Genomic DNA, 115,343 nt, shown 5'->3' on the forward strand with positions numbered 1-115,343 from the left:
ATTTCCAGAATGTCTACAGAAAGATTTGCAGCATACTCTGTGAGCAGCTCCTTCAGCCGGACATCTACACCGTTCGTTAATACTTTTCGTCTATATTTGGGACACCATACTACATGGTATTTACAGGAATAGACGACATTATTGTTTGATTTATATGTTGTGTTCATGTTTGTATGATACAATATTTTATCAATTAACACAATTGTTATTTTGTCCATCTTCAATTACTTGCGTAAATTCGATGGACGCGTCTTATATCCCCATAGCTGAAGCAAGGGGTTTTACGACGCATTGGATAAAAATTGCTGCAAGGGCAATCCATTCAGCAAGATCTATCACATTCAAACCAGATAGTTACTCACATACACAATACCTCTTTCCAGACTCCCCGGACTTCCGCGGAATGCCCACGCTGCGGCATCACTCGCCAGAAGAACGGCACAGGAAAGCTGCACCAGAAGCATCCGGTATTTTTTCTTTTTCTGATCCATATCCCTGCTCAAAACCATACAGAGGGCCGCAATATTTGTTTTGTCCTTCCTAAAACAGCAAAAGAAAACCCTCTCATACCGCCTTTCTCTGCGTATATGAGAGGGTTCCTGTTCTTACGCCTGTCCCAGTACGTGGTCGGAAATTCTTCCGTAGACGGAGATCAGGTAGAGGCCGCAGATGCCGACAACCGCGTAGATGATGCGGCTCAGCCACGTCATGTTTCCGAAGATCAGGGCGACGAGGTCGAGACGGAAGAATCCGATCAAGCCCCAGTTGACGGCTCCGATGATTGCAACGGTGAGTGCGGTGTAATCCAGTCCTTTCATGTAAAGAAACCTCCTTTTTCCGGATTTTGTATCGTCTTTTTATCTCTTCCGGTTTCTTTATAAAGAATTTCCCAAAAGGAGGCAGATTATGCATTTTCTTTGATTTTTCGGGCAGAAAAATGGAGACCATTTCCAGGCCTCCATTCGTGCAATTTTGTTTTCTTTATTCAGACAGCAGCTTCTGCAGCAGCTCTCCTGCTGCTGCCGGGTTGGCTTTGCCTTTCATTTCTTTCATGACCTGACCGACCAGAAATCCGAGGACTTTTGTCTTTCCGGATTTGTACTGCTCTACCGGGCCAGGGTTGTTTTCCAGAACTTTTCTCGCGGTTTCTTCCAGAAGGCCGGTGTCGTTTACGGTTTTCAGTCCGTACTCCTCGACGTATGCTTCCGGATCGACATCCTCTGCAAAGATCTGCTCAAATACCTCTTTTGCCACCTGGTTGTTGACCGATCCGGCTTCTGCCAGTTCGATCAGGGATGCCAGATGCTTCGGTGAAAACTGCAGACCCTCCGGCTCCTGGCCGTTCTCCTTTAAGAGACGTAAGGTCTCGCCCATCAGCCAGTTTGCCACTTTTTTCGGTTTGCCGCAGAGCGCCGTCGTCTCCTCAAAGAGATCGGACAGCTTCTTGGAACCGGTCAGAATGCCCGCATCGTACTGCGGCAGTCCGTACTGCTCCACGTAGCGTGCCTGTTTTTCCGGCTGGAATTCCGGCATGGATTTCACAATGCGGTCGATCCACTCGTCGGAAATGTGCACCGGCGGCAGATCCGGGTCCGGGAAGTAGCGGTAATCCTTCGCATCCTCTTTCGAACGCATCGCGTAGGAATACTCTTTGTTGTCGTCCCAGCGGCGGGTCTCCTGGACAACGGCTTTTCCTTCCTCGATCAGCTCGATCTGTCTTGCACGCTCTCCCTCGATCGCTCTTCCGATTGCCTTAAAGGAGTTCAGGTTCTTCATTTCGGTACGTGTTCCGAATTTCTCACTTCCAACCTCACGGACCGAAAGGTTGACATCGGCACGCATCGAGCCCTCCTGCAGTTTGCAGTCGGATGCGCCGAGATACTGAATCATCATACGCAGTTTTTCCAGATAAGCGATAACCTCTTCCGCAGAGCGCATATCCGGCTCGGATACAATCTCGATCAGCGGAACGCCGCTTCGGTTGTAGTCGACGAGTGAGCAATCCTCCCACTCATCGTGGATCAGCTTTCCGGCATCCTCCTCCATGTGGATCTCATGAATGCCGATTTTCTTCTTTCCCGCTGCGGTGTCAATCTCGACATATCCATCGTGGCAGATCGGCAGATACAGCTGGGAAATCTGATAGTTCTGCGGGTTGTCCGGGTAGAAATAGTTCTTCCGGTCGAATTTGCAGAGCTGGTTGATTTTGCAGTTTGCAGCCAGTCCGACGCGCAGGGCGTAATCGACAACCTTCTTATTTAATACCGGAAGGGATCCCGGCATACCGGTGCAGACCGGGCAGGTGTGGGTGTTCGGCGCACCGCCGAATGCGGTAGAGCAGCCGCAAAAAATTTTTGTTCTCGTCGCAAGCTCCACATGTACTTCAAGTCCGATGACGGTTTCATACTGTTTTGACATTGTTTTGCTTCCTCCTTACCATTTTTCTGGCTGCCCGAATGCACCGCGTGCCTGCTCATAGGTGTATGCTGCACGGAACAGTTTTTTCTCTGAGAAACAGTCTCCGATAAGCTGCATGCCGATCGGAAGCCCCTTGTCATCCATGCCGCACGGAACGGTGATGCCCGGAAGGCCGGCGAGGTTGACGGATACGGTGTAAATATCGCCCAGATACATCTGCAGCGGATCGGAAAGCGATTCCCCGAGACGCGGTGCGGTCGATGGTGCTGCCGGGCTTAAAATCATATCGTATTTTTCAAATGCGCGGTCAAACTCTTTTTTAATCAGGGCTTTCGTGCGCAGTGCTTTCAGATAATACGCATCGTAGTAACCGGAGCTTAAGACGAAGCTTCCCAGCATAATCCGTCGTTTCACCTCCGGACCGAAGCCCTCAGAACGGCTCTTCTTATACATATCGTGGAGTCCTTCGTACTCTTTGGCACGGAAGCCGTATTTCACGCCGTCGAAGCGTTCCAGGTTGGAGCTTGCCTCAGCGGATGCAATAACGTAGTAAGCCGGAATGGCATAATCAATGAGGTCGAGATCGAAATACTCTACTTCTGCTCCGCGTGCCTTCAGGACATCGGCAGCTTTTAAAATGGATTCCTTCACCTGCGGATCCAGGCCTTCGCCGAAGCAGCTGTTCGGAATACCGATTTTCAGATCGGAGACATCTTCTTTTAAAGCGCTCATGAAATCGTAATCGTCGCGTTTCATCGATGTCGCATCTTTTGCATCATACGAAGCGACCGTCTGCAGCAGTGCTGCACAGTCTGTCACATCCTTTGCGACCGGTCCGATCTGGTCAAGGGAGGAACCATAAGCGATCAGTCCGTAACGGGAAACGGTGCCGTACGTCGGTTTCATGCCGGTTACGCCACAGAAGGAACTCGGCTGACGGATCGATCCGCCGGTATCGGAGCCAAGTGCCATCGGTACTTCTCCTGCTGCAACGGCTGCGCAGGAACCGCCGGAGGAACCGCCTGGAACGTGTTCGGTGTTCCATGGATTTTTCGTCACGCCGTACGCGGAAGTCTCTGTCGTACTTCCCATCGCAAACTCATCCATGTTTGTCTTTCCGATGATAACGGCTCCCGCCTCTTCGAGCCGTGTGATAACCTCTGCATCGTACGTCGGAACAAAGTTCTGCAGAATCTTTGACGCACACGTCGTCGCAAGACCTTTCGTACAGATGTTGTCCTTGACCGCAATCGGAACGCCGGCCAGCGGACCGGTGAGCTCTCCTGCGTCAATTTTCTTCTGCACTTCTGCCGCGCGTGCTCTTGCACCCTCTTCATCCACAAGAAGGAATGCGTGAATTGATTCTTCCGATGCTTTGACTGCCGCAAGAGACGCTTCTACAGCGTCCGCTACAGTGATCTTTCCTTCTTTGATTGCGGCAGAAAGCTGTACTGCTGTCATATCTTTGATTTCCATATCAATCTCCTCCTGCTATTCTACCGTTTTCGGAACCTTGTACTGGCCCTCTTTGACTTCCGGTGCATTGGCAAGCATTGCATCGCGGTCGTCGCCATTGGTTACTTCATCCTCGCGGAATACATTTCCCATCTCGAAAATGTGGGTCATCGGCTCGACCTTGCTGGTGTCGAGCTCGTTTAATTTATCTACATAATCCAGCATTTTCTGCATATCCTGCCGTGCGGATTCTTTTTCCTCATCCTTTAATTCCAGCTTTGCCAGGATGCCGACATATTCCATCGTTTCATCTGAAATCACATTTGCCATTTCACTCATTCTCCTTTTTTATTTTCCAGCAGGATCTGCTTACGGCTCCAGTCTTGTAAGATCACGCGGGAACAGCGTTGTCTCGCGGACGTTGTCCTCACCGATCAGCTTCATGGTCAGACGCTCCAGACCGATGCCAAGACCTCCGTGCGGCGGCATACCGTGTTTGAAAGCACTCAAGTACTGCTCCATGCCCTCTTCTGTCATGCCGCGGGCTGCGATCTTTTCAGAAAGCATCTTGTAATCGTGGATACGCTGGCCTCCGGTTGTAATCTCCAGACCGTGGAACAGCAGGTCGAAGCTCTTTGTGTATCTCTTATCCTCCGGGTCGTCCATCGCATAGAACGGTCTCTTTTTCGACGGATATTCGGTGACGAATACAAAGTCTGCGTCGTACTCCTCTTTGAAATACTGGCCGATCAGAAGCTCCTCCTCTGGCTCAAGGTCGAACGGGTTGCGGATCTTTCGGTTGTATTTCTCGGCTACCAGCTCTTTCGCTTTCGTGAACGGTACAGTTGGGATTTCTTCTGTCTTTGGAAGCATAACTTTCAGGATCTCCAGCTCTTTTGCGTAATCCTCTTTAAGAAGCTCCACCATGTACTGTAAAAATCCGGTTTCCATTGCCATGATGTCGGTGTAATCCTCGATGTAGCCCATCTCAAAGTCAAGGCTGGTATACTCGTTCAGATGACGTTTCGTGTTGTGTTTCTCTGCACGGAAAACCGGTCCGACTTCAAAGACACGGTCAAACACGCCGACGAGCATCTGTTTGTAGAACTGCGGGCTCTGTGCCAGGACAGCCGGGCGGTGGAAATATTCCAGCTTGAAGATGTTTGCGCCGCCCTCAGCGCCTTTCGCGCCGATCTTCGGTGTATGGATTTCGGTGAATCCCTGGGAATGAAGGAAATCACGGAACGCCCGTACCACGCCTTCCTGGATGCGGAATTTTGCACGCTCTCTGACGTTTCGAAGAGCGATCGGCCGCATGTTCAGCATTGCTTCAAGGGAGGTGTTCATTTTCCATTTGTTGACTGCGAGCGGCATTGGCTCGGTCGGCTCGGAAAGAACGGTGATGGTCTGCAGCCTGACTTCGACGCCGCCCGGTGCGCGGTCCTCTTTTTTGACCGTTCCGGTTACGGCAACTGCCGATTCCTCTTTCAGATCTTTCAGCGGGAAGTCAACGCTTCCTTCTTCGTACACACACTGAACGAGTCCCTCGCTCTTTCTTAAGATGACAAAGGCAACCTCGCCCATGTCACGGATGATGTGTACGGCTCCTTCGAGTTTTACTTCTGTGCCTTCCGGTGTCTCCAGCAGAGTTTTTACGGAGATGTCTTCTTTTTTCTTTACGCCTGTCATAAATTCCATGTCTTGTTCTCCTCTCTTTCTCGCCTGTCCCGGATTGCTTTTTCAAATAAAAAAGTCCCGGAACAGTTTTTTAACTACTGTTCCGGGACGGGATATTTTATGTTCCCGCGGTACCACCCGCATTGCGTTTTTCTCTCCGGTTTTCCGGGGGAAAACGCCCACTCATTTATACTTAACGCGTATCACGGATCTGCCTACTTGATTTCCTGTTCGGATCTCATGTTCAGCAGACCGGCTCCGGAATGTTCCCCATTGTATGTTTCCTCCATGCTGATGCTCTCAGTCGGTGACATCGGCTTCCTGTCAGATTCCGCATACGGAGTTTCCTTCACTGCCTTTTTCATACTGTGCATTATAGCACAGCAGTTTTGCATTTGTAAACACCTAATTTTTACGGATTTTATATAAATTCTAATGCATTTTTCATGAATTTTATCTATACAAAATTATTTTTTTCGCGTGTTTATAAAATTGCGCAGAAATTCCGTTTTATTGGTATTTCGCACACAATTTACAGTTTTTTGATTCTCTCCACTGCCTCTACTGTATTCTCATACGTACCGAATGCAGTCAGACGGAAGTAGCCTTCTCCGCTCGGGCCGAAGCCTGATCCTGGTGTTCCGACTACGTTTGCGTCTGCAAGCAGGTGATCAAAGAACTCCCAGGAAGTCATATTTCCCGGTGTTTTCAGCCAGATATACGGAGCGTTGACGCCGCCGGATACGGTGTAGCCTGCGCCTTTTAATCCGTCGTAGATGACTTTTGCGTTCTTCATGTAGTAAGCAACCTGCTCTTTTAACTGTGCTTTTCCTTCCGGAGAGTAAACAGCCTCGCCGGCTCTCTGGATGATGTACGGAGCTCCGTTGTATTTCGTTCCGTGACGGCGTGCCCACAGGCTGTGCAGAGTCACATCGCCGGATTTGATGTCTTTCGGGATAACGGTGAATCCAAGACGCATACCGGTAAAGCCTGCGTTCTTGGAGAAGCTGCGCATTTCGATGGCACATGTTCTTGCACCCTCGCACTCATAGATGGAATGCGGAATGTCTTTTTCTGAGATATATGCCTCGTATGCAGCATCATACAGGATGATGGCTCCTACTTTATTTGCATAATCAACCCATTTCTGCAGCTCGGCTTTGGAAACCATAGCGCCGGTCGGGTTGTTCGGGAAGCACAGATAAATCAGATCCGGGGTTTCTTTCGGGAGCTCCGGGGTGAAGTTGTTTTCTGCGGTACACGGCATGTAAATCACATTCGTGAAACGCTCGGTTGCTGCGTCGTAGTCACCGGCACGGCCTGCCATTACGTTGGAGTCTACATAAACCGGATAAACCGGGTCGCATACAGCGATCTTGTTGTCCAGGCTGAAGATCTCCTGAATGTTGCTGCAGTCGCATTTTGCGCCGTCCGATACAAAAATTTCATCAGATGAGATATCGCATCCTCTGTCCTGATAATCATTTTTTGCGATGGTATCGCGAAGGAAAGCATATCCAAGATCTGGTGCATATCCGTGGAAGGTCTCTGCGTGTCCCATCTCATCCACTGCTCCGTGCAGCTTTTCAATGATCGCCGGTGCGATCGGCTGGGTTACGTCGCCGATTCCAAGACGGATGATTTTCGCGTCCGGATTTGCCTCGGTGTAAGCTGCAACTTTTTTTGCAATTGTGGAAAACAGATAGCTTCCCGGCAATTTCAGATAATTGTCATTGATTTTGAACATTATTATGTCGCTCCTTTTCACTTTTTCTTACTCTGTCAAAAGCGTCAGCACCATCTGTGCCGTTTCAACCAGATTGGTGCCGCTGTCCATGCTGCATTTCTGCATGTAGCGATGGGCCTCCGACTCGGTCATGTGATTTCGTTCGATCAGAAGGCTTTTTGCACGATCGATGATGTGCTGTTCCTCGGCGCTGCGCACCTTTGGCTTTGCCCGCTCTTTCTTTCTGCGCCGTGCCGCACTCTGCAGCATCATCTCCAGTGTATTGACCAGCTCGTACACGGAAAGCGGCATCGTAACCGCCATGATTCCGGTTCCCTCCACCGCACTTAATGCGCGGCTCGATGCAATCAGAAGCATCTGGAAGCCGGACGGCATACACTCATTCAGATCCGTAAAAAACATATCCGGGAGCTTGTAGCCGCAGATGACGATACCGCCGTTTAAGTTGTTCATCTCTCCGAGCGCCGCTGCCGCTGTCGAACAGACAGCATCGATTTCATATCCTCTTTTTGCCAGAATATCCCGGATGCGCTTTCCATCTTCTATTTTGGGAAGTACTATCACTATGCTGCTCATGCATTTTCAGGCCCCTTCGTCGTCTAAATACGGTACAGATATTTCTCGGTCTCCCAGTCGGATACCTGGCGGAGATACTCATGCCACTCTTCTTCTTTGGCATTGATATATCCATCCACAAATTCCTGGCCGAGTACCTGACACAGAAAATCGTCTTTCTTTAACTCTGCGACCGCTTCTCCAAGGCTTCCCGGGAGAAGGGTGATCTGCATCGCGTTTCGTTCTTCTTCTGTCAGATCGGAAATATTGCGGTCCACCGGGGACGGCGGAACGATTTTCTGTTTGATACCGTCAAGTCCTGCTGCCATGCAGACAGCAAGTGCTAGGTACGGATTGGCTGCCGAATCCGGGCATCGAAGCTCAATGGCCATGATACCGTCTCCCGTCAGCGGAATGCGGATCAGCGGGCTTCTGTTCTTTGCAGACCATGCCACGTAGATCGGTGCACCGTATCCCGGTGTCAGACGTTTGTAGGAGTTTACAAGCGGATTGGTAATCGCTGCGATTCCGCTGATGTGTTTCATCAGTCCGCCCATAAAGTAATATGCCTCTTTGCTGAGCCCGTATTCATCGGATTTGTCGGCAAACACATCTTTTCCCTCCTGAAACAGGGAGAAGGAAAGATGAAGACCCGATCCGTGAACTCCGGTTTTTGGTTTTGGCATAAAGGTTGCGTGAAGGCCATGACGTTTTGCAATCGTACGGATAGCAAATTTGGCAGTCATCAGCTGATCTGCCGTCCGAAGTGCTGCAGCCGGACAGAAATCCAGTTCGTGCTGGCCTGCCGCTACCTCGTGGAAGGAAGACTCAACGTCGATTCCCATTTCTTCGAGAGTCAGCACCATATCGCGCCGCGCGTTTTCTCCCAGATCCAGCGGTCCAAGATCCAGATAACCGCCTTTGTCGTGCGTTACACTCGTTGCTCCGCCGTCCTCATCGGTGTGGAACAGGAAAAATTCACACTCCGGTGAGATTTCAAACTCATAGCCCATCGCTTTCGCTTCGGAAATTACCTTCTGAAGGATGGTTCGGGAACTCTTTGCATAAAGATTCCCCTCTCTATCATACACATCACAGATCAATCTTGCAACCTTTCCTTGCTGCGGACGCCACGGAAGTATTGCAAAGGTGTCGAGATCCGGGTGCAGAAACATGTCTGCTTCCTCGATGGTGACAAATCCTTCGAACGAAGAGCCATCGAAAACGCACTGATTATTCAGGGCTTTTTCCAGCTGTCCGGCGGTGATGGCCATATTTTTCATCATTCCAAACATATCGGTAAACTGCAGGCGGATAAATTCAACATCTTCTTCCTCCGCCATCTGAAGGATCGCTTCCTTCGTATACTTTGCCATATCGATTCTCTCCTTTATCAAAGACGATTCTAAACGAAAAGGGTGCTTTCACGCGGCAGGGCAGAAAGACACCTTGCGTAAAAACACCCTTGTTTTGGGCATATTATAGCAGTTTTTCGCGTGTTTTGTCAAGAAAAACTTAGAGATTCGTGTATCCCATCAGGGATTCATCGACTGCCTTTGCTGCCTCGCGTCCCTCGCGTATCGCCCATACGACCAGGGACTGGCCGCGGTGCATATCGCCTGCGGTGAAGACATTTTCTTTTGTTGTCTGGTATTTTCCGTCATCTGTCTTCACGTTGGTGCGCTGGTTGACTTCCACTTTAAATGCATCGGTCACATATTTCTGGGATCCTAAAAAGCCTGCTGCAATAAGAACGAGATCTGCCGGGAGAATCTCTTCTGTTCCCTCAACCGGAACCATCATCATGCGGCCGGATTTCTCATCTTTTTTCGGTGTCAGTTTTACGGTCTTGATCTGGCAGACTTCACCCTTTTTGTTTTTGATAAATTCCGTTACGGTTGTCTGGTAAATCCGCGGATCATGGCCGAATACGGCGATTGCCTCTTCCTGGCCGTAATCCGTCTTGCAGATCTTCGGCCACTCCGGCCACGGATTGTTCTCGGCACGCTGATCCGGTGCTTTCGGCATCATCTCAAGCTGTGTCACAGATTTGGCACCGAGACGGATGGAAGTTCCGACACAGTCATTACCGGTGTCGCCGCCTCCGATGACAACAACGTGTTTGCCCTTGGCATCGATGTAGGCATGATCCTCAAAATTGGAATCCAGAAGACTCTTCGTTACGGAAGTCAGGAAATCGACAGCAAAGTAGATGCCCTTTGCATCTCTTCCCTCTGCCTTGATATCTCTTGGATTTGCCGCACCGCAGCAGAGCAGGACACGGTCAAATTCTTTTAAGAGTTTGTCAGCTTTTACATCTTTTCCGATATCAGCATTCGTCACAAACTCGATGCCCTCGGCCTTCATCAGATCCACACGGCGGTCGATGACGCTCTTATCAAGTTTCATGTTCGGAATACCGTAGCGTAAAAGTCCGCCCACGCGGTCGCGGCGTTCAAAGACCGTAACAGAATGGCCGCGGCGGTTGAGCTGCATCGCTGCTGCAAGGCCGGAAGGACCGCTTCCTACAACGGCAACGCGTTTTCCGGTGCGCACTTTCGGCGGCTGCGGCGTAATCAGGCCGGTTGCCCATGCGTTTTCGATGATCGCGCGTTCATTTTCCTTCGTGCAGACCGGGTCTCCGTTTACGTTGCATGTACAGGCTGCTTCGCAGAGTGCCGGGCAGACACGGGAGGTAAATTCCGGAAAACAGTTTGTCTTGGTGAGGCGGCGGTATGCCTGCTCATAGTTTCCAAGATACACAAGGTCATTCCACTCCGGAACGAGGTTCTGCAGCGGACAGCCGGAGGCCATTCCCGCAATCATGGTTCCCGCCTGGCAGAACGGTACACCGCATGCCATACAGCGGGCAGCCTGCATCTGCTGCTCCTTTTTCGGGAGCTGCAGATGAAATTCCTTAAAGTTTTTGATACGCTCAAGCGGGGCAACGGTGTTTCCCGTCTTGCGCTGATATTCCATAAATCCAGTTGGCTTACCCATAATTCTTCTTCCTCCTACTTACGCATGCTTTCGTAAAATGCTTCAATCTGTGCCTGTTCGCTGCTAAGGCCCTTGTCTTCCATCTGGGCACTCAGCATCATCATGCGCTTATAGTCATTCGGAATGATCTTCTTGAATTTCGGCAGATATTCGTCAAAGTGTGTGAGAATTTCTTTACCTTTTTCAGAGCCGGTGTGTGCAACGTGTTTTTCAATCATGTTTTTCAGCTCTGCAATATCGTATTTGCTTTCTACCAGTTCAATCGAAATCATTTCCTTGTTCAAATTGCGGTACAGGTTGCTCTTTTCATCCAGGACATAAGCGATACCGCCGCTCATGCCGGCTGCAAAGTTCTTTCCGGTTGCGCCGAGGACAACGACACGGCCTCCGGTCATATACTCGCATCCGTGCTCGCCGACACCCTCGACAACGGCATAAGCGCCGGAGTTTCTGACACAGAAACGCTCGCCTGCGATACCGTTGATGTACGTCTCGCCACTCGTTGCACCGTAGAGGGCAACGTTTCCGACGATGATGTTTTCTTCCGGTTTATACTTTCTTGCTTTCGACGGATAGACTACAAGTTTTCCGCCGGAGAGGCCTTTTCCGAAGTAGTCATTGGAATCGCCCTCAAGCTCCAGGGTCAGACCTTTCGGAATAAAGGCTCCAAAGCTCTGTCCGCCGGCACCTTTACACTGTACGGTATACGTATCCGGCTCCAGGGAGGTGCCGAATTTTCTGGTGATCTCAGCACCAAGAATCGTTCCCACGGTACGGTCGGTGTTGGTGATCTCGACTTTTACCGTCTTCTTCTCTTTCTTGTCCATCGCCGGACCGAATTTCTTTAAGAGCACCTTCTCATCGAGTGTAGTGCCCAGTTTGAAATCGTAAACATCCTTCGGATCAAAGGTTACTTTTTCGCCTGCTTTTGCAAACGGGTTATTCAGGATCTGGCTTAAGTCTACGCGGTCTGCGTGTTCATTCGTCACCTTATCATTTCTCTTTAAGAGATCGGAACGTCCAACCATCTCATCGACCGTGCGGAAACCGAGTTTTGCCATGTATTCACGCATCTCTTCTGCAATGAAGCGCATGAAGTTGATGACATACTCCGGTTTGCCGCGGAAGCGTTTGCGGAGTTCCGGATTCTGCGTTGCAATACCCATCGGGCAGGTATCCAGATTGCAGACACGCATCATGACACATCCCATGGTTACAAGCGGCGCCGTCGCAAAACCAAATTCCTCGGCGCCAAGAAGTGCTGCGATCACAACGTCACGGCCGCTCATCAGCTTTCCGTCTGTCTCAATCATGACACGGTTGCGGAGGCCGTTTTTGATCAGCGTCTGATGGGTCTCGGCAAGGCCTAACTCCCATGGAAGTCCTGCATTGTGGATGGAACTTCTCGGTGCTGCTCCCGTTCCTCCATCATATCCGGAAATCAGGATAACCTGTGCTCCGGCTTTTGCAACACCGGCTGCGACAGTACCAACACCTGCTTCGGATACCAGTTTAACGGAGATTCTTGCATTCACATTCGAGTTTTTCAGGTCATAAATCAGCTGTGCAAGGTCCTCGATGGAATAGATGTCGTGATGCGGCGGCGGGGAAATCAGGGATACACCCGGTGTGGAGTGACGTGTTTTTGCAATCCACGGGTAAACCTTTCCGGCCGGTAAGTGGCCGCCCTCGCCCGGTTTTGCACCCTGCGCCATCTTGATCTGAATCTCTTTTGCGCTGACCAGGTATTTGCTGGTAACACCGAACCGGCCAGATGCTACCTGTTTGATTGCGGAACATCTCTCCGGGGATTCGAGACGGTCATCACTCTCACCGCCCTCACCAGTGTTGGATTTTCCATGCAGACGGTTCATGGCAATTGCCAGTGTCTCATGTGCCTCCTGGGAAATAGAACCGTAGGACATCGCACCTGTTTTGAATCGTTTTACGATAGAATCTACGCTCTCAACTTCTTCGAGCGGAACGCCCTGCTCCGGATAATCGAAGTCCATCAGACTTCGCAGATAACCGCTCTCCTCGCTGTCAACCATGGCAGTGTACTCTTTGAACATCCTGTAGTCACCGCGTCTTGTAGACTCCTGCAGGGTATGGATGGTACGGGGATTGTAGCGGTGCTCCTCACCCTGACTTCTTGCTTTATGACGTCCGAGACTGTCCAGCGTCAGATCCGTCGTCAGTTCCAGCGGATCAAATGCCTGAGAATGACGCTCATCAACGTCTTTTGCAATGTCTTCCAGTGTAATACCGCCGACACGGCTGACCGTACCAGTAAAGTATTTGTCGATGACATCTGCTGAGATACCGATGGCCTCGAAGATCTGGGAACCCTGATACGACTGGATCGTGGAGATACCCATCTTCGCTGCGATTTTTACGATACCAGAGATGACTGCGTGGTTGTAATCTTCAACGGCTGCGTAGTAATCTTTCTTGATCATGCCCTCTTCGATCAGCTCATGGATCGTGTCGAGTGCCAGATACGGGTTGATTGCGCAGGCACCGTAGCCGAGCAGTGTTGCGAAATGGTGCACCTCGCGCGGCTCGCCGGACTCCAGAATAATCGCAAGAGAAGTTCTCTTTTTCGTTTTTACCAGATGCTGATGAACCGCAGATACAGCCAAGAGGGATGGAATCGCCACATGGTTCTCATCGACGCCGCGGTCAGAGAGAATCAGGATGTTGGCTCCTGCCCGGTGTGCACGGTCAACCTCGACGAAAAGGCGGTCCATCGCACGGTCAAGCGGTGCGCTCTTGTAGTAGGTGATCGGAACGGTCACTGCCTTGAAGCCTTCGACTTTCATGTTCTTGATCTTCAGCATATCGGTATTGGTCAGGATCGGATTGTTGATCTTTAATACCTGGCAGTTCTTCGGCTCCTCCTCAAGCAGGTTTCCGTCACGTCCGACGTAAACGCTTGTGGAAGTTACGATCTCCTCACGGATGCAGTCGATCGGCGGGTTCGTTACCTGTGCGAAGAGCTGTTTGAAATAGTTGAACAGCGGCTGATGCTCATGGGAGAGAACGGCAAGCGGGGTATCGATACCCATCGAAGCGGTTGCCTCGACACCGTTTAATGCCATCTTTCCGATGGAGGAACGGTACTCCTCGTAGGTGTAGCCGAACGCTTTCTGCAGGCGCATCCGCTCTTCTTTCGTGTACTCTTCGACCGGCAGATTCGGGATTTTGATATCCTTTAACTGTACCAGATAACTGTCGAGCCATTCGCCGTACGGCTGTTTCTTTGCGTAATATTCTTTGACTTCCTCATCGTTTAAGACTTTTCCCTGTACGGTGTTGACGAGAAGCATCTTGCCCGGATGGAGACGCTCTTTTAAGACGATTTTTTCTTCCGGAACTTCCAGAACACCGACCTCAGAGGAAAGGATCAGGAATCCATCGTTGGTGATGTAGTAACGGGAAGGACGAAGACCGTTGCGGTCGAGCACTGCTCCCATCACATCTCCGTCGGAGAACAGGATCGATGCCGGTCCGTCCCACGGCTCCATCATCGTTGCATAATACTGATAGAAATCACGTTTCTCCTGGGAAATCGTATCGTTGTTTGCCCACGGCTCCGGGATCGTGATCATGACAGCCAGCGGAAGATCCATACCACTCATGGTCAGGAACTCGAGTGTGTTGTCGAGCATTGCAGAGTCAGAACCCTGGGTGTTGACAACCGGCAGAACCTTGTGCAGTTCATCCTGCAGCATCGGGGAGAACATCGTCTCCTCACGGGCCAGCATCTTGTCGGCGTTTCCGCGGATGGTGTTGATCTCGCCGTTGTGTACGATGAAACGGTTCGGATGTGCTCTCTCCCAGCTTGGGTTCGTGTTCGTGCTGAACCGGGAATGCACCATGGCGATTGCAGATTCATAATCGACATCCTGCAGATCGCGGAAGAAGGTGCGGAGCTGTCCTACGAGGAACATACCTTTGTATACGATGGTACGGCTGGAAAGGGATGGCACGTAGGTGTTGTCGTTGCTCTGTTCGAAAACACGGCGTACGACGTACAGACGACGGTCGAAAGCGATTCCCTTTTCCACATCCTCCGGTTTTTTGATGAATGCCTGCATGATGTAAGGCATACACTCTCTTGCCTTATGGCCGAGAACTTCCGGAACGGTCGGCACGGTTCTCCATCCAAGGAGTTCCAGTCCCTCTTTTTCCACGATGATCTCAAACATCTTTTTTGCCTGGTTCCGTTTCAGCTCATTTTGTGGGAAGAAGAATACGCCGACGCCGTATTCCCGTTCTCCGCCTAATGAAAAACCGAGGGTCGAACAGGCTTTGGAAAAGAATTTGTGCGATATCTGCAACAAGATTCCTACTCCGTCTCCTGTTTTACCCTCGGCGTCTTTGCCGGCTCTATGTTCAAGATTTTCTACGATTTTTAATGCGTTTTCTACGGTCGCATGGGATTTTTCACCTTTGATATTCACGACGGCTCCGATACCGCAGTTGTCGTGTTCAAAGGAAGAACGGTACAGCCCTTCTTCTCCCATGACACGCTCTTTACTCTGTGTCATACGGCTTCCTTTCCTTTACCTTTTCTTATTTTCGGTTCTCTTTTGTTTTCCGGAAAAGAATGGAGGGGAACATTTCATTCCCCGCCGTTCTTTTTGGATTGCCCTTACTATACTCTATTTTTTTCATCCTGTAAAGAGCAAATTTAATTTTTATATAATTTTTTACAATTTTTCTTTACTTTCTTAGGTTATTGCTGCATTTTACCTAATTTTCTACACTTTCGATCCATTATTTCGCTGCATGGTACTCGGCTGCTGCTGCAATCAGGCCGCGGAACAGCGGATGCGGACGGTTCGGACGGGATTTGAATTCCGGATGCGCCTGGGTTGCAATGTAGAACGGATGATCCGAAAGCTCGACCATCTCGACAATTCTTCCATCTGGTGATACACCGGAGAGAACCATGCCGTTTTCGGTCAGTGCTTTCCGGAAATCGTTGTTGACCTCATAGCGGTGACGATGCCGCTCAGAGATCTCTTTCTTGCCGTACAGCTCCTGTGCCTTCGATCCGTCTGCCAGGACGCATGGATATGCGCCGAGACGTAACGTACCGCCGATATCCTCGATTCCATCCTGATCCGGCATCAGTGCGATCACCGGGTGCATGGTGTTCGGGTTCATCTCGATGCTGTGTGCGTCGTGGTAACCGAGAACGTTTCTTGCATATTCAACAATCGTCAGCTGCATGCCGAGGCAGAGGCCGAGGAACGGAATCTTGTTCTCTCTTGCATATCGAATCGCTGTGATCATGCCTTCGATACCGCGGTTTCCGAATCCGCCCGGTACCAGAACACCGTCCACATCGCTCAGATACTCTGCCACGTTCTCCTCGGTTACCAGCTCGGAATCCACCCATTTCAGGTGTACGTTTGCATGGCTTGCAATTCCGCCGTGTTTTAATGCCTCAACAACGCTCAGGTATGCATCATGCAGCTGGATATACTTTCCGACGAGCGCAATCGTCACCTCTTTGTTCGGATGGCGGAGTGCTTCTACCATATGGGTCCAGTCGGACAGATCCGGTTCCGGGCATGGAAGGTGAAGGCTCTCGCAGACAACCTGCGCCAGGTTCTCTTTCTCCATGGCAAGCGGAGCTTCATACAGATACTCCACGTCCAGGTTCTGCAGAACATGGCTTGACGGAACGTTGCAGAACAGAGCAATTTTATCTTTGATCTCGGTGGTCAGCGGATGCTCGGACCGACATACAATGACATCCGGCTGAATACCGATTCCCTGCAGCTCTTTTACGCTCGCCTGCGTCGGTTTCGTCTTCATTTCGCCGGAAGCTTTCAAATATGGAATCAGGGTAACGTGGATCAGGATAGCGTTCTCATGTCCGACATCGTGCTGGAACTGGCGGATTGCCTCCAAAAACGGCTGGCTCTCGATATCGCCGACGGTTCCGCCGACCTCAATGATGGCAATACGCTCCTCGTCTACTTCTTTTCCGCGGTAGAAACGGCTCTTGATTTCGTTTGTAATGTGCGGAATGACCTGTACGGTGCCTCCGCCGAAATCACCGTGGCGTTCTTTCTGCAGAACAGACCAGTATACTTTTCCGGTCGTCACGTTGGAATTTTTATCCAGGCTCTCGTCGATGAAACGCTCGTAGTGGCCGAGATCGAGGTCTGTCTCTGTGCCGTCATCGGTAACGAAAACCTCGCCGTGCTGAATCGGGTTCATCGTACCCGGGTCAACGTTGATGTACGGGTCAAATTTCTGCATCGTCACTTTGTATCCTCGGGCTTTTAAAAGCCGTCCAAGGGACGCCGCCGTGATTCCCTTTCCAAGGCCGGAGACTACTCCGCCTGTCACAAAGACATATTTTACTGCCATATTGATTTCCTCCTGTTTTTCTCTTCTGATATTTTCTTTTCCGTCACAAGTTTCTCTAAAAGGAAATGTCGCCTGCCGGCGACATCTCTATGATGAAAGCCAGTTACTCCGCGCCTGCGTCGCTCCCGCAACTGCTGACAACATTCGTAATCCGGGCTATCGCCCTACTTACTCATGTCGTCTTGCCCGGCCAATATCTATGAATTCGCTCATGCAAGCATGGCTCATCCATAGCTGCTGTCCGGGGCTTTCATTCAAAATCAAAAACGATTATAACACATCTCGAATTTCCTGCAACTTTTTTTTACTATTTTTTATTATTTTCGACATTTTCCACGAAATCCTAAATTTCTGCACCATATTTTATACATATCACGATTTTCTTGACATCATCCGCAAAAATGAGTATGATAATCAATGTTTTTAAAACATGCAGGTCTACAACTGAAAAAAGGAGAATACCTATGCAGCCATCGTCAAACAATTGTTATGATACCGGTCTCCGGGAGGAATGTGGTGTTTTCGGCATTTACGATCTGGATGGTGCCGACGTCAGTCCTTCGATCTACTATGGCCTTTCCGCCCTGCAGCACAGAGGACAAGAGTCCTGCGGAATTGCCGTCTCTGACACCAGCGGTCCAAAGGGCCATGTGAAATCCTACAAAGGCCTTGGCCTTGTCAACGAAGTTTTCAAAGAATCCAAATTAGAAGAGCTGTCCGGCAATATCGGCATCGGCCATGTCCGGTACTCTACCACCGGTTCCACTACCGTAGAGAATGCACAGCCGCTCGTTCTGAATTATCTGAAAGGCTCCCTCGCCCTTGCGCACAACGGAAATCTGGTCAACGCTATGGAACTGCGCGAGCAGATGGAAAACACCGGCGCAATTTTTCACACTTCGATTGACTCTGAAATCATCGCCTACGGCATTGCGCGGGAACGCGTTCATTCCAAAACGGTAGAAGAAGCGATTCTGCGCACGGTAAAAGAAATCCGCGGCGCCTATGCCCTTGTCATCATGAGCCCGAGAAAACTCATCGGCGTGCGCGACCCATACGGCTTAAAACCGCTCTGCATCGGAAAGCGGGACAACGCCTGGGTTCTCGCCTCGGAAAGCTGCGCCCTCACTTCGATCGGCGCTGAATTCGTCCGCGATGTCGCTCCGGGAGAAATTGTAACGTTTGACAAAACCGGAAATCTGAAATCCGAATTTATGCCGGTTGACGTAAAAAAAGCGCATTGTATTTTTGAATATATTTATTTTGCCCGCCTCGACAGCAAAATAGACAACATCAGTGTCTATGAAGCCAGAATCCGCGGCGGCGCAACGCTTGCAAAGACCTATCCGGTTGACGCAGATCTTGTCTGCGGCGTTCCGGACTCCGGACTTGCCTCCGCAAAAGGCTATTCCGAAGAATCCGGCATTCCGTTCGGTCTTGCCTTCCACAAAAACAGCTATGTCGGCCGTACCTTTATCAAACCGACACAAAAGGAACGGGAATCCAGCGTAAAAATCAAGCTGAGTGTTCTGGAATCCGTCGTAAAAGGAAAACGAATTGTCCTCGTTGACGATTCCATTGTCCGCGGAACAACGATTTCGAATCTGATTACGATGCTGCGAAAAGCCGGTGCGACCGAGGTTCATGTCCGTATCAGTTCCCCGCCGTTCCTGTATCCATGCTATTTTGGAACCGATGTGCCTTCCAACAAGCAGTTGATCGCAAGCTCCCATTCCACCGAGGAAATCCGCCAGCAGATCGGAGCGGACTCCCTGGGCTACATGCCGATCGAAAAGCTCCAGAACATGGTCGGTGACCTGCCGATCTGTCGTGCATGCTTCGACAGTCATTATCCGATGGAAGTACCAAAGCAGGATATCAGCGCTCTTCTGGAAAGCTGATTTCGTTTTCTTTCCCCTTACCGTGCAGATCTTGCACCCGGTAGGGGGATTTCTTTTTTGAGCATGCATACTTTTCTGTATGGTTTGCATACAATACCTTCAAAAACAAAGGATCTCTTTATGGATCTTACGGACATCATCTATTCCAACGATTACATCAACATTCTGATTCAGAATTACGTGGCACAGTCCGAGCGGTACCAGATGCTCTTTCCGGAATCCAGTGCCCTTCTTACACTGAATTCGCAGTATTCCGTTCTCTTTCTCGAGCGCAGCCTGCTCCCGGAAAATCTCTTTGGTGAAATTCTTTTTACCGGACTCCCGAAACTTTTCACGCCGCTTTCCACCCTCTCTTTAGAAGTCTCCGGCATTGTACAGACGCAGAATCTCTACGGCGGCGGGTATACCGGCAAAAATGTAATCCTGGGTTTTCTGGACACCGGCATCGATTACCGCCACCCCGCCTTTCTGCGCAGCAACGGTCAGAGCCGGATTCTTTCCATCTGGGATCAGACCGACCGCACAGGCACACCGCCGCCGCAGTTTCCCTATGGCAGTCTCTACGAAAAGTCAGACCTTGACGATGCGCTTCGAAGCAGGGATCCTCTTTCTGTCGTTCCGGTCACGGATCCGGACGGACACGGAACATACGTCGCCGGAGTCGCTGGCGGTACTCCGAATGCGTCCGCCGGCTTTCTCGGTGCTGCACCGGAAGCCGATTTCGCTGTTGTTAAGTTAAAACCGGCGAAACAGAATCTGAAAGACTTTTATCTTGTCTCCACCAATGCTCCTGTCTTTGAAGAAGATGATCTTCTCTCTGCGATGCGTTTTCTAAACGAAGTCGCAGCCAGGGAGGGAAAACCACTGGTCATCTGTCTGGCACTTGGAACAAATCAGGGAAGTCATTCCGGAACCCTTCCCATCGCTCTGACGCTGGCGCGCTACGGAAATACGCCGGGCATTATTCCGGTCTGCGCCACCGGCAACGAGGGAAACGCCGCTCACCATTATTATGGCTCCGTATCCGAAAATGACTCCCCGAAAAATGTGGAGTTTCTCGTTTCCGAAGGCAGCCGCGGTTTTGTCCTGGAGTTCTGGGGACAGGTTCCGCAGCTTTTTTCCGTCGGATTCCGCTCTCCCGGCGGAGAAACGATTCCGCGGATTCCCGTCTCTTTGACTCAGGAACAGAGGATCACCTTTGTTCTGGAACGCACCGTCATCTACGTCAACTACGAAGTCGTTCAGACGACGACCGGCAGCCAGCTCATCCTGATCCGCATGCTGGATCCGACGCCCGGCATCTGGACACTTCAGGTTTACCGCGCCTTTCCTTCCCCGCCCGATTTCCACGTCTGGCTTCCGATTACCGGATTTTCCACTTCCGATGTGATCTTTCTGGAACCCGACCCGTACACGACACTGACGACACCCTCCGCCACCGTTCCCGTTCTGTCTCCCTCCACCTATCAGGCATCCAATAACAGTTTTTCACCGGAATCCGGACGCGGCTTTACCCGGCTTGGTGAAATCAAACCCGATTTTGCTTCCCCCGGGATTTCCGTCACCGGACCGGGACCGGCAGGCTCCTACGAAAACCGGAGCGGCGCAAGCGCGTCCGCTGCTATTACATCCGGTGCTGCCGCTCTCTTCCTGCAATGGGGCATTCAACGCACCCCATCCCGCTATTTTACGGCGCAGGAGCTGAAAAACTATCTGATCCGCGGCGCTGGCCGAACTGATACCATTACTTATCCAAGCCGCGAGTGGGGATACGGAAGATTGCAGTTATATCAGAGCTTTCTAAGCCTTATGACAAACTGATTTTCCCGCTCACAGGTTTGCTTCTATGGTATATCCGTTTGTTGATGCAAACTTTTAATGTGCAAGTGCCTTGTTTTTGATTGTTTTCCGTTGTATCATTACGTATTATCATTATATTTATAAAACTAAAAGGGGGATTCCTGACTATGAATTACGAACGCTTGAACGATCTTCGCCTTCTTGGACTTACGATTGCCTACTACCGAAGAGCAAAAGGAATGACGCAGGCCGAACTTGCCGAGGCGGTACATATCAGTCGTACCCATATGAGCAACATCGAAGCGCCAAATACAAAAACCTCTATTTCGTTGAATCTTCTGTTCGATATCGCTGAGGCACTTGACATTCCGGTGAAAGAGCTTTTTGATTTTCAGGGACGCAGTCTGTAGGGTCTTTGAATTTTTCTCTTTAAGAGTAACCCCGCCCGGCAGTTTTTCATATCATGAATTGTAAGCAAAATGATTCCTTTGGAGGAACAAACATGAGTGATTTAGCTGCTACAAACTGTGGATGCGGATGTGACAACGGCTGTGGCTGCGATAATGGATGCAGTGTTTCCAACAACAACCTGTTCGGAAACAATGGCTGCAGTATTATCTGGATTCTGCTTCTCCTCTCCTGCTGCGGCGGATGTGGATGCGGAAACAACAACAATGGCTGCAATTCCGACTGCTGGCTCGTTCTGATTCTTCTGTTCTGCTGCGGCGGATGGAACAACAACGGCTGTGGATGCGGCAACAGCAATAACTGTGGATGCGGCTGCTGACCTTTTTTCAGTCCTCCCAGATGTTCGGGCAGAAAAAGCCCCGGGTGCGGATCAACCGCCCCGGGGCTTTTTTTCACCAGAATTCTCTTTCAGCGAAACCGTTTCGGTTTCCGTGCCTCTCTTTCCCGCTTTTCCATCTCTTCTCTTTTTTCTTTTTTCCTCATACATTCCAGATCTATTTCATAAAAGGCATTCCCTTCGAGTACCTGTTTTCTTTTTGCTGTTTCTTTTCCATCCATTTTCCGGCGGTCTCCTTTTTCTTTCTTCCTCTTATCATATGTTTTTTCCCGCCTTCTGTCATTTTTTCCAGCCTGGAACATAAGATAAAGAGAAATAAAAAGACAAATGCAGGAATGCTGCCAGGAAGGATCTTAATTTGAATCAGGAACAGGAACAAAATGTGGAACAGATGACACCGCTGGACCAGATGATCGCACAGGATCAGCTTCAGATGCTGAAGGCTGCCATTCCCTACGCCTCCTTCGGCCTGCAGCCCTCCCTTGCGATTTTGAGCAAATGGCTCGAGCTCCAGCGGACCATTCAGCTTTTTTCCCGTCCGGCCGACCTTTCCATGATGTCTGTTGATGCCCCGCACGTCTCTCCGCTTGAGATGCTGCAGGATATTTCCCGTTTTGCCGCCGGTCCGCAGCGGGATCTTCTCTCCCAGATGTTTCAGACCATGCAGATGGTCCAGATGCTTCAGAATATAAATCCCGGAAATGAGGAGGATCTGCTATGAGTTCGGATGATAGGCAAAACGACTGGTCACATGACCCATCTCTTTCCGGAATTGACTTCGCCCGGCTTCAGGCACTGCAGCAGATGGCCTCTCAGAGCCGCGGAAAATCCCAGGCGGAAATGATGCCGTTTCTTTTCTCCCTGATGCAGGGAAATCAGGGCGGCGCACAGTTTTCCGCCTCCGAGGCGGACCTGATCATCTCTGCCATCAAAGCCGGAAAATCCAAACAGGAAGCGGCAAAAATTGACCAGATGGTACGCCTCTTCCGCTCCGCTGCTTCCGGGAAAAAACGCTGAAAAACTACAAACCAAAAAACGCTGCCGGTCTGGAATCCCAAACCGGTCAGCGTTTTTATTCTGTGCTTTTTCCTGCCTAGTTCTGCATGGAAAGCACGTTTTTATTTTTTACCAGGTAATCAATCAGAGAAACAACGGTCAGAATCAGTGCAACCCAGATCAGCACGGTATTCAGCACGGAAAGTGCCGGAATGTCGGCGATCAGAAGAATGATCATAATCATCTGGCTGATTGTTTTCGATTTTCCCCACCAGCTTGCTGCGATGACAATTCCATTGTCCGAAGCAACCAGGCGGAAACCGCTGATGATAAATTCTCTTGCGATGATAATAATAACCATCCACGCCGGAAGCTTGTCCAGCTCTACAAAGCAGATCAGTGCAGAGCATACCAGCAGCTTATCTGCCAGCGGATCCATAAACTTTCCGAAATCGGTAATCAGATTGTCACGTCTTGCAATGTAGCCGTCCAGAGTATCCGTGATGCTGGCAGCGGCAAAGATTACCAGTGCAATCCATTTGGACGCGCTTCCGCCCACGCCAGACAGCAGGAAGAACACGAAAAACGGAATCATAATTACCCGCAGAATCGTTAATTTGTTTGGTAAATTCATTGGCTTATCTCTCCTATCAGATCATATTCCAGAGCGCCGGTAATTTTCACTCTTACGAAATCGCCGGATACGAGTGTTTCCGGTGTATTGACAAATACATAGCCGTCTACACCCGGTGCGTCCGCCTGGCTTCTGCCCACATAAGCATCCTCATCCGCCACTTTGCCCTCGATCATAACAAGAAGCTCCTGGCCGATCCTGCGCTCGCCGAGTTCTGCAGAGATATCCTGCTGCAGCTCCATCAGTTCTGCCTGACGGTCCAGTTTTACCTCCTCGTCGATCTGATGCTCCATCGCAGCAGCCGGTGTTCCCTCCTCCGGAGAGTAGGTGAATACGCCGAGACGGTCGAACTCCATGTCGTTGATAAACTCGAGGAGTTCTTTGTGCTGCTCTTTTGTCTCTCCTGGGAATCCTGTGATCAGCGTGGTGCGCAGTGTGATATCCGGCATCTCGCTTCTCAGAAAATCAATTTTGTCGATCAGCTCCTGTTTGGAGGTTCTGCGACCCATGCGGCGCAGGATCTCATCGTTGGCATGCTGAATTGGCAGATCCAGGTAGTGACAGACTTTCGGCTCTTCCTTCATCGTCTGAACGAGTTCCGGATAGATGTCCTCCGGATAGCAGTACAGAATCCGGATCCAGTAGAGCTCCGGAATTTTGCAGAGCTCTTTTAACAGAAGGTGGAGAGACGGCTTTCCGTACAGATCGATACCATAAATGGTTGTCTCCTGCGCAACGAGAACGAGCTCTTTGACACCCTGTTCTGCCATCGTCTTCGCTTCTGCTATCAGTTCCTCCATCGGAACGGAGCGGTACGGTCCGCGCAGCTTCGGAATGATGCAGTAGGTACAGTGCTTGTCACAGCCCTCTGCAATTTTCAGATATTCGTAATGGCCGCCTGTCGTTACAACGCGCTGTGCGTCAATTTTCGGCAGTCCTTTCAGATCGGCATACTCCTGGAAGCGGTCGCCGCCGAGGACATCCTGAATGGCATCCAGGATTTTGTCATAGCTGTTCGTTCCAAGTACGGCGTCAACCTCCGGAATCTCCTCAATGATTTCATCGCGGTAGCGCTCTGCCATACAGCCCGTTACCAGAAGAACCTTACAGCTTCCCGCTGTACGGTACTTCGCCATTTCAAGAATATTTTGAATGCTTTCTTCTTTGGCGTCGTGGATAAAGCAGCATGTGTTTATCACGATAACCTCTGCATCTTCCTCGGAATCGGTGATCTCGAAGCCATGCTCTACCAGAAGACCCAGCATATGCTCGGAATCTACCAGGTTTTTATCGCATCCAAGGGAAATAAACAGAATTTTCATATTATTCAATTACTGGCTCCTCTTTTGTTTCCTCTTCCGCTTCAACTTCAGATTCCGGAAGGATTGTAACCTCTCCTTTGTACATCTCCTCTACGGCGATGGAAAGCGGTTTCATGCCTTTTTTCACTTTTACAAGCGGTTCAGCTCCGCCGATGATCTGTCTTGCACGTTTGCTTGTTGCAAGTACCAGAGAGTAACGGCTGCTGACAACCGGTGCCTCGTCCAGATCCTGGCCCTCGTTAATAGTTGCAATCAGTTCCTGATAAGATGGATGAATCATAATAAATGCTCCTTTCTATTTTTCCAGACTTTTTTTCATCTGTTCGATAAAGTCTTTCTGGTTGCTGCTCATGAAATGCTGGCTCTGAATGGTCTCATGCATCTGTTTTACGCAGGTTTCGAGGTCGTCGTTGATCAGGACATAATCGTACTGGTCCATGCCCTGTGCTTCCTCTTTTGCACGCTCCATTCTGCCTTTGATGACTTCTTCTGTTTCCGTTCCGCGTCCCCGGAGGCGTCGTTCCAGCTCCTCGGCGGTCGGCGGTGTGATGAACACAAGAAGGGTGTCCGGACGTTTTTCCTTGACCTGAAGTGCTCCCTGGATTTCAATCTCAAGCAGAACATCTTTTCCGGCATCCAGCTGCTCCTCTACGTATGCCTTCGGCGTTCCGTAGGAATGTTTTACGTAACGCGCATACTCGAGGAAGGCATCCTCTTCTACCATGCGGTCAAACTCTTCTTCTGTACGGAAAAAGTACGATACGCCGTCTTCCTCGCCCGGACGCGGGTCTCTTGTGGTGACGGAGATGGACAGCGCATAGTTGTCGTACTCCTCCATCAGGCGTTTCATCAGTGTTCCTTTTCCTGCTCCGGAAAAACCGGATACTACAGTAAGTATTCCTCTACTCATTTTCAGATTCCCCTCGCTCTTTTTCTGTTTCCCAGCCGCCGTTGAATCTGCGGCTGATCGTTTCCGGCTGCAAAGCCGAAAGGATGATAAATTCTTCTCCGGTGATGAGCACTGCTTTCGTGCGTCTTCCCTGCGTCGCATCGATGATGCGGTTGCTTTCCTTTGCACGCTGCACCATACGCTTGACGGGCGCCGCCTCGGGACTCACCACTGCTATTATTTTATCCGAATTTACGACATTGCCGAATCCGATGTTGATCAGTTTTGCCACAATCCGTCCTTTCCTGTACCTTCTGAAGTCTTTTTCAGAAAATACATCTACCCATACAGATTTATTATAATTCATTCAGAAAGCCTAGTCAAATCTTTTTTTCTGTATTATAATGAAAATACCAGAATTTCAAACAAAGGAGATATTTTCTATGGCTTTTGATGGAATTACCATTGCAAATATTGCACAGGAACTGAATCAGACCATCGTCGGCGGAAAGATCAACAAGATCGCACAGCCGGAAAACGACGAGCTGATGATTACAATAAAAAACAACCGTACCGTTTACCGTCTTCTCCTCTCGGCAAGTGCTTCGCTTCCGCTGATCTACCTGACGGACAACAATAAGCCCGGCCCGATGACCGCACCGAATTTCTGTATGCTGCTCCGCAAACACATCGGCAGCGCCCGCATTCTCTCCGTTACCCAGCCGGGACTCGAGCGTATTCTTATTTTTGAGCTCGAGCATTTGAACGAACTCGGCGATATCTGCCGCAAGAAGCTGATTGTGGAGATCATGGGAAAACACAGCAACCTGATCTTCTGTCAGGAGGACAATACGATCCTTGACAGTATCAAACATATTTCCGCCAACATGAGTTCTGTCCGTGAGGTTCTTCCGGGCCGCACCTGGTTCATTCCGCACACGCAGGATAAGAAAGATCCGCTCACGATCACAGAAGAAGAATTTTTCGATTTCGTCTGCACGAAACCAATGGCTGCCGCAAAGGCAATCTACACTTCCCTTACCGGCTTCAGCCCGCTGATGGCGGAGGAAGTCTGCTGCCGCGCCGGCATCGACGGCGGATTTGCGGTCAATGCACTCGAAGAAAATGCGAAGCTTCATCTGTTCCGCACCTTCTCTTATCTGATTGAGGATATCAAAAACGGCGCATTTACGCCGAACATCGTATACCAGGGCGATGAGCCGAAAGAATTTTCCGCACTGAAACTGACGCAGTATCAGGATTTGCAGGAGGAAACATACGATTCGATCTCCGGTGTACTGGAAACATACTATGCCATGAAAAACCGCATCACCCGTATCCGTCAGAAATCTTCCGATCTGCGCCGTGTCGTCAATACCGCACTCGAACGGAATGTCAAAAAATACGACCTGCAGCAGAAGCAGTTAAAAGACACCGACAAGCGGGAAAAATACCGGATTTACGGTGAGCTTTTAAATACGTACGGCTACAGCTGCCAGCCGGGCGATACTTCGCTGAAAGCCGTCAATTACTATAACGGCGAGGAAATCACGATTCCGCTCGACGGAACGCTCTCTGCCGGCGAAAATGCGAAAAAATACTTCGACCGCTACGGAAAGCTGAAGCGGACCCGTGAGGCACTCGAGGAACTTCTTGTCGAGACGAAAGAGGAAATCGACCATCTCGAATCCATCAGCACGGCGCTTGATATTGCGCTCGATGAGGCGGATCTGGTGCAGTTAAAAGAAGAGCTGATCGAGTACGGCTACATCCGCCGCAAGGGACCGACAGGGAAAAAGCAGAAAATCACCTCCCATCCGTTCCACTACCGCTCTTCCGAGGGCTTTGACATTTATGTCGGCAAGAACAACTTCCAGAACGAGGAACTTTCGTTTAAATTCGCCTCCGGCAACGACTGGTGGTTCCACGCGAAAGGCCAGCCGGGCAGCCATGTCATCGTAAAGACGAACGGTAAAGAGCTGCCGGATTCCGTCTACGAAGAGGCCGCTGCTCTCGCCGCCTATTACTCGAAAGGCAGACAGGCACCGAAGGTGGAAATCGACTACACCTTAAAGAAAAACCTGCGCAAACCAAACGGAAGCAAACCGGGCTTCGTTGTTTATTACACCAATTACTCCATGATGGCGGAGCCGAACATCCGCAATCTTCAGGAAGTACAGGACTAAATTCAGAATACAAAAGACTTTTCGCACATTCCTATCTGTTCCTCTTTGCGAAAAGTCTTTTTTTCGTAAAATTTAATACTTCCTTCATTTCTTTTTCGATGCTCTATGGTATACTTCTTAGTATGGAAAAAGATTCCAGACGTGATCTTTTTCAAACAAACCACAGTGAGGCTGTCTCTTCTTTATCAGGACGGCCGGAGAGGAATATAACTGTTATGAACAAAACAATTCCCGAAATCATTCACCGCCGTGTTCCAACGACGCGTTATGAGGCAGACCCTTCCGAAGGCCTTTCCGCCGAGCAGGTTGCCGAGTACCGCGAGAACGGCTGGACCAACCGCGCGGTGGAACCTCCGTCCAAGACAACGGCCGAGATCGTCAAGAGCAATGTCTGTACGTATTTCAACCTGATTTTTCTGATTATTGCCATCTTTCTGATCCTTGCCGGTTCGTTCCGGGATCTTACGTTTCTGCCGGTCATCATCGCGAACACGCTGATCGGTATTGTACAGGAGATCAAGGCGAAAAAGACGCTGGAAAAGCTGTCTGTTTTAAACGCGCCGAAGGCTACTGCGATCCGTGACGGGGCTGAGGTAACACTCGCCGCGGAGGATCTCGTACTCGATGATATTGTTGTATTTACCGCAGGAAAACAGATCTGCGCTGATGCCGTCGTGCTTGAAGGTGAGGTACAGGTCAACGAATCGCTGCTTACCGGTGAATCCGATGAGATTACCAAGCGCCCGGGCGACGAGCTGATGTCCGGAAGTTTTATCGTCTCCGGAAGCTGCAAGAGCCGTCTGACCCAGGTCGGTGAAGATTCCTACATTTCCCGTCTGACCCTCGAGGCAAAGGCCATGAAAGAGGGCGAACAGTCCGAGATGATCCGCTCCCTCAACAAGCTGGTAAAGGTTGTCGGCATTCTGATCATTCCGATCGGTCTTCTGCTCTTCGGCCAGCAGTTTTTCGTCTCCCACGAAACGTTCCGTGAGAGCATTACCTCGATGGTGGCCGCCGTGCTCGGCATGATCCCAGAAGGTCTTTACCTGCTTGCAAGCGTTGCCCTTGCCGTCAGCGTTATGCGGCTGGCTTCGCAGAAGGTTCTCGTGCATGATATGAAATGTATCGAGACGCTGGCTCGCGTCAACGTGCTCTGTGTCGATAAGACGGGAACCATCACCGAGACAAATATGAAAGTACATGATCTGATTCTGGTCGGCTCCAGTTCAGTCCCTGATACAGAATCCGGCAAAAATGCTCCCGCACTGCAGAAAGAAGAGCTTTCCCTTGCGGTCGGTGATTTCGCATCTGCCATGTCAAACGACAACATTACTATGGCGGCACTGAAAGAATATTTTGAAGACAGCAACGGCAAAACTGCCGTTTCGATGACTTCGTTCTCCTCGGAATTCAAGTATTCCAGTGTGACATTTTCGGATGTCTCCTACGTGCTCGGTGCCCCGGAGTTCGTTCTCCGCGATGATTTTGCACGCTATCAGAGTGAAATTGAAGCGTATACCTCAAAGGGATTCCGTCTCCTCGTCTTCGGCACATCCGAAACTGTACCGAATGGAAAAGCACTCTCCGGCCGTGTCACGCCGCTTGGCTACGTGCTTCTCTCCAATCCGATCCGAAAAGAAGCACCGGAAACGTTCCGCTACTTCGAAGATCAGGGTGTCCATGTCAAGGTCATCTCCGGTGATACTCCGGTAACGGTATCTGAGGTTGCCCGCCAGGCAGGGATTGCACACGCAGAGGATTATATTGATGCTTCCACTCTAAAGACACCGGAAGAGCTCGAAGAAGCAATCCTGAAATACACCGTGTTCGGCCGTGTCACACCAGACCAAAAACGCCAGTTTGTCCAGGCTTTAAAGAAAAACGGCAAGACCGTTGCGATGACCGGCGATGGTGTCAACGATGTGCTCGCATTAAAGGATGCCGACTGCTCCGTTGCGATGGCATCCGGAAGTGACGCTGCCGCACAGGCTGCACAGCTCGTTCTGCTGGACAACGACTTTTCGAAGATGCCTTCTGTCGTACTGGAAGGCCGCCGCGTTGTCAACAACCTGCAGCGCTCGGGAACGCTGTTCCTGGTAAAGAACATTTTCTCGTTCCTGCTGTCCATCTTCTCACTGATCTCGATGGTGACGTATCCGCTGGAGCCGTCCCAGATCTCGCTGATCAGTATGTTTACGATCGGTATTCCAGGCTTCCTGCTCTCGCTAATGCCGAACAAAAACCGGATCGCGGGCCACTTTATCACGAACATTCTGACACGGGCCCTGCCTGCGGCGCTGACCGACTTTTTGATGGTCGCAACACTCGTCGTCTTCGGCCAGGAATTTGCGGTCGGCTCGGAAGATATTTCGACCGCTGCCACCGTACTGCTCGCCATTGTCGGTTTTATGATTCTCTACCGGATCAGCAAGCCGCTCAACTGGATGCGCTGGACGATCCTGATCGGCTCGATTATTGCCTTCATTTTCTGCAGTACCTATCTGAACCAGCTGTTCGCCATTTCTGATATGTCCAGAAAATGTATCATGCTGCTGGTCGTATTCTCTGTCGCAACAGAGCCGGTTCTGCGATATTTGAGCATCCTCGTGGATTCCATTTCCTCTTTTTACCGAAAGCAGAAAATTTTCTTCCTGCGAAAACGGGAAGCGAGAAAAGCGAAATAAAACGTAAAACCAAACATCAAAAATGCCGTACAGCGTTGGAAATTTTTCCTCCGCCTGTACGACATTTTTTGATTTACCAATCACAGTTTCTTACTTTCTCATCTCCGGATCTTCCGTGTAATGCGTCCGCTCGCCGCCGATGTATTTCGGTCTTGTCCGCGCGCAGACAACGTGCGCATCTCCGATCGTTTTCTGCGATACCCGGACCGGAACGGCTACTGCCTTCAGCTGCATGCCGATCAGCACATCACCGATATCAATACCTGCATGCGCCTGCACACGCTCTACGGTGACAGCGTCCTCCAATCCATAGTATGCCGCCATCGCAAACGATCCGCCGCCATGCAGCCACGGTACCGCGCAGACCGGCTCGTAACCGTATTTTTCTGCCGCCGCACGCTCCAGAACAACCGCGCGGTTCAGATGCTCACAGCACTGCGCCGCCAGATACAGCCCGTGCTCCTTCGTACACGCATACAGCGCCTCAAACACCGCCTGCCCGATCTCCTGGCTGGAATCCGTTCCGAGCTTACTGTTGTGAATTTCACTCGAAGAACATCCCACTACCAGAATCTGTCCCGGTTTCATCTGCGCCGTCGTAATCAGCTCCTCTGCGACGGCACGCGCTTCCTGTCTGATTGTTTCAAGATCCATTTTGTATCCCTCCTTGCTAAACAGCAATATTTATGCAAAAGGAGACTGACTCTTTTTCCAAGAATCAGCCTCCTTTCTTCAGCTTACATAATTATTATTTCTGAACAATATTCACAATTCTTCCCGGTACGTAAATTTCTTTTACGATGTTTCCGGTCAGTTTGTCTGCAACTGCCTCTTTTGCAGCGGCGATTGCGGTCTCTTTATCTGCATCTTTGGCGATTTTGATCGTTCCGCGCATTTTGCCGTTGATCTGAACAGCGATCTCGGCTACTGCCTCTACGGTCTTCTCCTCGTCAAACTCCGGCCATGCGGTCTGATACAGACGACCTTCATATCCAAGGTCTGCCCACAGTTCCTCGGTCATATGCGGTGCAACCGGATTCAGCAGGATCAGAAGGGTTTCGAACTCTTTTCTCGTTACTTTTCCGGCTTTGTAGAACTCGTTGACCAGGGTCATCATGGCTGCGATCGCTGTGTTGTATTTCAGGGACTCATAGTCGCTGGATACTTTCTTGATGGTCTGGTGCATTTTGGACTCCAGCTCTTTGGAGTAGGAATCTCCGTCTACCAGGCTGTCCTGCAGTTTCCATACACGCTCGAGGAAACGACGGCATCCTTTTACGCCTTCCTGAGACCAGGATGCGCTTAAGTCGAAGGCACCGATGAACATCTCGTACGTACGCAGGGTATCTGCACCAAACTCAGCTACGATATCATCCGGGTTGACAACGTTTCCACGGGATTTACTCATCTTCTCGCCGTTCTCGCCGAGGATCATTCCGTGGGAAGTACGTTTCTGATACGGTTCCGGGCAGGTAACTACGCCCTGATCGTACAGGAATTTATGCCAGAAACGGGAATACAGAAGGTGAAGGGTGGTATGCTCCATTCCTCCGTTGTACCAGTCAACCGGCAGCCAGTATTTCATAGCTTCTTTGCTTGCCAGAGCCTCTTTGTTCTTCGGATCGGTATAGCGGATGTAATACCAGGAAGAACCAGCCCACTGCGGCATGGTATCGGTCTCACGTTTTGCAGGTCCTCCGCAGCACGGGCAGGTGGTGTTGACCCAGTCTGTCATGGCAGCCAGCGGAGACTCGCCGTTATCGGTCGGCATGTAGCTCTCTACATCCGGCAGCTCCAGCGGAAGGGATTCTTCCGGAACCGGAACATAACCGCATTTGTCGCAGTGTACGATCGGAATCGGCTCACCCCAGTAACGCTGACGGGAGAATACCCAGTCACGCAGCTTATAGTTTGTTTTTGCTTTTCCAACGTGGTTCTCTTCGAGCCACTCAAGAATTTTCTTTTTTGCTTCCGCAACGGAAAGTCCGTTCAGGAAACCGGAGTTGACAAGAGTTCCCTCTGCAACGTCGGTGTAAACTTCGTTCTGTACGTCGCCGCCTGCAACAACCTCGATGATCGGCATGTTGAATTTCTTTGCGAACTCCCAGTCACGCTCATCGTGTGCCGGTACTGCCATGATGGCGCCGGTGCCGTAGCTCATCAGTACATAATCGGAAATCCAGATCGGGATCTCTTTTCCATTAACCGGGTTGACTGCGGAAAGTCCGTCGATCATAACACCGGTCTTGTCTTTTGCAAGCTCGGAACGCTCGAAATCGGATTTTCTGGCTGCCATCTCACGGTATGCGCAGACCTCATCCCAGTTCTTGATCTCATCTTTGTACTGGTCGATGTACGGATGCTCCGGGGAGAGTACCATGTACGTAACACCGAACAGGGTATCCGGGCGTGTGGTGTAGATAGTCAGCTTCTCCGGTTTATCTTTCAGGGAGAAATCAACCTCTGCTCCGTGGGAACGTCCGATCCAGTTTTTCTGGGAAGTTTTGACACGCTCAATATAGTCAACGCCGTCCAGACCGTCGATCAGCTTGTCTGCATACTCGGTGATCTTCAGCATCCACTCGCTCTTTACTTTGCGGACAACCGGACTTCCGCAGCGCTCGCACACGCCGTTTACAACTTCCTCGTTTGCAAGGCCTACCTTACAGGAAGTACACCAGTTGATCGGCATCTCTTTTTTATATGCCAGTCCGGCTTTGAAAAGTTTCAGGAAAATCCACTGGGTCCAGTGATAGTATTCCGGATCCGTCGTGTTGATCTCTCTTTCCCAGTCGAAGGAATATCCAAGAGACTGAAGCTGGTCTTTGAAGTGATGTACGTTGTTTTTGGTAACGATCTTCGGATGAATGTGGTTTTTGATCGCATAGTTCTCCGTTGGAAGACCAAATGCATCCCAGCCCATCGGATACAGAACGTTGTAACCCTGCATTCTGCGCTTTCTGGCTACGATATCCAGTGCGGTGTACGGACGCGGATGGCCTACGTGAAGTCCCTGTCCTGACGGATACGGGAACTCAACGAGTGCATAGTATTTTGGTTTTGTATAATCATCTGTGGCGGCAAAGGCTTTCTCGTCCTGCCAGATCTTCTGCCACTTTTTCTCAATGTTCTGTGGCTCATATCTTTTACTCATGGGTAACCTCCTGCATGTTCAAGTTCAAAGTTCTTTTTTCTCACACTGCCGCATAGGACAGCATGCACATTTGAACATATAGCTGTATTCTATCACTCTTTCCCTGTTTTTACAATTTATTTTTTCCTATATCCTCCGTTTTTCTTCAAAAACCGCAGAAAAATCCGGTTTCCGGGCGAATTCTGCTCCCGAAACCGGATTTTCTCTGTTTTATCACACTATTTTATAAAGCTTTATTCTTCTGCTTTTTCAACCTTCGAAGCTCTTGCCTCAATCTCTTTTGCCTGGATATCGGACGGAGCCTGCTCATATCTCGCAAACTCATAGGAGAAATCACCGCTTCCGCCTGTCATGGAGCGGAGTGTTGTGCCGTATCCGTAGATCTCAAGTTCCGGAACATCAGCCTCGATAATCGTATGGCCCTTGTGATCCGGATTCATGCCGAGCACACGGCCGCGGCGTTTGTTGAGATCGCCCATGATATCGCCGGTGTATTTATCGTCTACAGTGATCTTCATCGAAACGATCGGCTCAAGGAGAACCGGGGATGCTTCCATAAAGCCTTTCTTGAACGCCTGGATCGCTGCGGTCTTGAATGCCATCTCGGAGGAGTCTACCGGATGATAAGAACCATCATACAGAACGGCTTTGACGCCGACTACCGGATAAGCAGCCAGAGGGCCTTTCTGTACGGCTTCCTGGATACCTTTTTCAACAGCCGGGAAGTAGTTCTTCGGAACGGCGCCGCCGACAACTTCCTGCTCGAAAACGTATGGTTTCTCGAGATCTCCGGAAGCGGAGAAGCGCATTTTTACATGACCGTACTGGCCGTGGCCGCCGGACTGTTTTTTGTATTTTGCTTCTACATCCGAATTTTTGCGGATCGTCTCGCGGAAGGCTACCTTCGGACGGGACAGCTCTACTTCTACTTTGTAGCGCTCCAGCAGCTTGCTGACGATAATATCGATGTGCTGGTCGCCCATGCCGTACAGCAATGTCTGATGGTTTGCAGAATCATTGACTGCCTTCATAGTCAGGTCTTCCTGCATCATCTTGGCAAATGCCTGGGAGATCTTATCTACATCGGCTTTGTTCTTCGGTTTATATCGTTTTGCGGTGTACGGAGTCGAAACATCCGGTTTTCCGTAGCGGACCTGATTGTTCTTTGTAGCAAGGGAATCGCCGGTTCTTGCATCGCCGAGTTTTGCGATGGCACCGATATCTCCTGCATGAAGCTCCGGTACTTCGATCGGCTTGGAGCCTTCGAGCACGTACAGCTTGCTCAGTTTTTCTTCGGATTCCTGATCTACATTATAGAGCACATCATCGCTTTTAATAACGCCGGAGCAAACCTTAATCATTGAATATTTTCCAAGGAACGGATCCACGATCGTCTTGAAAATGGTCGCGCTCTTCGGTTTCGCGAAGTCGTAATTTGCCTCGAAAATTTCGTTCGTATTGAGATTGATGCCGGCACACGGACGGGTGGACGGATCCGGGAAGTATCCGCAGATATCATCCAGAAGGTTCGATACGCCCTGCAGATTGACCGGGGAGCCCATGCATACCGGAACGATGGTGCCGTCTCCTACGTTCATGGCAAGCGCTGCGGAAATCTCTGCTACCGAGAACTCTTCTCCGCCAAAGTAGCGGTCCATAAACTCTTCACTTGTTTCTGCCACGGATTCCATCAGGGTTTCACGGTACTTCTCCAGATATTCTACGGAGTAATCCGGAATCGGGCATTCTTCTTTTTTATCTTTTTCGATATATCTGCGGCCTTTGTTCTTTACAATATTGATATATCCTACAAATTTACCGTTTTCACGCAGAGGCATATGAAGCGGTGCGATTCGTTTTCCGTACAGTTCGGTGAGCTGCTCAACGACTTCTCGGTAGCTGACATCGTCCTGATCCATTTCCGTTACGAAGATCATACGCGGAAGATTGTATTTCTCGCAGAGTTCCCATGCTTTCTGGGTTCCGACCTGCACGCCGGCCTTTCCGGATACCACGATTACAGCGGCATCTGCTGCGGAAGCGGCTTCCTGTGCTTCTCCTACGAAATCAAACATTCCAGGAGTATCCAGAACATTGATCTTATTTTTCCCCCATACGACCGGGACAAGCGTTGTGGAAATAGAGCATTTGCGCTTGATTTCTTCTTTGTCAAAATCGCTGACGGTATTTCCGTCTGTCACTTTTCCGAGACGGTTTGTCATACCGGAAAGATAAGCCATAGCTTCGGTCAGACTTGTCTTTCCGGAGCCGCTGTGCCCCAGCAGCACCACATTTCTGATTCGGTCAGTTCTAAAAACGTCCATATGTAATACCTCCCATGTAAGTAAATTTGCAGATTGCAAGGCCGCTCTTATTCGCCTTTCTGCTTTTTATCAAGATTCACGTCTTCCGTTCCTCTTATCATAGTCACTATTCTACTAAAGTTTTTGCTTTTTTGCAAGTATATTATTCATATTTCACAATATATTTCTGAATTTTTAAATTTTATATGTATTTTAGCTGGTTATTCTGCCCTTCTTCCGCTTTTCTGTCTGGCTTTTCTGTGGAATCTGTCAGATTTTGCAAAACAAGCAAAATTGCTGCCTTTCAAAAATGCTTTGTCGCTTTAAAGTAAGAAATCTTTGACATTTGATTTCAGATGCTTTACAATGTCTTTTATACGATTTACCTACGAAAATTGTCAGAAAGGACTACTTGAATTATGTGTGATACATCCGAAAAAATCTGTATCGGCTTTATCGGCCTTGGCCTCATCGGCGGCTCCATTGCAAAAACCCTCAGAAAGGTTCACCCGGAGTATAAACTGATGGCCTACTGCCGCACCAAAGCGACGATCGAAGAGGCAATTCAGGAAGGCGTGATTGATATCGCGCTGGAAGAACGGGACGACCGCTTTGCCGACTGTGACTATATCTTCTTATGTGCTCCTGTCAGCACCAACATCTCCTATCTTCCGTTCGTGAAAGGCATCGCAAAACCGGGCTGTATCATCACAGACGTCGGAAGTGTAAAAGGAGAAATCCATCAGGCTGTTGAGACCCTCGGCATGACGCACCAGTTTATCGGCGGCCATCCGATGGCAGGCTCCGAAAAGACGGGATATTCCAGCGCCACCGATTACCTGCTGGAAAATGCTTACTATATGATTACACCCGGACCAGATGTTGAGATCGCGACAGTTTCCGCTTTCGTTGATCTTGTCCAGTCCTTAAAGGCGATCCCGATGGTTTTAACATACGAAGAGCACGACTACATCACCGCAGGTGTCAGTCATCTGCCGCATATCGTTGCCGCTACCCTGGTCAATGCACTCGCATCCCTGGACACACCGGAAGAGCAGATGAAAACCGTTGCTGCAGGCGGCTTCAAGGACATCACCCGCATCGCTTCCTCCTCCCCGGAGGTATGGCAGCAGATCTGTCTCTCAAACCAGAAGCAGCTTTCGAATGTGCTGGATTCCTATATCCGCCTTCTCGTCCAGGCAAAATACCTGGTTGACAACAAAAAAGGTCACGAGCTCTACAATATGTTTGAGAGTTCCCGCGAATACCGGAATTCCATGGAAGATTCTTCCTATGGACCGACAAAGAAAGAATACGTCGTTTACTGCGACCTGCTCGATGAAGCCGGCGGAATCGCAGCCGTTACAACAATTCTTGCCATCAACCAGATCAGTATTAAAAATATCGGCATTACGCATAACCGCGAGTTCGAAGAGGGTGCTCTCCGCATTGAATTTTATGAAGAGCAGGCAGGCATTCTTGCCCGGAAGGTCTTAAAAGACCATGGCTATACCATTCATATCCGCAATTAAAAGCGCGTATATCTTGACAGGAGGAAGTTACGTTATGCAGTTCCAGAAAGCAGTACGTCCTCTGCGCGGAGAAATCTCCGTGCCGGGCGATAAATCCATTTCCCACCGCGCCGTCATGTTCGGTGCCATTTCAGAGGGAACCACAGAAGTCACAAACTTTTTACAGGGTGCCGACTGTCTCTCCACCATCTCCTGCTTCCGCAGTATGGGCATTGAGATCGAGAACACGCCGGAGCGCATCCTCGTTCATGGAAAAGGCCTGCACGGGCTTTCGGCTCCGTCCGCCGTTCTCGACTGCGGAAACAGTGGAACAACGACACGCCTGATCTCCGGCATTCTTGCCGGCCAGAACTTTTCCAGTACACTGACCGGTGACGCCTCCATTCAGAAACGGCCGATGGGACGCATCATCAATCCGCTGACCCAGATGGGCGCTTCCATCCGCAGTATTCCGGAAAACGGCTGTGCGCCGCTTGCGATCAACGGCCATCCGCTCCACGCCATCTCCTATCTTTCGCCGGTCGCATCCGCACAGGTCAAATCGTGTGTCCTGCTTGCCGGACTGTATGCTGACGGAAAAACAAGCGTTACCGAACCGGCTCTTTCCAGAAACCATACGGAGCTGATGCTGAAATTCTTCGGCGCCGACGTTGCCTCCGAAGGGCTGACCGCATCGGTTCTGCCGGACCCGGATCTCCATGGAAATCTCGTCCGTGTGCCGGGAGATATTTCCTCCGCCGCCTACTTCATCGCCGCCGCGCTGATAGTTCCAGGCTCTGAGGTGCTCCTGAAAAATGTCGGCATCAACCCGACCCGCGACGGTATGCTCCGCGTCTGCCGCGCCATGGGTGCTGACATCACACTTCTGAATGAGCAGAACTCCGGCGGAGAACCGGTTGCAGACCTTCTCGTGCGCTATACGCCGTCTCTTTCCGGCACCGTCATCGAGGGCGAACTGATCCCGACCCTGATCGATGAAATCCCGATCATCGCGGTTCTTGCCGCCACAGCGAACGGTACAACCGTGATCCGGAATGCGGAGGAGCTGAAAGTCAAAGAATCGAACCGTCTTGATATCATGGTAAACGAACTCACCGCGATGGGTGTTTCCCTGGAAGGCACGGACGACGGCATGATCATTGAGGGCGGAAAACCGTTCCACGGCGCCCAAATCGACAGCCGCCTCGACCACCGCATTGCGATGTCGTTTGCAATCGCTTCGCTTGCCGCAGAGACACCGACGGAAATCCTGCGCGCCGGCTGTGTGGATATCTCGTATCCGACATTCTACCAGGATCTGGCACGGCTGCAGGCATAAAAAACGTTTAAACAAAAAATGGATTGTGAAGATCATTTCCTCACAATCCATTTTTTTGCTTTTACCCTGTTCTTCCGGCCGTTCCAACCGTTTCTCCCTGCCGTACCCGCGTTTCGATTCCAAGCCGCGAATAATTCCAGATCCGTTTTTCCGGCACTGCGCTTCCCTTCTGTGCCAGAACGATCACTGTCGAACCACCGAAGGCAAAATAGCCTTTCTCTTCGCCGCGCTGTACACGTCTCGCCGCTCCGGCATTTTCATTGACAATCTTTCCGACCATCATCGCGCCGACCTCCATCTGCAGCAGTGTGCCGAAATTTGCGGACTGCAGCAGCGTGTAGGTTCTCGTATTTTCTTTATAGATCGGGCAAAAATCATTCGCCGCCGGATTGACCGTGTGGAGCACACCCTCAATCCGCCGTTCCGTCGAGCAGACGCCGTCATCCACAAAGAGATACCGGTGATAATCGTCCACGGAAAGCCGGAACAGAAATAACGTTCCGCCCTCATACCGTTTTGCCAGCTTCCGGTCGCGCAGAAGCTGTTCCAGCGTATATTCTGTGTTCTTGATCTCAAACTTCCCGTTCTCATGAATCGGATAAACCGTAAGCCGCGCATCACACGGGCTGATAAAATCCTGCGGCGCATTGGAAAACGGACGTGCATCCATTTTCAGCTTCCGCACAAAGAAATCATTGAACGAGATAAACTGCTTTGCGGTACATTCCTTCAGTGAAATATGATTTTTCTTTACAAACGGTGCAACCAGCGGCACCGATAAGCGGCTGTCCAGAAAGCAGCCTGCCGCACGAGATACAAATGACTGAACCAGCGGCTGCATCGCGGCTCTTCCGGCGGCATGGCTGTACATCATGTGCAGAAAACGGTCCTGCAGATCATTTTCCTCGCGGATCAGATCAAGCTTTGGATGATTTTTCCCCTGTTTTCGGTAAGGATAAGCGCAGAGTCTCAAATCGTTCTTCCTCCCTTCCAGATCAGAAGTCCGCGGAGCACAGCCACTCCAACGACCGCTACCAGCACAGCAAGCTCTTTATTCGTCGGCTTGCGGAAGCGGAAATCCGTGATAAATAGAACACCGACCGCCAGCACCAGCAGATGCAGCCAGATTAGAAAGTATCCGCGGCAGAGCGGCGCAAAGACGAACAGCAGCGGCAAAGCCACTGACATCGAGGTAATCGGCAGTCCCTGGTAATATTTCCGGTTCTCCGAAGTTTCATTCTGACGCTTCTCTTCCATTACGTTAAAATATCCCAGACGGATCACGCCCGCAAGACCGTAGAAAATAAGAATCGGAATGCTGTAAAAATGTGTCATGCCAAGCTCATAGCAGAGCACGATCGGAAAGACGCCGAAACAAACCACATCGCAGAGCGAATCGATCTGAATGCCGAACCGCTTTTCATCTTCGGTCCTGTTTTTCTTCGTCCGCGCAATTTTTCCATCGAACATATCGCACAGTCCGGAAAAAGCAAGACAAAAAATCGCCCAGTTAAAGTGCCCCCGCGTTGCAAGAAAAATGCCGCTGATGGACGATGCAAAGCTGATATATGTTAATATTACGGTATAATCATAGAACCCTATCATATGTAGTTCCCCCTCTTTTTTCTCTTTTCGTATTCCCGATCGTAAGCTGTGCGACGATGGTAAAGACTGCACTCACCAGCAGTTCCCCGTAGTAGCCGAGCCCTCTGGAAAGCACCATTGCCGGAAGAAGCAGCGTGCTTCCAAAGACCGGCGGGAAAATTTTCAGGAACAGTGTCTCGCTGATTCCCATTCCTCCCGGAAGCGGCAGCATGTCAACCGATACGGAAATGACCGCCTGCAGCAGCACAATGGTGATAAAGGAAACGCCTGATAAATGGAAGGCGCGGTATACAAACCATGTTGCTGCAAATAAAGCAAACCTCTGTGCAAAGGTAATCGCAAGGACATTGACCAGCACCATTTTGTGGGTGCCAAGATACGCTGCCGTATTCTGGTAGACTTCCATGGAAGCTTCCAGTTTTTTCAGGCGGCTTTCTTTTCGTTTCATCAAATGCAGTTTTTCCACGATTTTCAGTCCCAAAACCAGAATTGTCCGCGCAAGCGCCGGATGAAAAACCAGAATAAGCATGGCTGTGACACAGAAGACATTCAGACCGATTCCCAGATAGAAAACCGGAAGGATTTCCGTCAGATACCGGTGCAGGAAGCCCTGTCCGAACAGAACAAGCCCAAGTCCCACCACGACCAGCACCGCTTTGTAGGTGATCGTGACGATCATCAGAATCACCGTTGATACCGGAAGAGATATTTTCTCCTTTTTCATATAGTAGAGCTGCATCGGCTGGCCGCCGCTTGCGGACGGTGTGATACAGCTGAAAAAGAATCCGACGGAAGAAAACAGAAAACATGTCCGCTTCTTCACCGGAATCTGGAAGGAATGCATCATGTACCAGATGATGATCGATTCTCCCCAGATAAAAAACACGACACAGAACAGTCCCGGCAACAGCCACCGCACATCTGCCCGCCGCATTGCTTCCATCATTGCGCCAAGGTCTTCGCCGTGGAAAACACCGTATATCGTCAACGCAAAAATCACAACGAGAAAAACGGTATTCACGATCATTTTTTTCTTACTCTGCACGGCGTTTCCACCTCCTTCGTTCCAATATCATGCCATACCATGCACCAAGATGCGTGCGTCCCGCGATCTGCCACGTCACTTCTGCCAGAAGCGCTCCGCCAATCACATCTGCAATCACATGCTGCTTCGTTGTCAGCGTAGAGACAAACACGGCAAGTGCCGCCCAGAAAGAGAACCGCTGATACCAGCGCGGAATCTCCCGTCTGCTGCGGACTGCGATATAGCAGAACCAGCTGTTCAGGCAGTGAATCGATGGGAACAAATTGTCCGCCGCATCCATCTGGTAGAGCAAGGCAAGCATCTGATTCCAGAATCCCTGTTCCGGGATCGACGGCCTTACGTTCGTTGTCGGCAGCAGCAGATAAAATGCCATACAGACAAGCCGCGCCAGAACATCTGCTGCAAAGAACCGCCAGACAAATTCTTTCTCTCTGCTTGCGGCAATCAGATAATTTACAATCCAGACCAGATAACAGCCAAAATAAATCACGATCGTCCACGGGATCACCGGGATCTGCTGGTCCAGCACCGTTTCTATATTGTAATGTTTCCACGAACTGGTGAACGGCCGCGTTCCAAAATAAGCGATAAAATTCGCTGTCAGCGTCAGAATTAGCGGTAGGATACCATAGTATGGAAACTTTCTTCTCTCGTCTCTCTTCAAAATCCGTCCTCCCTTGTCTCAAACACGTATCAGTATACGCAAAAACATTCCCTGACACAACCCAGTTCCGCTCGTTTTTAGAAACCTTAATAAAATCTTCTGTTTTTCGGCAGGGAAAAAGAAAGATTTAGAAGATTCGCAGAGAAAAAAACGACCATATAGGGCTTCACGGGTGTTCCTATATGGTCGTTTTCTTTCAGCATCGTATTTTTGTCATAAACGAATTTTTTATTCAATCATCATGGCATCGCCGAAGGAGAAAAAGCGGTATTTTTCTCTTACAGCCTCTTCATAAGCTGCCATAATATGCTCTTTTCCAGCCAGTGCCGATACCAGCATCACCAGTGTGGACTCCGGCAGATGGAAATTGGTGATCAGTCCGTCGATCATCTTGAAGCGGTAACCCGGATAGATAAAGATCTCGGTCCAGCCGCTTCCGGCTTTTAAAATGCCGTCCTCGCCGGTTGCCGACTCCAGAGTACGGCAGCTCGTTGTTCCGACTGCGATCACACGGCCGCCTGCTGCTTTCGTATCGTTGATCAGTTTTGCCTGATCTTCTTCTACCACATAGAACTCAGAGTGCATGTGATGCTGGGTGACATCCTCCACTTTCACCGGACGGAAGGTGCCAAGGCCGACATGCAGGGTTACATGGGCGATCTTTACACCAGCATCCTGCACCTGCTGCAAAAGCTCTTTCGTAAAATGCAGTCCGGCGGTCGGAGCTGCTGCGGAGCCTTCGTGTTTTGCGTATACCGTCTGATAACGGTTCTTGTCCTGCAGTTTGTGTGTGATATACGGCGGCAGCGGCATTTCACCAAGCTGATCCAGAATTTCTTCAAAAATGCCTTCATAGTGGAACTGGATCAGGCGGTTTCCTTCATCCACGATATCGACTACTTCGCCTGTCAGAATTCCGTCTCCAAAGGAGATTACGGTTCCGACCTTGCATTTTTTGCCCGGTTTTACCAGCGTTTCCCAGATGTCATTTTCTTTTCTCTTTAAAAGAAGAATCTCAATTGCCGCATCCGTTCCGACCTTGGAACCATAAAGACGCGCCGGAATTACCTTCGTATCATTGATAACCAGACAGTCGCCTGGTTTCAGATACTGCAGAATATCACGGAAATGACCATGCTTATATTCACCTGTCGTTTTATCCAGATGCATCAGGCGGGAAGCGCTGCGGTCTTCCAATGGATCCTGTGCAATCAGTTCTTTTGGCAGATCATAATAAAAATCTGATGTTTTCATTTGTTTCCTCCATTCTATGGCAGCCGGCATGATTCGCCGGATTTGCTCTGTTCATTCAACTTTTTTTGCCCAGCGGATCCATTATAGCATTTTCCGTACTTTCTGACAAGGAATTCTCTCGAATCCCAATCATCTCCTGTTGTGGTCTACTCGATCACTGCCCGGCTTCCTACACCATCCCGGCTTCGATTTTTCGTCACAATGATTTTTTTCTCAATCCGCTCTTTTAACTTGGGCACATGAGAAATAATTCCGACCAGACAGTTTCCATCCGCCAGACCTTCCAGTGCTTTCACCGCCTGATTCAGGGACTCTTCATCGAGAGAACCAAAACCTTCGTCCACAAACATGGAATCTAACCGGATTCCTCCTGCATACGACTGAATTTCATCTGACAGGCCAAGTGCCAGCGAAAGCGATGCCTGAAACGATTCGCCGCCGGAGAGCGTGCGGACACTCCGCTCCGTTCCGTTATAATGGTCAATCACATTCAGTTCCAATCCGGCTTTTTCTTTCTTATTCGTGCCGTCTTCCTGCCGTTTCAGCTCATACTGTCCCTGGCTCATCGTCAGGAAACGCACATTGGCTTTTCGCAGAATCCGGTCAAAATACGCCATCTGCACATACGTTTCCAGTTCAATCTTTTGCTTTCCGCTCACATTTCCACATGCGGTATCCGCAAGCGCATTGACCCATTTGTACTCTTCTTCCACGGTCTGCATCTGACTTTGCTGATTCCGAATGGCATCATATGTGTTCTGATTCGTATTTGCCGCGTGATACTGCTCGTTATAACGCTGATCCAGAACCTGTTTCTGTTCGGAAAGTCCCCTTAAATCTTCTTGTAATTCTATTTCTGACGGGAGTGGCTGTTCCTGTGAATCCGCTGTTTCTAACGCCTGAATCGCCGTAAGCGCCGCCTGTACTTCCGTCAGTTTTTTCTGTATGGCATCCAGTTCCTCTTTTGCTGTTTTCTGTGCTTCTTCCAGCCGTTCTTTCTGTGCTTCCCAGGCTGCAATATGTTCCAGAAGTTCTGTTTCTTCTTTTCCCGCAAGCTGCGCCTCTTTTTCCCGGATCTTTTCCAGCAGTGCTTTTCTTTCAGCCTTTTGTTCCGTTTCCCGCAGCTCTTTTTTGCGAATTTCCTGTTCTCTTTGCTCCGTTTTCTGTGTTTCTTCCTGGATTTCCTGTCGGATCTTTTTCAGTTCCTCCTGTTCTGCAAGAATACATTGTTTCTGTTCTGTCAGTTCTTTTCGCTTTTGTTTCAGCCAGTGCTGTTCCCATACAGACCGAATCCACAGTTCTCTTTCCGCATCTGCAAGTTTTTCTGCGATTTCCGATCCCGTAAATTCATTTATCTGTTTTTTCACCGTTTCTGCACTTACCAGATCCTTCAGCTGCTCCTTCCCATCTCCAGGCCTGCCTTCGGATTTCGCTCCTGTTTTCTGCTGATCCTGTTCTGCCCAGATCGCTCTCTGCTCTTCCAGATTTTCCAGCAGTTTCTCTTCTTGTTCCTTCCATCTCTTCCGATCGCTTTGCAGTACTTCAAGACGGCTCCGCACCTTCTGCAGCCGCTCATGATCCTCTTTCCGCTCAGCTTCCGCTTTTTTCTGCCGTGCGATACATTCTGCACGGCGGCTCACCTTTGCCCGCGTGGCAGCAATCTCTCCCTCACACTGTTTCTGTCTGTTTTTCCGGAAGGAAATCACCTGGGCAATCTGATCAGCCAGGGAGTTTCTGTCCTCGCTCTCCCCCGGACCCTTTCTTTGCGCAGGATTCTTTTTCTCCATAAAAGCAGTCGTTTTTTGCGCCTCCGCAATTTCTTTTTCCAACTGTTCTTCCAGTGCTCTTTTGGTTCCTTCTGCCCGGCCAAGCTGTGTCTGTTCCGCTGCAATGGTCTTTTTTATGCTTTCCAGTCTTTTCTGCCGTTCTGTCTGTCTTTTTTCCAGTTCCGCATATTCCATCTGACGTACTTTCTGTGTTTCTTCTTCCTTCCGAAGCTGCTCTGCCTTCTCGACCGCTTCCTGTTGAAATAAAACATCCGGCATCTGTGAAAGTCGCTTCTGTTCGTGTTCTTTCTGACTCTCGGGCAGTTCTCTTAACAGCCATTCCGTTAGCTGTGCACGTTTTTCCTTTACCTGTCTGCGGCAGCTGCCCGCAGCCTCGCTTTGTCCCGCAGCTGCTTCCTCCTGCATCCGAAGTTCTTCTTTCTTGTGATCCAGCGTTTCTTTATCTGGCGTATGTTCTGCTCGTCTGGCAGGCTGCGGATGATGAATAGCGCCGCAGACCGGGCATGGTTCTCCCTCTGTCAGTTTTTCTGCCAGAATTCCCGCCTGTGCATCCAGAAATAAAGATTCCATCGCCTGATATGTTTCCCGTAAAGCATCTCTCTTTTTGATTTCACGCTGGTATGCACCTTGCTTTTCTTCCAGTTCTTTGCGTCCCTGCTCCCAGCTTTCCAGCAGATTTTCCAGCGTTTCCAGCTTCTGGTGGTATTTTTCCTGCAGCAGCGCGGCTCCGTCTCTTTCGGCCAGATGTTCTGCCGTTGTCGCGATATCCGCCTGTAAGTTCTCTTCTTCCTTTCGCAGTTGTGTCACCTGCGCGGCAATCTGCGTCCTTTCAGCCGTCGTTCTCTCCAGCCGTTTTTTCGTTTCTTCTAAAGTGTGGATTTTCTGTTCCAGATTTTTCTTTTCATCCAGCAGTTTTTCGCAGACCTGATCCTGCCCGGCCAGCCTTTCTGCCTCTTCGGCTGCCCTGGCCGCTGTCTCCTCTGTTTCTTTTATTTTTTTACAAAGAACGCTTTCCTCTTCTTTGTTTGCCGCTTCCTCTTTGACTGCGCCTGCAATTGTCTCGCAGTATGCTTCCATCTGCTGTATCTGCTCTGCGGCATACGCTTCTTTTTGTTCCGTCCGTGCAAGTTTCACCTCCGCATCAGAGAGACGTTCTTCCCGTGCTTTCTTCTGTTCCAGGACTTTTTTTGCACGCTCCTGCTCTGTCTGAAGCTGTTCTTTTGCTTCTGTTGCTGCCTGCAGTTCCTTTTGCAGCTGTGTCATTGCACTTTGCTCCTGCTGCACTTTTCGCAGCAGTTCCAGACACACTTTTTCTTCCCGAATCTGCTCTTCCAACTGCTTACAAATCTCTGCCTCTTTCTCTGCCTGCTCACTTCTCTTTTTCTTTTCTTCTTCCTTCGGAAGCAGAGTCTCCCATTCTTTTTCTTTCTGCTCTTTCTCTTTTTGTCTCGTCTGTCGCTCTTTTATTTTTCCCAAAAGCTGGTTTTTCTTTTCGATCTCTTCTTTTAGCGTACTCTGCTCGTCTTGCAGCGCCTTTAATTTCTCATCGTCCCATTCGATGCAGCGTGCAAGCAGTTCCATACCGCGCATAACCTGGCCGTCGAATTTATTTTTCTTCAGCCGGTCAACCTCTTTTTTCCATTCTGCCTCTTCCGGGCAGACAACATTGTCCAGATACTGGCTGATGCTGCGTTTCTTTTCATCGTATATTTTCCAGCGCTCCTTTGCTGCTTCCCGCAGGCGCTTCTGCAGCTCCTGATAAATCTCTGTGTGAAACATTTTCCGGAAAATTTCACTCCGATCCGCTGTTCCTGTCAGCAGAAGCTTCTGGAAATCTCCCTGCGCAATCATCGCAATCTGTCGGAACTGACGCTGATCCAGCCCGAGAAGTTCTGTCACTTTCTTTGTCACTTCCGAAGTTTTCGTAACCGGCTGCCGCTCATCCGGAAAAATCAGTTCTGCATTCGCTTTCTCCATCGTCATGCCCTGTCCGCGGTCCTTCGGGCGTAGATATTCCGGGTTTCTCTTTACCGTATAGTCCTTTCCCTGATACGTAAACGTAAGCTCTACGAAGGTACGCACCTCCGGTTTTGCATACTTACTGCGGAACATTTCGCCTTTCCGGATTTCACCGCTCGCTTCCCCGTAAAGCGCAAACGTGATGGCATCAAAAATCGTTGTTTTTCCAGCGCCGGTGTCCCCCGTAATCAGATACAGACCGCCGCCCAGCCGATCAAAATCAAGTTCCATCCGGTCCGCATACGGTCCGAATGCACTGATGACTAATTTCTTTGGTTTCATCCCTTCATCCCCCGTAACAATTCTTCCACCAGCGCTTCCTGCTGTGCGGTCATGCTCTGATTATTCTGTAATTCATAAAATTCCCGGAACAGTTCCAGTTCTGATTTTTCCTCCACTCGTTCCGCCGTGCCAATGTCTGCAGCAGACCGGGTTCTTTTGTTATCGTACTCCAGGCGCATCAGGTTCGGATAGATCGTTCGGAGTTTTGCCATTCCATCCGGCACATCTTCTTCATCCGTCAACGTCACCAGAAGGTAATCCTCGCAGTCGCTGTTCTCATAAAATCTTTTTGCCGTGACTTCCAGATACGTCCCCCGGATTTTCCTGAGATCGTGCAAGGGCTTTAATGGAATTGTTCTAAGCTCCACCGTTCCTTTTTCTTTTAATTCGATCACCGTAATCGTTTTTTCCTGTCCTGCTTCCGAAAAAGAATATTTCAGCGGCGAACCGCAATAGCGAACCGTGTCTCTTTCCACCTTCTGTGGGCTGTGGATGTGCCCCAGTGCAGCATAATCAAACTTTTCAAACAATTCTGCCGGAATCTGATCCAAGTCGCCAACCTGCAGTTCTTCTGCATCACATCGTTTTGCCCCGGTTACGAACTGGTGGGCCAGAATCACATTTCGATCCTGTTCATCAACCAGATCCTGTTCCAGTGCAATCCGAACTGCATCCGCTGTACACATTACTTCTTCCGCACGCTCCGGCAGGGCATGGCGCACCACCGCAGGCCGTAAAAACGGAAGCAGATGAATCCACACCGTGCCATACGCATCCTGCAGCGGAATTTTCTCTATCGTTCCATTGTATACCTTTGAAAAATAGATCCCGCTTTTTCCCATCAGGCTGGATCCAAATGCCAGACGCTCGGCGGAATCATGGTTTCCACTGATAATAAAAGTGGGAATCCGATTGGTGGAAAGCTCTGTCAGAAACGCGTCAAAAACCTGAACCGCTTCTGCACTTGGAATCGTACTGTCGTAAATATCTCCGGAAAGCAGTACACCATCTGGTCTCTCTCTTTTTGCAGTATGCAGAATCTGCGACAAAATGTACTTCTGATCCTCGATCATCGAAAATTCATTGACTCGCTTTCCGATGTGGAGATCGGATAAGTGGAATAATTTCATAAGCGCCTCCCTGTCATTTTCCATGGTATTGTAATCTGCAGGGCCCGCCACTGGCAGCCCCCTCCGAACGTAAAACAACAAAAGCCCCTGCTTTCGCAGGAGCTCTCTCTTTCGTAGCGAGAGGGGGATTCGAACCCTCGACACCGCGGGTATGAACCGCGTGCTCTAGCCAACTGAGCTATCTCGCCATACTATATTTTTAGAAGTATGGGGCCTACAGGGCTCGAACCTGTGACCCTCTGCTTGTAAGGCAGATGCTCTCCCAGCTGAGCTAAGACCCCATATCTGTTTTCTAGCAGTTCTTACGTCCTGCTGACAATATGTATATTAGCACGCTTTGTTCTGTTTGTCAACGATATTTTTTGAAATTTTTCAAATTTTTTCTTTTGTTTCTACAATACCAGCGATTTCATGTCCTTCCGGCATACGCTGTCTTTAACTATCCATTCTTCTAACAGATCTTTCAGGGCATTTGCACTGACCGGTGCATAAGCACTTGGCTTTACCACCGCAGTATTTCCTGCCGCAATGGCATCTACCAGCGGTTCTAACGTCAGCAGAACAGGGTAATTCCACGGGCTCATAATCAGCACATTGCCATAAGGAGAAGGGCTTTGATAACTTTTCGCAGCGAACTGCGCCAGCGGTGTTCTGACATGTTTTTGTCTGCAAAGCCGCCCTAAGTGCTGCTTCATCCAGCGGATTTCCCCCTGCACCAGTCCAATCTCACACATCACACTCTCCGTCTTGCTCTTTCCAAGATCCGTATGCAGCGCTTTGCAGAGGATCTGCTCCTGTTTTTGCAAGGCCATTTCCAATCTGCTCAAAGCCTCCATCCGCACATACAAACGCCCATTTAATGCGGTACGAACCGAAACAATACGATCCGCATTTACAATCGTTGTCTTTGATGCACGCTACATACATTTTCTTGTTATTTTCTCTTCCAGCTGATACAGTCTGCTTTTAATTTCATAAAACTTATTTGACGTATAAGCAAACACCTTGTTTTGCACTGCCTCGAAATATAAAATATCTTCTGTTCTTATGGAAACACATTATTTCTTTTCTGTGTATCCCCGGATAGATTCCCCTTTGCTTCTTACATACTCTTTTATTTCTGCAAATTCTTTCGTAAAATTTACATATTCGAGTATAACGCCCTCTTTTTCCGGGTCATCGATCTCTCTTTCTGTAATATTCATAACTGTCTCTTTTCTCATTTTTTATTCATTCTATAGTCGAAGGATATATTTACTTCCCATCTTTCTCCGGAAGAGCTGTCATGCACAAAAAAATAATTCCAAATACCACAACACATCCAACCATAAGCATCACCATCTGATTTACACTTACTACAGACCCCTGGAACTTCGGGTTACAATCCAGTGTATCACGAATCGCAGTAATCATTTCTTCTGGCAGCTGATTGTTCTCCATCTCTTCGAAGATTCCACGGAGCATATGATTTTTCAGCAGGGAAGTTCCGTAGGTACTTGGCAGATACGACAGTACTTTCTGCAGGCCGCTGCCGAAATTTGAAATCGGCATGTAAGCTCCGCATAAAAATCCATACCCGGCACTTACGATCGTTCCCACTGCGGATAACTGACCCTGGGTTGTCAGTGGAAAACTGACGATGCTTGACAACGTGCTTCCAAAGAGTACCAGTAAAATTTCATCGAGAAGAACCCAGATTACATCTACAGCGCTCATATACCAGCCCATTTTGTACATATAGCCAAGGCATAATACCAGCGCAAGCCCATTCACCAGCAGGGAATTGACTACAGTAGATAAAAAATACCCAAGATAAAGCTGTGCTTTGCTGATTGGCGATACATTAAAATCTTTCCTTGTTCCGTTTGCCCGGTCCTGTACCATCGTAAGATTCACGCAGAATGTCACAGTCACACAGCTGACTGCCAGAAGAGCCGCGGCAAGCTGTGCGGCCACCGTTCCATCGATCAGTTTGTCTAAGATTGTAATCATGTCCGGGATCGCGGACACAAAGGAATCTCTGTATACGTTTGCCAGAAATGTAGCATACAGCAAAATCAGAATTCCCGGAGTAATTAAAGCTGAAAAAAACATTCCTCTGTCTTTAAAAAACAATTTTCTGTTTCGACTTATAAGTGCAAATACTGCCTTCATCTGTGCTCACCTCCCAATGTTTTTCCGGTTACAGCAAGAAATACATCATCCATTCTGCCCTTTACCACTTCATAATCACGGAATATTTCCTGATGTTCCACGATCAGCCGGGTAGCCTCTGCGGTATTTTTTACTTTTAACTGATAGCCATCCCGGATCTTTTTATACTCTCTGCCCAGTGTTTTGATTTCTTCTTCTGTCACACCATAAACAGACATAGTGTCCTGCACATACTCATTTTTCAGCTCAAAAGGAGTTCCTTCTGCCACGATGCTTCCTTTATCCAGAATCACCACATAACCGGCATTTGCAGCTTCTTCCATGTAGTGCGTAGTCAGAAAAACTGTCAGCTTTTCTTCTACTCGAAGTTTTTCAATGATATCCCAGATCAAAAGCCGCGTCTGTGGGTCAAGTCCTGTCGTTGGTTCATCTATAAAATTAGGCATCCCTCTCCCAGCCCTCTAAAACACTGGCTTTAACGTCAGAGACACGAGTGTATCGTGTTCACTATTGTTCTCAAAGCGTTAGCTCTACTCCTTCTTGTTCCAGTGCAGCACTCAACTGTTTTGCATAAGTCACCTGTCCACACTTTTTCATTCCATATAAGATTCTTAAACATATATTTCTTTGTTTTAGTTTTCTTATGAGATATGTTCCGTCAAACGCCTTAGAGACTATGTCATCATGAACCTCTTCCAAATGTTCAACCGCTAAGAAACTATTACTCATCTCACTAAAACATAATAGTGTATTTAATGTATTCATAGAAATGCTGGATAAATATTTTTTCAAAATCTCCCCATTCTTTTGTATTTTGCGTAAATCGAACCCTATCTCTTTACCCTTGTTGTCAGATTTACTTTTCTCAGAATAGTATCTAACCAATGAAGCGTATTCTTTTAATTCATTTTCTGTAATTGACCCGAATACTTTCTCGCATCCAATATTTACCGAAAACTCTCTATTTTCCTTAATTAGATTTACAGCATCTGAAAATTCTTTACTTCCGAGATGATATTCTTGCTTAATCTCATCTTTGACTTCTTTGAATTTCTCTGTTCTCCATTCTTCATATACAGGAAGCCGCTTCGAAATATCCCATATATCTGCTCTCGACAAGCTCTTGGTAAATGTTCCTAGCGAATATTCAAAGATACAATTATCCAGAAAATATATCAAATCATCAAATTTTTTCATTACTTCCTTAAATTCTGTTTCTAACAATTCAATACTTACATGAGAAATTTTGTTTTTTATCATATGTGGTTCATCTTCTTTATTTAGTTCATATTTGAAGGCATCCCCCTCTTCATCGAAATAATAAAAGTAAATCATATCTTCTATATTCTCAAAATATGCAGGAATTCTTCTGTCAATATTCTTCTTATCACATGCTAATTTATATAGGCATTCAATACTATGCGTGTGTAATTCTTTTTTTCTTTCCTTTAAGACTTCCTCAGAATAACATATCCCTTTCTTTTCCTCTATTCGCCATAACATTTTTATGACAATCTTCAAAGATAGCTCAATACTGTGTCTGGCGTTATAAACGATAGGATATACTAACAGATCTTCAACTTCGGAACCTGTTTTCAATGATTCCGTCAGAAGTTCAACGGTACGCTTGAACCCATTTCTTATATCCTCATCGGTAGTTCCCCCATTGTCACCTACGCATGCAATAATTGTATCTTCTTCATGAAATTCAAACGGATTTTCCATCTTCTATCATCCTCTTTCTTCGAATTTAACTTATCGATAAGTATATCATAAATACAATTTATGCACACCTTTTGTTATCTACACTTTTATATTCCAACCACAACAACCGGGAAATTCTTCCCGGTCGTTGCAGATTATTTTCTAATTCAGATTATAAAGTTTTTAATACGTTCAGGTCTTTCTTGTTTAAGGCTTTTCTCAATCTTACATTTTCTTTTTCCATTTGCTCTTTTTCACGTTTCAGCTCCCGGATCTGTTCTTCTAATACATTGATTCGATTCTTCAGTACAATGTCACCTATGTATCTTTTGGGGTCTATCATTCCTGCCTGCTGCTCCAGAGCACGATCCATTTCTTTTCTGACCGTTTCATTCTTATAAAAGAATCCTCTGGACAATCCTGTCCTCTTTGTCAGTTTTGGGACCGTCACTTTTTCCCGTTCTGTCAGCATCTGCCTGATTTCTGTCACTGCCCTGTTTACTTTTTCTTCACTGGCTTTTTTATTGCAGGCTATCATCGAATCGTATTTGTTCATATTCTTCCTCCCATCCTTCCAGACATTCCAGTACCATCTTAGATAATCGGTTTCTTGTTTTTCGTGTATCATCTGCCAGTATTTTGTTGCTCATCTTTCTGTAATACTTTACATTTCTCAGGCTTCTATGCCCCAGTAGTCTTGCGATTGTCCAGTCATCCACATGCATCTCGGCAAGCTTCATGCCATAAATATGCCGATACATGTGAGAACCGAATCCAAAATATTCTCCCTTATCATCTCGGAGATTTTCCTGATATATTTTATCTGTAATTTTTTGCTGGACTGTAGCATATTTCATTGGTTTTGAAGGATCACTTAAACTTGTAAAAATGTATTTACCTTTTCCGTGCTCCTTTTCTCTGTATCGAATCGCTTCCTTTATTAAGGCAGCCAGTTCCTGACTAATCGGTTTTTCATAAAAATGTGTTTTCATTTGATGGATCTGTATTATGGTTTCACCGTCTTTTTCAATCAGGCAGTCTGTCCTGAGTGTCAGTGTATCTGACATTCTTGTTCCAAGCATTTGATGAATAAGCATAAGTCTCGCCGTCTGCACATCCACTTTCGTAAGGAAAGCATTAAATCGCTTTAATTCCTGATCGGAATAAATTTTGATTTCTCCCCTTATATCTGGTGGAATATCCCGATTCAAAATTAAATCCTTTACCTGCGGATATTGATAGACGTCAGCTACCATATTCAGCAATGCCCGCAGTCTCGTCAGCTCCGCCCGATATCTTTTTGTCCCGGTATCTTCTGTTTTCATGTATATCAAATACTCTTCCATGATTTTCCTGTCCAGCTTTGAGCAGGAATCTACTTCTTTATTGTTTTCCTTCAGATATCTTGAAAACCTTCGAATGGCAGTCATTTCTTTTTTTACAGTACCGATGCTTTCTGTTTTCAGTTGAAAATAAATTGCCTTTTTTACTTCCTCTCTGAGATCCTGTTGGGAGATTTCCTTAAAATTTATAATTCTGGTCGTGCGCGTCAGATCCTGTTTCACTTGTATATCAAGTTTTTCAAGTTGCCAGACATCCTTTGTCATCTCATCTACATCAGCATCTCTTAAATCAAGGAAATAATCTATTAATCGGTCAATATAGTGTAATGTCTTTGCCTGTGATACCGTTTCATTCCCACAATGGGATTTTGAAATTTCTGTCAGGGGCAATCCCTGCTGTAAAAGCCATATTTTCATCTGCTGCTTCCATTTTTCTTTGTCCCAGTCCAAAAAACTTTCCGGTCTGTCTCTTCTGGTTTGCAGCATTTTACATAAATGATGGTAAAATCTTCTCTCAGTATAAAATTTTTCCGCCCCAAGCTGTTGTCCTCTGTATTTCAGGAACTTCCTCATTTCTTTCTGCATCTGTACAGACGGCAGTAAATCAAGGTCATACGAAGGTTCTGTTCCCATTCGTATTTTTGAAATTTCACTTGCTTTCTCATAGGAGTCCAATTTTTTTATGTAAAATTTATTTTCCACGTTTGCACTTCTTGATTCCTGATGCCAGGCTGTTTTCTCCTTTCCTGAAAAACTCCTGATTCGCTGCTGAAATTTTCTTTGGCATAAAATCCACATACTGCTGTGTCATCTCTTCATAATCATGTCCCAGATAGTCCCGGATACTCTGAAGAGGGACTTCGTCATCATATAACAGAGTCGCTATCGTATGGCGGAAATCATGTGATTTAAAATCATACCCTTTGAAAATATCCTGCCTCTTATTAAACAGTTCTTTCATTTGCCACTTAAACGAACCATACTGATATGCCCCTCCCCGTTTGTTTTGAAAAACATAATCCTCACTTCCAATATGATATTTTTCCAAATATCTTTTCATAATCTTATAAAGAACATCTGGAATCGGTACTCTTTTGTATGTTCGCATTTTCATCTGATAAACCTGTATCCACGCATCTCTTCCCTGCCAGGAATAAGCATCCCCTTTCAGGGTGCATACTTCACTGATCCTTAGTCCAATCAGCATAGAATGTAAAAGGATCAATCTTGGAATTTCAGGGAAATTTTTTAATTCTCTCAGAATCCTCTCATATATTTCCATCTCTACGCTTCGGTTATTATGACAATGTATTTCTTTTTTCAAATAATACTCATAACGAAATGGTATCCTGTCTATGATTTCTTTCGTCTGCAGATATTCATATAGCTGATAGATTGCTATAACAATATCATTAAAATAAGAAGCTTCTTTTAACTCAATTATCTGGAAATATTTTTTTATTTCGGTTTCTGATGCAAGTTTCAGCTCCATCGCGGTTTCTTTTTCCATCCACATGACAAATGCCAGAATCCTGTAGAATTCGGCTTGTATGCCACTCATTGCCAAATGTGTAACACCCAGACAGTATTTCATGTATTCCTGCAAAATTTCCCGGTTCTCTCTTTTTTCTATGCCCATAAAGGAAAATTTTTTCACAGGATTGGATGGGTTGACTCTATATTGTTCCAGATGCAGTCTTTCCAAATACCAGACTGTTGAATCCCATAAAATATTCTTGGCATGGCAGAAAAGATATTTCTGACATTCTCGGAGTTCTCTTTCTGCAAGCTCTTTTGCATATGCCGTATCTGCATATTTTTCAAGTTTATCGGCCTGTACCTGTGTAATATATCTTAAATCCTCAATATGTTCCTGCATACAAAATTGATATACCACCTTCAAACCGTTTAACCGCATTGTGCATTCTCTCAGCATTATGTCACGCAGTACGACATCTTCGATAATTTCTAAAAGCTGACGCTTGCATAGCTCTGAGCCGTTTACACGAAAATCCCAAACTAATTTATCAATGGCAACTTTGCAGTCATATCTTTCTGCGATTGCCGGATTTGGGTGATATGGTAAAAAGAGCAGTTCGTGGATTAAATCTGTATTCTTTGCTATCTCCTGCTTTCCTTTTAACGTATTGGCATGCTTTCTGATTGCATATAATTTTGCCTTATCCATTCCACGTAAATAACTGCGTACTGCTGAATCAGAATAAGTGCTTTTCAGATATTTCCGATAATCCACTCTAAGCTCATAATCGATGTCTGCTATATGCCACACTTCATTTTTTACCAAGTATGCTTTCAGACAGCCTTTTCCAGAGTTGCTGTCCATGCTTTCATCTAATTCCCGGCTCAGTTCTTCTATCTTCTTTTCCCGTTCTTCACTTGATGTCCATTGTTCTTCCGGCTCCCAAGCAAACACCCTTCTTGCCGGCATCTATCTTCACCTCCTGCTTTCCAAAAACTGTTCTACTCCGTAAAGTTTGGAATATCGGCGGTAAAATTCCTGACTTGCTGTTTTCAGCTTGTCATCTAAAACATTCAGATATCGTATGGTTGTATCGAGATGCTTGTGTCCCAGTGCCTGGCTGATCATTTCCAGCGGCCAGTCTGCTTCCCACCTCGTATTTGCATAATATCTTCGAAGCATGTGCGGTGTGATCTTGATCCCAGTCTTTTTCTCCATGCGTTCAAACATATCGTAGACGCTGTCTACTCTTAACGGCTTCCCTATGGTATCCCCTTTGATGTTAATAAACAGGTATTCCTGTTTTTGCAGGATGTCCCAGTATTCCCCGATATAATAAAGCAGGAATTCAAAGGTATCATCGCTCACCCGTCCTCTTCGCTCTTCGGCATTTTTTGCTCTTGCATCGTTTTCATTATCATCCCGGAAGTCTACCCGGATCTCATGGTTTTCGTAATCGATGTCTTTGGTATAATCAATTCCCAAAATTTCACCGATGCGGAATCCCAGTTCCGATGTCAGTAAGATCAACACCTGATCCCTGCAGTTTGTACAGGCTTCTAAAATCGTTACGATTTCGTTCCGTTCGGCTGCCCGGACGTTTCGTTCCTCTTCTTTTAAGTATCCTTTAAATGACCGGGAGCGGATGGTTCTTCTGACCCCGATGGCATTTGCCTTTGTGATCGGCTGATTATAGGATAATACCGACAGGCAGGAACCGTTATTTCTGACTACTTCTAAAAAAGAATAAAACCTGAACACTTCTTTTAAGTAAGCGTTACAGGTTTTATTCTGCGGTTCTTTATCCAAATTGTCGGTATGTTTCCCAGCTTTCAGCCATTTCAGATATTCTGCGAAAAAATCATATTGCGTTTCGTAATCCATTCCATAGACATCTTCTGCTTCATGTTCTTCTTCCAGCAGATATTCCCAGTAGTAGGCAAGGGCAAATGCATTTCTCCGTATAGTATTCGGGGAACGGTTTGCCCGCACCTGATGCATTAGATACTTGCTTGGCAGCAACACAATTTCCAGTGTTTCCATATCCCGTATAAAGAAATATTTTACGGAACCTTCTCGCTGCATTTCCACTTTATATCGCTTCATGTTGTCTGCCTCCTTTCCTCTAACGCTATACACAGTATACCCAACTCATGCCAATAAAGCTATCACCAATACCACCAATTCGCTCCAAACCGCCCCTGAAATACCACTAAACTTTTTGTCCTGTCTGCTACCCGGATCTGGGCAGAACCAATAACGCCACGGATGTTCTCAGCTATAGTACCGCTCCACTTTCCGGCTTCGGATAAAATTTTCTACTTCTTCGATCCGTTCTGCCATCTGGCACTTTGGCAGTGCTTCCAGAACATCACTCCGATACCTGCCTTTCTTTGCTGTCCGGTGATCCAAAATGGACACAACGCAGGTGTCCTGCTCCGTGCGGATTGCCCGGCCGAATCCCTGCCGCAGCTTCTTCTGCATATCCGGGACTACGATGGTCTGGATGTAGGATTCCAGGGATCGGTACTGCTCCTTTTGTGCTTCATGAATGGGGTCCGGAACAGAAAATGGCAGTTTTACGATGATGAGAGACGATACCATGTCCCCCGGAAAGTCCACACCTTCCCAGCAGGAGCCGGCTGCGAACAGCACTGCATTCTCCATCTTCTTAAACCGTGCAATCTCTTCCTGGGAGTTTCTCCATACCTGCACCATCGGGAACGGGATCTGATCCCGCAAAAGCTGATGCACATTTCCCATCAGGGTATAAGATGTGAACAGTACCAGCGTATGCCCGTAAGTGGAACACACCAGATCACGGATCTGCCCGGCAAGCTGCTCGGCCTCTTCCCTGCTTCCCTTTTTCATAGGTCTTAAATGCTCCGGGATGTAAAGCAGACAGTTCTCTTTGTAACAGAATGGGGATTCTGCCACACACTCCCGGACGCCCGTTTCTTTTTCCAGCCCGGTCATCTGTCTGGTTCTTGCAAACCCGTTCCCGGCTTTTAAGGTGCCGCTGGTTAAGATCGCCGGAAATCCCCGGCTCCATAAAGTCGCATCCAGATACTTCGGGATCTCCCGGTTGACTGCCATAAAGGTTAAATGTCCCCGGCTGTCCTGCTGTAAAAACAAAATATATCGCTTGTCGTTCTTTAAAAACCATCCGAACAGCTCTTCCATCTCTTCCATCCGCCGAAAGATCCAGTAAGGAATATTCCCGGCAAGCCTTTTGATCATAAGCTGAAGCCTTTCCTGCATCTGGGCTAAGGCTGTGCCAGCTCCCGGCGGAAAATAAAAACTTTCTTTTCCAGCCATGTCCTCTGTGCCATCTTTCCGATGCTTTCGGATCTCCGCCTGAAGTGCAGAAAACCCTTCCATCAGCCGTTTTCCATCCGTGCCTTTATGCTCTCTGCCTAAAAAGTAAGCAATCTCCTGCACATCTTCCCTTCCAATGCTTCTTCCATACATCTGGCTGGCGGCTTCCGGGAGTTTATGGGCCTCATCCACAACCAGAGCCCTGTAATCTGCCAGAAGCGGCCGGTACCCATTTGCCCGGTGCACGGCATCTGCCAGAAGATAATTGTGATTGCAAATCTGTAAAAAAATGTCCTCTTTCCTGGAACTATCCAGATGCTTCTGATAACGGCATTCTACTTTTCCCGGACACTCCCTAGGGCAGAATTTTGGTACGCACACCAGCCTGCGGTCAAAACCGCTCAGGTTATGTACGGAATCTAAATCAAAGTTATGCCGGAGGGACTTCAATGCCTCCATCTGTGCCTGATTTTTATTCTTGTCCCGGACTGCCTCTAATCTCTGGGCCAGCCTGTAATCGCATACAAAATGTTCCTTTCCCTTGCGGACGACTGCTTTTAATTCTCCCTGAAGCAGATCTGCTTTTAACAGTACATCCGATAAGAAAGGAACATATTCCTCTATGATGGCTTTCTGTAAGGCGATACTGGAAGTGGATACCACTACAGACCGCCTGTCACATCCCGAATAACCGGAATGCAGTACACTATATTTCCGCATCAGGATGCAGGCTGTCAGATAGGCATAGGTCTTTCCGATGCCGACGCCTGCATCACAGAGCGTGATTTCATTTTTCATAAGGGCATCCAGCATTTCATGGCAGAGACGGATCTGTTCTTCCCTTACATGAAGCCCGGCTTCCGGGAGAAGCTCCCGAAAGATCTGTTCCACTTCGCCATGTGCCCTTTTCTGATATTCATTTTTATAACACATTACTTCTCCTTGCCAGAAAGCTTATCTTACCGTACCCTTACGGACGGGTCTGGTCGCTTCCGGTGTATTCTGTCCCTGTTCCTGCATTTTCTTTATGGCAGCATTCCCTCTTGCCATCATCCTTCGGATATCCGTCCGGGAAACATTCCATGTCCTTACTTTCTGAGGAGCTTTCCTTACCTGCTCGGACAAATGGCATTCACAGAGTTTCGGATATACCACCATTGCTTCCGGTAATTCCAGCGGATACTCGATCATGGGATGGTACACAATATCCCGGATCACCTGCTCATAACATTCCATCTGCATTCTTGCCGTACTGTCCTGATAGATATTTTTCCCTTTCATGGCACTGTAGACCTGCGATGAGATGTATCCCAACGCTTCAAAACTACAGTACCCATACGGAGTCACGCCGGAAAGGGAATCCGGATCTTTTAAGGCATTCAGATAAACTTCTTTTCCCTGGGCGATCAGCCACATCCGAAAATCGGAAAAACTGTCATCACTGCACCCTGCTTCCATCATAATACCTGCCGCTGTCCATAAGCCGTACTTATAAGCCGCATCCCGGTAACTGTAAACAAGATTGTGGAATTGGAGGACATCCTCCGGTGTCATATAGAAGAGCTGCTGCTTGATCCACACTGCCGAAGCATCCAGATCGGTGCCGCACACTTCCTTTGCTTTTTCAATCAGATTCCAGAATTGATCCTTGCTCATTCCACTTCTTTTTGTTTCTTCCATCTGTTCTCTCCCCTTGATGTGACGTTAATACCACAAGAATACGGCTGTAGTCTCCTACAGCCGCATGGTATCTGATATCAACGACACACTTCTTCATTGATTTCTTTTTTATCTTGCTGTTCCGCATTTGACCTCGCACCCCCGGAACTATTCCTGTATTTCTTCTGGGAAAGGGGACACTACAGGCGGGCGGCTGGCCTGCCGCCGCTCACAGATGTCCTAGGGGTCTTTCTGATTACAACCCGGAGTCCATCTTCCGCTCTCTGGCTGGTAACGTGTATCATTATCCCCCATCCGTGATCCTGGCGAAAGGCTGCCACCGCCTTATTCACAGCTATGCTTTCTCGCTCCAAGTCTAAGAATCTTTACCCTATACTTAATCATGGCGCTCATACTGTCACGCTTCTACGGTTGGGAACGTACCTGTAGTGCCGATATTCACTTGCCAAAGAACAGCCGAGGGATGTCCCTCTGCTTACTAGCCGATGGCAGTGTATTTTTTTATTCACTTCACAAAAAAATATTTTATCTTGCATCCCCGGATCTGTTTTTCTTCTTTGCCGGATTCTTTTGTTTTGCATCGTTCTTCCGGCTTTCTTTCTGTTCTTTTTCTTCTTCCGGCGGCATCTTCATCACATGGAGTTCTCCGTTAAACAGAGTAAAAATTTCCGGTGACTGGTATTTTTCTTTAAACTTTTCAATCTGTTCCGGTGTCAGCGAAGTAAAATCATCTTCTGTCAGCCCTACTACAAGGAAAGTCCCGGCTATCGCATCATAGACCTGTCCATGATCATCATATAACGCCCGGTTCAGTGGCAATCCCTCAAATTTTCCATTGCCGTTTAAAAGGATTCCAACTTCATCATCAAACGGATAGGTCATTTCAATGTCACCGCCTACTGCCTGCTGCAGATCCTCCAGTTCGTTCGGAATGTTCTTGACATAGGGTACTTTCATCGGCTCGACTACCAATACTGTCATCATTTCTTCCTGCATTCCAGATGCTTCTTTTTCATCCATCGCATCAATCCTCCTGTCTGTTCGTTCTAATAGTCAGCCGATGAGATCCTTTCGTTTTATTCAAATTTCATGGACTTTTTGATTTTTTCCCGTAACCTTCGCAGTCTTGTATAAACCGTCTGCTCCGGCAGTTCCATGTGATGGCTGATTTCTTTTGGTGCATATCCCATCATCTTCAGGACAATCATCTGAAGGGTTTTCTTATCAGTCGATAACAGGATCTGAAGCAGTTCTTCATTTTCCACGGTATCCAGAAGAGCTTCTACACTCTCTGGCTGGGACACTTCGATTTCTTTTTCTTCTAGGAGCAGTTCCATACAGTCCAGAAGCGAGGTCTGGTGTTCCCGGAATCTCCGCTCTGCATTGAAATCGTCCCAGTCATACTCCCGAAGCTTCTGGATCGTCTCTTCATCCACGCCCTGTTCACGCAGGATCTTCTCTTCCTCTGCTTTCCACTGGTTCCATCTATATTCTTCTTTTGCTTTATTGTAAGCCACTTATGTTTTCCTCCGATCTGAATTTTTGCGAAATCAAATCGGAGTGTGGCGGTGACCTGGCTCGTTCTTCCTGTCTACAGGAATGTCCGGCATCTCTGCTGTCTCCCTGCAAACACGGATCTCCTTTGTAATCATATCTTTACAAAGGCACAGTGTATCGGATGCACCTGTCAGTTAACGGTCAGGAAACTGTCAATTGACGGTCAGTTTTTATCACCTTCTTTCCAGAATAAATAAAATAAGACGAATAATCTTTTTACGGATCATTCGCCTTACTGTTGTTCGTTTTCTTTATTCAATTCAAATTTGTAACCTATATCCCTGACACTGACGATACAATTCCCAGCACCATCTTCAACAACATTCAGCTTTTTTCTCAGTCGCTTTACCTGACACCAGATGATATTTTTAATATCACCAACAGGATAATCTTTCCAGACAAGCTGGTAAATCTGTTCAAACGTGTATACTCTCATCGGTGTCGCTGCTAATAAGTATAAAAAATTATATTCTTGTCGTGTTAAATGTAACGCTACATCATTCCAAAATACTTTATGTTTCTTATGATCCATTACAAGTTTTCCTTTATCAATCATCGTTTCGGATTGCTTTTGAGTTATTTTTTGTTTATTATTTCGTCGTGCCAATGAAAAAATCTGCAGATCTACTTCTTCTGTAGTGCTATTTATATCCATTACACAGTCTGCACCAGCGTATATTAATTCTTTTTTCCATGACATACACAATAAAGAAGAAGTATCCGTCAAAATAATAATTGGTATCTGCGTTATCTTTCTAATAGCAGATATAATATTACTTATGTTCTCTTTATAAAGGATCACTCCTATTATAAGCACATCATAAGAAAATAAACTCAAATTATGCAGTAAAATTTGTAGATTTTCTGCATAATCTGAGTTTATCTCATTGAATAGTTTTCGATATGATTGATTGTCAAAATATGCTAATATCTTGTATTTTGTGTCTTTCATATTTAATCTATTTTAGCAAAGCAACATTTTCTATTTCTTCACAGGAAAATTATCAAATGTATTGTCAATTTTTTGTGCAGCAATCCCTCTCATCGCATGCTCTTTCAGTTTTTGAAAACTTTCATCACTGACTGCATGTTCCATGCGACAAGCATCAACTTCTGCAGTTTGTGGATTAACTCCAACGGCTATAAGTTGATAGGTAAAAAAGCAATGGCGTTCGTAAATTTTTTCAGCCACATCCCGGCCAAGGTCGGTCAGGTGTATATAATGGTTTTCGTCTGTTGTCAAAAAACCGCCCTCTCGTAAAGTTCCTACTGCGTAACATACGCTGGGTTTTGAAACCTCCATGTACCGAGCAACATCCACGGAACGCACCATACCGAGCTTCTTTTGAAGTATAAGCACGGCCTCCAAATAATCCTCTCCGGCAGTATGAAGTTTCATAGGCAGCTCCTTTCGTCATTAAGCAAGACTCCAGCCAGCCGCACTCTTTCGGATATTGACAAAATCCTGATAGATACCAGACTGTTTCAAAAGTTCCTCATGGGTTCCTTGCTGTGCAATCTGGCCGTTGTCTATAACTAAAATCTGATCGGCGTTCTGGATGGTATTTAGGCGGTGAGCGATTACAAGCAGGGTCTTTCCCTTCACCAATTCGGAAATAGCCTCCTGAATATAGCTTTCATTGTCCGTATCTACACTTGCGGTAGCTTCATCCAAAATGACAATAGGCGCGTCTTTCAGAATACAGCGGGCAATCGAAATACGCTGTTTTTCGCCGCCGGAAAGTGTTGCACCGCCCTCACCAACCACCGTTTGGAATCCGTCGGGCAAAGCCATAATGAAATCATAGCAGCGGGCTTTTCTGGCAGCCTCATAGACTTCTTCTTCCGTGGCATCCGGCTTTCCCATGATGATATTGTTGTAAATGGTGTCCTGAAACAGATACACGCGCTGGAATACCATGCTGATCTGATCCATCAATTCCGACAGAGGTACATTGCGAATATCCACGCCCCTTATCGTCACATTGCCGGATTTTACATCCCAAAGTCGCGCCAGCAAGTTTGCAATGGTGGACTTACCGCTACCGGACGGTCCAACCAGCGCTGTCATAGAATTTTTCTTCATGGCAAAACTGATATGATGCAGAATCTCTTTATCCTGATAAGCAAATGTAACATCGTTGAACAGGACTTCCGGCTGTCCCGGCTGTGCCTGAGCCGGAATATGCTGCTTGCCGTTGTCGGAAAGTTCCGGTTCATCCAATACCGCTTCAATACGATCAAGGGCAGCGTTCATAACGGTTAGTCGGGTTGCTTCTCCATAAAGAGCTTTCAGAGGTCCAAAGAGATCAAAGACAAACAGCAGCACGCCCAAAAGATAAGCCAGGGAGAGTACGCCTTCCTGATGTAAAAAAACGGATAAACCGAAGATAGCGGCAATACCCACGCCATAGAGAATGTTTAAGCCAGTGGTCCACGGTGTCATTTTCTGCTCAAACTTCGTATTGACATCCCTTGATTTTTTGAAGTTTTCCGTTAATTCGTCAGATTTTTCTCCGAGCAGATTGTAACTTTTGATAACCCCAATTCCTTCAGCAAAAGACAAGACCGCATCCGTCAAATTCTCGCTTTGGTTTTGACGCCCGACAGCCTCCTTGAAGGAAACCTTATTCATATATTTTGCAACCAGTGATGCCAGCAAGGTAATGATTACCGCAATCAGCCCAAGTCTCCAATCCAGTACGAACATAAAAACAGCTAAAACCAAAGTAGACAGCATATAGCTCATCATGTTGCCAATGGTACTCATAGAAACTTCCTCAATGAATACCATATCCGTACTGAGAACAGAGCTGATTTTTCCAATATTCCCCGATGTAAAGTAACCCATCGGCATTTTTCTTAAATGATTTCCCAACTCCATCCGTTTATCAGCAAAGATCATAAATCCAGCGGCACTTTGCAGACGGTCGCTCAAATAGTGAACCACTGTCTGAACCACTACAACAGCTAATAATCCAAGTCCGACAAACAGACAGGTCTTTCCAGTCAGCGTATTATCAGCAAACCCGGCCAAGACAATAAACGCCATGAAGATCGGCATTTTGGAGAGAATGGACTCGACAAATGCACATAGAAATGCAGCCTGAATACGGCTTTTATACCTCCCGGAGAGGTTCAGGATTCTTGAAATCAATGCAAACATTTATCTTCCCTCCTTTGCAGTAGATACTTTCCACTCGGCGCTGTCCTGAGCCGCTTTCCACAACTTTTGGTATTCTGGGCAAGCTTGAATCAGCTCCTGATGTTTTCCGGTTGCCACCATCTTTCCGTGATCCATAACGCATATTTGATCTGCGTTCATTATAGCGGGAAGTTTGTGAGCGATAACTACCAAGGTTTTTCCCTCCACCAGCTCCGCAATAGCAGCCTCCATTTTTTCCTCATTTTCTGGATCAGCATAGGCCGTGGCCTCGTCAAGCACTACAATCGGGGCATCCTTCAATATTGCCCGCGCCAGGGAAATTCGCTGGCGCTGCCCCCCGGAAAGCATTTTCCCCGCATCGCCCGCCATGGAGTGAATACCTTGCGGCAGCTTTTCCAGAAACTCCATACACTGGGCTTTCTTCGCCGCCTCCATTACTTCCTCATCGGTAGCATCCAAACGTCCAAGACGGATATTTTCCAGCAGGGAGGTGTTAAACAGGTACTGATCCTGAGCCACATAGGAAATGCGGCTGTTCAATGCCTCCAGGCTCATATCACAAAGTTTCTGCCCGCCAATGGAAATGCTCCCTTTCTGCGGGTCATAGTAGTGGATCAACAGTTTTGCAAGGGTGCTCTTGCCAGAACCGGATTCACCAACCAGGGCAGTTTTTTGTCCTGCTTGTGCCACAAAGGTAATATCGTGGAGGACTTCGTTTTCCGCTATTATCGGTTTCCCATCTGGGCCAGGCTGTGTCGTCTGATACGCAAAGGAAACATGATCGTAAGAAATGTTAAAATCCTGTCCGTGGAAATCATCCTCAGCAGCTTGCAGCGGTGCCGTATTTAACATCTGTTCAAGTGCCGTGATCTTATAATTCAGATTCGGAATCGTCTCCATAAAGCCCAGTGCTTTCAGGAGAGGAATCCCAATGCTGAGGGAAAGGCAGAGGACTAAAATCAAATCAGGTAAAGTGCTTATGCCACAGAGAACAAACCATGCCCCAAGAGGCAAAGTCAGAATAACAGTGCAGGGCAGTAGACTTCCGTATATCGCCATCCAGGGCCAGGCGGCCTTATACCATGCCAAGGTATAATCCCGATAGTCCGTTACATCCTTGCGGAAGTTCTCGTAAGATTCACTCTCCCGGTTGAAAACCTTGACAACCTCCATACCATTGATGTACTCAATGATCGTGTTGTTCATTTTCTGTGCAGACTGATAGTAGGGACCCATGCGCTTCATTCCAACAGAGTACATAATGACCATGGAGAGCAGGCTGATCGGGATAGAGGCCAAAGACATAAGAGCCAGTTTCCAGTCCGCACAAAACATAGCAACATAAATCACCAGCGGGATCAGTAAATTTGCGATACCCTCCGGGACTGAATGAGCAAGGAGCAATTCCAAGCTGTCCACATCATCGACAAACAGCTTTTTGATTGTCCCTGTCCCTTTTTCCTCCACAATGCCAAGGGGAAGTTTCTCAAACTTCTTTTGCAGAGATACCCGCAGCCGGAACAATGTGTTATATGCTGCTTTATGAGAAATTGATAATCCCCATCCATAAAAAAACGCCTGCAAAACAAGACAGATCAAAACCCCTATAACACGCAATAAAACAAATTCTGTTTCAACAGAATCGCCCATAACCAATGGCGAAATGACCTGATAGGCCAGCACAAAAGGCAGGACGCCCATAAGAACGCTGACCAGTACGACAACCGTGGCCACATACATATTTTTCTTATATGGCCCTGCGTACTCAAAGATTTTTTTGAACATAAGCCCTCCTTATATTGAGCCGTACTGTCTGTGCTTCAAAAACAAGAGGCCGCCAAAGTAAAGCGGCCTCTTATCATTATCTTTCTGTCCAGTCAAGGCGGCCCTGACATTCATAATTTCTAAAATTCACTGGCGGATTCGGAAAAAATCCAAAACCTTTTTACTGCCGGATTCGTCCAATGGATAGCTTTCTTTTACTTGCCCTTTTTCCATATGGACTACATACGAACATCCCGCCATCACCAACTCCGGATCATGCGTAATAACAAGAAGCGTTTTGCCCTGATCCGCGAGTGACTTCAAACTCCGCGCAACTTCCCGCATATGTTTGAGATCAAGCCCGCTGGTTGGTTCGTCAAACACAATGATCTCCCGGTTACTCACAATGGCAGACGCGATCGCTACCCGCTGTTTTTGCCCGCCGGAAAGAGAAAGCGGGTGCCTGTCTTTATATTCCAGCAGATCAAACTGTTTAAGGATTTTATCCACAACAGTTTCATCCTTGTTGTCCATGCTCAGAAGCACTTCATCCGTCACGCTTTCGGTAAATAGCTGATGGCTGGTATCCTGCATTACCATGTAGCAATGTTTGAGCCGGGCTTTCCAATCAAGGGTTTTCCCGTCAACCTGCAAAAGGCCACACTTCTTTTCCAGTCCGCAAATACAGCGGGCCAGAGTAGATTTTCCAGCGCCATTCAGACCGATAATGGCAATCGTTTCTCCAACCGGCAGTTCTGCACTCGGAATATGGAGGCTTTCCGGTTCCCGCTTTTTATACGCAAAGCAGAAATTTTGAAATTCCATCTGTTTAGCTGTATGCGCCTGATACTGATTCGCAGGCTTCAACTTCGAGAGAGAAAACGGCCGCAGCCCCATTTCTTTTCGAGTGCCATCCGATAAGCTGTCAAATTCAGCAGGCGTGTATTCCCGTTCAATCTCCCCATCTTTTACATACAGCACACGATCTGCAAGATCGTGAAGGTAGTAAAGGCGGTGTTCTGCGATCAGAATTGTTTTGCCCTGCTTTTTCCAGAGGCTCAGGACCTGCCGCAGGTCATCAATAGCAGCCATATCCAAATTAGAAGATGGTTCGTCCAGGACCATAATTCCCGGCAGCAATACACTTGATGAAGCACAGGCTATTTTTTGCTTTTCGCCCCCGGACAGAGCAAACACGCTTCGCCCCATCAAATCTTCAATATGATAATCGGAAACTGTCCGGTCAATCCTTTTCAGGATATCCTCCTGAGGATAGCCTAAATTTTCACATGCAAAGGCTAATTCACTATCCGTATCCACGTTGAAAAACTGACTTTTGGGATTCTGGAATACAGATCCCACCATAGCAGCCAAGTCATAAAGCGGCGTATCTGATACGCTTTTTCCGTCCAGAAGGACATCACCCTCTAGATTGCCCTCGTAATAATGAGGCACCAGCCCGTTTACCAAACGGGTAATCGTTGTTTTCCCACAGCCGGATTCTCCCGTGAGTAAAACAAATTCCCCTGTGTTTATGGTGAGATTGACATTTCTAATCCCTCCGCCGCTGGATTCTTCACCATAAGAAAAAGAAACATTTTGAAAATCTATCATGGCAAAATCCCTCCTGCGGAAATTATCGGGGAAGCAATCGCCCAAAACACTACAAAGCAACAAAACAAGATCAGCACCACATCGGCAAAATTGAATTTAAGCTGGCAAATGTTTGTGCGTTTGACAGGAGCACCGAGGCCACGGGTAATTGCCGCAGCGGAAAGTTCCTCACCGATTTTCACGGAGCAGGTAATCATCGGGATCAGCTTATACTCCAATATTTTTGAAGATTTTTTCCCTCCAAGTTTAATCCCACGCATTTTCATAGCGTCACTGATTGCTTCTGACTCCTGAAAGACAGTTGGAAAGAAGCGGAACATGACCGTTAAGGGGATCGTCACTTCTTTAGGCATATGGATTCTTTCCATGCCGGAAATCAATTCACTGACCGTTGTTGTTTTCACCGCATAGGCAGCAATCGCAACACTGGGAAGGATTCGGCAGAAGAATCCTGTTGTAAACAGAACGAGGAAATTCAATATTCCCGTAAGGTGCGGCAAAACATAAATTTGAACAGCATAAAAAGCAGAAAACACAGCAATATAGCCCACAGCTTTTGCACATTGTTTCGGGGTAAGCAGCAATATAGCCGGAACTGTACAAAGAACAAGGCGGATCAGCCCCATAGCTTCTCCGCCTGTTCCACCCATGACAAAAATGCTTATGATGAAGATGAGCAACAGTTTTGTACGCGGATCGAGCCGTAACCCTTGTTCTGTTTTTTTGCTGAGCAGAATTTCCCGCGCCATTATGCAATACCGGCACGCTGGAAGTGCTTTTTGCAAATAGCTTTCCCAATCACACCTCCGACAAGGCCAAACACAAAGCAGGCAATCAGCAGAATAGGCGCAATCCACATAGGCATATATGTATTAAGGGTAGCTGCATATTCAGCGCCGTATCCTTCAGTCAACATTACCATATAGCTTTCACGGTTCAGGAAAATGGGAGCAAAGTTGCCAAACACCCAGATGCTGAACACGCCGCAGGAAAGAACTGTACTCTTTGCACTTTTGTAGTCCGCCTTTTTCAGGATCACGTCGGCCAACAGGCCGCCAACGAGACCAGTTACCATAGTAAGATAGCCGTTGCCGAAGAACACCATGATTAGGCCAATCAGGAAACCCATGATTGCAGTCATCCCGAATTTTTTAGCCTTTGTAACATACAGCATATAGGGGATGCCGCCAATCAAAGGGCACAGCACCGCCATCAGCGGAATAAAAATGGGGATAAAGCCAAGCATCGCCACCAGCATAACAATCACGACATAGATGACGGTGTAGATGCCGATAGTAATTAAATCTTTTCCCTCAAGCCGGGAACTTTTTTTCTGGGAACTCATACCAGTATCCTCCTTATCTCTGAGAAAATGAAAATGTGGTGCGGTTAGCTTCTTCTAACCACACCACATATAATAGCAATTTGCGCCCACGATTCCAACCCAAAACCAATTTTATTCTACCCAAAATCAGTATTTTTGCATTTATCCAATCTTAGCTTCTGCTTTATAGTTTTTCGGATTCACTCCGTATTTCCTTTTGAACGCCGCTGCGAAATTGCTCGCTTTTGAATATCCCACCAGTATAGCCACCTGGCTGACATTCAAATTACTTTCTAACAGCAGGCTTGCCGCCTTTTCTAACCGCTGGTCGATGACATACGCATGAACCGATGTTCCGAACAGGGAGGAAAAGCCCTTCGTCAATTTTGAAGTGCTGATATTGACCTGCCGCGCCAATTCCTCGCAGCTTGGTGCAAAAGCAAGCTGACTGTCAATAATCCTTTTTGCTTCGGTAATCGAATCCCTGTCACTTTTGGAAATGCTAATATGGTTCGATGAAAGAATACTGAGTTCCAATACTTCACTTAAATATACAGACAGCAATTCAAAAACTTTACTTTCCAAGAATAGATACCCTAAACCACCTCGGTATTGCGTAAAATCTTTTACCTCCGCAAAAATGTGCTCCATATACGGGGTAACGCTCACTTTTGAAATCCCTGTCAGTAATTTCTTTTCATAAGCGTTTATTTCACTATCTTCAAAGTAGTCATTCAAAATTTTGTGAAAATATGGCATGGGAATTTTTATATTCTTAAAAAGGAAATCTTTCTTCCCAGAATAACACAAATATTCCATTTTACCATGTCCCCGATAAATGCAGGATTCGCCTTTCTGGATGCTGACACTTTGACGTGCATCTGCAATATTCCACGATACGCCATCATTGAAGCAGAATAAAAGTTGAATATAATCTTCGCAGCTTACACCCTGCACATTCATATCTGAAAAATAGTTCATTTTCCAGTCTGATACAACAGCTCCTTGCTTTGTAACAACTTGCGAAATCTGACCTGTTCCCATATCAGCCGGAATATCTATTGTCACTGTCTGCGGAGAGTTGGAGAGCAGATCGTGATACAGCTTCGTCATATATTGGTTTGTCATTGTGCGCCCTCCTTTTCTAGTTAGTTGAAGCTAATCACATAATACTTTATATTTGTTTTTTAGTCAAGGTAATCTAAACTATTGACTACTCTCTAAGAGTCAACATATTAATTTTCAAAGTATGCCATATCCCATGATTGTTCCGTTATTGATATCATAACTTCTCTGGTTCACGGCATCGCTGGAGTTTCCCTCTACCGTATATACGGTACTTCCCTCAGTTTTCTCCACGATTCCCACATGGTCTGAGGTTCCGTCCCCGTTCCAGTCAAAGAAGATCAGGGTTCCGGGTGCTGGCGAGTATCCTCTGCTCTTCCATTTCCCCTTGCTCTGGAACCATGCGATTCCGTCATCGCACAGAGAGAACTTCGGCATCTTGCCGCTCTCGATCAGTCCTGCCTGATCCCCACACCAGCTGGCAAAGCAGGCACACCACGCCACATGGCTGTCAAATCCATACCATGACCAGAACTTCTGGCCTCCTTCATTTCCAAGCTGGGTAAGTGCCACGGATACGATCTGGCCGTTGCCTCCAAACAAGCCGGCAAACAATCCGCCGCTGGAATAATACCGCAGAACGTGAGGGACGTATTCTGGATCACCATAGGCACTCCAGCCATGCGAAGCAGCCTGCTCATTGGAAAACTGCATGGCATTTTCTGCACTGTAGCCGCCATATTTCTGAATCGCCCACGTTATGTACCCGTTTCCGTAGTTATACCCTTGCAGGGACAGCTTCAGCTTGTCCATGTCCTGTGGACTGGTGCATCCGGCTTCTCTTAGGCAGTCCGCATAATACTGGATTCCTACCTGTATGGAGTAGTCCGCATCCTGGATGGCATTCGGGCTGTTGGAATACCGGGTGTTGTATGGGCACTCACTGCTCTGCATGGGATCGGTCCCCCGGCCGCCAGATTCCTGCATCATGATTGCCTGTATCACGGAAACGTATTCGGGGATTCCATACTGGTTGGCGTATTTCTGGATGGTTGCCGTATAGGAAAGTACTTCCTGGCTGAGTGCTTCGTTGCTCTCTGAGCTTCCAGAGAATGCCGCACCGCCAATGATCCCGACCATGATAACCAGAAGCAGAACCATGACCGCTCCGGCGGCTCCCAGTGCAGCCATCATGGACTGCACCGTTTTCGCTGCCGCTTCTACAGCGGCCTTAGCTGCCTTGAAGGTATTCTCTCCTGCCCTTGCCGTTTTCTGTATCCGGCGGACTCCATCGGAAGTCTGCAAGGCGGCTTTCTTCGCCGCCTGCTTCGCTGCCCTTCGTTCCATCTGCTTCTGCATCCGGGCTGTCAAGGCGTTGGAACTGGCCACCCGAAGCTTCTGCTCTGGCTGGATGCTGATCTTCACAGATGGAGGGACGGTCTTAATAGTACGCCGCTGTATGGTCTTCGGCTCCAACTGTTTCCGTGGCTTTTCCTTGATCCGGATGGTTTCCGGCTGTTTCTGGCGGATGGCATTCTGCCTTGCGGTATCTTCGGCCTTGCTTTTCTGGTTTTGTCTTTTGATGGAAAGCGATCCACCTTCCGACATTTCCTGTCCATTCTGGATTCTTGGTGTCTCCCTAGCTGCCCGGATCTTCTGTTCTTTCGTTTTGACGGCATCTGAAATCGCCTTTTGCCGCTTGGCTTTCTGAATCTGGACTTCCTGGTTTTCCCGTTCCTTGACCTTCACACGGGATGCCTCCTGTTCCCGTTTTTTTTGCTTCGGTGCTTCCCGACTGACCGGATCGGGAGCCTGTGTGTCCCCTGTTCCTCTGGCGGCTTCTTTCTGCGCTTCTTTTTTACCAGTAACTCTCAGTTTGATCTTCTCGTAGGAAGTCTGTGCTGCTGTCTTTCCGGCGCTGGTTACAGTTCTGCTAGACTTTCTGGCAGCCCATTCCTCTGCGGATGCGACTTTTCCACTGGCATACTCGGATGGGGACTGTTCCTCCATGTCATTATCCCTGGCATTTGCGATGGTCTGGGACTTTTCCTTGCTCTCCAGTATGGCCGTCCGCATCAGCTCCTTCGGGATTCTGGAGGCAGGATTTTTAGTCTTTGGTTTTGTTGTGACTTCTTTGGTTTTGATATTCTTCATCTCTCACCTCCAGTCCCGGTCTGTACTGCTCTTACGCTTCGCCCGGCTTGGTCGTCATCAGACGGTACAGCTTTGTATTTCTTGGGAACGAATTTTCAAACGGCACCAGATTCCCGGAGCAGCGGATCAGGCCGTGGCCGGCACCCACATTGGTGATGTAGGATAACTGGTTGTCCGAGATATTCAGAAGTGCCGCAAGCTCGTCCCGGTCGGTGCTTGCCTGATTCAAAAGGATCAGGAACTCACTATTTGCCAGCATCAGGCGGGCGGTATCGGATTTCAGAAGTTCCTCTACATTCTGGGTAAGCCCGGTCACAAATCCCGAATACTTACGGATACGCTTGTACAGGCGGTAGAAAAAGTCTGCACTGTATTCATAGCGGAACAGCAGATAAAACTCATCCGCAAAGATCCATGTCGTTTTTCCCTTCTTCCAGTTCTGGATCACACGGTTAAAAATGGAATCCAGTGTGACCAACATTCCAAGTGGCATCAGCTGTTCGCCCAGCTCCCGGATGTCATAATCGATGATACGGCTCTTCGTATTGACATTGGTTTCCTGGGCAAAGGTGTTCAAGCTTCCGTTAATAAACAGTTCCGAAGACAATGCCAGCCCTCTGGCTTCTTCCTCCGGCTGGAGCATGAGCTGTCGGTACAGATCCTTTAGGGTCGGCACCTGCCCTTGGTATCCGCCCCTCATATAATCCCGGTACACGTCTGCGGTGCAGCGGTCGAGAATGGATTTCTCCTTTGCCGAAAGGTTCCCGGCTCCTACGAGCTGCTCAAACAGGGACAGGATGAATTCGGACTTTTCAATCAGAGGGTTACGGTCATTGCCATAGGCGGAGTCCATGTCCAGTGCATTCAGATGGGTATCGGACGTTGCCGAGATTCGGATGACCTCGCCGTTTAAGGCTTCCACCAGTGAAGCAAACTCGGACTCCGGATCGAGGATAAGGATGTCATCTTCCGTGGAAAGGGCAAGGTCTACGATCTCTTCTTTTGCCGAGAAACTTTTTCCAGAACCGCTGACTCCCAGTCGGAAGGAATTTCCATTTAACAGCTTTCTTCGGTCTGCCACCAGCATATTTTTGCTGACTGCATTCTGCCCATAATAAATGCCGCCCGGCTGCATGATCTCCTGTGTATGGAACGGAATCAAGACGGCAGTGGACTCTGTGGTAAGGGTACGCACCGCATCAATCTTCCGCAGACCATACGGCAGGACGGTATTCAGTCCATCGACCTGTTGCCATTTCAGGGTTGCCATCTGGCAGAGGTGTTTTCTTGCAATGGAATACAGGGTTTCCGTATCAGAATCCAGTTGTTTCTCGCTTTCTGCCATATGTACCATTGTCAGGATACCGAACATCATCCTCTGGTCCCTGGTAGTCAAGTCGTCCAGCATCTCCTTGGTTTCTTTTCTCTGAAGCTCCATATCATAGGGAACCACGGCGGAAAAATTATTGTTTGCATTCTGGCGTCTCTGCCAGTTCGTTACGTTGGTCTCTACGCCCAGCAGTCGGTTCTGGATCTCACGCACTGCTTCATCTGTTGGTACCGGGATGATGTCAATAGACAGCATCAGATTCCTGCCAAGGCTGCACAGTTCGGAGATCATCTCGTCTTTCACATAGCTGGCGTAATCTTCCATAAAAAGGACTCTGCCGTACTGCTCGCCCAGCTTGAAATGGTCGTTGTGGAACTCCATCGTGTCCGGGCAGATCCAGTCCTTGAAGCTGTGTCCCTTTTTCGCAAAGGCTTTCATGTCAAACGGAAAGCTCTGCGGAACGTCTGCCTTGAAAAAGTCCCGGAAGATCTGGAGCCTCTGTTCTGCATCCAGCTCTTCCCCGATGGAGGACAGCTTGGCCAGATGGGTGATGATATCCGTTCCCACACGGGCGAAGTATGTCCTGGCTTCATCGATGTTCTTCTTGTGGACGCTGACGGTCAGATAGCGTTCCTGGTAAATGCTGTTGTTGGTACCGGAAATCTTGGAAAGGAGCATATCGTTATACTCTTTCCGGTACTCGTCCAGTCCATCTCCTTTCATTGGAATCAGCAGGGACTGCTCAAACTCTTCCTTGTTGATCTTACGGTTGTTCAGGGTAATCTTCGCCGTACAGCCGGAATCCAGTGCATTTAAAAGTTCGGAGTAGTCCAGGAACATCTCTGTCTTATCCGCTTTGCTGGCAATGGAATAGTTGATATCCGTAAACCGGAATGTCCGGGAATACTTGCTCTCCACCTGAAAAATACCGTCCGGCCAGATCTTGCGGATCGGGATCGCCTGCTGGACAGACCTCGGTACTTTGAATTTTTCTTTGTCCTGTTTCAGTGTCTGACTCAGGGTTTTAATCAAAGGCATCACCCCTTCCTCCTGGCTTCTTTGGTTTCTTCTGTTTCGTCCGCTTCTTCTCCAGAAGCTCCGCTCCGTTTCCCATCATCTTTTCACCCAGCCGCAGGCTCTCTTCCATGCAGGAAAAGTACAGGTTCTCTGATTTGAATACCAGCCATTTCGGGTACAGCAGTTCGGATTTGATGACTGCCCATGCGAACTGTTCTGCCGTCATGCCGTGGTAACGGAAAAAGCCGCAGGCTGCAAAGGGAGCCGCCCCAAGCACGCACAGCCATCCGGTTACCTGTTCCCCGGCATATTTCCGGGTGAGGAAATAAATACCAAGGGCTGCCAGAATCGCCAGTACCGAAAATAGGCACTGCCGGAAACTTAAGCCCCAGAACATTGACTCCTGATAGTCTCGGATTTCTTTATTCATTTTCACTTCCATGTTGTTTTCTACCTTTCTCTTTGTAATCTCTGTTTTTTCTTTTGTTTCTGTTTTGGTACATCCCTTTGCCGGATGCCATTTCTTTCCATAAATCTTTTTGTTCCTTCCGGATCAAGCTCTGCCAGTTTTTTCAGGTCGAATGCAACCCTCTGGAAGATGCAGTAACCGGAGGATGCGGTATCCGGCTGTATCGTTCCCAGCTTATGCTGCTTTATAAAACGAAGCTTTTCTTTGCTGAAATTGTGGTCGATATAGGCTTCATTGATACCGCCCAGCGGAGCAAAAGGCAGGTTTACCGTAAGGTCTGCAAAGCTTTCCGGGTATCCATCTTCCATATGGTAAAGCCCGATATAGAGATTGTCATCGCTCATGTAACTGTCTACCCTGAGAAATAATTCCTCCCGGCCATACTGCCAGTCGTAGCTCAGTGTCTTTGGTTCTTCCATTTTTTTCGCCTCCTATAATCCCATGATTTCTTTTACGATACGGTCGGATGCCTTGACTGCCCCGACCAGTACCAGCAGGTTAAATACCAGTTCCCCGACGTAATTCCAGACAATGGTCACGGCGGACAGGCTGGTGTCCCCGATGGCCGGCGGACTTGATGCAAACACCGAAAAGATGATGCAGGCCAGTGCGATGATGGCTCCTTCCAGACATACCCCAGCGTAGGAACGGATAAAGTTCTTTCCTACAGACTGGGTTGGCTCCCCGGCAAAGGTTGCCAATGGAATCGGTGCGATGGCTGTGTACATATACAGCTTAAACATTCTCCCGTATACAGTCAGAATCATGACAAATGACAATACCGTAATCAGCAGGCTTCCTAATAAAGTTACGATCCACAAAGGGATAGATTCCAGCATCCCCACCGCTTCGATCTTGTCCACGATCTCCGAGGGCAGCTCCGTTACAGTTCCACCCGCCATCCCGGAGTGGGACATGATATTTGTTACGATGCCCTGCACAATGGAAAAGATCGCGGTCAAAAGCTCCATACCGGACATGACGGCTCCCTGTGCCAGTGCAAAACGGATAAAGGCTTTCACTACATGTTCCGGCTTTTTCATATCCGTGAAGCTCCCACAGGTTTTCACAAGCCCCGCCGCAAAGAACAGAACCAGCAGGCCGTACCCGATGGCTTTCAGTCCACCGTTGATGTTCGTCATCACGCTCCAGATCGCCCCGCCCTTGAAATTCTCCGGGCTTTGCGTCAGCAGTGTCCAGATCTCAGCCAGCTTGTCGCTCCAGGTCTGCAAGGCAGAATTTAGATTCTGTACGATCCAGTTATCACTCAAACAGTTTCACCTCCCATCCTGCAAAAGTGAACAGGGAGCCGGCATTTCGCATGGCTCCCCTTCTGGTCTCTTCTCCTATCCCATGATCAGGTCCAGGATCTCTTTTGCAAAAGTAATGATGATACCGCCTGCCAGTGTCAGAAATCCGTTTGCCCTCTGGCTCGGATCGTGGCTCTTTAAGGACAGGCCGACCTGCACGATACCAAATCCCAGCAGGATCAGGCCAATGGCACGGATTAGGGAAAAGATAAACGTGGACAGGTTATTGACTACGGTCAGCGGATCGCCTGCGGCATAAACGCAGGTCGCCCCAATGCAGATCGACAGTACCATGACTGCATACAGAGCAAACAGTTTCTTCTGCCCTCTCTTCATCTTCAGCGGTGCGGTCTCTTTCCTGGTTTCTGTGTGTTTCTTATTTTTCAGTAAATTCATTGGCATTCCTCCCATCAAAAAAGCTCCCCGATGATGTCCTCATCCAGAAGCAGTTCGTAATCGTCATATCTTGTTTCATCAAACATAAAATCGTCATGCGCCAGCGGTGCTTTCGCATAGTTGAACGGTCCGGCACCGCCGTCCTCGGTATACCGGATATTGGGATGCTTCATCAGGTCATACTTGGCATCCAGTATGGGCCGCTCCCCACGGATAAACAGAAGGGCATTCTGGTTGTCCAGCATACGGACTTCATCCGGCTGTAACAGCTCCCTTCCGCTCTGCTGGAAGTTGGTGGAGTAGCTGCCGGATTTTCCTTTGGTCTGCCCGTAGGTATTGGTGTCTATGGTTTCTTTCCCCAGTAATTCTGATACATATTTGTGTGTCTCTTTTTCGTTGCCGCCCAGGTATAAAAACTCATCGCAATTGCCCACCAGACTTTCCCAGGAGTCCTTGAACAGAGCCTTTAGCTGGCTCATGTTCTGCATGATGATGCTGCAGTAAATGGAACGGGATCGGCAGGTTGCCAGGATCTTCTCAAACTCATTTGGCAGGGATACGTTTGGAAACTCATCCATGATGCAGTTGACCGGAACCGGGAGGGCACCGCCATGCACACGGTCTGCCATGTAATAAAGCGTCTGGAAAAGCTGGCTGTAGATCATGCCTACCAGATAATTCAAAGAGGTGTCTGCATCCGGGATACAGCAGAAAAGGGCAACTTTTCTTTCTCCCATGCTGGAAAGATCCAGTTCATCAGTATTGGTCAGCTTGGCGATCTGCGGCAGATTGAAGGCTGCCAGCCGGACACCTACACTGATCAGGATGGACTTGGCGGTCTTTCCTGCCGCCTGCTTGTAAATGTGATACTGCTTGACGGCAATGCTGTCCGGGTCCCGCATCTCCAGACGGTCAAACAAAATGTCCAGAGGGGACTCGTAGTCCTCGTCCTCTTCTTTTACCTGTGCCGAGCCTAACATCTCCATGATCATGGCGAAGTTCTGTTCTTCCGGCGGAGCTTCGTGGAGCAGATACAGCATCAGTGCCTGAAGCAGTGCGGTTTCGCTCTTCTCCCAGAAGGGATCAGAGGACTGGGAACCTTTGGGTGTGGTGTTTTGTATCAGATTGGAAATAAGACGGAGCACGTCTTTGTCATCGTGGACATACTCGAATGGATTGTAGCAAAAAGATGTGTCGGGATTGATGAGGTCAAAGACACGCACCTCATATCCTTTCTTTTCCAGCAGACCGCCTGTCTTTCGGAGCAGCTCGGCTTTCGGATCGGTGATGACCATCGAACAGCAGCACTGCATGATGTTTGGTAGGGCAAAGCCTCTGGATTTTCCTGCACCGGAGCCTCCCACTACGAGAATGTTGAGACATCTGCGGTGCTTGTGGGTGTCAAGGCTAATGCGGAAGTTCTGTGTCAGCAGGATGTTCTGGGAGTACGGCTTCTGGCTATATTTCTTACAGATCTGCCGGGCATCGCCCCATCTGGCAGAGCCATGTTCTTCCCCTCTGCGGTAGTTCTTCTGACTGGAATAAAAAATGCCGATCCCGGCTGCGTAAAGTAACGTGCAGACCAGCACCGACTTGATGGTATATTCCGTATAATGAAACTGGAAGGGATGGTTCAGCTTTTCTGTGAGAACCCCCATCAGCTCGAAAAGATTCCTGCCCGGCTGGATGGCATCCGCAAGCAGGATTGCTACCCACCAGATGACAGGCAGTCCGGCAAGCCAAATCACCCAGTCTGACTTCCGGCTGTTTGTTACCGGGATGGCTGCTGTTTGGGCCTCTCTGCTCTTGGCAGGTCCGTAATGTGGAAGCTGTCCACTCCCGGAACGAGGGCAAGGCTGCTTCCATTCTCCCAGTTTACGTGGATCTGCCCCGCATCGTCTACCATATCCACCTTACCTTTTAAGCCGGGTGGCATGTGGCTCTCCCCCTCCATGCTGTTAAGCGTGACCTCGGTTCCCGGCGGATATCTTCTCCGCATGGCTTCTATTCTTTCTTGTGTCATATTTCTGTATATTTGTACCACATCCTTTCTTCATCTTCCCCTTCCACGGTATGGGCGGTATCTGGATTTCATGATCTTTAAGAGGACGCTATCGATCCCATCGGAATAGCGTCCGTTTTTCAGGTATGTGTCCCGGAGCTGGTTTAAGGCTTCCACGGATTTGCTGTGTTCGGCTTCTGTCAGGTAGAGCTTTCCCTCTTCCTGCTCTGCCAGCTTCAGAACCAGATCCCGTGTGGTATCCACCGGAAGCCCCTGTTCTTTTTCCTGCCGGAACACTTCCCGGAGTGCATGGATCAGCATGTGGTTCATGATCCGGTCCATCTTTACATATCGCATTCTTGTCATAGGCGAGCCTCCTTTTTTCCTCTTTTTTCTCAACCACAACATACCACACTTCCTCCCGGAAAGCTACTGCAAAAGAGCCGGAAAAGCCCCTTTTTATCAGCGTTCTGGGGACTTTTTACTCTTGGCAGGTTTCTCCGTTTTTTCCTCCGGGATGGCAAATTCATCGGTCATAAATTCCTGCTCGCTTTTGCCAAGGTTGCGGTCTATCTGCTTGCCAATGGAATAGGCTGCACTCTTTACATCCTGGATAAAGGAGCGGAGTCCTTTCGGATCTTTCTGTCCGAATGCCTGCATCTGGCATACCTTGTCAAAGGAAAAACCGGAGACATCCACGCCGTATTTCTGTGCTGTCACATACGCCGCACAATAGGCCTGTGTCGATACCCCTGCCCGGCTGTAGCTTCCATCGTGATGGTCAAGGGATGCACAGGCCAGCTCCCGGCTGATGGAATGGAACGTTGCATTTTCGCTCATGCCATTTCGGACATAGATCGTCCGCTTGTTCGGGATGTACTGTGCCTGTACCTTATCCGGCAGATTGTCTGCGATCTGAATCCGTACCTCGCTGTCGGTCAGCAGTGCTTCCATCAGCTGGTCCATCGGCTTTGGCTCTGCCTCTTCCGGCTGCTTGGTACGGATCTGGCTGATGTCATAGGCTTTCTGGATGGAGTATCCCTGCTGGATGACACCATCCTTTTCGTATTCCTGTCCGACAATGAAGTTGTATCCCTTGCTTCCGGTCTTGACTACTTTGCCTTCTTCTTTCCATTTTTCAAAGGTCTTAATCTGCCGGATCTCCGGGTTCTGTGCATAGAGCAGGAACAGGTTGTCTGTCCTCTGTGGCTTACACTGTCCCATAAAATCAAGGAATCCTTTTAAGGAGTCCCCATTCTGGAAGATCTCCTGTGCCTTTCCATCGATCATGCCCCAGATTTCTTCCCTCTCCTGCTTTTTCTGTGCGGCATATTCCTCTTTCGATAGCCGCTGGGCGGACGGTTCCTGCGTGTCCTGCCCTAAAAATTTTGTCAGGTCCATCTTCTACCTCGCTTTCACCTTTCGTTTATTTCTCGCTTTCTTCTGCGTTTTCTTTGGTCCACGGTTCTTTTCCCGGCTCCGCTTCTGGGATTCCTCTGCTTTCTCCCGTTTGATGTTCTCCAGCTCCCGGCGGACACTGGGACGCTCCTGTTCCCTTGGCTTTGCTCCATCAGTCCCGTTTTCCTGCCCGGTAGAAATATTTCTGCTGTGCAAGGAAAAGCCGGACAGATTCTCTTCCCCCTCTTCCTGCACCGGGATAAAATTTTCCGGTTCGGAAGACTCCTTTTCAGGATGATTCTGATTCTTCTCTCCTTGAGAAAAATCCATGTCACCGACCTGGAATGCTTCGTCCAGATCGCTGATCTCAAACTGCACCTCGCCCTCTGGCATCTGTACGATTTTCTGTACTGTTTCGGTTTCCGGTGCTTCCATTCCAGCGGTTACCTCATGGACAGCTTCCCCGACTTCACTTCTTACAAAATCAAGATTCATCTTATCCATAACCCGGTTGACCTTGGCTGCGTCATCCGCAAAGACCATGACCTCGCTCATCTCCGGGTTCTTTTTATCACGGATAATCACATAGAGCAACCCTCGCTTCCTGCCCTCACTGCAGAATTCACGCAAGCGGTCAGACGGCACAGTAAAGAACTTCAATGGCTTGTTCTCCTTTAACATCCGCACCATCCGGGTTCTGCCCCTCGTTTTCTTCTGGTCTTTTAATACGGCGGCAACAAATACCGCCAGATGCTTTGCCAGCGTACCCGAAAGTCTGAGCCCGTGGTCCACGCCGTCCAAGGAATACCGGACGATCTGATCCGCCGCATCGCCTCCATAATTCATACTGTTCACCTGCTTTCTGTTCTCGGTTGTCTGTTTTTCTCCGTCTGTTCTGCCTGTCTCTGGATCTGCTCTGCCAGACGCATCTTTTCTTCCATCTCTTTAGACTGCTGTTCGATCCGGATGCAAAGACGGATATCCTTCCGAAGCGGCCTCAGTTTTTCGGTGATCTGACCGATCCTAACACTGTCCGGTTCGCTCCGGTAGAGCCGCTTCCGTTCTTTTGTGAGTGCCTGCACCTGTTCTTCCAACGGGGTTCGGTATGCCATCAGTTCTTCACGGGTGGTAATCTGATACTTCTGAAGAAATTCCATCTGCTCGATCCTGGCATCCAGTTTTCGGATATCTGCCCGGAGCACTGGGGAGATTCTTTTCGGCTTCTGCTTTAGAACACCCATCTGATACAAATAGGAATAGTACAGGGCCTGTATCCCTTTTAACTTCTTTTTCGGGGGCTGGGAAGCTCCTTCTTTTCCAGCAGTTGTCCTGCTCTTGGGCTGTAAGATCCACTGCCGGATGCTCTCTTCTGAGTAATTCTTCCCAAGGCTCCGCAGACGGATATACCGTTCCATCCCCGGTGCTTTCAATGCGATGTACTTCCGATTCAGCTTCCACTGATATCCTCTCTGCTTCATCTGGTCCAGAAATTGTTTCCATGTGAAGCTTTCTGCCACCGCATCACGGATATCCAGACGGATCGAGGTTCTCCAGGTTGGCTTTCCGTCCTGTTCTGCCATCCACTGGGCATAAGATTTCCCTTTGCCATTTTTCGGTTCGATAACTGATAAGCCGTATTTCAGGCATAAGGCATCCGAAGTTTTCCGCACATCCTCGTAGTAGCTCCTGCTGTTACTATGGTACTTTTTCCCATCTTTCATGCTCACGGAATTAAACACGATATGGTTGTGGTAATGCTCCGTGTTCAAATGAGTGGTGATGACAGCTTCATATTTTCCCTGAAGGAGTCTTTCTGCCAGCTCCATGCCAATCTGGTGGGCAAGTTCCGGGGTGACTTCCCCTTTGGCAAAGCTCTGCACCAGATGGAAGCCCTGCACCCCGTCCATCTTGTGGTATCGTTTCTTTGTATCTACCATATCTTGATAAGCAGTCTCACAGACACAGCCAATGGCATTCTCAAAAATGGAACGCTCCGTCTTGTCCCGGTTCATTGCATATTGAATAGCTTCTTCCAGAGAGCCGGCACTCTGCCCTTTCTTTGTGGTCTTATCCTTGTTTCGAATGTAAGTAATGGAATTGTCCAGACGGCTGACCGGGATGATACTGGTGTATGCCATCGGCTACCATTCCTCTTTGACCAGCCTCCATGTCTCTTTCGTCATGCGGAGCATTTCCCGAATATTCTCTTCCCCTGCCATCCCACATCCATTGGCTACATGGGCAAGCTGATTGGCATTGTTGCACAGACCGGATACTTTCCTTAAAAGTTCGGTATGATGTTCACAGGGTCTTGCCCGGACTTCGCCGCCCATGACAATGGAACGGATGTATTCCTCACGGGACAGGCCGCTTTTTTCTACCTGCTCTTCCAGAAAACGCAGCTCCTTTGTATTGAGGCGGACTGGTATCACATGGTTTCTTTTTCTCATCTCTTCACCTGCTTTCCAACGGGTTATTGATCGTTTCCTTACATTTCACGGTTTTTCCAGATCAGGAATCCTGTCAGCACGCCAATGGCTACGGCTGCAGCAATAATCTTTTTCTTCATATAGGCCTCACCCCCTTTCCGGTACCCGGCACAGTTCCATCGGGGCAAGCATGATTCCTCTTTTCTCCATCTCTTTCGCAAATTCCAGAAGGTTCCATTTCTTCCCATCGATCATGGCAGATTCTGCATCCAGATAATGGCAGGTGGATACGTTCCGCTCTCCATTTGGGGCATTCTGCACAAGGCTCTCCCCGTCTGAAAGCCGGAACAGTTCCTGTCCCTGACTGTTTACAAAACAGATGCACACGCCGTGGTCAATGATCTCCTTTGGTTTCATCCGGCACCGCTCCAGTGCCTCATCCTCCCGTTTTCCTGAGATCAGTAAACACATTGCAAACACGCCCATTGCCCCTCCGGTCATTGTGCCAAGTATAAATCCTAACATTTCTTCGTTCTCCTTTCGTCTGTTTACGGCTCGATATGGGGGATTGGGGTTCTCCCCAAAGTGCGTTTGGATATCCAAACGCTATGCTTGCAAAACCAGTCGCATTTTGCTTCGTTCCCTCTGAACCTATCGTTTTTCGGAATTATTCGTTTTCTTTGATTTTGCTTAACCCATCCAGCGTGGTACAGATGATATGGAGTCTGTCAGCCATGCTGATCTCCGTGTTCATCGTCCCGGTGGTCTCTTTTCCGCAGACGACCACCATCCTGCACCGTCTTAAGATCTGATGGGACATTCTCCGCATAGCCTGCATATCCTCCGCATCCCCATCATCAAGGAATGGGGAAAAGCTGTACTGCGGACAGATCGGCACATATCCCAGTTCGTAGATCTTCCGGCAGTACCGCTGTACTTTGGTCTTTCCCTCTTCTGCAGAGCAGCAGACATAAGCAAGTGCCTGTTCCAATACGACCATCTCCTTTCCTGACCAGACAAGTTTCCTCTGCCCGGCGTTTTTCCAAAAAGAAACACCCACAAAGCATTCCGGCTCTGTGGATGTCTTGTGGACATCTGGATTCTTTTCTTCCTTTTTTCAGATGTCTGGCAGACATCCGGTTACTGTGGTTCTTTATTCTCTGCTCCTGCCCCGGCTTCCAGTGCGATACGGACACGGTCGCTTCCCAGCTTATAATATGCATCCGTCACTTCGATGCCGACTGCCTGATAGCCCGACTCTGTCGCCGCAAGGATGGTCGTGCCAGCTCCGGCAAACGGGTCTAAGATCAGGCCGCCCGGCTCGCAGATCTGGATGACATCCTTCATCAGTTGGAGCGGCTTTTCTGTCACATGGATGCGGTTCTGGGGATTCCCATAACGGAACACACCCGGAAGACAGGACACCGGGCGGTTGATTGGCATCGGACCGTTGCTTCCCCACACGATGTATTCTGCCTGCTGGCGAAACCTGCCTTTTTGCGGACGGGAATTTCCTTTGTCCCAGACTGCAGTTCCTCTCCAGATCCAGCCTGCCCACTGAAGGGCATCGGTGATAGACGGGTACTGTCTCCAGTCAATAAAAAGGCAGATCGGAGCCCCTCTCTTGCAGGCTTTCCGCACATCGTACAGCCATTCTGCCATCCAGTGGGTCCAGGAACGCTGATCCTTGTTATCCCCATCAAAGTCCGGAAGGGCATTCTCTGCTTTCATGCTGCTATACTTCTGGTTGGTGGTGCGGTTGCGTTCATTCTGCTTGGTTCCCCCGGACGCATAGGGCGGATCGGTCACGACTGCATCAAAAATCCCCGGCTGGAATCCTTTTACCAGCTTTAAGGTATCCCCATGCAAGATACGCCAGTTCTCCCCTCCGGCAGACTCATCCGGCAGACAGTCCGGTTTTAAAAGATCTTCAAGTTTCAGGGTATTTCCCATAGGCATCATCCTTCCTCTTGCTTATTTCCCAGATTTCTCTGGAAGTGCTTCTATCTATGGAACTGCTCATCGGCAGGTATCCTCTTTTTTTGGTACTTCTTTTCTCGGTGTTCTGCGCTGTTCACGGTGGTCCGACAGTTCGGTTTCCACATATTCGCTGATGATTCCCAGTGCTTCATAATAATTGCCACTCTTGTGGACACGGTCTGCCATCTCGTTGGCCTGTTCGGACATCCCGGCACATCTGAGCAATCTTGAGGCATCCCCAAGGATTGAGAAAATATTTCCGTCATGCCCTAAGAGCTTCAGCTTCGGACGGGACGGATTTGGTTTCGGCTGCTGTTCCTGCATCTCGTTTTCTGGTGCTTTCACCTGTATCTGGAAATCCGAGCCGGCACCGACATAGAAATGTAAGTATAATTCACCGCCGTCTACCTTGATCTCCCGTTGTTCCAGACTTTCTCCCCAGCCATCGCTGTACTGGCCTCTCAGATACTGCCCCACCACACGGTATTCCTCTGGTGTCAGATTCTCCCGGAGTGTCAGGTTTGCACAGCCATATAAAACACCATCCTGTTCTTTTACCGCCATTGTAATGCGTTCCACTTTTTCCTTAATGTCCTTATTTCGGTCAAAATAATCGATCAGGTTGCATGGCTGGTTGTCAGGCATACCGAGCCGGTTGATCTCGTCAACCTTTTCTGCGATGGATGTCTGATACTGCACCAGATCAGGTCCTTCCAATGGCTCCGCATCATCCAGATCCACAATATCTGAATAGTCCGGGATAAACTCTGCCATCAGAGGTGACAGCATTTCCACTTCTATTTTATCTTTCAAAGCATCACCTCGCTTCCCTATTCTGCCGTTTCTCCGGTGTACGGGCATCCATTTTTGCCATGTCTGCCCAGTCTGCCCCTTCGATTTCCGGCAGGTTCTCGATGATCCGATAGCTTCCCTCGTAGGCTTTTCGGATATGTTCACACGCCCACCGTCCGGCAAAGTCATTGTCGGTACACACTTCAATCTCGGTGATCTCCGGGTGCTGGGACAGAAAATGTTCCAATGCCTGCGGCTTTTTCATGCTCCGCTGGCTATGCCCTTCTTTTGGTGCGCTGATCCCGCCAAGCTCCAGACGGTACTTATCCCGGCTTCCCTGTCTCTGTTCCAATGTCATGTGGGCAAGCACATCCACACAAGCTTCATAAACGGCAACCCGTCTGCATCCTGTTTGTGCCGGAACACAAAAAGCGTATGCCTTTTCGCTTCCAGCCTGTTCCATCTTAAAAGCCTTTCCGCTGGCATCGTAAATCCCACGCAGGAAAGCATATCTTGCCACCTGGTTTTCATCCCGGCCTATGAACACGGCATTGTGGTAGGGCAGACTCTCATATAAGATTCCCAAATGAACACACCGCTGTAAGACCTCGCCACTGATGCCCCGCTCTTTCAGATAGCGGAACACCCTGCGGCAGTCTGGGCTGGCCGTAGGCAGGACAAATGGCTTCTTTGGCTTTGCTTCCACAGGCGGAGGGATATAGGTGGGATACTCATCTTTCAGCATTTGCACTGCCTCCAGAAAAGAACACCCGTCTACATGGATCAGGAAATTTAAAGCACTGGTGCCCCCGATATCTCTGGATTTCCAGTGCCACTGGCTGGTCTGCTCGTTGATCTTAAAGCTGTCGTGGTCTGTCAGCTCCCATTCATTTCTGGCTGAAGATTTTTTCAGGCGGTTTGGCTGATATTTCTTCAGGTATTCAATGGCGGTGATCTCCCTTGCACGTTTGATTTCTTCTTCCGGAATCCACGGCATTACATCACGGTATCCCGGAGCTGCTCTGCCTTATCCGTTTTCTCCCACGGGAATTCCTTTCTTCCAAAATGCCCGAACACCGCACTCTGTCGGTAGATTGGCCGCTTCAGGTGCAGGGTGTCACAGATCTGGCTTGGGGTAAGCCCGAACACCAGAGGGATCGCTGTGGCGAGGCAGTCATCCGCACAGATCTTTCCCGTTCCAAAGGTATCCACCTGCACCATGACTGGCTGGGCAACCCCGATGGCATAGGCAAGGGACACCTGGCATCGGCTGGCAAGTCCGGCAGCTACCATGTTTTTGGCGATGTAACGGGCCATGTATGCCCCGGAACGGTCAACTTTGGAACAATCCTTCCCGGAGAATGCACCGCCGCCATGCGGTACCAGGCTGCCGTAGGTATCCACCATTAGTTTCCTTCCGGTCAGTCCGGTGTCTGCATCCAGACCTCCGCACACAAATCTGCCCGATGGATTAATCAGGATCTTGGTATCCTCATCCGGCGGCAGCATGCGGAGTGCCGGGCGCAGCACTTTCTCCCGGATCTCATGCTCCAGCTTCCGAAGGGATTTTTCCTTTTCATGCTGACAGGACACAACGACCGTATCCAGACGGACAGGTCTGTCATCTTCGTATTCCACGGTCACCTGTGCTTTTCCGTCCGGCAGGATTCCCATGATATATCCGCTTCTACGGCTTGCAGACAGTTCTCTTACAATGCGGTTCGCCAGAACCACTGGCATCGGCATAAGCTGCGGCGTATCATCGCAGGCGTATCCCACCATGATTCCCTGATCCCCGGCTCCATTGGCAAGTCCGCTCTGAACAGAAACAGTTCCTGTCCTGCGTTCTCTGGAACGTTCCACTGCCCCGGCGATATCCGGACTCTGTTTGTGGATGAGGGCATCCATATGGATTCCATCTGCTTCATAGCCTGCACTCTCCAACACCTTTCTGACGATTTCAAACACCTGTGGCTCATATCGGCTGGTGATCTCTCCTGCCACAATGATGTTCCCTTTAGTAGCCAGCACTTCGCAGGCCACCTTGGAATTTTCGTCCTCTTTCAGACACGCATCCAGAATACTGTCTGCAATTAAGTCGCAGAGCTTATCCGGATGTCCTTCCGTTACGGATTCTGCTGTATAAAATCGTTTCATAATTATTACCATCCTTTCCAACGAGTCAAAACTCGCTGCTCGTTATAAACTAAATAGATCCAGCAGAAAGCACTCCTTTTTGGAACACTTCCTGCCGGATCTGGATTATGAGCTGTCTCACATTCTGCACTTTTCTAGTACGTTCAGACACTTTTTTCCACCTGAATACTACCAACACACACCCTTACATAATCCCCCTGTTTTGAACACTTCCCAGTCTGTGCGGTCATCATTTGTCTCATTTTCTACACTTTTTGGGGGCTTTCAGACACTTTTTGTTAGAGCATTCGCTGATATTCCGTAGAGTATTTACCAAAGTTTCCACTTTTGAACACATTTTCCATCTGAATATACCTGGCATACACCCTTTATATACTCCCCTGTTTTGAACACATCCCTGTCCATGCGGTCATTATTTGTCTCATTTTCTGCACTTTTCGGGTACTTACGAACACTTCTGACTCCACACTGCCCCGGAAACCGGCACCGCCAGGACGATATTCCTGGCACCGCTCCATTCATATGAACACGTGACGAGCGTCAAAACCTTATCGTATATACACTTCAGGTAATCATCTCCGGTTTCGAACACTTCCCTCCGCTTGGCTACTTTTAGGTACTCTTGCACGGCCACCACATCTGGAAGTTTCTGCTGGAACGGGAACAGATTCCGGTCTGCTTTCAGTACCGTGACAATCTTATACTCCTGAATGCCGTCCTCTGTCTGAAGATAAGCAAAACGATGGGCGTTATAATAATCTTCCCCTGCATATAAGTCCAGGTTTCCGAACATCGCCCCGCTGTTCATGTTGTGACCGTAAATGATGAGATTCCTGCTTTCGGACACTTTACAGTCTGCCTGTAAAAACAGGCTTCCGTTGATGTCATATTCCTTTTTGTAATTCCGTTTCAGGTAAAACTCCCCATTCTCCTGTTCGGACTGAAGCACCGGGTAATCAATCCCGGTATCCGGTATGGTCAGCCATCCCTGCACATCCGGGTATTGTTCCTGGAGAGAAACAAGGTCTACCGCAGCCACCGGGCATTTTCTCCCAGCTGGTTGGTCTTTCTTTTCAGATCCTGAGGCTCCCGGAGCTTCCGGCTCCGGGAAATTCCCTTTCAGCTCTGCCACCAGCTTTTTGTTCTCCATTGGGAGATATACCATATGGCAAAGCAGGAACCCGGCACTTAAGAAAAGTGCTGCAAGGCATACCGTTTGAAAAAGTTTTTTCGCGATTTTCATCGTTCCTGTCCGGCTTTCCTCTGCTTCTTTGGCTGGCTTTTCTGCGTCTGTCCCGGCACAGGCGGTTTTCTGGCTGCTTTCAGGATCGGCTCTGTCGGAATCTGGTTCTGTCTGCAGCCCTTTAAGATTCCGGTCAGGTACGACCGTCCGGGCGGATTAAAGTTCTGCATGTAATCTTTTGTCATGATATAGACAATGGCTTTGATCTCTCTTCCGCCTTTATTCTTGACGGTGATTTCCTGTTTGTCGTAAAAATCAGGATAGCCTTCATAAAGATCTAGGCTCTTTTCGCAGTCCCCAGTCAGTGACCAGAGGACGCCGTCCACATGGCTTCCCTCTTCCGGGAAGATGGTGGCAAGACCGCTTCCTGCGGCTGCAAAGGTCAGCCGATACCCCTCCAGGCGGACGGTTTCTACCACCTCCGCCTTTGGGCACCGATATGCCATCTGGTCCAGATCCATGTTGCTTCCATACGCAAAATATAATTGTTTCAGCCTATCTGCCCCCTTTTTTCTTCTTTCTTCTGGATGCCACACTCATGCCGATCAGACCGCCTGTGGAAAGGATCAGGCACAGGGCCGGAATCCAGAGGTTGGTGTCATCGCCTGTTTTCGGGTTACTTACAGACGGGGTGTCCTCCGGAAGCTTCTCGTTCGTCACTTTCTGGATGACTTCAATCACTGGGGTTTTGTCATCTACATAAGTAAATGTCACTTCATGCTTGGTCTCATCCAGCTGATATCCTTCCGGTGCTTTGGTCTCAACCAGATAATAAGTGGCTGCCTTATCAAATTTGCCATCCTTATAAGTTCCGATTGCAAGCAGTCCGCTGGTTGCATGACCGTTTTCATCAGTGGTCAGGGTTTCTACCACTTTGCCATCGGCATCCCTCAATTCAAATTCCGCACCTTTCAGTGCAGCTCCGGTATCCTTGTCCGTTTTCTCAATGATCAGACGTCCCTTTGCGGTATCATCTTTCATGGCTACCTTCTGGATCTCTGCGGTGTCTGCCACCTCGAAGGTGATCTCTTCCGAAACGACATAACCGTTTGGAGCCTGCTCTTCTTTCAGGGTGTATTTACCGATTGGAAGTTTTTCGATATAATGCGGCTCTTTACCGGAAGTCCAGGTTTCTACGATATTGCCATTTTCATCTGTGATGGTCAGTTTGGCTCCTTCGATCTCATTATCTCCGGTAATATCCGTTTTGCTGATCTCCACTTTGGTCACATCATCTTCCATTACCTGTTTCTGGATCTCTACAGTATTCTCCACGGTGAATGTGATGCTTTCCGCAGTGGCATATCCATCGGCCGGCTTGGTTTCTGTCAGGGTGTACGATTTTCCTACAACCAATTCTTTGATGATGTGCGGCTCCTTGGTGGATGTCCATTCCTCAACAACAGCCCCGTTTTCATCCGTCAGCTGTAATCTGGCTCCCGGCAGTTCCTCGCCTGTGGTCAGATCGGTTTTGGAAAGTTCCACGGTTGTCGGCTCATCTTCAAATACGAACTCATAGGACACTTCTGCTTCTTTGTCTCCCTGGTACTCAAAAACAAATTCCTGTTCTTCTCCGGTGGTAACAAATCCATCCGGTGCATACAGCTCCTTCACATAATAGGTTCCGTCAATCGGCAGGTCTGCAATAAAGGAAATCTTTCCATCTACATCTGTTGTTTTTAACTCGATCAGGGTATCTGCTTCCATCAGCACCTTTCCAGATGCGGACAGGATGTCGTTCCTAGTGTACAATCCAAAGATGCCGCCTTTTAATACACGGTCGGTATCCTTTTCTTTCTTCAGGACGTTCACTTTCACCTTCTGGCGGTTGTTCTGCCAGTCCTCATCGTATACGACAACCGGGGTATCCTGATCGCGGTAGGAAAGATCTACATATCGTGGTTCTTCATCCAGGATATAACCATATGCTGTGCCTACCTCTTTGACATAATATTTTCCAACCGGAAGGTCAGATACTTCTGCAACACCGTTTGCATCGGTAGTTACAGTTGCTACCAGTTCGTCCTTGGAATAATAGTCCGGGCTTACGCCATCAGCTGCTTTGATATCTTCGGCAGCACGGATTTCGAAGGTAACGTCTGTCAGGCTTCCTGTAATGTACTCAAAGAAATGTTCCACAACACCTTTGACGTTATCCAGCAGGGTGATCTTATCGAGAAATTCGCCCTTCTTGTTTACGATCAGCAGTGCTTTCGGTACATGGTCCTGCATTTCCACTTTCTGTATTTCTGCGGTATCCTCGATGGTGAATTTCACATCCGTAGTCTTTAAATAACCAAGCGGTGCAAGGGATTCACGGAGGATATAGGTTTTTCCAACAGTCAGATATTTGATCACATGAGGCTCATCCTTTACGGAAGTCCAGCTGTCGATCACGTTTCCATCCTCATCCAGAACAGAAAGGGATGCTCCGTTCAACTCCACGCCTGTTGTCAGATCGGATTTTGTCACCTCGATGGTCGTCGGCTGGTTCTTCTTAATCGATTTCAGTTTAATGGTCTGGATGTCTTGTCCCTGATAGGTGGCATCAAATTCCAGTACCTCATCAGAGGATACAAAACCGTCCGGTGCAGAAATTTCTTTTACATAATAAGTTCCAAGCGGCAGGTCCAGGGTGAAGTGTGCCTGTCCCTTTTCATCGCTTGTAATCTCCTGTAATAAGGTGTCCGCTTTCACGATTACATTGTCACCGGATTTGATCTCATTCTTATTATAAAGACCAAAGACGGCTCCAGCTACCACGCTTCCGGTTTCTGCATCCTGTTTTTCCACGGTGATGCTTACCTTCTGGCGTTCATTGGTAAATGTCACTTCTTCGTCTACAACCGGGGTATCCTGTCCGGCATAGGTAAAGGTTACCTTTTCTCCTTTGGCATTCCAGGTGTATCCTTCCGGTGCTTTTTTCTCTTCTACACGGTATTTTCCGAGCGGAAGATTCTCGATTACGGCACTTCCGGTTTCATCGGTCGTTACCGTTGCCACCAGTGTGTCCTTGGCATATTCCAGATAACGGTTGCCGTTCTCATCTGTCTGATGGTCTACGGTATAGATATCCTCGGAGGCGTAAACTTCAAACACGGCTCCTGCAAGGCTGGCTTCCTCATAAGTAAAGTCTTTATCAAAACCTTTGACTACTTCGCCTTCTTTGCGGATGGTCAGTCTGCCCTTAGCTGGGTGGTTCTCAAAATCCACCTCGATGATTAGGTCACCGCTGACCGGATCTTCCTGGTATGCGGTATCACTGTCTACCTTGATTTCCACGGTATTGGTGCTGTGGGTATATCCATCTGGTGCAGTCACTTCTTCGATGCGGTAATTTCCACAAGCCAGATTCTGTGGCAGGATCAGGTATCCGTTTTCATCCGTAAAATAGGATTTATGTACCGTAGTGGATGGATAAGTAGTCACTTGTTCTACATATTTCTTGTTATCCAGATCGTATACTTTAAATTCAGTATTCGGAACCAGAACAGATTTCTTTGTCTCGTCATCTTTTTTGACGATTTTTAATTTTGCTTCAAACTCTTCGTCCAGAAGCACACGCCATACCTGCGGTTTCTCTGGATTGTTCTCTGAAATCACAACTTTGAAATCATCAACTGGTTTGAAGTTGTGCGGTGTGGTGGTTTCTCTTACAATGTAAGTCCCGTATGCAAGCGGAATGGAGCATGCATATCCACGCTCATCCGTGAACATTTCTGTCTGTCCGTCTGCAGTCAGCACGACCGGAGTAGCGGATGTAAAATCATAGGAACCGTCCTTATTTTTCTTCAGGCTGCTCTCCAGATATGCACTGAATCCCACACCTTTTAACAGATCGGCATCGGTCTTTCCGTTGTTGGCGGCTTTGATGACCTGAAACGGCTGTTTGATCACATCTTCCAGAGAAGTTACGGTACGTTCTACCGTCTGAACCAGATCTCCCTCGTCATTACACTCCAGATCATGTTCTCCCGGGTCTGCCAGATATCCGACAGGCGGAGTCAGTTCTTTAACGTAATACTTTCCGAGATAGAGGTCTGCGACTTCTGCATTTCCCTCTGTATCCGTAGTCAGGGTTGCAATCTGTGTTCCTGCCGGGTAAAGAACACCTGTCTGTCCATCTGGATGTACGATATCTTCACGGGCATACAATCCGTAAACAGCACCCTCAAGGGTTGCATCTCCCTGTGCGGTCTTTCCGGTTTCGGAATCCTCTTTTACCAGTTTGATCTTCGCATTGATCCGCTCATTCTGGAACGTATGGTTGAAAGAAACCGTTGCCTCTTTGTCTGTTGTGTACTGGAAGGTAAAGGAGTACACATCCTCGCCGTTTCTCACATATCCAGCTGGTGCACCCAGCTCTTTCATGTAGTAGCTGTTGGCTATCGGCAGGTCTGCCTGATATACGGCTTTTCCGTCTATTCCGGTCACTGCTTTCTCAATGAGAGTATCTTTCTTGACCACAATGGTTCCGTCCGCTGCTTTGATGTCATTTCCGGCATACAGACCATAAGTGCCGCCCGGAAGGTATTTCCTGGTTTCCTTATCCTGCTTGTATACACTTACGCTTGCTTTCTGGCGGTCATTTTTGAATGTCACGCTTCCCATGACCTTTTCTACGTTGCTTCCAGCATAGGAAAGGGTGATCTCCTGGCTTTCGCCTGTGCATACCAGATTTTGTGGTGCCTGCATTTCTTTTACTACATATTTCCCCAGATATAGATTATCCAGTGTGGCACTTCCGTCATCTCCGGTGGTAAGTCCGGCTTTGACTAATGCGTCTTTTTTGTAGACTACTGTTCCGTCTGCGGATACAATGTCCGACGCGGCATAAACGTTATAAACCGCACCTTTCTGTTTCTGCTCGGTATAAACAAAGGAAACACCATCATCAGTTACCTTTGCCCCAGTCAGAACTTCCCCTAATTTATAAACAGTCAGGCTTGCCATCTGTTCAGCATCAGTAACGGTCTGTTTTACAGTGCCGCCGATGACCAGGTTCACATCGTAAGCCTTAGTGTCCAGCAGGTATCCGTTTGGTACGGAGATCTCTTTCAGGTATACGGTATCCTGTGTTTTTGTGATCGTAACGCTGGAAGCTCCGTTGTCATCTGTGGCCGGCATCTTCGTGATCAGGTTCTTTCCGTCCTTGTCACTGTAAACGCCATAGACTGCACCTGCGATGGCTTTGTTGCTCTTGCGGTCCTTTTTTACGATTTCTAGAGTTGCCTGTTTTACCCATGAAACTTTAAAATCCACATATTTCTCATCGGTCACGCCCTCGCCAAATACCAGGGCAAGGTCCTGTGTCTCGCTTCCGGTGGTGATCTTATAAGCGGAGTAGTCTTTGATGATGCTTCCTTTCATGGTGGAAGACCATTCCCCTTTGACATCCACAGCCTGTGTCAGCGGTGCGGATAAATAAAATTTGGTACCGCCGCAGATTTCCACGGATGCACCTACACTGCTGGTCTTTCCGGTTGTCACATTATGCAGTCTGACACCGGACGGCAGTTTCATGGTGATGGTCTGCAGTTCGGATGCCTTGAAGGTGATCTCTTCTGTTCTCTGGCTGTTGCCACTGATATATGCGGTAACATCTGCATTGGAGAAACTCATGTCCACTTCCGGGATCTCCGGCTGGCTCATGCAGTAATTGTAGAGTTCCATTGCCAGAGCCTGTCCGGTTGCATTCGTACCAGAAAAAGCGTCACCGCTGTTATTTGCATAGGATGCTGCCAGATGGACAATGATAAACTGTTTTCCGGCTGAAAAATCAGGATGTTTCTCAGAAAAAAATCCATTTTCACCGGATGCTTTGGTACCGTAGTAGCACACTTTTGCCAGTGCTTTGCTGTCACCCAGTTTGGTGATCTTGTAAACACCATCCCCAGGTCCCGCTTTGGATGGCTGCACACAGTAGGCAGTTGCAGACACATTTCCAAATTTAACGGTATATTTATAGGTTACATAGGAGCCCAAACCGTAGTCTGCATAATAGTATGCAGTCCCTCTTGTCACATTCACGTCCTGGGTTGCTCTTGTACTGGTATTGACTGCGGTGAATGAAACGGTTTCCCCATCTTCCATTGCTATCAGGTCAATATCCTGTTCCCCTGCCTGCTCCAGAACATCGCTGAGTGTCAGCCCGGATTCTGCATCGGTTGTATTTTCCGTTTCGGATTCCTCTAATGCGGCATCAAACTCGGATTCAGAAAGTCCATCCTGAAATTCGGATTCTGTTTCTTCCGGTTCTTCTGTCTCCGCTTCCTCTGTTTCAGATTCAGCTGTCTCCGGCTCAACAATTTCTGTCTCTACAGGCACTGTCTCAGTTTCTTCCTGCGAGGCAGCTTCCTCATCATCAGAACCTGTATCCTCTTCGGTAACTGCCTGTTCTGTCTGCGGTTCACTCTGAGCTGCTGTCACAGGCTCTTTTACGATCAGATTTCTCCCAATCTGATAAACCGGGTGGTTCTGGTTGACTGGCTCCACATAATAAACGGCATGGTAAGTGTCTGCATGGCTGGTGCTGAAGTTCTCCCCGGCGTCATTCTCTGCTTTCTGGAATATCACTTTGACTTTGCTTTCGTCCTTAATTTCCAGATTCGTGCGGTCACTGGAAACATCAAACTCCTGTCCGACTTCCAGCTCCAGATCGTTGGCTTTTACCACTTCCTCTTCATCCAGCAGATCCTTTACGGATTCATAAGCTGGCGGTTCTGCCGTTTTCGGCTCTTCCGAAGCATAAACGGTCAACGGTGAAATGACCGTGGATAAGATGGTGACTGCCGCCATCACCCCTGAAAGGATCCGCCTGAATCGATATTTGCTCTTCATGTTTTCTACCTCTTTCTTATTTTTCTTCATTTCTCATAAGAACAGCCGGATGTTCCCACCCGGCCTGTCTGTTCTCGTTATTCTGTTATCTTGCGTCCTCTGTCCGTCCTGGCTTCTGCAGACAGGCATATGTGCTTTTGTCATACCGCCATGCTTTATCGCCGTCGAGGTTAGCAAGCAGATGCTTCCGCACATTTTTGTATTCGTCCCCGATTAGTCCGAGACGGAGCAAAAAGGTACGGAATGTAAATGCCGGGTTATCCCCGATCTCCGTCTTTTTGGCATGGGTACAGGACTGGTTGACCGCCTGTGCGGATATGGCAAGTGCCAGCGTAATGTTTGACCGGACTTTTCCTGCATGGAGGGTGCTTTCAAAACAACGCCATTCCAGTGTTCCCTTGGAAAAAACAGCATGTAGGTTTAAGGCATAATACCTTGTCCAGTTGTAATGCTCGGAGCTTCCGTCATTTCCCTCATACCATGCCCTTTTGAATTTTTCCATCGTGATGGTGCTGTTTGGCATCCGGCGGATCTTCTCCACTACCATAGGACGGACTTTCTGACAATACTCATCTTCCCTTCTCGTCTGTACATTTAAGGCTTTGAACAGAATATCCTCTTTGCAGTACATGATCGTCAGTGCATTTTTCAGACTCCTTGGTGTATGATTGGATGCGTCCACATGGACATGCATGCCACAGGATGAATTGACAAAAGCACCTGCGTTTTTGACACACCGCACCACTTCCTGGAGTTTCCCCATTTCCGAATATTCCAATTTCGGGGATACCATTTCTGTCGAATAATCTCCATCGGCATCTATTACAGTACCATTTGCCAGCCTTTCACAGTCGATACTGCTGTCCCTTGAAAATTTCCACGTTTTTCCATCTGAATCTTTTACACACCAGGAATCGTAAGAACGGATATGATATGGCTCTGTTCCGAACATTCTTCCAATCGCAACAGCCGCATCATAGCGGCTGATACCTGTCATCTCAATCTCTGTACCAAAATACTGGTCTTTTAGGTCGATCTGCTTCACCCACCCTTCGCTTCTGGAACAGGTGAGCCGCTTTGGATCTCTTCATCTACTGCTTTCAAATTTCTGCCTATTGCTTCAATGACATTGACAGTGACACCATTACCGGCCTGCTTGTAAAGCTGGTTATCCGATGTTTCTTTTTCCATCTTGGAAATCTGACCATCCCGGTATCCCTGCAGCCGCAGACACTCCCTTGGCGTCAGCCTGCGGATTCTGCCGTGGTAAATCACTCCATGACGGTCAGTTGCCGTAATGGTGAACATTGGCTCTTCCGGTTCTTTCATCCTTCTTCCATTCTGGCGGACTTTTTCCCTGGCCGGTGTCAGCACTGCCCTTGGCGGTTCTTCCACCAGCACCCCGGAACTTTCGCCCCTGTGGTTATGGATGCTGGAATCCTGTCTGGTATTCAGACATCTTGCAACGTCTGTCACCAGCGGCGGAGGGGAGATATCTACAAAATGCAGTGTTCCCTGCTGGTTTCCGGTCGTCAGGGTATGGGCGATCTCATGCCCGACTCTTCCCCTGCGGCTGTTGATTCCCGGATATCCGAGATCGATGCTGTCCCCCTCGTAGGCCATCTTGTATCCTTTTCGGGTGTTTTCCTTGATTGGGATACCGACTTCGTATAATCCGGTCTTGCCGCCCATACCACCAGCCCCGCTGGTCAGCGTGCAGCTCAGTCCTTCTTCTGCGTAGACTCTTTCTCCCTGTTTGCCAGCATGGACTTGTATAAGAGCTGTTCCATTTGCTTTTGGGAAAGGTAATATTTTTCCGGCACATCTTCCATCAAGATATCCGACAATATACACCCGCTTCCTTGACTGGGGGACTCCGAAATCCTTGCTGTTAAGCACTTTCCATTCGACATGATACCCCAGTTCAGATAGCGTACTGAGGATGGTGTGAAACGTCCGCCCTTTGTCATGCGAAAGCAGACCGGGTACGTTTTCAAGGAGAAAATACGCAGGTCGTTTGTCTGCAACCAGTCTGGCAACTTCAAAGAAAAGGGTTCCTCTTGCATCGGCAAATCCTTCCCTTCGTCCAGCGATTGAGAATGCCTGGCAAGGAAATCCCGCACATAAAAGATCAAAGTCCGGCATTCGTTCTGTTTCAATATTTCTTGCGTCATTGCAGAACCACTCTCCTTCCGTATCAAACAGCACCCGGTAGTTGTGGTCTGCATATGCATCTGCTTCACAGTGTCCGACACAGGTGAAGCCCCCTGCCCTGTGCAGCCCTTCTCGGAATCCTCCGATTCCACTGAACAGGTCAAAAAATCGAATTGTTCCGGCTATCAGCCTCCCTTCGCTGTGAAAAAAACAGTGCAGATTTCTCTGCACCGTTTCCGTCTCTTGGTTTCTGTTTTGTGATGTCTATTCTTCTGATTCCGCTTCCTCTGGCTCAGATTCTTCTGCTTCTTCGGTTTCCAGTTCTGTTGGCTCTGCTTCCGCTGGCTCTTCGTTTTCTGGCTCTGTCGGCTCTTCATCTGCTTCAGCTTCGTCCGGTTCTGTCATTTCTCCGTCTGTTTCAGCTTCCAGTGCTTCTGTCTCAGGCTCTTCTGCTTCAGGTTCTGCTGACTCTTCATCCGGTTCTGATTTCGCAGTCTCAGGATCTTCCATTTCTGTTTCTTCGGCTTCCTCTGACTCTGCTTTCCATTTGGCTTCTTCTTTTTCGATTGCATCTTCGATAAGCCCGATTAAGAAGTCTTTCTGTTTCATGCCATTCCTGGCGAGGACTGCTTTCAGTCTGGAAAATAAATCCTCGGTTACCTGTACTGCTACTGTTCTTAAATCTGCCATGTTCGTCTTTTCTCCTTTTCTTGTCATGTGTTCTTCGATTACCATTTCAAGGTATTTTGGTATGCTGATTCCTAACTCTTCGACTTCCAGTTTTAGCTTTTCATGCAGCTCTACCGGAATTTTTCCGCATATGTTTTTCATCTCCATTGTGTTCGTTCTCCTTTCTTTTTTCTACATACAACATACCCTAAAACATGACAGAAAGCTATTCACAATACCCAACGAATATGAGGCTCTCAAAAGCTCCCAAAGGATGCAGATCCAATAACATTCAATAGGCATCACCCCTTTCAAAAATCCGTGATTTATACTAATTTGACTGCTTGAAATTTGGCTATTTTATCACCAGGAAAGACTTGACTTTTTCAGAATGCATCCTCAAGCCCGGAGAGAAAATCCAGCATCTGGGACGGGATTTCTTCCTTTTTTGAAACCCTCTCCCCGGAGCCAGAAATGGAAACACCTGCCAGTTCTTCCCGGATTGCCTGCCGGATGCTTTTCTCCAGCTGGTTGTTTTCCTGATCTTTTAAAATCACCTGAACCAGATAGCTGCTCTTCTGTCCATCTGGAACACTTTGCAGGATCTCCCATGCCTTTTTGTGATCTGGGTTATCAAGGTTCAGGCGGAACGAGAAAACGGGTCTCTTTACTTCGCGCACATCTGCCCCACAATCCGCTCATAGCCGGAAGCATTGGCGTGTATGTCTGTCAGGTAAATCTGCCGACACAGCCTGTCCTGCGGTGTCACGTGCCGTTTCAGAATGCTGGCTCCGCCGCCCATGATCACGGACGGAATTGCCTTCAGATCGAACCCGGCTTCCATAATTGCAGACAGTATTTTCTCCGTGTAGAGTCTTCCCTGCCGGACAATGATTTCTTTTGCGGCCGGGTCCATGCTGCAGCTCTGGCCGTTCAGAACACGTTCGATCTGAATATCCGTTACAGACAGTCCGGTATTTCTGCGTACCTGCTCGGTGATCTCATCCACACACCGGATCACACCAAGTTCCAGGCTGCGGCAGGTAGCGGCATTTGGAACACTGTTGTCCAGCCGCATCAGGTCTACGGTCCAGCCACCGATATCTGCGAGAAGAACAGAAGGCTCATCCCGAACACATTCCGGGTGAAGAGCCAGGGCAGAGTATCCCTGTGGGAACAGTTTTACATCCTGAATCCGGATCTCATAGCTCTCATCCTCGTACCGGAAACGCAGAGGCTGCTCTTTCCGAAACAGATATTCCCGGAAACCTTTTTTCTCCCTGCCAAAACTTGCCAGTGGGAGGCCGGCTGCCAGAACCACATCTGTTTTCCTCTCTCCCCGGCGATAGCGGATTTCCTGAGCAATAGCTGCCATTGTCAAAAGATAATAATTGTCATTGGAAGTCTTGCTTCTCACCAGCGTCTGCCGCCCGGTTCCACACACATAAAATTTCCCATTGTACTGCAGGACATTCTGCATGGTGTACGGCTCGTAATCATACCCGGTCAATCCTGTCGGGAAGCACACATGGGGAGTTTTGATGGCATAATATCCATGGTCAATTCCTATAATGATAAGTCACCACATCCTTTCTGGTTTTCTTTGTTCTTTTCCAGCAGGTGGTCTTTCGGTCTGGAAAAAGAGAAAAAGGGCAGAACCCCGAAGAGCCCTGCCCGTAATAAAAAATACAGTTATGTATATTTACAAACAAATATGCATAACTGTATGCTATCACTTTTAATTAATTTATAACTTGGATTCTCTATTTCTGTTCTTGTAGCACATAAATACTGCTTTAAAATGTTCCTACTAGCTGCCTATGTTACTATTCTTTATTTCACCAATTCATGAATAGCTTTTACCATTGTAAGTCCATAATCAACAAGGAATTTTTTTTGTTCTTCGGAGTATGTCTTTCTTTCCTCTATTGCTTCATCTGTACAATGTCTAAAGCACTGCATTTTCTTTCTATAATTCTTTACTATCGTATCGTCAATGAAGCCACAACATACATCTTCATATTCTGGTGTGATAAATTTTCCATCTTGTTTCAACAGGTTTTCAATAAGGTTTGCAATCTCAGCAATTTTTTCATCTATATGCATACTATTGAAAGATGCCTGTCTAGTAGAAATTTCAATAAATTTCTGATTTATAGAATCGTTCACTTCAATATTACAAGACTTTTGCTCAAATGTCAGATCTGCTACAAAGGTTCTTCTAGTCGCATAACGAACAGTTCCATTATCATCTCCACCTAGAGCAATAATTCGATTTCTAATATCTCTATATGTAAAGTCTGTTGGATCAACAGGGGGTCTTGCTAGTATTCTAGGAAACTCTTTTATTTCATAACCGAGCATATGTAGATAATATGTTATTAGATAAAACCAACATTTATTTTCACCTGAAAAATCAACATCTGGCTGACACAGTTCTTTAAATTTCGTTATTGCTTCTTCAACATCATAAATCTCAAATTGATAATTCTGAGTTTCTTCTTCACCATAAAAAATATTATATGTATAATTTACCTTTTTAACAGATTCCAGAAAACGATAATGGTATTCGGATTCCTTTATATTTTGAAAATAAAATTCTTTTAAATCCATGAACATACTCCATTCAAAAATCAAGCCACAACATCGACAATTCAGCATCTCTTCTCATTTTCACAAATTCTTCTGCAAATGTTTTTGCTGTTTCTCTATTATGATCTACATCCCAATGTTCCTTATTATAGTTTGCAGCGTTTGTCCAATTGAAAGTACCGTGCATTGCAACTTCTAAATCGATCACACAAAACTTCCTATGCATTATATTTTTGTACCGCTCTGACATCACATCCACCCGATAAACCTCAAAGTGATCTTCCAAAGTGAACGAAGGTTTCTCCTTATTAACACGATTATTATCAATAATAATTTTTACATCTAACCCTTCATTTCTTTTTTTCAATAATTCATCAAATATTTTTTTATTGGTGAACCATGCCATTGCTATCCAAATTGAGAACTTTGCTTCTCGAATTTCATCAATTATCCGATTTTGTATATCATCAAAAAGTATCTCTTGGCTTACTTCTTCTGGTGCAATATTAAGTATTCCGGGTTTTAATACCAATCCGCTATACTCATTATAATCGTTTGGTTCATAAACCTGTTTGCACAAATCATCAACAAAATCTTCATGTTCTTTCAAGACAATTAATTTATCTGGAACAACGCTAATAATAATATACTCTTGACGATGATCAGGCAAATGATATGTAAAAGCCCATTCCTTTTGAAATGAAACAGAAGCAACTTTAAGCGCCTCCACCACCTCATCTTTATGCTCATAATCACTCATCTTTGCTGTTGCTATCAATAAATCCTTATACTGCTGTTCTGTCATAACATCCCCCTATAGCTTTATATATATCGCAATGCTATGAGCAATTTCTTTATCACTACTCATTATTGTGTCATTTCCTAACAAAATTCGATTTCTACCACTAATGATATCATATTTTTTATTTATAATCTAGGTCTTGTATCCACTCTCCGATCTCTTTTGGTGTGCTTTTGCAAAAATCCTGAATCCACATCTCATGGAGTTTAACTTCTGATTCTGTACTATCTATGTTTCCAACACGCCCACCTGTTTCCTGAAGTGCTTCCAGGCAATCCCATTCCTTTTGGAAGTCCCCAGCAAATTCCATCCATACTTTTATATGATATTCCTTAAAACCTAAATGGTAAATCAAGTAGGTCAACCTGTCAAAATCAGCTAACGGCATTTTTTCTTTTTTCAGCAATAACCTTTTATCATGCTCGCTGCATAAATATAAAAATGCAAGCTGTTCTATTTTTGCCTGCTCCATATATTTCTCCCTTCTCTTCTGTCCTTGTCTCACTTTTACAACCGATTCTACCTTGTCCAATCGTTAAAATCAATACAGATGGTGCAAAAAGTGAGACAAACCATCTGTTTACCAGAGAGGAAGAGATTTAAGATGCCAAAGCCAAGGACACAGTCTGGTGAGAAGAATCTGATTAGCCAGCGATTGATTGAACTTCGCAAGACCCACAATATGTCTCAGCGTGATCTTGCCTATAAACTCCAGTTAGCTGGTTACGATATGGATAAAAATGTAATCACCAGAATCGAAACAAACAAGCGTTATGTCACTGATCTTGAATTAAAAGCCATTGCTGAAATCTTTCAGGTTTCATACATATTTCTCATTGATGGCAAAGATGAATAGAAGTGACAAATGGGGAAGTGTCTTTCGTGCTTCCCCATTTTATCCGTCTCTTTTACAGATTCAGTAATTCCAGGATTTTCTGCATACCAGCCTGATACAAGGATTCCGCATATAGAATCCATCTCTCATTTACTTTCGTAACGTATGCATCTATCATTTTTCGTTTTTCTTTTTCAAGTCCCATTGCCTGAACCTGATCTTCATATTTTGATATTTTTTCGAGCATTTTCTGGTACACTGCATTTTCTTTCAGTTCATTTTCTACCTCATCAATCCAGGTATCCATTAGCAGTTCCAGTAATTTCTTTGTATCACTTTCGTCCTTTCCTGACACTGCTTTTTTGATTTTTCCAAGCATGGCACCATACGAAATCATCTGTGCCTGTCCCATATAGAAATGATATTCTTCTTCTATCATTTCCTTTCCGTTCTCCAGTTGGAAATATTGGTGCAGTGCCTGATGTTCGTCTGCTGTCAGACTGATTGACTGAGCCGCTTCCATAAATGTTTCTATCACTGGATACTTCTCTATAAGTTCCAGTATTTTCTTTTGCAGTCTCTGGTATTCCGCATTATGCTTTTTCAGATAGATACATACCTGTTCTCCTATCCGTATCCCCAGACATTGCTCGTTCCAGATGATATCTGGCTGTACTGACATATCGTTTTCTCCTTTCTGTGTCGTTTCCCTGTTCCAAGCACAAGACTATACCACACTTCCGGGAGAAAGCTATTCAGCAGATCTACTAAAATGACCGGGCGGATACTGTGCAACCTATCCTTTCTTTATAATAAAAAAGGCATGGAAGAATCTTATTCTTTCATACCTACTACTTATTTCTATATTCAACTGAATACACATTCTTTTCCATTATCTGTGTATCATGTACCTATTTTCCTCTAAAAGCAAACTGTATACACTCCATACACGCCTACCATCTATACCTCATTTTACATCTAAAATCAGAAGTTCGGGCCGATGCAGCAAGGCTCTTGCGATATCAATTCTTCTTCTCTGTCCGCCGGACAGTTTTCCGACCGGCCGGTTCAGATAATCTCCGAAATCAAAAATCTCCACTAGTTCCCGCAATCTTTTTTCAAACGCTTTTCCTGTTATTCCATAAAGCGCTGCTCTGTTTTTCAGATTTTCCCTGACGGTAAGTGGCTTGTCCAGCACACTGTCCTGAAATACCACGCCAAGCATTGTTCCAACTTTCCTTCCGATCTTATCCAGATCTGTGCCCTGGATCTGAACCGTTCCGCTGTCTTTGCGAAGCTGCCCGCAGATGATCGAAATCGTTGTGCTCTTCCCTGCCCCGTTCACACCAAGGAATGCAAAGAACTCTCCTTTTTTCACCTGAAAACTCAGATCATTGACTGCTTTTACATCACCAAAGCTTTTCTTTAAATGAGTGATTTTAATCATATCTGTTTCCATTACGCCTGCCCTCTCCTTTGATTTCTTTGCTGTTCCACATAAAAAATATCAGACAATTTCAATTGATACAAAACGTGATTTTTATATCCACATACCGATGTTTGTCCAAATACAGCTTCCCGAACATTCTGCACCCAGGATGCTTCCCTGTTGTGGCAATATACCATAACATGTTCTTCCTGCTTTGGATCAATCTGTTCCACCTCACATTTCATCCATCTCACCCCCAGTTATTCCTATTTCTTTTATATATGATTTTACAGCATTCGTCCAGTCTGCATGATGTAAAATGCAGAAATTCGCGGGTAAGATGCCAATTTCTGTTGTCTGCTCGTCTGGCGCATAGGAATTCATAAAAATAAGTGGAAAGCCATGTCAATGGACATGCAACTTTCCACTTATTCATTTTCATAAATTTTTTAATCCAGTGCTTCCTCTCCGTCATTACACGTGTCTACCTCATAACCTGCCTGGTGCAGACTTTTCGCAATCATATCACATAATTTCTTCTCATCTTCAACAACTAATAATCTCAATTTATTTTTCTCCATTTTCTTAACAGGAATTTTACACCCTCTATTGTACAATGCAAACATCGAAAGGTCAATAAACGGACTTTGAACATTGAAAGGAGTATTTTAATGAAATCTGAAAAAGCAACACAGATTCTTTTACTTGCAGCCGGTCTGGTGTTTTTCCTTGTCGGGATCTTCCGCGGAGAAGCAGCGGTTGTTCTTAGCAAGGCAATAAAATTATGTATGGAGTGTGTAGGAATTGGATAAGAAAATGAAATCAAACAAAAACTTTCTGGCCCGCTTCCGCGGATGGATTCAGGCAGCTGCTACACTGCTGACCAACATTCACATCCCGAATCTGTTTAAAGGGAAAATTTATCAGGGAAATGTAAAAACGATGTGCGTCCCGGGACTAAACTGTTACTCTTGTCCTGCCGCCACAGGTGCCTGTCCGATTGGAGCTTTTCAAGCCGTGGTCGGTTCTTCAAAATTCAAATTTACCTACTACATCACCGGATTTTTCATCCTGTTAGGTGTTCTGTTAGGGCGGTTTATCTGTGGATTTCTCTGTCCGTTTGGATGGTTCCAGGATCTGCTGCATAAGATTCCGGGCAAGAAACTTTCCACCGCAAAACTGAAGCCTCTGCGGTATCTGAAATATGTGATTCTGGTCGTCTTTGTTATACTACTTCCGGCATTTGTAACCAATTCACTTGGTATGGGAGATCCTTTCTTCTGCAAATACATTTGCCCACAAGGCGTACTTGAAGGCGCAATTCCACTGTCACTTGCCAACTCAGGAATCCGTGCCGCACTCGGACATTTATTTACATTTAAGTTCACAGTCCTTGCGCTTTTCATCATCCTGAGCATCTTGTTTTACCGTCCATTTTGTAAATGGATCTGCCCGCTGGGTGCTATTTACTCACTGTTTAACAAGGTATCTTTTCTTAAGATTCAGGTTGATCATGAGAAATGTGTTGGCTGCCAGAAATGTAGTCGTGTCTGTAAGATGGATGTCAATGTAGTAGACACACCAAACCATCCGGAGTGTATCCGATGCGGAGAATGTATGAAAGCCTGCCCGACTGATGCAATCTGCTATCATTACGGATTTTCAACTAAGAAACAGGCTGAAAATAAAAACTAATAAAACGTAATTTAAAGGAGATTTAAAATCATGAAAAACAAAACACTTAGAACAAACTCAATGAAATTAAAAAAGGTAATTGCTGCATCCCTTGCCATTTCTGTACTTTTTGCGTTTACAGGCTGCGGAAATTCCTCCTCAACAGACAATACAAACACAAAACAGGAATCTTCTTCCACAACAGAAACGGGCAGCGCAGACGAGCTGAACAAAAAACGGGATGACCTTTACCAGCAGGAAAACCAGCTTTTTGCTGATCACAAAGATGCATGGGACAAAGCCTTTGGTCTTATGAACAAGAACGCTGCCGGTGATGACAAGAGCGGAAACTATGCTGATACCCTCGCAAGCACAGTGGAATCTAACAAAGACTCTTTCTCTAAAGAAGAATATGAAACTCTGTGCAAAGACATCGAGACAATCCGCGGAATTGAAGAAGAAATTGCCAAGCTTGAGAAAGAGATTGCTGCATCCGATTCCTCTGACAGCTCTTCCTCCAAATCAAACGAATCCACAGCTGTATTCAAAGGTTTCAAAGGAAAAGATCTGGATGGAAACGATGTAGATGACAGTCTTTTCGCTAAAAATAAAGTTACAGTTGTAAATTTCTGGTTCAGTGGATGCAAGCCATGTGTCGGAGAGCTCTCTAAGCTGAATGAATTAAATGAGAAACTCAAAGAAATGGGTGGCGAAGTTGTTGGTATCAACATGGATACTTTAGACAACAATGAAGCCGGAATCAAAGAGGCAAAAGAAATCCTGAAAGCTCAGGGCGCTTCCTACAAGAACCTGACTTTCGATTCTAATTCAACAGTTGGAAACTATGCTGGAAAAGGAAACATCATGGCATTTCCTACAACCGTTCTTGTAGATAAAGACGGAAATATCGTTGGGGAACCTTTCATGGGTGGCATTGACGATCAGTCAAACTACGATCAGCTGATGAAGCAGATTCAGTCCGTACTGGACCAGAAATAATTACATAAATATCCTAGTTAGGGGGCAGTTACTGTTTGCAGTAACTGCTCCCTAACATTCAGCAGAATTTCACTGCACTACTCGATGCTCCTGAAATCAGTTCTGACTTACTTCCGGCAAAACGGGAACCTGTTTCAGTCACAAGAGATAAATAAGATTTCACTGAACATCTCACTTATTCTCTTCCAAATCTTCCCAAGGTTTCAGACCCATTTCCTCCCAGGTGACACCATACGGTGCACCTCCGGAGGTGTAACCGGCAATAAAGAAAAATCTGTCATCTTGCAAGATTTCTTCTTTAGCCAGATTATCACTTGTTTCTTTTTTCCGTCTTGCTCGCCTCTGCTGCTTCTTTTGTATCGCAACAGCTGCTTTTTCTTCTGGAGTTTTCTTATGTTTGCCATAAGTGTTTCCAGTGTAATTCCATTCTGAATGTCTCTCAGGATACGTTCTTCATAACTCTTTTGACGCTTTTCTACAATTTTATAACTTTCTTATAATATCTTTTATTTCACCAATTTATGAATTACTTTTATCAGTAATTCCACATCAACTGGCTTAGCAACATGTTCATCCATCCCTGCTGCTTTTGCTTTTATTCTGTCCTCCGTGAACGCATTTGCTGTCATTGCAATGATCGGTACCTCCTTTGCATCCTCTCTGTCCAGAGACCTGATCATCTTTGTGGCTTCATAACCATTCATTACAGGCATCATAATGTCCATAAGAATGACATCAAATTCACCAGGTTCACTTTTTCTGAACAGCTCAACCGCTTCCTGCCCATTCCACGCTTTAATCACGTCCGCGCCCTCATTCTGAAGCATAAATTCAGCGATTTCCATATTCAGCTCATTATCTTCCGCCAGAAGAATATGCAATCCCTTTATAGATTTTTCGGATACCTCCTTCTGTTCTTCACGTTTATCCGCATCCGGATCTATTTTAAATGGAACCCGGATCACAAATGTCGTCCCTACGCCTTTTTCACTTTCAAAAGTAATGGTTCCACCCATTTTCTCGACCAGCTTCCTTGCAATGGCCATTCCCAGTCCGGTTCCGACAAACTTTGTGCGGCTTCCTGTATGTTCCTGTGCAAATGGTTCAAAAATATGTTTCTGGAACTCCTCAGTCATTCCGATTCCTGTATCCCGGCAGATAAATTCCATTGTCGTCATTCCTGGCTGTTCGGATGGGATTTCCATGCAGCTAAGATAAATATGTCCATTTTCTCTGTTATATTTCACTGCATTGGACAGGATATTCATCATCACACGTTTTACATACCCCGGACTTCCAATAAGATCACGGTGTATGATTTCTTTTTTCTCCCATACAATCCGGATATTCTGTTCTGCAGCAATCTGTTCAATTACAACAAGCACTTCCTCAGAGATTTTGCTCAGATTAAATGGACTCTCTTCCAGAACAACTTCACCCGACTCCAGCTTACTCATGTCCAGAACATCATTTACCAGTTCCAGCAACAGATTGGATGCCGCTTTAACCTTTGTTCTGTATTCCTTCTGCTTCTCCATATCATCTGCATAATGGTCTGCCATATTGATCAAACCGTAGATTCCATTAATCGGAGTCCTGATATCGTGGCTCATACGATGAAGGAACTCTGTTTTTGCCTCATTGGCGGCTTCTGCCTTTTTTGCTGCTGTCAGAAGTTCTGCTTTATATTTTTCATCTTTTTCAAATTCTTGTTTCCGGTGCGCCAGATTGGTTCTGTATGTCCAGAACCAGAATATGCCGAACATCAGAAAATAAAGAAAAATAACACCTATAACACTTAATGGAAGATTACGAAACACTTCCGTATCCGGAAGATATGCGTAGATATAATAATCACGCTGTTTCAGCATGATTCCATAACATCCAATTCCTTCCTTCCTAAAATGATAGATATGCTGACTGTCTGTATGCTTTTTCATTGCCTGAACAACTTCGTTGTCGGCTGTATTCTGTCCCAACAGGCTCTCATTATTGCTGGCAACAACGATTCCGTCGTCTGCAACGATAATCGTTCCATCTTTCTGGATACTATAACCATTTAAAAGCCCCTGTATCGTCAGCGTATAGTTTCTGGCAAATTCAGGAGATGTGTAATAATAGATTGCAACGATACCCGGTGCATCTTTTCTGGCGCAGGCTGCAATGTCAATAAAGGATCCATCTTCCCTGGTAAACCGTTCCGAATAGCTTCTTTCTTCATATCCGGCAAAATCCATGATAATTTCTTTTTGCAGATACTCCGTAATCTCATTAGCCAGAGACTCATCCGTGCTGTATTCACAGTCCGTCTTTCCTTCTGCATCCAGTACAATGATACCATCCACCCATAGAGTCTGCAGGTTTTCCTTCAGGAAATCCCGGCTTAGCTGACCGCCGTTTTCTATTTCCATATCGATATTCGTACTCATCTGTCTGGCACTTTCAATCGCACGGAGAAGACTTTTGGATTCCGAAGATTCATTATAATGGGTGTAGGTGGAACACTGCACTTTGACATAATTTACAATCTCCACCATTCTTTTCTCTGCTTCCGCTTTCTCCGCATGAAAGAAATAAAACAGAGAAATTACAGCCACACAGATTCCAATCAGACCACCGAGCAGCTGGATTCGTTTTTCTTTTTTCTTTCTCTTAATATCCAAGATCCTCCACCTCCAGATACTTCTGGGGATCATCCAGATATTTTTCAATAATTTTCAGGGATGTGCCATCCTGGCGCATTTCTTCCAGTGTCTGATCCATCTGCTCACAGATTCCCCTGTCATCCTCTTTTGCAAAAGCAACTCCTATCCCCACAACCATCAAAGGTTCTTCAAGGATGCGGAAGCTTGTATCATAATCCTTCATATACTGGACAATAGATTCCTCATGTGCGGCGACTGCATCTACATATCCTTTCCCAAGAAATGTATAGATCAGCTCCCTGTGTCCCAGACTGATCAGATTGCCCAGCTTTGGGATTCTCTGATCCGTCCGGTTCAGAAAGATGCCTTCCGGTTTGGTTGTGGACTGAACAGCCAGGTTCTTTCCCGCCAGGTCACTCAGTTTATAGAGATCACTGTTCTCATTTACAGCGACCACCTGCCGGCTTGCTATATATGGTCCCGCCCAGCGGTAATCGTCAAGGCGTCCTTCCATGGAAAAGCAGCCCATGATACAGTCAATCTCTCCGCTCTCCACCAGTTCTTTTTTCTTCTCCCAGTTGATCTGGACAACCTCCACCTGATATCCCATTCTTTTGAAAGCTTCCGCAGCCAGTTCTACATCGATTCCCGTCGGTACACCATCCTCATTCAGATAATTGTATGGTGGATAGCTGTCGCTGCCGAGGGTAATAACAGGCTTTTCGGTTTTTTCTTTCGTGTTATCTGTGTTTTTACACCCCGCCAGGGTGACTGCTAAAATCCCTGCAAGCAGAATGCCTGCAATCACTCTTTTTCCTTTCATTTTCTGTCTATCCCTAACTCTCCTTTTTGATTCTTCTATGTCCGGTTACTTTCCATTCGTCACTGTACAGTGACCTGCGGTTCGGTACCCCCCCGCCTGATTTTATACTTCTTATCGTCTTTTCCAGCACCTTCATCTCAACCGGTTTTGAAACATGTGCATTCATACCGGCTGCCAGAGAATGCTGAATGTCCTCTGAGAATGCATTGGCAGTCATGGCAATGATCGGTATCGTCTTTGCCAGTTCATGGGAACTTCTGCGGATTGCCCTCGTCGCCTCATAGCCATTCATAACAGGCATCTGCACATCCATCAGGATCATGTCATAATCACCTGGAGCAGACTGCTCAAATGCCTTCAAAATCTCTTCACCATTTTCACAGATGGTACATTCCGCACCTTCAATCTTTAACAGTTCCGTCAGGATCTCTGCGTTCAACTCATTATCCTCTGCACACAGGAATTTCATTCCCTGCAGGATATTACCATCCTGCTCATCTGTTTCTTCTTGTGCCGCCAGAGCAGCTGTTCTATCCTCTGCAATTTTCAGATCCAAGAGAACCTCAAAACAGCTTCCCTGTCCCAATTCACTCTCCACATCAATGGTACCTCCCATTGCCTCAACCAGATTCTTAGTAATCGCCATTCCAAGTCCGGTTCCCTGTATTTTATTTGTAAGGGAACTTTCCGCACGGGTAAACGCATCAAAAATTGTATCCTTGAAATCTGCCGACATTCCCATACCATTATCGCTAACTAAGAAACGGTACTTTGCATAGACAGATGACTTTGTCTCACATTCTTCTACAAAGAACTGAATTTTCCCACCTTCCTGGGTATACTTCACTGCATTGGAAAGCAGGTTGCTGAAAATCTGCATCAGGTGAACCTGATCCCCATTCACCCACTCATGCTGAATATTTTCTTTTATGATTGTAAGGGTCTGCTGCTTTTCATATATTTGAGTATGAAATATAGTGTTAAGTTCCTGTACAAGATCCAGAATAGAAAAGTCAGAATATTTGAAGACTGTTTTTCCTGCCTCAATCTTGCTCATATCCAGAACGTCATTGATAATTCCCAACAGATGCTGTGATGAAATATCTATTTTATCTGCATACTCTATAACTTTTGCTTTATTACCTGCATCATGTCTGATCAAAGATGTGATACCAATGATTGCATTCATAGGTGTGCGAATATCATGTGACATATTAGACAGGAAATCCGTTTTCGCCTTATTTGCATTTTCAGCTGTCTGTAAAGCCTCTGTTGCAACGTTCTTTGCCTTTTTCAGTTTTTGATTGACTACTTCCATTTCCTTCATTGTTTGTAAATGAAGTTCATTATTTCTTTTTTCATATTCTGCTTTTTGATCTGCAAGACTAAGTCTGGAAATACTGTAGAATAATCCGGCAAAAAGTAAAAGTATAAAACCTGCCATGAGTATTGTTGTAAACAACACCGTTTTCTGGTAATCCATCAGCACATTGTCCACAACTCCCTTGGCCACAATGCACACCAAAATGGTGTTGTTGCTTTCTATCGGACAATACCCAAGATAATAAGGGTTCTGTTTTCCCAAAAGTGCAACTCCGGATTCTCTGTTATCAAACTTCTTTTTGAACAAATCAGCCTCTTCTTCTGTAATAGCCTGTTCCCCTTTTAAATGTTTTAACAAAGAATAATTACGCAGGTATTTATCTCCACTCTGGTTCGTATACGTAATATTTCCGTCATGATCCAGCATGAACAAATATGCTTTTCCATGATAACCTTTCAATTTTAACATGGAATCCAGTTTCGAATGATCATACACAGTTCCAATTGCCGTATAAGTTTCTCCATTGATCGTGTATTCCTGACATGGAATCGCAACCAGATAACCGTCTTTTTTCTTCTGATCATAATCAAGACGCACCAGTTTTCCAATATTGTATCCGTTCTTTAAGTCCAGCAGAAGTTTACTTGGCATATCAATCCGCATTTTTGTTCCACCTGCTGATATTGCCTGACCATTTTCCTGAAGGAATATAAGAGTACTTTCCGATTCTTTTTCCCATGCTTCAAAGAAATTTTTGTTCGTATCCGTTTCAAGAGACAGTTCCCTCTCATGAAGTAAGAATTCCTCAACCAACTGCAGCTGGCTGTAGTATCCACTCACCTGAAGATCATAGGTCTGCTGTATCTGTTCAACAACAGCTCCCATACTGCTTTTTCCATTTTCGCTGATATACTTATTAGACTTACTTATAAGATACTTGATACAAACTAAGCTTAAAAGAATCATAAGTAGTATAAGCAACAGCCTTGTTATTTTTTTTCTTTTATTTACCGCTTGTTCTATCTCCACTTTTACTGTTCAACCTCTATATAGTCTTCCGGTGCTGACGGCTGCTGTCCTTTTGACATTGCTTCGGTCCATGCACTTGATAATGTTGTATCTTTAAGCTTCTCAATCTCACATTTCGGATTTATTTTTTTCAAAACGGACATTGTAGTGTCTGTAAGAAGAATCGAGTATTCCTTTTCTTTATCTATTTTCTTATCATTAACTGTTAAGTCCTTTAACGAAAATCCACTTTCCTCTTGACTGACGATCATTTTCATACCAGATGCAATTGGTAATTCGTATTCATTGGTTACATAAAAATTCTCATCAGCTTCGGCGAGATAATTTTCCACGAGTTCACAAACCTGTTTACCATTTATTTTTGCAAAATATAATGCTGTATCTGAACTCTTCGCTGTCATCATGCCAACCCGGCTATTGGTGCATTCTCCTTTGTACATAGAAGAAGTAAAATAATAATATGGTGCCAGAGCCAGCTGTGCATCATTTTCTTCTCTGATCGTTGTTAAAATGGAAGATGCTGCATCACGGCCATTTCTATCGTTCAGTGAAATAGAATATTCATTTTCAAAATTCACCGTTGCTTTTTCTTCTGGATCTTTACGATTCATTACACTGCGAAAAGTATCATAAGCCTGTGTTTCATCCATTTCCCCTGACAGTAATCCGTGAACAGCCTCAAGACTTGCATCAAATGATTTTTGGGCGGAATATCGGATATAAACAGCATTATTATTAATTTCCTCTTCCAGTCCAGGCACATCCTGCATCATGGTTGGAACATCTGTATTCAATGAAATAACACCGCTTCCATCCGCAATCAGCTTTTGCCCCTCTTCTGAAATCATACAATCCAGCACATCCAGCGCAGTATCCAGTTTCTCCCGGTCTTTTTCCAGGTTTTTGTTAAATGCAATGTTTAAGGACGGAGTCATGTACACATAGGATTCATCCGATGTCTGCGAAAAGTAAGGAATACGGATCAGCTCCGCATCCATCTGTTTCTGCAGCTGCTGCATAACCGTCGGATGTCCATGAAACATTGCTGATTTTCCTTCGACAAACATCTGGGTTCCTGTATTGATGTCAATATTGATATCTTCTTTACCAAAGTGCGAGTCTTTAAGAAACTGACTGGTTTCTGAAAAAATACGTTTCCATAATGCATCATCAAACTTTACTTCATCCACTGCAGTCTCTGCACCGTTTCGCCATTCAATACCATCTAGACTTGTGAATTCACCGATTGCCGCAGCCTGAATTATTTCTTGATTTGACCAGTCTTCACCAAGATCCATGGAATACGGTTTTATGCCATTATCATAAAACTGCTGACATGCCTGTACATATTCCTCATAATTTTCTGGAATCTTTACGCCATACTGATCAAACAGTGTTTTGTTGGCAATGATCGTCTGCGGAATACCACAGATTGGCAGCCACTGGATTTCATCCTCCGCATTCTTATAATATTGCACCGCATAAGAATAATACTTGGAAACAACATCATAAGAAGCAAAATCCATAAGATAAGGCTGTAAGTCCTGTGCATCTGTTCCAGAAAATCGACGTACTGTTATAATATCCGGTAATTCATCATGTTCTTTAAAATAACTGTATAAATCGGTATCATTGTTACCTATAATAAATTCAATATCCTGATCTGGAAACTGTTCATGGATATAGGGTGCAATATTTTTCATCAAACGATTTTCCCACAGATAAACGGTAAGATGATCATCATTTATAGATACTTCTTTCTTTGACTGTCCACATCCAGACAAGACAGCAGATGCTACAAGTACACCTGACACCACTGCTATCAGACAACGTTTTGCCTTTTTCATACTTTTATTTTCCTCATTCTTTCCTGATAAAATCATTATTGTTACGTCTATGAAATAACACCGTAAAAAAGCACCGTCAGACAGACAGTGCATCTCATTTTATGCAACTGGCTGCCATTTTACAGGCCCTGTAGCTTTGCGTCCCAGACTTTCATCTGGTTTGCCAATTTCCTTATTATAGCTTTAATCTTATGCAAAAAACTGATTTTATTATACTTTAGTGTTCTACTATACACAAGAAAAAAATTAACATTTTAACGTTCAAAAACAAAAAAAGAAC

Annotated in this window: 103 protein-coding genes, 2 tRNA genes, 1 pseudogene and 1 riboswitch; of the genes and pseudogenes, 14 read left to right on the forward strand and 92 right to left on the reverse strand. The window is 47.2% G+C overall.

Features of this window, described 5'->3' with window-relative positions; genetic code table 11:
* The 14 genes from DWY63_RS13145 to DWY63_RS13200 all read right to left on the reverse strand — a co-directional run.
* Window positions 1–167, reverse strand: a 167-nt coding sequence (locus tag DWY63_RS13145; RefSeq protein ID WP_199607230.1) for a transposase, incomplete at its 3' end; no start/stop codon positions are given.
* A gap of 174 nt (window positions 168–341) precedes the next feature.
* Window positions 342–491, reverse strand: coding sequence for a hypothetical protein (locus DWY63_RS18050; protein ID WP_156327598.1), 150 nt, complete (start codon window positions 489–491; stop codon window positions 342–344).
* Window positions 492–605: 114 nt separating this feature from the next.
* Window positions 606–818, reverse strand: coding sequence for a DUF378 domain-containing protein (locus tag DWY63_RS13150; RefSeq protein WP_055228257.1), 213 nt, complete (start codon window positions 816–818; stop codon window positions 606–608).
* Window positions 819–981: 163 nt separating this feature from the next.
* The gene (gene gatB, locus DWY63_RS13155; protein ID WP_117802398.1) at window positions 982–2,418 is read right to left on the reverse strand and encodes an Asp-tRNA(Asn)/Glu-tRNA(Gln) amidotransferase subunit GatB; all 1,437 of its coding nucleotides are present in this window, start codon (window positions 2,416–2,418) and stop codon (window positions 982–984) included.
* A 15-nt stretch (window positions 2,419–2,433) separates the two neighbouring features.
* Window positions 2,434–3,894 (reverse strand): Asp-tRNA(Asn)/Glu-tRNA(Gln) amidotransferase subunit GatA, encoded by a 1,461-nt coding sequence (gatA, locus tag DWY63_RS13160; RefSeq protein ID WP_055265999.1) that lies wholly within the window; start codon window positions 3,892–3,894, stop codon window positions 2,434–2,436.
* 15 nt (window positions 3,895–3,909) lie between these two features.
* A complete protein-coding gene (gene gatC, locus DWY63_RS13165; RefSeq protein WP_022462350.1) occupies window positions 3,910–4,203 on the reverse strand; it encodes an Asp-tRNA(Asn)/Glu-tRNA(Gln) amidotransferase subunit GatC in 294 nt (97 codons plus the stop codon).
* A 39-nt stretch (window positions 4,204–4,242) separates the two neighbouring features.
* Window positions 4,243–5,571 carry an aspartate--tRNA(Asn) ligase gene (aspS, locus tag DWY63_RS13170; protein WP_117802399.1) on the reverse strand — a complete coding sequence of 443 codons (1,329 nt, stop codon included), beginning with the start codon at window positions 5,569–5,571 and terminating at the stop codon, window positions 4,243–4,245.
* A 194-nt stretch (window positions 5,572–5,765) separates the two neighbouring features.
* Window positions 5,766–5,915, reverse strand: coding sequence for a hypothetical protein (locus DWY63_RS17890; RefSeq protein WP_158555021.1), 150 nt, complete (start codon window positions 5,913–5,915; stop codon window positions 5,766–5,768).
* Between the two features lie 167 nt (window positions 5,916–6,082).
* Window positions 6,083–7,297: an LL-diaminopimelate aminotransferase gene (locus DWY63_RS13175; RefSeq protein WP_022462353.1), complete on the reverse strand. Its 1,215-nt coding sequence runs from the start codon at window positions 7,295–7,297 to the stop codon at window positions 6,083–6,085.
* 27 nt (window positions 7,298–7,324) lie between these two features.
* A complete protein-coding gene (locus DWY63_RS13180; protein ID WP_022462354.1) occupies window positions 7,325–7,873 on the reverse strand; it encodes an ANTAR domain-containing response regulator in 549 nt (182 codons plus the stop codon).
* Between the two features lie 23 nt (window positions 7,874–7,896).
* Window positions 7,897–9,228 carry a type I glutamate--ammonia ligase gene (gene glnA, locus DWY63_RS13185; protein WP_117761554.1) on the reverse strand — a complete coding sequence of 444 codons (1,332 nt, stop codon included), beginning with the start codon at window positions 9,226–9,228 and terminating at the stop codon, window positions 7,897–7,899.
* A gap of 139 nt (window positions 9,229–9,367) precedes the next feature.
* The gene (locus tag DWY63_RS13190; protein ID WP_022462356.1) at window positions 9,368–10,852 is read right to left on the reverse strand and encodes a glutamate synthase subunit beta; all 1,485 of its coding nucleotides are present in this window, start codon (window positions 10,850–10,852) and stop codon (window positions 9,368–9,370) included.
* Window positions 10,853–10,866: 14 nt separating this feature from the next.
* The gene (gene gltB / locus DWY63_RS13195; protein WP_117802400.1) at window positions 10,867–15,405 is read right to left on the reverse strand and encodes a glutamate synthase large subunit; all 4,539 of its coding nucleotides are present in this window, start codon (window positions 15,403–15,405) and stop codon (window positions 10,867–10,869) included.
* A 229-nt stretch (window positions 15,406–15,634) separates the two neighbouring features.
* Window positions 15,635–17,245 carry a CTP synthase gene (locus tag DWY63_RS13200; protein ID WP_117802401.1) on the reverse strand — a complete coding sequence of 537 codons (1,611 nt, stop codon included), beginning with the start codon at window positions 17,243–17,245 and terminating at the stop codon, window positions 15,635–15,637.
* 464 nt (window positions 17,246–17,709) lie between these two features.
* Here DWY63_RS13200 and purF point away from each other — a divergent pair, with 464 nt between their 5' ends.
* The 4 genes from purF to DWY63_RS13220 all read left to right on the forward strand — a co-directional run bounded on the left by purF (window position 17,710) and on the right by DWY63_RS13220 (window position 21,733).
* Window positions 17,710–19,146: an amidophosphoribosyltransferase gene (purF, locus tag DWY63_RS13205; RefSeq protein WP_117761558.1), complete on the forward strand. Its 1,437-nt coding sequence runs from the start codon at window positions 17,710–17,712 to the stop codon at window positions 19,144–19,146.
* Between the two features lie 120 nt (window positions 19,147–19,266).
* Window positions 19,267–20,967: a S8 family peptidase gene (locus tag DWY63_RS13210; protein ID WP_158565941.1), complete on the forward strand. Its 1,701-nt coding sequence runs from the start codon at window positions 19,267–19,269 to the stop codon at window positions 20,965–20,967.
* A gap of 146 nt (window positions 20,968–21,113) precedes the next feature.
* A complete protein-coding gene (locus DWY63_RS13215; RefSeq protein ID WP_022462361.1) occupies window positions 21,114–21,356 on the forward strand; it encodes a helix-turn-helix transcriptional regulator in 243 nt (80 codons plus the stop codon).
* 92 nt (window positions 21,357–21,448) lie between these two features.
* Window positions 21,449–21,733 (forward strand): chorion class high-cysteine HCB protein 13, encoded by a 285-nt coding sequence (locus DWY63_RS13220; protein ID WP_117802403.1) that lies wholly within the window; start codon window positions 21,449–21,451, stop codon window positions 21,731–21,733.
* Between the two features lie 89 nt (window positions 21,734–21,822).
* On the opposite strand, the gene DWY63_RS18200 is transcribed toward DWY63_RS13220, so the two are convergent.
* Window positions 21,823–21,972 (reverse strand): hypothetical protein, encoded by a 150-nt coding sequence (locus tag DWY63_RS18200; RefSeq protein WP_172680771.1) that lies wholly within the window; start codon window positions 21,970–21,972, stop codon window positions 21,823–21,825.
* Window positions 21,973–22,109: 137 nt separating this feature from the next.
* On the opposite strand from DWY63_RS18200, the gene DWY63_RS13225 reads away from it, so the two are divergent.
* Window positions 22,110–22,472: a hypothetical protein gene (locus DWY63_RS13225; RefSeq protein ID WP_055217741.1), complete on the forward strand. Its 363-nt coding sequence runs from the start codon at window positions 22,110–22,112 to the stop codon at window positions 22,470–22,472.
* Window positions 22,469–22,768 carry a hypothetical protein gene (locus DWY63_RS13230; RefSeq protein ID WP_117802404.1) on the forward strand — a complete coding sequence of 100 codons (300 nt, stop codon included), beginning with the start codon at window positions 22,469–22,471 and terminating at the stop codon, window positions 22,766–22,768. Before DWY63_RS13225 ends, DWY63_RS13230 begins: the two co-directional genes overlap by 4 nt.
* 76 nt (window positions 22,769–22,844) lie before the next feature.
* Here the strand turns inward: DWY63_RS13230 and pgsA are convergent, their stop codons facing one another.
* The 5 genes from pgsA to DWY63_RS13255 are packed head-to-tail and all read right to left on the reverse strand — an operon-like array spanning window position 22,845 to window position 25,884.
* Entirely contained in the window at window positions 22,845–23,381 is a 537-nt protein-coding gene (pgsA, locus tag DWY63_RS13235; protein ID WP_055228244.1) for a CDP-diacylglycerol--glycerol-3-phosphate 3-phosphatidyltransferase, read from the reverse strand.
* Complete coding sequence (gene rimO / locus DWY63_RS13240) at window positions 23,378–24,703, reverse strand: 30S ribosomal protein S12 methylthiotransferase RimO (protein WP_117802405.1); 1,326 nt, start codon at window positions 24,701–24,703, stop codon at window positions 23,378–23,380. The genes pgsA and rimO overlap by 4 nt, the downstream gene beginning before the upstream one ends.
* A gap of 1 nt (window position 24,704) precedes the next feature.
* A complete protein-coding gene (gene rpoZ / locus DWY63_RS13245; RefSeq protein ID WP_022461424.1) occupies window positions 24,705–24,983 on the reverse strand; it encodes a DNA-directed RNA polymerase subunit omega in 279 nt (92 codons plus the stop codon).
* A 15-nt stretch (window positions 24,984–24,998) separates the two neighbouring features.
* Window positions 24,999–25,613 carry a guanylate kinase gene (gmk, locus tag DWY63_RS13250; RefSeq protein ID WP_022461423.1) on the reverse strand — a complete coding sequence of 205 codons (615 nt, stop codon included), beginning with the start codon at window positions 25,611–25,613 and terminating at the stop codon, window positions 24,999–25,001.
* The gene (locus DWY63_RS13255) at window positions 25,606–25,884 is read right to left on the reverse strand and encodes a DUF370 domain-containing protein (RefSeq protein ID WP_055218332.1); all 279 of its coding nucleotides are present in this window, start codon (window positions 25,882–25,884) and stop codon (window positions 25,606–25,608) included. The genes gmk and DWY63_RS13255 overlap by 8 nt, the downstream gene beginning before the upstream one ends.
* A 151-nt stretch (window positions 25,885–26,035) precedes the next feature.
* Here DWY63_RS13255 and DWY63_RS13260 point away from each other — a divergent pair, with 151 nt between their 5' ends.
* Together DWY63_RS13260 and DWY63_RS13265 are read left to right on the forward strand one after the other, a co-directional pair.
* A complete protein-coding gene (locus DWY63_RS13260) occupies window positions 26,036–27,778 on the forward strand; it encodes an Rqc2 family fibronectin-binding protein (RefSeq protein WP_117802406.1) in 1,743 nt (580 codons plus the stop codon).
* 215 nt (window positions 27,779–27,993) lie between these two features.
* Window positions 27,994–30,462, forward strand: a complete 2,469-nt coding sequence (locus DWY63_RS13265) for a cation-translocating P-type ATPase (protein ID WP_117802407.1) — start codon at window positions 27,994–27,996, stop codon at window positions 30,460–30,462.
* 90 nt (window positions 30,463–30,552) lie between these two features.
* Here the strand turns inward: DWY63_RS13265 and DWY63_RS13270 are convergent, their stop codons facing one another.
* From DWY63_RS13270 to DWY63_RS13280, 3 genes are all read right to left on the reverse strand, one after another.
* Window positions 30,553–31,116, reverse strand: coding sequence for a TIGR01440 family protein (locus DWY63_RS13270; protein WP_117802408.1), 564 nt, complete (start codon window positions 31,114–31,116; stop codon window positions 30,553–30,555).
* Window positions 31,117–31,210: 94 nt separating this feature from the next.
* Entirely contained in the window at window positions 31,211–33,616 is a 2,406-nt protein-coding gene (gene leuS, locus DWY63_RS13275) for a leucine--tRNA ligase (RefSeq protein WP_117802409.1), read from the reverse strand.
* A gap of 233 nt (window positions 33,617–33,849) precedes the next feature.
* Window positions 33,850–35,940: an elongation factor G gene (locus tag DWY63_RS13280; RefSeq protein WP_022461417.1), complete on the reverse strand. Its 2,091-nt coding sequence runs from the start codon at window positions 35,938–35,940 to the stop codon at window positions 33,850–33,852.
* Between the two features lie 398 nt (window positions 35,941–36,338).
* On the opposite strand from DWY63_RS13280, the gene DWY63_RS13285 reads away from it, so the two are divergent.
* Together DWY63_RS13285 and aroA are read left to right on the forward strand one after the other, a co-directional pair.
* The gene (locus DWY63_RS13285; protein WP_055265977.1) at window positions 36,339–37,451 is read left to right on the forward strand and encodes a prephenate dehydrogenase; all 1,113 of its coding nucleotides are present in this window, start codon (window positions 36,339–36,341) and stop codon (window positions 37,449–37,451) included.
* A gap of 34 nt (window positions 37,452–37,485) precedes the next feature.
* Window positions 37,486–38,769, forward strand: coding sequence for a 3-phosphoshikimate 1-carboxyvinyltransferase (gene aroA / locus DWY63_RS13290; protein WP_022461415.1), 1,284 nt, complete (start codon window positions 37,486–37,488; stop codon window positions 38,767–38,769).
* Window positions 38,770–38,830: 61 nt separating this feature from the next.
* On the opposite strand, the gene DWY63_RS13295 is transcribed toward aroA, so the two are convergent.
* The 61 genes from DWY63_RS13295 to DWY63_RS13590 all read right to left on the reverse strand — a co-directional run bounded on the left by DWY63_RS13295 (window position 38,831) and on the right by DWY63_RS13590 (window position 102,930).
* Window positions 38,831–39,742, reverse strand: coding sequence for a phosphatidylserine decarboxylase (locus DWY63_RS13295; RefSeq protein WP_243001889.1), 912 nt, complete (start codon window positions 39,740–39,742; stop codon window positions 38,831–38,833).
* Window positions 39,739–40,374 (reverse strand): CDP-alcohol phosphatidyltransferase family protein, encoded by a 636-nt coding sequence (locus DWY63_RS13300; RefSeq protein WP_022461413.1) that lies wholly within the window; start codon window positions 40,372–40,374, stop codon window positions 39,739–39,741. The genes DWY63_RS13295 and DWY63_RS13300 overlap by 4 nt, the downstream gene beginning before the upstream one ends.
* Window positions 40,358–41,419 carry a lysylphosphatidylglycerol synthase transmembrane domain-containing protein gene (locus DWY63_RS13305; protein ID WP_022461412.1) on the reverse strand — a complete coding sequence of 354 codons (1,062 nt, stop codon included), beginning with the start codon at window positions 41,417–41,419 and terminating at the stop codon, window positions 40,358–40,360. The genes DWY63_RS13300 and DWY63_RS13305 overlap by 17 nt, the downstream gene beginning before the upstream one ends.
* Complete coding sequence (locus tag DWY63_RS13310; RefSeq protein ID WP_179973098.1) at window positions 41,409–42,083, reverse strand: phosphatase PAP2 family protein; 675 nt, start codon at window positions 42,081–42,083, stop codon at window positions 41,409–41,411. Before DWY63_RS13310 ends, DWY63_RS13305 begins: the two co-directional genes overlap by 11 nt.
* A gap of 228 nt (window positions 42,084–42,311) precedes the next feature.
* Entirely contained in the window at window positions 42,312–43,337 is a 1,026-nt protein-coding gene (gene queA / locus DWY63_RS13315; RefSeq protein ID WP_022461410.1) for a tRNA preQ1(34) S-adenosylmethionine ribosyltransferase-isomerase QueA, read from the reverse strand.
* A gap of 146 nt (window positions 43,338–43,483) precedes the next feature.
* On the reverse strand, window positions 43,484–47,425 hold the full coding sequence (locus DWY63_RS13320) for an AAA family ATPase (RefSeq protein WP_117802411.1): 3,942 nt from the start codon (window positions 47,423–47,425) through the stop codon (window positions 43,484–43,486).
* Window positions 47,422–48,606: an exonuclease SbcCD subunit D gene (locus tag DWY63_RS13325; RefSeq protein WP_319638363.1), complete on the reverse strand. Its 1,185-nt coding sequence runs from the start codon at window positions 48,604–48,606 to the stop codon at window positions 47,422–47,424. The genes DWY63_RS13320 and DWY63_RS13325 overlap by 4 nt, the downstream gene beginning before the upstream one ends.
* 63 nt (window positions 48,607–48,669) lie before the next feature.
* Window positions 48,670–48,743: transfer RNA gene (locus DWY63_RS13330), tRNA-Met, on the reverse strand.
* Window positions 48,744–48,763: 20 nt separating this feature from the next.
* Window positions 48,764–48,836, reverse strand: a tRNA-Val gene (locus DWY63_RS13335).
* Window positions 48,837–48,947: 111 nt separating this feature from the next.
* Window positions 48,948–49,391, reverse strand: a complete 444-nt coding sequence (locus DWY63_RS13340) for an aldehyde dehydrogenase family protein (protein ID WP_117802412.1) — start codon at window positions 49,389–49,391, stop codon at window positions 48,948–48,950.
* A gap of 81 nt (window positions 49,392–49,472) precedes the next feature.
* Entirely contained in the window at window positions 49,473–49,604 is a 132-nt protein-coding gene (locus DWY63_RS19150; RefSeq protein ID WP_117802413.1) for a LytTR family DNA-binding domain-containing protein, read from the reverse strand.
* 9 nt (window positions 49,605–49,613) lie between these two features.
* Window positions 49,614–49,760, reverse strand: a complete 147-nt coding sequence (locus DWY63_RS18055; protein ID WP_158565937.1) for a hypothetical protein — start codon at window positions 49,758–49,760, stop codon at window positions 49,614–49,616.
* Between the two features lie 49 nt (window positions 49,761–49,809).
* Window positions 49,810–50,709 carry an ABC transporter permease gene (locus DWY63_RS13350; RefSeq protein WP_117802414.1) on the reverse strand — a complete coding sequence of 300 codons (900 nt, stop codon included), beginning with the start codon at window positions 50,707–50,709 and terminating at the stop codon, window positions 49,810–49,812.
* On the reverse strand, window positions 50,706–51,155 hold the full coding sequence (locus DWY63_RS13355; protein ID WP_227094096.1) for a hypothetical protein: 450 nt from the start codon (window positions 51,153–51,155) through the stop codon (window positions 50,706–50,708). Before DWY63_RS13355 ends, DWY63_RS13350 begins: the two co-directional genes overlap by 4 nt.
* A gap of 70 nt (window positions 51,156–51,225) precedes the next feature.
* Entirely contained in the window at window positions 51,226–52,434 is a 1,209-nt protein-coding gene (locus tag DWY63_RS13360; RefSeq protein ID WP_055155795.1) for a hypothetical protein, read from the reverse strand.
* A gap of 151 nt (window positions 52,435–52,585) precedes the next feature.
* Window positions 52,586–52,969 (reverse strand): DUF6262 family protein, encoded by a 384-nt coding sequence (locus tag DWY63_RS13365; protein ID WP_055155794.1) that lies wholly within the window; start codon window positions 52,967–52,969, stop codon window positions 52,586–52,588.
* A complete protein-coding gene (locus DWY63_RS13370) occupies window positions 52,935–54,458 on the reverse strand; it encodes a tyrosine-type recombinase/integrase (protein ID WP_117802415.1) in 1,524 nt (507 codons plus the stop codon). Before DWY63_RS13370 ends, DWY63_RS13365 begins: the two co-directional genes overlap by 35 nt.
* The gene (locus tag DWY63_RS13375; RefSeq protein ID WP_158568376.1) at window positions 54,448–56,061 is read right to left on the reverse strand and encodes a tyrosine-type recombinase/integrase; all 1,614 of its coding nucleotides are present in this window, start codon (window positions 56,059–56,061) and stop codon (window positions 54,448–54,450) included. Before DWY63_RS13375 ends, DWY63_RS13370 begins: the two co-directional genes overlap by 11 nt.
* 150 nt (window positions 56,062–56,211) lie before the next feature.
* On the reverse strand, window positions 56,212–57,342 hold the full coding sequence (locus DWY63_RS13380) for a tyrosine-type recombinase/integrase (protein ID WP_055155791.1): 1,131 nt from the start codon (window positions 57,340–57,342) through the stop codon (window positions 56,212–56,214).
* A gap of 168 nt (window positions 57,343–57,510) precedes the next feature.
* Window positions 57,511–59,487, reverse strand: coding sequence for an ATP-dependent DNA helicase (locus DWY63_RS13385; protein WP_117802417.1), 1,977 nt, complete (start codon window positions 59,485–59,487; stop codon window positions 57,511–57,513).
* A gap of 21 nt (window positions 59,488–59,508) precedes the next feature.
* Window positions 59,509–60,234 carry a DUF4240 domain-containing protein gene (locus DWY63_RS13390; RefSeq protein ID WP_117802418.1) on the reverse strand — a complete coding sequence of 242 codons (726 nt, stop codon included), beginning with the start codon at window positions 60,232–60,234 and terminating at the stop codon, window positions 59,509–59,511.
* Window positions 60,235–60,759: 525 nt separating this feature from the next.
* The gene (locus tag DWY63_RS13395) at window positions 60,760–61,254 is read right to left on the reverse strand and encodes a DUF3846 domain-containing protein (RefSeq protein WP_117802419.1); all 495 of its coding nucleotides are present in this window, start codon (window positions 61,252–61,254) and stop codon (window positions 60,760–60,762) included.
* A gap of 56 nt (window positions 61,255–61,310) precedes the next feature.
* Complete coding sequence (locus DWY63_RS13400; protein WP_117802420.1) at window positions 61,311–61,751, reverse strand: ECF-type sigma factor; 441 nt, start codon at window positions 61,749–61,751, stop codon at window positions 61,311–61,313.
* A 272-nt stretch (window positions 61,752–62,023) separates the two neighbouring features.
* Window positions 62,024–62,743: a winged helix-turn-helix transcriptional regulator gene (locus DWY63_RS13405; RefSeq protein WP_117802421.1), complete on the reverse strand. Its 720-nt coding sequence runs from the start codon at window positions 62,741–62,743 to the stop codon at window positions 62,024–62,026.
* Between the two features lie 30 nt (window positions 62,744–62,773).
* On the reverse strand, window positions 62,774–63,190 hold the full coding sequence (locus DWY63_RS13410) for a metal-dependent transcriptional regulator (RefSeq protein ID WP_117802422.1): 417 nt from the start codon (window positions 63,188–63,190) through the stop codon (window positions 62,774–62,776).
* Between the two features lie 18 nt (window positions 63,191–63,208).
* Window positions 63,209–64,957, reverse strand: a complete 1,749-nt coding sequence (locus tag DWY63_RS13415; protein WP_117802423.1) for an ABC transporter ATP-binding protein — start codon at window positions 64,955–64,957, stop codon at window positions 63,209–63,211.
* Window positions 64,958–66,742: an ABC transporter ATP-binding protein gene (locus DWY63_RS13420; protein WP_117802424.1), complete on the reverse strand. Its 1,785-nt coding sequence runs from the start codon at window positions 66,740–66,742 to the stop codon at window positions 64,958–64,960. It abuts the gene before it with no gap.
* A gap of 126 nt (window positions 66,743–66,868) precedes the next feature.
* The gene (locus DWY63_RS13425; protein ID WP_117802425.1) at window positions 66,869–68,335 is read right to left on the reverse strand and encodes an ABC transporter ATP-binding protein; all 1,467 of its coding nucleotides are present in this window, start codon (window positions 68,333–68,335) and stop codon (window positions 66,869–66,871) included.
* The gene (locus DWY63_RS13430) at window positions 68,332–69,084 is read right to left on the reverse strand and encodes an energy-coupling factor transporter transmembrane component T (protein WP_117802426.1); all 753 of its coding nucleotides are present in this window, start codon (window positions 69,082–69,084) and stop codon (window positions 68,332–68,334) included. Before DWY63_RS13430 ends, DWY63_RS13425 begins: the two co-directional genes overlap by 4 nt.
* Window positions 69,084–69,680, reverse strand: coding sequence for an MptD family putative ECF transporter S component (locus tag DWY63_RS13435; RefSeq protein WP_117802427.1), 597 nt, complete (start codon window positions 69,678–69,680; stop codon window positions 69,084–69,086). The genes DWY63_RS13430 and DWY63_RS13435 overlap by 1 nt, the downstream gene beginning before the upstream one ends.
* A 141-nt stretch (window positions 69,681–69,821) precedes the next feature.
* Window positions 69,822–70,787 carry a helix-turn-helix domain-containing protein gene (locus tag DWY63_RS13440; protein ID WP_117802428.1) on the reverse strand — a complete coding sequence of 322 codons (966 nt, stop codon included), beginning with the start codon at window positions 70,785–70,787 and terminating at the stop codon, window positions 69,822–69,824.
* Between the two features lie 114 nt (window positions 70,788–70,901).
* Window positions 70,902–72,878, reverse strand: coding sequence for a lysozyme family protein (locus tag DWY63_RS13445; RefSeq protein WP_117802429.1), 1,977 nt, complete (start codon window positions 72,876–72,878; stop codon window positions 70,902–70,904).
* A gap of 31 nt (window positions 72,879–72,909) precedes the next feature.
* A complete protein-coding gene (locus DWY63_RS13450) occupies window positions 72,910–75,240 on the reverse strand; it encodes a VirB4-like conjugal transfer ATPase, CD1110 family (RefSeq protein ID WP_330415493.1) in 2,331 nt (776 codons plus the stop codon).
* The gene (locus DWY63_RS13455) at window positions 75,233–75,667 is read right to left on the reverse strand and encodes a PrgI family protein (RefSeq protein WP_117802431.1); all 435 of its coding nucleotides are present in this window, start codon (window positions 75,665–75,667) and stop codon (window positions 75,233–75,235) included. The genes DWY63_RS13450 and DWY63_RS13455 overlap by 8 nt, the downstream gene beginning before the upstream one ends.
* Before the next feature lie 8 nt (window positions 75,668–75,675).
* Window positions 75,676–76,113 (reverse strand): DUF4313 domain-containing protein, encoded by a 438-nt coding sequence (locus DWY63_RS13460; protein WP_015513380.1) that lies wholly within the window; start codon window positions 76,111–76,113, stop codon window positions 75,676–75,678.
* Between the two features lie 12 nt (window positions 76,114–76,125).
* Window positions 76,126–76,965, reverse strand: coding sequence for a hypothetical protein (locus DWY63_RS13465; RefSeq protein ID WP_008400038.1), 840 nt, complete (start codon window positions 76,963–76,965; stop codon window positions 76,126–76,128).
* Between the two features lie 75 nt (window positions 76,966–77,040).
* Complete coding sequence (locus DWY63_RS13470; protein WP_015533374.1) at window positions 77,041–77,415, reverse strand: hypothetical protein; 375 nt, start codon at window positions 77,413–77,415, stop codon at window positions 77,041–77,043.
* Window positions 77,415–79,148, reverse strand: a complete 1,734-nt coding sequence (locus DWY63_RS13475; RefSeq protein ID WP_117802432.1) for a VirD4-like conjugal transfer protein, CD1115 family — start codon at window positions 79,146–79,148, stop codon at window positions 77,415–77,417. The genes DWY63_RS13470 and DWY63_RS13475 overlap by 1 nt, the downstream gene beginning before the upstream one ends.
* Before the next feature lie 23 nt (window positions 79,149–79,171).
* Window positions 79,172–79,423 carry a DUF4314 domain-containing protein gene (locus DWY63_RS13480; protein ID WP_015513377.1) on the reverse strand — a complete coding sequence of 84 codons (252 nt, stop codon included), beginning with the start codon at window positions 79,421–79,423 and terminating at the stop codon, window positions 79,172–79,174.
* A gap of 30 nt (window positions 79,424–79,453) precedes the next feature.
* Window positions 79,454–79,768, reverse strand: coding sequence for a hypothetical protein (locus DWY63_RS13485; protein WP_015513376.1), 315 nt, complete (start codon window positions 79,766–79,768; stop codon window positions 79,454–79,456).
* 96 nt (window positions 79,769–79,864) lie between these two features.
* Complete coding sequence (locus DWY63_RS13490; protein ID WP_117802433.1) at window positions 79,865–80,803, reverse strand: ArdC-like ssDNA-binding domain-containing protein; 939 nt, start codon at window positions 80,801–80,803, stop codon at window positions 79,865–79,867.
* A 3-nt stretch (window positions 80,804–80,806) separates the two neighbouring features.
* Window positions 80,807–81,646 carry a PcfB family protein gene (locus DWY63_RS13495; RefSeq protein WP_117802434.1) on the reverse strand — a complete coding sequence of 280 codons (840 nt, stop codon included), beginning with the start codon at window positions 81,644–81,646 and terminating at the stop codon, window positions 80,807–80,809.
* A gap of 5 nt (window positions 81,647–81,651) precedes the next feature.
* The gene (locus DWY63_RS13500; RefSeq protein WP_117802435.1) at window positions 81,652–82,938 is read right to left on the reverse strand and encodes a relaxase/mobilization nuclease domain-containing protein; all 1,287 of its coding nucleotides are present in this window, start codon (window positions 82,936–82,938) and stop codon (window positions 81,652–81,654) included.
* 3 nt (window positions 82,939–82,941) lie between these two features.
* Complete coding sequence (locus tag DWY63_RS13505) at window positions 82,942–83,250, reverse strand: plasmid mobilization protein (RefSeq protein WP_015533354.1); 309 nt, start codon at window positions 83,248–83,250, stop codon at window positions 82,942–82,944.
* A 126-nt stretch (window positions 83,251–83,376) separates the two neighbouring features.
* On the reverse strand, window positions 83,377–83,754 hold the full coding sequence (locus tag DWY63_RS13510; protein ID WP_055155772.1) for a DUF3789 domain-containing protein: 378 nt from the start codon (window positions 83,752–83,754) through the stop codon (window positions 83,377–83,379).
* 142 nt (window positions 83,755–83,896) lie between these two features.
* Window positions 83,897–84,220: a DUF7768 domain-containing protein gene (locus tag DWY63_RS13515; RefSeq protein ID WP_019162195.1), complete on the reverse strand. Its 324-nt coding sequence runs from the start codon at window positions 84,218–84,220 to the stop codon at window positions 83,897–83,899.
* A gap of 149 nt (window positions 84,221–84,369) precedes the next feature.
* Entirely contained in the window at window positions 84,370–85,182 is an 813-nt protein-coding gene (locus DWY63_RS13520) for a DNA-methyltransferase (protein ID WP_227038989.1), read from the reverse strand.
* Window positions 85,183–85,248: 66 nt separating this feature from the next.
* Entirely contained in the window at window positions 85,249–86,022 is a 774-nt protein-coding gene (locus DWY63_RS13525) for a hypothetical protein (RefSeq protein ID WP_243001891.1), read from the reverse strand.
* 4 nt (window positions 86,023–86,026) lie between these two features.
* On the reverse strand, window positions 86,027–86,998 hold the full coding sequence (locus tag DWY63_RS13530) for a DUF3991 domain-containing protein (RefSeq protein ID WP_117802437.1): 972 nt from the start codon (window positions 86,996–86,998) through the stop codon (window positions 86,027–86,029).
* Entirely contained in the window at window positions 86,998–88,158 is a 1,161-nt protein-coding gene (metK, locus tag DWY63_RS13535) for a methionine adenosyltransferase (protein ID WP_117802438.1), read from the reverse strand. The genes DWY63_RS13530 and metK overlap by 1 nt, the downstream gene beginning before the upstream one ends.
* 445 nt (window positions 88,159–88,603) lie before the next feature.
* Window positions 88,604–89,401, reverse strand: a complete 798-nt coding sequence (locus tag DWY63_RS13540) for a class B sortase (RefSeq protein ID WP_117802439.1) — start codon at window positions 89,399–89,401, stop codon at window positions 88,604–88,606.
* A complete protein-coding gene (locus DWY63_RS13545; RefSeq protein ID WP_196020431.1) occupies window positions 89,398–89,862 on the reverse strand; it encodes a gamma-glutamylcyclotransferase family protein in 465 nt (154 codons plus the stop codon). The genes DWY63_RS13540 and DWY63_RS13545 overlap by 4 nt, the downstream gene beginning before the upstream one ends.
* A gap of 34 nt (window positions 89,863–89,896) precedes the next feature.
* On the reverse strand, window positions 89,897–96,241 hold the full coding sequence (locus DWY63_RS13550) for a SpaA isopeptide-forming pilin-related protein (protein ID WP_117802466.1): 6,345 nt from the start codon (window positions 96,239–96,241) through the stop codon (window positions 89,897–89,899).
* Window positions 96,242–96,326: 85 nt separating this feature from the next.
* On the reverse strand, window positions 96,327–97,277 hold the full coding sequence (locus DWY63_RS13555; protein ID WP_081019500.1) for an amidoligase family protein: 951 nt from the start codon (window positions 97,275–97,277) through the stop codon (window positions 96,327–96,329).
* Window positions 97,278–97,282: 5 nt separating this feature from the next.
* On the reverse strand, window positions 97,283–98,584 hold the full coding sequence (dcm, locus tag DWY63_RS13560) for a DNA (cytosine-5-)-methyltransferase (RefSeq protein ID WP_179963262.1): 1,302 nt from the start codon (window positions 98,582–98,584) through the stop codon (window positions 97,283–97,285).
* A gap of 75 nt (window positions 98,585–98,659) precedes the next feature.
* Entirely contained in the window at window positions 98,660–99,232 is a 573-nt protein-coding gene (locus DWY63_RS13565; RefSeq protein ID WP_055155765.1) for a hypothetical protein, read from the reverse strand.
* A 218-nt stretch (window positions 99,233–99,450) separates the two neighbouring features.
* Window positions 99,451–99,744, reverse strand: coding sequence for a hypothetical protein (locus DWY63_RS13570; RefSeq protein ID WP_055155764.1), 294 nt, complete (start codon window positions 99,742–99,744; stop codon window positions 99,451–99,453).
* Window positions 99,732–100,640 carry a ParM/StbA family protein gene (locus DWY63_RS13575; protein ID WP_158293346.1) on the reverse strand — a complete coding sequence of 303 codons (909 nt, stop codon included), beginning with the start codon at window positions 100,638–100,640 and terminating at the stop codon, window positions 99,732–99,734. The genes DWY63_RS13570 and DWY63_RS13575 overlap by 13 nt, the downstream gene beginning before the upstream one ends.
* A 257-nt stretch (window positions 100,641–100,897) precedes the next feature.
* On the reverse strand, window positions 100,898–101,677 hold the full coding sequence (locus tag DWY63_RS13580) for a hypothetical protein (RefSeq protein ID WP_117802441.1): 780 nt from the start codon (window positions 101,675–101,677) through the stop codon (window positions 100,898–100,900).
* 13 nt (window positions 101,678–101,690) lie between these two features.
* On the reverse strand, window positions 101,691–102,461 hold the full coding sequence (locus DWY63_RS13585) for a phospholipase D-like domain-containing protein (protein WP_015513364.1): 771 nt from the start codon (window positions 102,459–102,461) through the stop codon (window positions 101,691–101,693).
* Between the two features lie 118 nt (window positions 102,462–102,579).
* Window positions 102,580–102,930: a hypothetical protein gene (locus DWY63_RS13590; RefSeq protein ID WP_117802442.1), complete on the reverse strand. Its 351-nt coding sequence runs from the start codon at window positions 102,928–102,930 to the stop codon at window positions 102,580–102,582.
* A gap of 132 nt (window positions 102,931–103,062) precedes the next feature.
* Between DWY63_RS13590 and DWY63_RS13595 the strand changes: the two genes are divergently transcribed.
* Window positions 103,063–103,314, forward strand: a complete 252-nt coding sequence (locus tag DWY63_RS13595; protein WP_015513363.1) for a helix-turn-helix domain-containing protein — start codon at window positions 103,063–103,065, stop codon at window positions 103,312–103,314.
* Window positions 103,315–103,366: 52 nt separating this feature from the next.
* On the opposite strand, the gene DWY63_RS13600 is transcribed toward DWY63_RS13595, so the two are convergent.
* From DWY63_RS13600 to DWY63_RS18935, 4 genes and pseudogenes are all read right to left on the reverse strand, one after another.
* Complete coding sequence (locus DWY63_RS13600) at window positions 103,367–103,975, reverse strand: DUF6664 family protein (RefSeq protein ID WP_117802443.1); 609 nt, start codon at window positions 103,973–103,975, stop codon at window positions 103,367–103,369.
* Between the two features lie 285 nt (window positions 103,976–104,260).
* The gene (locus DWY63_RS13605; protein ID WP_243001892.1) at window positions 104,261–104,752 is read right to left on the reverse strand and encodes an ABC transporter ATP-binding protein; all 492 of its coding nucleotides are present in this window, start codon (window positions 104,750–104,752) and stop codon (window positions 104,261–104,263) included.
* Window positions 104,752–104,955: a hypothetical protein gene (locus DWY63_RS13610; RefSeq protein ID WP_147326118.1), complete on the reverse strand. Its 204-nt coding sequence runs from the start codon at window positions 104,953–104,955 to the stop codon at window positions 104,752–104,754. Before DWY63_RS13610 ends, DWY63_RS13605 begins: the two co-directional genes overlap by 1 nt.
* Window positions 104,956–105,174: 219 nt before the next feature.
* Window positions 105,175–105,348 (reverse strand): annotated as a pseudogene (locus tag DWY63_RS18935) (response regulator transcription factor); the annotation flags it as partial.
* A 45-nt stretch (window positions 105,349–105,393) separates the two neighbouring features.
* On the opposite strand from DWY63_RS18935, the gene DWY63_RS13620 reads away from it, so the two are divergent.
* Genes DWY63_RS13620 through DWY63_RS13630 form a run of 3 tightly spaced genes read left to right on the forward strand, consistent with a single transcriptional unit; the run spans window position 105,394 to window position 107,395 of the window.
* Window positions 105,394–105,534, forward strand: coding sequence for a CD1871A family CXXC motif-containing protein (locus tag DWY63_RS13620; protein ID WP_020435933.1), 141 nt, complete (start codon window positions 105,394–105,396; stop codon window positions 105,532–105,534).
* Complete coding sequence (locus DWY63_RS13625) at window positions 105,527–106,417, forward strand: 4Fe-4S binding protein (RefSeq protein WP_117510203.1); 891 nt, start codon at window positions 105,527–105,529, stop codon at window positions 106,415–106,417. Before DWY63_RS13620 ends, DWY63_RS13625 begins: the two co-directional genes overlap by 8 nt.
* 30 nt (window positions 106,418–106,447) lie before the next feature.
* The gene (locus tag DWY63_RS13630) at window positions 106,448–107,395 is read left to right on the forward strand and encodes a TlpA disulfide reductase family protein (protein WP_117510204.1); all 948 of its coding nucleotides are present in this window, start codon (window positions 106,448–106,450) and stop codon (window positions 107,393–107,395) included.
* A gap of 506 nt (window positions 107,396–107,901) precedes the next feature.
* Here DWY63_RS13630 and DWY63_RS13640 read toward each other — a convergent pair.
* The 4 genes from DWY63_RS13640 to DWY63_RS13655 form a co-directional block, all read right to left on the reverse strand.
* Window positions 107,902–110,091, reverse strand: coding sequence for an ATP-binding protein (locus DWY63_RS13640; RefSeq protein ID WP_117802444.1), 2,190 nt, complete (start codon window positions 110,089–110,091; stop codon window positions 107,902–107,904).
* Window positions 110,048–110,863: a substrate-binding periplasmic protein gene (locus DWY63_RS13645; protein ID WP_117802445.1), complete on the reverse strand. Its 816-nt coding sequence runs from the start codon at window positions 110,861–110,863 to the stop codon at window positions 110,048–110,050. The genes DWY63_RS13640 and DWY63_RS13645 overlap by 44 nt, the downstream gene beginning before the upstream one ends.
* A gap of 13 nt (window positions 110,864–110,876) precedes the next feature.
* Window positions 110,877–113,072 carry an ATP-binding protein gene (locus DWY63_RS13650; protein WP_117802446.1) on the reverse strand — a complete coding sequence of 732 codons (2,196 nt, stop codon included), beginning with the start codon at window positions 113,070–113,072 and terminating at the stop codon, window positions 110,877–110,879.
* 146 nt (window positions 113,073–113,218) lie between these two features.
* On the reverse strand, window positions 113,219–115,063 hold the full coding sequence (locus DWY63_RS13655) for an ABC transporter substrate-binding protein (RefSeq protein ID WP_117802447.1): 1,845 nt from the start codon (window positions 115,061–115,063) through the stop codon (window positions 113,219–113,221).
* A 99-nt stretch (window positions 115,064–115,162) separates the two neighbouring features.
* A riboswitch (cyclic di-GMP riboswitch) is annotated at window positions 115,163–115,238 on the reverse strand.
* Between the last annotated feature and the right edge of the window lie 105 nt (window positions 115,239–115,343).

Source organism: Blautia sp. AF26-2, from assembly GCF_003460955.1.
In the GTDB taxonomy this organism is placed as follows: Bacteria; Bacillota; Clostridia; order Lachnospirales; family Lachnospiraceae; genus Fusicatenibacter; species Fusicatenibacter saccharivorans.

Excerpts from the sequence above, each read along its gene's own strand:
- DWY63_RS13655 (WP_117802447.1), bottom strand. The coding sequence starts at position 115,063 with ATGAAAAAGGCAAAACGTTGTCTGATAGCAGTGGTGTCAGGTGTACTT.
- DWY63_RS18055 (WP_158565937.1), bottom strand. The coding sequence starts at position 49,760 with ATGAATATTACAGAAAGAGAGATCGATGACCCGGAAAAAGAGGGCGTT.
- DWY63_RS13595 (WP_015513363.1), top strand. The coding sequence starts at position 103,063 with ATGCCAAAGCCAAGGACACAGTCTGGTGAGAAGAATCTGATTAGCCAG.
- DWY63_RS13645 (WP_117802445.1), bottom strand. The coding sequence starts at position 110,863 with ATGAAAGGAAAAAGAGTGATTGCAGGCATTCTGCTTGCAGGGATTTTA.
- aspS (WP_117802399.1), bottom strand. The coding sequence starts at position 5,571 with ATGGAATTTATGACAGGCGTAAAGAAAAAAGAAGACATCTCCGTAAAA.
- DWY63_RS13430 (WP_117802426.1), bottom strand. The coding sequence starts at position 69,084 with ATGGCGCGGGAAATTCTGCTCAGCAAAAAAACAGAACAAGGGTTACGG.
- queA (WP_022461410.1), bottom strand. The coding sequence starts at position 43,337 with ATGAAAACATCAGATTTTTATTATGATCTGCCAAAAGAACTGATTGCA.
- DWY63_RS13405 (WP_117802421.1), bottom strand. The coding sequence starts at position 62,743 with ATGAAAGACACAAAATACAAGATATTAGCATATTTTGACAATCAATCA.
- DWY63_RS13200 (WP_117802401.1), bottom strand. The coding sequence starts at position 17,245 with ATGGCAGTAAAATATGTCTTTGTGACAGGCGGAGTAGTCTCCGGCCTT.
- DWY63_RS13390 (WP_117802418.1), bottom strand. The coding sequence starts at position 60,234 with ATGGAAGAAACAAAAAGAAGTGGAATGAGCAAGGATCAATTCTGGAAT.
- DWY63_RS13580 (WP_117802441.1), bottom strand. The coding sequence starts at position 101,677 with ATGGATTTAAAAGAATTTTATTTTCAAAATATAAAGGAATCCGAATAC.
- DWY63_RS13605 (WP_243001892.1), bottom strand. The coding sequence starts at position 104,752 with ATGGAAACAGATATGATTAAAATCACTCATTTAAAGAAAAGCTTTGGT.
- DWY63_RS13260 (WP_117802406.1), top strand. The coding sequence starts at position 26,036 with ATGGCTTTTGATGGAATTACCATTGCAAATATTGCACAGGAACTGAAT.
- DWY63_RS18050 (WP_156327598.1), bottom strand. The coding sequence starts at position 491 with ATGGATCAGAAAAAGAAAAAATACCGGATGCTTCTGGTGCAGCTTTCC.
- DWY63_RS13505 (WP_015533354.1), bottom strand. The coding sequence starts at position 83,250 with ATGAGAAAAAGAAACCATGTGATACCAGTCCGCCTCAATACAAAGGAG.
- DWY63_RS13540 (WP_117802439.1), bottom strand. The coding sequence starts at position 89,401 with ATGAAAATCGCGAAAAAACTTTTTCAAACGGTATGCCTTGCAGCACTT.
- metK (WP_117802438.1), bottom strand. The coding sequence starts at position 88,158 with ATGAAACGATTTTATACAGCAGAATCCGTAACGGAAGGACATCCGGAT.
- DWY63_RS13270 (WP_117802408.1), bottom strand. The coding sequence starts at position 31,116 with ATGGATCTTGAAACAATCAGACAGGAAGCGCGTGCCGTCGCAGAGGAG.
- DWY63_RS13285 (WP_055265977.1), top strand. The coding sequence starts at position 36,339 with ATGTGTGATACATCCGAAAAAATCTGTATCGGCTTTATCGGCCTTGGC.
- DWY63_RS13530 (WP_117802437.1), bottom strand. The coding sequence starts at position 86,998 with ATGCCGTGGATTCCGGAAGAAGAAATCAAACGTGCAAGGGAGATCACC.
- DWY63_RS13480 (WP_015513377.1), bottom strand. The coding sequence starts at position 79,423 with ATGACACAAGAAAGAATAGAAGCCATGCGGAGAAGATATCCGCCGGGA.
- DWY63_RS13470 (WP_015533374.1), bottom strand. The coding sequence starts at position 77,415 with ATGGGAGGAATGCCAATGAATTTACTGAAAAATAAGAAACACACAGAA.
- DWY63_RS13190 (WP_022462356.1), bottom strand. The coding sequence starts at position 10,852 with ATGGGTAAGCCAACTGGATTTATGGAATATCAGCGCAAGACGGGAAAC.
- DWY63_RS13230 (WP_117802404.1), top strand. The coding sequence starts at position 22,469 with ATGAGTTCGGATGATAGGCAAAACGACTGGTCACATGACCCATCTCTT.
- DWY63_RS13550 (WP_117802466.1), bottom strand. The coding sequence starts at position 96,241 with ATGAAGAGCAAATATCGATTCAGGCGGATCCTTTCAGGGGTGATGGCG.
- DWY63_RS18200 (WP_172680771.1), bottom strand. The coding sequence starts at position 21,972 with ATGGATGGAAAAGAAACAGCAAAAAGAAAACAGGTACTCGAAGGGAAT.
- DWY63_RS13365 (WP_055155794.1), bottom strand. The coding sequence starts at position 52,969 with ATGAACAAATACGATTCGATGATAGCCTGCAATAAAAAAGCCAGTGAA.
- DWY63_RS13410 (WP_117802422.1), bottom strand. The coding sequence starts at position 63,190 with ATGAAACTTCATACTGCCGGAGAGGATTATTTGGAGGCCGTGCTTATA.
- DWY63_RS13445 (WP_117802429.1), bottom strand. The coding sequence starts at position 72,878 with ATGAAGAATATCAAAACCAAAGAAGTCACAACAAAACCAAAGACTAAA.
- DWY63_RS13440 (WP_117802428.1), bottom strand. The coding sequence starts at position 70,787 with ATGACAAACCAATATATGACGAAGCTGTATCACGATCTGCTCTCCAAC.
- DWY63_RS17890 (WP_158555021.1), bottom strand. The coding sequence starts at position 5,915 with ATGAAAAAGGCAGTGAAGGAAACTCCGTATGCGGAATCTGACAGGAAG.
- DWY63_RS13360 (WP_055155795.1), bottom strand. The coding sequence starts at position 52,434 with ATGGAAAATCCGTTTGAATTTCATGAAGAAGATACAATTATTGCATGC.
- pgsA (WP_055228244.1), bottom strand. The coding sequence starts at position 23,381 with ATGAATTTACCAAACAAATTAACGATTCTGCGGGTAATTATGATTCCG.
- gltB (WP_117802400.1), bottom strand. The coding sequence starts at position 15,405 with ATGACACAGAGTAAAGAGCGTGTCATGGGAGAAGAAGGGCTGTACCGT.
- DWY63_RS13150 (WP_055228257.1), bottom strand. The coding sequence starts at position 818 with ATGAAAGGACTGGATTACACCGCACTCACCGTTGCAATCATCGGAGCC.
- DWY63_RS13355 (WP_227094096.1), bottom strand. The coding sequence starts at position 51,155 with ATGCCTAATTTTATAGATGAACCAACGACAGGACTTGACCCACAGACG.
- DWY63_RS13220 (WP_117802403.1), top strand. The coding sequence starts at position 21,449 with ATGAGTGATTTAGCTGCTACAAACTGTGGATGCGGATGTGACAACGGC.
- DWY63_RS13485 (WP_015513376.1), bottom strand. The coding sequence starts at position 79,768 with ATGACAAGAATGCGATATGTAAAGATGGACCGGATCATGAACCACATG.
- DWY63_RS13630 (WP_117510204.1), top strand. The coding sequence starts at position 106,448 with ATGAAAAACAAAACACTTAGAACAAACTCAATGAAATTAAAAAAGGTA.
- DWY63_RS13565 (WP_055155765.1), bottom strand. The coding sequence starts at position 99,232 with ATGGAGATGAAAAACATATGCGGAAAAATTCCGGTAGAGCTGCATGAA.
- DWY63_RS13435 (WP_117802427.1), bottom strand. The coding sequence starts at position 69,680 with ATGAGTTCCCAGAAAAAAAGTTCCCGGCTTGAGGGAAAAGATTTAATT.
- DWY63_RS13420 (WP_117802424.1), bottom strand. The coding sequence starts at position 66,742 with ATGTTCAAAAAAATCTTTGAGTACGCAGGGCCATATAAGAAAAATATG.
- DWY63_RS13210 (WP_158565941.1), top strand. The coding sequence starts at position 19,267 with ATGGATCTTACGGACATCATCTATTCCAACGATTACATCAACATTCTG.
- glnA (WP_117761554.1), bottom strand. The coding sequence starts at position 9,228 with ATGGCAAAGTATACGAAGGAAGCGATCCTTCAGATGGCGGAGGAAGAA.
- DWY63_RS13280 (WP_022461417.1), bottom strand. The coding sequence starts at position 35,940 with ATGGACGTTTTTAGAACTGACCGAATCAGAAATGTGGTGCTGCTGGGG.
- leuS (WP_117802409.1), bottom strand. The coding sequence starts at position 33,616 with ATGAGTAAAAGATATGAGCCACAGAACATTGAGAAAAAGTGGCAGAAG.
- DWY63_RS13385 (WP_117802417.1), bottom strand. The coding sequence starts at position 59,487 with ATGTGTTATAAAAATGAATATCAGAAAAGGGCACATGGCGAAGTGGAA.
- DWY63_RS13520 (WP_227038989.1), bottom strand. The coding sequence starts at position 85,182 with ATGGGAAATACCCTGAAACTTGAAGATCTTTTAAAACCGGACTGTCTG.
- gatB (WP_117802398.1), bottom strand. The coding sequence starts at position 2,418 with ATGTCAAAACAGTATGAAACCGTCATCGGACTTGAAGTACATGTGGAG.
- DWY63_RS13180 (WP_022462354.1), bottom strand. The coding sequence starts at position 7,873 with ATGAGCAGCATAGTGATAGTACTTCCCAAAATAGAAGATGGAAAGCGC.
- gatA (WP_055265999.1), bottom strand. The coding sequence starts at position 3,894 with ATGGAAATCAAAGATATGACAGCAGTACAGCTTTCTGCCGCAATCAAA.
- DWY63_RS13460 (WP_015513380.1), bottom strand. The coding sequence starts at position 76,113 with ATGGAAGAACCAAAGACACTGAGCTACGACTGGCAGTATGGCCGGGAG.
- DWY63_RS13380 (WP_055155791.1), bottom strand. The coding sequence starts at position 57,342 with ATGAAGCGATATAAAGTGGAAATGCAGCGAGAAGGTTCCGTAAAATAT.
- aroA (WP_022461415.1), top strand. The coding sequence starts at position 37,486 with ATGCAGTTCCAGAAAGCAGTACGTCCTCTGCGCGGAGAAATCTCCGTG.
- DWY63_RS13640 (WP_117802444.1), bottom strand. The coding sequence starts at position 110,091 with ATGATCCCCAGAAGTATCTGGAGGTGGAGGATCTTGGATATTAAGAGA.
- DWY63_RS13425 (WP_117802425.1), bottom strand. The coding sequence starts at position 68,335 with ATGATAGATTTTCAAAATGTTTCTTTTTCTTATGGTGAAGAATCCAGC.
- DWY63_RS13585 (WP_015513364.1), bottom strand. The coding sequence starts at position 102,461 with ATGACAGAACAGCAGTATAAGGATTTATTGATAGCAACAGCAAAGATG.
- DWY63_RS13545 (WP_196020431.1), bottom strand. The coding sequence starts at position 89,862 with ATGGATCTGGACCAGATGGCATATCGGTGCCCAAAGGCGGAGGTGGTA.
- DWY63_RS13215 (WP_022462361.1), top strand. The coding sequence starts at position 21,114 with ATGAATTACGAACGCTTGAACGATCTTCGCCTTCTTGGACTTACGATT.
- DWY63_RS13500 (WP_117802435.1), bottom strand. The coding sequence starts at position 82,938 with ATGGCATACACCAGTATCATCCCGGTCAGCCGTCTGGACAATTCCATT.
- DWY63_RS13495 (WP_117802434.1), bottom strand. The coding sequence starts at position 81,646 with ATGAATTATGGAGGCGATGCGGCGGATCAGATCGTCCGGTATTCCTTG.
- gmk (WP_022461423.1), bottom strand. The coding sequence starts at position 25,613 with ATGAGTAGAGGAATACTTACTGTAGTATCCGGTTTTTCCGGAGCAGGA.
- DWY63_RS13395 (WP_117802419.1), bottom strand. The coding sequence starts at position 61,254 with ATGGATGAAAAAGAAGCATCTGGAATGCAGGAAGAAATGATGACAGTA.
- DWY63_RS13320 (WP_117802411.1), bottom strand. The coding sequence starts at position 47,425 with ATGAAACCAAAGAAATTAGTCATCAGTGCATTCGGACCGTATGCGGAC.
- DWY63_RS13510 (WP_055155772.1), bottom strand. The coding sequence starts at position 83,754 with ATGTTAGGATTTATACTTGGCACAATGACCGGAGGGGCAATGGGCGTG.
- DWY63_RS13350 (WP_117802414.1), bottom strand. The coding sequence starts at position 50,709 with ATGAAGGCAGTATTTGCACTTATAAGTCGAAACAGAAAATTGTTTTTT.
- DWY63_RS13265 (WP_117802407.1), top strand. The coding sequence starts at position 27,994 with ATGAACAAAACAATTCCCGAAATCATTCACCGCCGTGTTCCAACGACG.
- purF (WP_117761558.1), top strand. The coding sequence starts at position 17,710 with ATGCAGCCATCGTCAAACAATTGTTATGATACCGGTCTCCGGGAGGAA.
- DWY63_RS13415 (WP_117802423.1), bottom strand. The coding sequence starts at position 64,957 with ATGTTTGCATTGATTTCAAGAATCCTGAACCTCTCCGGGAGGTATAAA.
- gatC (WP_022462350.1), bottom strand. The coding sequence starts at position 4,203 with ATGGCAAATGTGATTTCAGATGAAACGATGGAATATGTCGGCATCCTG.
- rimO (WP_117802405.1), bottom strand. The coding sequence starts at position 24,703 with ATGAAAATTCTGTTTATTTCCCTTGGATGCGATAAAAACCTGGTAGAT.
- DWY63_RS13590 (WP_117802442.1), bottom strand. The coding sequence starts at position 102,930 with ATGGAGCAGGCAAAAATAGAACAGCTTGCATTTTTATATTTATGCAGC.
- DWY63_RS13650 (WP_117802446.1), bottom strand. The coding sequence starts at position 113,072 with ATGGGAGCTGTTGTTGAACAGATACAGCAGACCTATGATCTTCAGGTG.
- DWY63_RS13490 (WP_117802433.1), bottom strand. The coding sequence starts at position 80,803 with ATGGACCTGACAAAATTTTTAGGGCAGGACACGCAGGAACCGTCCGCC.
- rpoZ (WP_022461424.1), bottom strand. The coding sequence starts at position 24,983 with ATGATTCATCCATCTTATCAGGAACTGATTGCAACTATTAACGAGGGC.
- DWY63_RS13300 (WP_022461413.1), bottom strand. The coding sequence starts at position 40,374 with ATGATAGGGTTCTATGATTATACCGTAATATTAACATATATCAGCTTT.
- DWY63_RS13600 (WP_117802443.1), bottom strand. The coding sequence starts at position 103,975 with ATGTCAGTACAGCCAGATATCATCTGGAACGAGCAATGTCTGGGGATA.
- DWY63_RS13620 (WP_020435933.1), top strand. The coding sequence starts at position 105,394 with ATGAAATCTGAAAAAGCAACACAGATTCTTTTACTTGCAGCCGGTCTG.
- DWY63_RS13340 (WP_117802412.1), bottom strand. The coding sequence starts at position 49,391 with ATGGAGGCTTTGAGCAGATTGGAAATGGCCTTGCAAAAACAGGAGCAG.
- DWY63_RS13175 (WP_022462353.1), bottom strand. The coding sequence starts at position 7,297 with ATGTTCAAAATCAATGACAATTATCTGAAATTGCCGGGAAGCTATCTG.
- DWY63_RS13455 (WP_117802431.1), bottom strand. The coding sequence starts at position 75,667 with ATGGAAGTGAAAATGAATAAAGAAATCCGAGACTATCAGGAGTCAATG.